This window comes from Nocardia sp. NPDC004260 (assembly GCF_053603155.1).
This window is the reverse complement of record NZ_JBSGEZ010000009.1, coordinates 1-112,341: the sequence shown is the minus strand read 5'-3', so window position 1 is coordinate 112,341 and position 112,341 is coordinate 1. Positions and strand designations below refer to the sequence as shown.

111 protein-coding genes and 1 pseudogene (1 of these 112 only partly in view) are annotated in these 112,341 nt (G+C 67.7%); 51 read left to right on the top strand and 61 right to left on the bottom strand.

Features of this window, described 5'->3' with window-relative positions; all coding sequences use genetic code 11:
• On the top strand, positions 1–41 hold the 3' portion of the coding sequence (locus ACWEO7_RS08265; protein WP_452421847.1) for an MBL fold metallo-hydrolase. Its footprint begins 931 nt before the window's first position; 41 of the gene's 972 nt are visible here — the last part of the coding sequence; its start codon lies beyond the left edge, outside the window; the stop codon is at positions 39–41.
• 6 nt (positions 42–47) lie between these two features.
• On the opposite strand, the gene ACWEO7_RS08260 is transcribed toward ACWEO7_RS08265, so the two are convergent.
• Positions 48–1,025 carry an NAD(P)H-dependent flavin oxidoreductase gene (locus tag ACWEO7_RS08260; protein ID WP_452421845.1) on the bottom strand — a complete coding sequence of 326 codons (978 nt, stop codon included), beginning with the start codon at positions 1,023–1,025 and terminating at the stop codon, positions 48–50.
• A 342-nt stretch (positions 1,026–1,367) separates the two neighbouring features.
• Between ACWEO7_RS08260 and fadD5 the strand changes: the two genes are divergently transcribed.
• Together fadD5 and ACWEO7_RS08250 are read left to right on the top strand one after the other, a co-directional pair.
• Positions 1,368–2,939: a fatty-acid--CoA ligase FadD5 gene (gene fadD5, locus ACWEO7_RS08255; protein ID WP_452421843.1), complete on the top strand. Its 1,572-nt coding sequence runs from the start codon at positions 1,368–1,370 to the stop codon at positions 2,937–2,939.
• 68 nt (positions 2,940–3,007) lie between these two features.
• Complete coding sequence (locus ACWEO7_RS08250) at positions 3,008–3,610, top strand: cysteine hydrolase (RefSeq protein ID WP_452421841.1); 603 nt, start codon at positions 3,008–3,010, stop codon at positions 3,608–3,610.
• Between the two features lie 70 nt (positions 3,611–3,680).
• Here the strand turns inward: ACWEO7_RS08250 and ACWEO7_RS08245 are convergent, their stop codons facing one another.
• Positions 3,681–4,253, bottom strand: coding sequence for a TetR/AcrR family transcriptional regulator (locus tag ACWEO7_RS08245; RefSeq protein ID WP_452421839.1), 573 nt, complete (start codon positions 4,251–4,253; stop codon positions 3,681–3,683).
• 98 nt (positions 4,254–4,351) lie between these two features.
• Here ACWEO7_RS08245 and ACWEO7_RS08240 point away from each other — a divergent pair, with 98 nt between their 5' ends.
• Positions 4,352–5,050: a class I SAM-dependent methyltransferase gene (locus ACWEO7_RS08240; RefSeq protein WP_452421837.1), complete on the top strand. Its 699-nt coding sequence runs from the start codon at positions 4,352–4,354 to the stop codon at positions 5,048–5,050.
• On the opposite strand, the gene ACWEO7_RS08235 is transcribed toward ACWEO7_RS08240, so the two are convergent.
• Positions 5,047–7,419 carry a lysylphosphatidylglycerol synthase domain-containing protein gene (locus ACWEO7_RS08235; protein WP_452421835.1) on the bottom strand — a complete coding sequence of 791 codons (2,373 nt, stop codon included), beginning with the start codon at positions 7,417–7,419 and terminating at the stop codon, positions 5,047–5,049. The two genes, ACWEO7_RS08240 and ACWEO7_RS08235, sit on opposite strands and share 4 nt — an antisense overlap.
• Positions 7,420–7,763: 344 nt before the next feature.
• On the opposite strand from ACWEO7_RS08235, the gene ACWEO7_RS08230 reads away from it, so the two are divergent.
• Positions 7,764–8,663: a polysaccharide deacetylase family protein gene (locus ACWEO7_RS08230; RefSeq protein WP_452421833.1), complete on the top strand. Its 900-nt coding sequence runs from the start codon at positions 7,764–7,766 to the stop codon at positions 8,661–8,663.
• A gap of 21 nt (positions 8,664–8,684) precedes the next feature.
• A complete protein-coding gene (locus ACWEO7_RS08225; RefSeq protein ID WP_452421831.1) occupies positions 8,685–9,554 on the top strand; it encodes an SDR family NAD(P)-dependent oxidoreductase in 870 nt (289 codons plus the stop codon).
• An 8-nt stretch (positions 9,555–9,562) separates the two neighbouring features.
• On the opposite strand, the gene ACWEO7_RS08220 is transcribed toward ACWEO7_RS08225, so the two are convergent.
• Together ACWEO7_RS08220 and ACWEO7_RS08215 are read right to left on the bottom strand one after the other, a co-directional pair.
• A complete protein-coding gene (locus ACWEO7_RS08220; RefSeq protein ID WP_452421829.1) occupies positions 9,563–10,327 on the bottom strand; it encodes an SDR family NAD(P)-dependent oxidoreductase in 765 nt (254 codons plus the stop codon).
• On the bottom strand, positions 10,314–11,108 hold the full coding sequence (locus ACWEO7_RS08215) for a 2OG-Fe(II) oxygenase family protein (RefSeq protein ID WP_452421827.1): 795 nt from the start codon (positions 11,106–11,108) through the stop codon (positions 10,314–10,316). The genes ACWEO7_RS08220 and ACWEO7_RS08215 overlap by 14 nt, the downstream gene beginning before the upstream one ends.
• 84 nt (positions 11,109–11,192) lie before the next feature.
• Here ACWEO7_RS08215 and ACWEO7_RS08210 point away from each other — a divergent pair, with 84 nt between their 5' ends.
• Complete coding sequence (locus ACWEO7_RS08210; protein WP_452421825.1) at positions 11,193–11,792, top strand: DUF459 domain-containing protein; 600 nt, start codon at positions 11,193–11,195, stop codon at positions 11,790–11,792.
• 119 nt (positions 11,793–11,911) lie between these two features.
• Here ACWEO7_RS08210 and ACWEO7_RS08205 read toward each other — a convergent pair whose 3' ends face one another.
• Positions 11,912–13,402, bottom strand: a complete 1,491-nt coding sequence (locus ACWEO7_RS08205; protein WP_452421823.1) for an ABC1 kinase family protein — start codon at positions 13,400–13,402, stop codon at positions 11,912–11,914.
• A gap of 105 nt (positions 13,403–13,507) precedes the next feature.
• Here ACWEO7_RS08205 and ACWEO7_RS08200 point away from each other — a divergent pair, with 105 nt between their 5' ends.
• Positions 13,508–14,284 carry a GntR family transcriptional regulator gene (locus tag ACWEO7_RS08200; RefSeq protein ID WP_452421821.1) on the top strand — a complete coding sequence of 259 codons (777 nt, stop codon included), beginning with the start codon at positions 13,508–13,510 and terminating at the stop codon, positions 14,282–14,284.
• A 391-nt stretch (positions 14,285–14,675) separates the two neighbouring features.
• Here the strand turns inward: ACWEO7_RS08200 and ACWEO7_RS08195 are convergent, their stop codons facing one another.
• The 4 genes from ACWEO7_RS08195 to ACWEO7_RS08180 all read right to left on the bottom strand — a co-directional run bounded on the left by ACWEO7_RS08195 (position 14,676) and on the right by ACWEO7_RS08180 (position 19,183).
• Positions 14,676–15,800, bottom strand: coding sequence for an NAD(P)H-dependent flavin oxidoreductase (locus tag ACWEO7_RS08195; protein ID WP_450019087.1), 1,125 nt, complete (start codon positions 15,798–15,800; stop codon positions 14,676–14,678).
• A gap of 218 nt (positions 15,801–16,018) precedes the next feature.
• On the bottom strand, positions 16,019–17,362 hold the full coding sequence (locus ACWEO7_RS08190) for a WS/DGAT/MGAT family O-acyltransferase (protein ID WP_452421819.1): 1,344 nt from the start codon (positions 17,360–17,362) through the stop codon (positions 16,019–16,021).
• 134 nt (positions 17,363–17,496) lie between these two features.
• Positions 17,497–18,162 carry a class I SAM-dependent DNA methyltransferase gene (locus tag ACWEO7_RS08185; protein ID WP_452421817.1) on the bottom strand — a complete coding sequence of 222 codons (666 nt, stop codon included), beginning with the start codon at positions 18,160–18,162 and terminating at the stop codon, positions 17,497–17,499.
• A gap of 109 nt (positions 18,163–18,271) precedes the next feature.
• Positions 18,272–19,183, bottom strand: a complete 912-nt coding sequence (locus ACWEO7_RS08180; protein ID WP_452421815.1) for a DMT family transporter — start codon at positions 19,181–19,183, stop codon at positions 18,272–18,274.
• A gap of 249 nt (positions 19,184–19,432) precedes the next feature.
• Between ACWEO7_RS08180 and ACWEO7_RS08175 the strand changes: the two genes are divergently transcribed.
• Both ACWEO7_RS08175 and ACWEO7_RS08170 read left to right on the top strand, forming a co-directional pair.
• Positions 19,433–20,653, top strand: coding sequence for a phthiocerol/phthiodiolone dimycocerosyl transferase family protein (locus ACWEO7_RS08175; protein WP_452421813.1), 1,221 nt, complete (start codon positions 19,433–19,435; stop codon positions 20,651–20,653).
• A gap of 195 nt (positions 20,654–20,848) precedes the next feature.
• Entirely contained in the window at positions 20,849–21,592 is a 744-nt protein-coding gene (locus ACWEO7_RS08170; protein WP_452421811.1) for an SDR family oxidoreductase, read from the top strand.
• Positions 21,593–21,651: 59 nt separating this feature from the next.
• On the opposite strand, the gene ACWEO7_RS08165 is transcribed toward ACWEO7_RS08170, so the two are convergent.
• The gene (locus tag ACWEO7_RS08165; RefSeq protein WP_452421809.1) at positions 21,652–23,322 is read right to left on the bottom strand and encodes a cutinase family protein; all 1,671 of its coding nucleotides are present in this window, start codon (positions 23,320–23,322) and stop codon (positions 21,652–21,654) included.
• Between the two features lie 195 nt (positions 23,323–23,517).
• On the opposite strand from ACWEO7_RS08165, the gene ACWEO7_RS08160 reads away from it, so the two are divergent.
• Complete coding sequence (locus ACWEO7_RS08160; RefSeq protein ID WP_452421807.1) at positions 23,518–24,534, top strand: NADP-dependent oxidoreductase; 1,017 nt, start codon at positions 23,518–23,520, stop codon at positions 24,532–24,534.
• A 26-nt stretch (positions 24,535–24,560) separates the two neighbouring features.
• Positions 24,561–24,974 carry a MerR family transcriptional regulator gene (locus tag ACWEO7_RS08155; protein ID WP_452421805.1) on the top strand — a complete coding sequence of 138 codons (414 nt, stop codon included), beginning with the start codon at positions 24,561–24,563 and terminating at the stop codon, positions 24,972–24,974.
• 17 nt (positions 24,975–24,991) lie between these two features.
• Here the strand turns inward: ACWEO7_RS08155 and dnaB are convergent, their stop codons facing one another.
• From dnaB to rpsF, 5 genes are all read right to left on the bottom strand, one after another.
• Positions 24,992–26,374: a replicative DNA helicase gene (gene dnaB, locus ACWEO7_RS08150; protein ID WP_452421804.1), complete on the bottom strand. Its 1,383-nt coding sequence runs from the start codon at positions 26,372–26,374 to the stop codon at positions 24,992–24,994.
• Between the two features lie 629 nt (positions 26,375–27,003).
• A complete protein-coding gene (rplI, locus tag ACWEO7_RS08145; RefSeq protein ID WP_450019067.1) occupies positions 27,004–27,456 on the bottom strand; it encodes a 50S ribosomal protein L9 in 453 nt (150 codons plus the stop codon).
• A gap of 17 nt (positions 27,457–27,473) precedes the next feature.
• Positions 27,474–27,725, bottom strand: a complete 252-nt coding sequence (gene rpsR, locus ACWEO7_RS08140) for a 30S ribosomal protein S18 (protein ID WP_043700357.1) — start codon at positions 27,723–27,725, stop codon at positions 27,474–27,476.
• Positions 27,726–27,783: 58 nt separating this feature from the next.
• Positions 27,784–28,323: a single-stranded DNA-binding protein gene (locus tag ACWEO7_RS08135; RefSeq protein WP_452421802.1), complete on the bottom strand. Its 540-nt coding sequence runs from the start codon at positions 28,321–28,323 to the stop codon at positions 27,784–27,786.
• Between the two features lie 88 nt (positions 28,324–28,411).
• Positions 28,412–28,699, bottom strand: coding sequence for a 30S ribosomal protein S6 (gene rpsF, locus ACWEO7_RS08130; protein ID WP_039803204.1), 288 nt, complete (start codon positions 28,697–28,699; stop codon positions 28,412–28,414).
• Positions 28,700–28,914: 215 nt separating this feature from the next.
• Here rpsF and ACWEO7_RS08125 point away from each other — a divergent pair, with 215 nt between their 5' ends.
• Positions 28,915–30,306, top strand: a complete 1,392-nt coding sequence (locus ACWEO7_RS08125) for a hypothetical protein (protein WP_452421800.1) — start codon at positions 28,915–28,917, stop codon at positions 30,304–30,306.
• On the opposite strand, the gene ACWEO7_RS08120 is transcribed toward ACWEO7_RS08125, so the two are convergent.
• A complete protein-coding gene (locus ACWEO7_RS08120) occupies positions 30,303–30,836 on the bottom strand; it encodes a CGNR zinc finger domain-containing protein (protein ID WP_452421798.1) in 534 nt (177 codons plus the stop codon). The two genes, ACWEO7_RS08125 and ACWEO7_RS08120, sit on opposite strands and share 4 nt — an antisense overlap.
• An 83-nt stretch (positions 30,837–30,919) precedes the next feature.
• On the opposite strand from ACWEO7_RS08120, the gene ACWEO7_RS08115 reads away from it, so the two are divergent.
• Positions 30,920–31,819: a DMT family transporter gene (locus tag ACWEO7_RS08115; protein WP_452421796.1), complete on the top strand. Its 900-nt coding sequence runs from the start codon at positions 30,920–30,922 to the stop codon at positions 31,817–31,819.
• 1 nt (position 31,820) lies between these two features.
• Here ACWEO7_RS08115 and ACWEO7_RS08110 read toward each other — a convergent pair whose 3' ends face one another.
• The 3 genes from ACWEO7_RS08110 to ACWEO7_RS08100 form a co-directional block, all read right to left on the bottom strand.
• Positions 31,821–32,441, bottom strand: a complete 621-nt coding sequence (locus ACWEO7_RS08110) for a TerD family protein (RefSeq protein ID WP_452421794.1) — start codon at positions 32,439–32,441, stop codon at positions 31,821–31,823.
• A 94-nt stretch (positions 32,442–32,535) separates the two neighbouring features.
• On the bottom strand, positions 32,536–33,633 hold the full coding sequence (locus tag ACWEO7_RS08105) for a DUF475 domain-containing protein (protein ID WP_379249487.1): 1,098 nt from the start codon (positions 33,631–33,633) through the stop codon (positions 32,536–32,538).
• A gap of 159 nt (positions 33,634–33,792) precedes the next feature.
• Positions 33,793–34,368, bottom strand: coding sequence for a TerD family protein (locus ACWEO7_RS08100; protein WP_452421792.1), 576 nt, complete (start codon positions 34,366–34,368; stop codon positions 33,793–33,795).
• 144 nt (positions 34,369–34,512) lie between these two features.
• On the opposite strand from ACWEO7_RS08100, the gene ACWEO7_RS08095 reads away from it, so the two are divergent.
• From ACWEO7_RS08095 to ACWEO7_RS08075, 5 genes are read left to right on the top strand one after another with little or no spacing between them, the layout of a single operon-like run.
• Complete coding sequence (locus tag ACWEO7_RS08095) at positions 34,513–35,730, top strand: hypothetical protein (protein WP_452421790.1); 1,218 nt, start codon at positions 34,513–34,515, stop codon at positions 35,728–35,730.
• A 13-nt stretch (positions 35,731–35,743) separates the two neighbouring features.
• Entirely contained in the window at positions 35,744–36,958 is a 1,215-nt protein-coding gene (locus ACWEO7_RS08090; protein WP_450019054.1) for an HpcH/HpaI aldolase/citrate lyase family protein, read from the top strand.
• Entirely contained in the window at positions 36,955–38,415 is a 1,461-nt protein-coding gene (locus ACWEO7_RS08085) for a phosphoribosyltransferase domain-containing protein (RefSeq protein WP_452421788.1), read from the top strand. Before ACWEO7_RS08090 ends, ACWEO7_RS08085 begins: the two co-directional genes overlap by 4 nt.
• Entirely contained in the window at positions 38,412–39,551 is a 1,140-nt protein-coding gene (locus ACWEO7_RS08080) for a cysteine protease StiP family protein (RefSeq protein ID WP_452421786.1), read from the top strand. Before ACWEO7_RS08085 ends, ACWEO7_RS08080 begins: the two co-directional genes overlap by 4 nt.
• A gap of 59 nt (positions 39,552–39,610) precedes the next feature.
• A complete protein-coding gene (locus ACWEO7_RS08075) occupies positions 39,611–40,399 on the top strand; it encodes an HAD family hydrolase (RefSeq protein ID WP_452421875.1) in 789 nt (262 codons plus the stop codon).
• A 108-nt stretch (positions 40,400–40,507) separates the two neighbouring features.
• Here the strand turns inward: ACWEO7_RS08075 and ACWEO7_RS08070 are convergent, their stop codons facing one another.
• The 3 genes from ACWEO7_RS08070 to ACWEO7_RS08060 all read right to left on the bottom strand — a co-directional run bounded on the left by ACWEO7_RS08070 (position 40,508) and on the right by ACWEO7_RS08060 (position 41,924).
• Complete coding sequence (locus tag ACWEO7_RS08070) at positions 40,508–40,840, bottom strand: hypothetical protein (RefSeq protein WP_452421784.1); 333 nt, start codon at positions 40,838–40,840, stop codon at positions 40,508–40,510.
• Positions 40,841–40,847: 7 nt separating this feature from the next.
• The gene (locus ACWEO7_RS08065) at positions 40,848–41,108 is read right to left on the bottom strand and encodes a hypothetical protein (protein ID WP_452421782.1); all 261 of its coding nucleotides are present in this window, start codon (positions 41,106–41,108) and stop codon (positions 40,848–40,850) included.
• A 417-nt stretch (positions 41,109–41,525) separates the two neighbouring features.
• Positions 41,526–41,924 carry a MerR family transcriptional regulator gene (locus tag ACWEO7_RS08060; RefSeq protein WP_452421780.1) on the bottom strand — a complete coding sequence of 133 codons (399 nt, stop codon included), beginning with the start codon at positions 41,922–41,924 and terminating at the stop codon, positions 41,526–41,528.
• A 47-nt stretch (positions 41,925–41,971) separates the two neighbouring features.
• On the opposite strand from ACWEO7_RS08060, the gene ACWEO7_RS08055 reads away from it, so the two are divergent.
• Entirely contained in the window at positions 41,972–42,769 is a 798-nt protein-coding gene (locus ACWEO7_RS08055; protein ID WP_452421778.1) for an MBL fold metallo-hydrolase, read from the top strand.
• A 3-nt stretch (positions 42,770–42,772) separates the two neighbouring features.
• Here the strand turns inward: ACWEO7_RS08055 and ACWEO7_RS08050 are convergent, their stop codons facing one another.
• From ACWEO7_RS08050 to ACWEO7_RS08030, 5 genes are all read right to left on the bottom strand, one after another.
• Positions 42,773–43,618, bottom strand: coding sequence for a hypothetical protein (locus ACWEO7_RS08050; protein ID WP_452421777.1), 846 nt, complete (start codon positions 43,616–43,618; stop codon positions 42,773–42,775).
• A 137-nt stretch (positions 43,619–43,755) separates the two neighbouring features.
• Positions 43,756–45,258, bottom strand: a complete 1,503-nt coding sequence (locus ACWEO7_RS08045; protein WP_452421775.1) for a hypothetical protein — start codon at positions 45,256–45,258, stop codon at positions 43,756–43,758.
• Positions 45,259–45,361: 103 nt separating this feature from the next.
• Positions 45,362–46,126 (bottom strand): AIM24 family protein, encoded by a 765-nt coding sequence (locus tag ACWEO7_RS08040; RefSeq protein WP_355072070.1) that lies wholly within the window; start codon positions 46,124–46,126, stop codon positions 45,362–45,364.
• Positions 46,127–46,128: 2 nt separating this feature from the next.
• Entirely contained in the window at positions 46,129–46,824 is a 696-nt protein-coding gene (locus ACWEO7_RS08035) for an AIM24 family protein (protein WP_452421773.1), read from the bottom strand.
• Between the two features lie 6 nt (positions 46,825–46,830).
• Positions 46,831–47,454, bottom strand: coding sequence for an AIM24 family protein (locus ACWEO7_RS08030; RefSeq protein WP_452421873.1), 624 nt, complete (start codon positions 47,452–47,454; stop codon positions 46,831–46,833).
• 181 nt (positions 47,455–47,635) lie between these two features.
• Here ACWEO7_RS08030 and ACWEO7_RS08025 point away from each other — a divergent pair, with 181 nt between their 5' ends.
• Both ACWEO7_RS08025 and ACWEO7_RS08020 read left to right on the top strand, forming a co-directional pair.
• On the top strand, positions 47,636–49,045 hold the full coding sequence (locus tag ACWEO7_RS08025; RefSeq protein WP_452421771.1) for a TerD family protein: 1,410 nt from the start codon (positions 47,636–47,638) through the stop codon (positions 49,043–49,045).
• A 28-nt stretch (positions 49,046–49,073) separates the two neighbouring features.
• Complete coding sequence (locus tag ACWEO7_RS08020; RefSeq protein ID WP_452421769.1) at positions 49,074–50,645, top strand: TerD family protein; 1,572 nt, start codon at positions 49,074–49,076, stop codon at positions 50,643–50,645.
• A gap of 21 nt (positions 50,646–50,666) precedes the next feature.
• On the opposite strand, the gene ACWEO7_RS08015 is transcribed toward ACWEO7_RS08020, so the two are convergent.
• The 3 genes from ACWEO7_RS08015 to ACWEO7_RS08005 form a co-directional block, all read right to left on the bottom strand.
• On the bottom strand, positions 50,667–52,397 hold the full coding sequence (locus ACWEO7_RS08015; RefSeq protein ID WP_452421767.1) for a glycosyltransferase family 87 protein: 1,731 nt from the start codon (positions 52,395–52,397) through the stop codon (positions 50,667–50,669).
• Positions 52,398–52,722: 325 nt separating this feature from the next.
• Positions 52,723–55,152 (bottom strand): transglycosylase domain-containing protein, encoded by a 2,430-nt coding sequence (locus ACWEO7_RS08010; protein ID WP_452421765.1) that lies wholly within the window; start codon positions 55,150–55,152, stop codon positions 52,723–52,725.
• 450 nt (positions 55,153–55,602) lie between these two features.
• Positions 55,603–56,022: a DUF5318 domain-containing protein gene (locus tag ACWEO7_RS08005; RefSeq protein WP_355071181.1), complete on the bottom strand. Its 420-nt coding sequence runs from the start codon at positions 56,020–56,022 to the stop codon at positions 55,603–55,605.
• Positions 56,023–56,041: 19 nt separating this feature from the next.
• Between ACWEO7_RS08005 and ACWEO7_RS08000 the strand changes: the two are divergent.
• The 4 genes and pseudogenes from ACWEO7_RS08000 to ACWEO7_RS07985 all read left to right on the top strand — a co-directional run.
• Positions 56,042–56,305, top strand: a pseudogene (locus tag ACWEO7_RS08000) (DUF1707 SHOCT-like domain-containing protein); the annotation flags it as partial.
• A 68-nt stretch (positions 56,306–56,373) separates the two neighbouring features.
• A complete protein-coding gene (locus tag ACWEO7_RS07995) occupies positions 56,374–56,619 on the top strand; it encodes a DUF1707 domain-containing protein (RefSeq protein WP_452421881.1) in 246 nt (81 codons plus the stop codon).
• A gap of 113 nt (positions 56,620–56,732) precedes the next feature.
• On the top strand, positions 56,733–57,290 hold the full coding sequence (locus ACWEO7_RS07990; RefSeq protein WP_039803160.1) for a PadR family transcriptional regulator: 558 nt from the start codon (positions 56,733–56,735) through the stop codon (positions 57,288–57,290).
• Positions 57,283–58,383 (top strand): inositol-3-phosphate synthase, encoded by a 1,101-nt coding sequence (locus ACWEO7_RS07985; RefSeq protein WP_450023353.1) that lies wholly within the window; start codon positions 57,283–57,285, stop codon positions 58,381–58,383. The genes ACWEO7_RS07990 and ACWEO7_RS07985 overlap by 8 nt, the downstream gene beginning before the upstream one ends.
• A 59-nt stretch (positions 58,384–58,442) precedes the next feature.
• On the opposite strand, the gene ACWEO7_RS07980 is transcribed toward ACWEO7_RS07985, so the two are convergent.
• The 8 genes from ACWEO7_RS07980 to ACWEO7_RS07945 all read right to left on the bottom strand — a co-directional run bounded on the left by ACWEO7_RS07980 (position 58,443) and on the right by ACWEO7_RS07945 (position 65,951).
• Positions 58,443–58,712: a type II toxin-antitoxin system RelE family toxin gene (locus ACWEO7_RS07980; protein ID WP_452421763.1), complete on the bottom strand. Its 270-nt coding sequence runs from the start codon at positions 58,710–58,712 to the stop codon at positions 58,443–58,445.
• Positions 58,709–58,966, bottom strand: a complete 258-nt coding sequence (locus tag ACWEO7_RS07975; RefSeq protein ID WP_452421761.1) for a type II toxin-antitoxin system Phd/YefM family antitoxin — start codon at positions 58,964–58,966, stop codon at positions 58,709–58,711. The genes ACWEO7_RS07980 and ACWEO7_RS07975 overlap by 4 nt, the downstream gene beginning before the upstream one ends.
• Positions 58,967–59,009: 43 nt before the next feature.
• A complete protein-coding gene (locus ACWEO7_RS07970) occupies positions 59,010–59,435 on the bottom strand; it encodes a GyrI-like domain-containing protein (RefSeq protein WP_355071187.1) in 426 nt (141 codons plus the stop codon).
• A 9-nt stretch (positions 59,436–59,444) separates the two neighbouring features.
• Positions 59,445–59,903, bottom strand: coding sequence for a GyrI-like domain-containing protein (locus ACWEO7_RS07965; RefSeq protein WP_450023359.1), 459 nt, complete (start codon positions 59,901–59,903; stop codon positions 59,445–59,447).
• Positions 59,904–60,154: 251 nt separating this feature from the next.
• Positions 60,155–62,428, bottom strand: a complete 2,274-nt coding sequence (locus tag ACWEO7_RS07960; protein ID WP_452421760.1) for a transglycosylase domain-containing protein — start codon at positions 62,426–62,428, stop codon at positions 60,155–60,157.
• Between the two features lie 258 nt (positions 62,429–62,686).
• Positions 62,687–63,580, bottom strand: a complete 894-nt coding sequence (locus tag ACWEO7_RS07955; RefSeq protein WP_452421758.1) for a carbohydrate ABC transporter permease — start codon at positions 63,578–63,580, stop codon at positions 62,687–62,689.
• Positions 63,580–64,527 carry a carbohydrate ABC transporter permease gene (locus ACWEO7_RS07950; protein ID WP_452421871.1) on the bottom strand — a complete coding sequence of 316 codons (948 nt, stop codon included), beginning with the start codon at positions 64,525–64,527 and terminating at the stop codon, positions 63,580–63,582. Before ACWEO7_RS07950 ends, ACWEO7_RS07955 begins: the two co-directional genes overlap by 1 nt.
• 122 nt (positions 64,528–64,649) lie before the next feature.
• Positions 64,650–65,951 (bottom strand): ABC transporter substrate-binding protein, encoded by a 1,302-nt coding sequence (locus tag ACWEO7_RS07945; RefSeq protein ID WP_452421756.1) that lies wholly within the window; start codon positions 65,949–65,951, stop codon positions 64,650–64,652.
• 122 nt (positions 65,952–66,073) lie between these two features.
• Here ACWEO7_RS07945 and ACWEO7_RS07940 point away from each other — a divergent pair, with 122 nt between their 5' ends.
• Together ACWEO7_RS07940 and ACWEO7_RS07935 are read left to right on the top strand one after the other, a co-directional pair.
• Positions 66,074–66,919, top strand: a complete 846-nt coding sequence (locus ACWEO7_RS07940) for a DUF2786 domain-containing protein (protein WP_452421754.1) — start codon at positions 66,074–66,076, stop codon at positions 66,917–66,919.
• Between the two features lie 103 nt (positions 66,920–67,022).
• A complete protein-coding gene (locus tag ACWEO7_RS07935; RefSeq protein ID WP_356963087.1) occupies positions 67,023–67,535 on the top strand; it encodes a TIGR04338 family metallohydrolase in 513 nt (170 codons plus the stop codon).
• A gap of 281 nt (positions 67,536–67,816) precedes the next feature.
• Here ACWEO7_RS07935 and ACWEO7_RS07930 read toward each other — a convergent pair whose 3' ends face one another.
• Entirely contained in the window at positions 67,817–68,794 is a 978-nt protein-coding gene (locus tag ACWEO7_RS07930; protein WP_452421752.1) for an o-succinylbenzoate synthase, read from the bottom strand.
• A gap of 92 nt (positions 68,795–68,886) precedes the next feature.
• On the opposite strand from ACWEO7_RS07930, the gene ACWEO7_RS07925 reads away from it, so the two are divergent.
• Positions 68,887–69,372: a hypothetical protein gene (locus tag ACWEO7_RS07925; protein ID WP_452421750.1), complete on the top strand. Its 486-nt coding sequence runs from the start codon at positions 68,887–68,889 to the stop codon at positions 69,370–69,372.
• A 116-nt stretch (positions 69,373–69,488) separates the two neighbouring features.
• On the opposite strand, the gene ACWEO7_RS07920 is transcribed toward ACWEO7_RS07925, so the two are convergent.
• A complete protein-coding gene (locus ACWEO7_RS07920; protein ID WP_452421748.1) occupies positions 69,489–70,661 on the bottom strand; it encodes a thiolase family protein in 1,173 nt (390 codons plus the stop codon).
• A gap of 99 nt (positions 70,662–70,760) precedes the next feature.
• Here ACWEO7_RS07920 and ACWEO7_RS07915 point away from each other — a divergent pair, with 99 nt between their 5' ends.
• Positions 70,761–71,291, top strand: coding sequence for a winged helix-turn-helix transcriptional regulator (locus tag ACWEO7_RS07915; protein WP_379249439.1), 531 nt, complete (start codon positions 70,761–70,763; stop codon positions 71,289–71,291).
• 146 nt (positions 71,292–71,437) lie between these two features.
• Here ACWEO7_RS07915 and ACWEO7_RS07910 read toward each other — a convergent pair whose 3' ends face one another.
• The 3 genes from ACWEO7_RS07910 to ACWEO7_RS07900 form a co-directional block, all read right to left on the bottom strand.
• Positions 71,438–72,520, bottom strand: coding sequence for an ABC transporter ATP-binding protein (locus tag ACWEO7_RS07910; RefSeq protein ID WP_452421746.1), 1,083 nt, complete (start codon positions 72,518–72,520; stop codon positions 71,438–71,440).
• Between the two features lie 91 nt (positions 72,521–72,611).
• A complete protein-coding gene (locus ACWEO7_RS07905; RefSeq protein WP_452421744.1) occupies positions 72,612–73,598 on the bottom strand; it encodes a phosphotriesterase family protein in 987 nt (328 codons plus the stop codon).
• A gap of 126 nt (positions 73,599–73,724) precedes the next feature.
• Positions 73,725–74,984, bottom strand: coding sequence for a PucR family transcriptional regulator (locus ACWEO7_RS07900; RefSeq protein ID WP_452421742.1), 1,260 nt, complete (start codon positions 74,982–74,984; stop codon positions 73,725–73,727).
• A 143-nt stretch (positions 74,985–75,127) separates the two neighbouring features.
• Here ACWEO7_RS07900 and ACWEO7_RS07895 point away from each other — a divergent pair, with 143 nt between their 5' ends.
• The 6 genes from ACWEO7_RS07895 to ACWEO7_RS07870 all read left to right on the top strand — a co-directional run bounded on the left by ACWEO7_RS07895 (position 75,128) and on the right by ACWEO7_RS07870 (position 80,368).
• Positions 75,128–75,922 (top strand): LLM class F420-dependent oxidoreductase, encoded by a 795-nt coding sequence (locus ACWEO7_RS07895; RefSeq protein WP_452421740.1) that lies wholly within the window; start codon positions 75,128–75,130, stop codon positions 75,920–75,922.
• A 152-nt stretch (positions 75,923–76,074) separates the two neighbouring features.
• Positions 76,075–77,871 (top strand): ABC transporter substrate-binding protein/permease, encoded by a 1,797-nt coding sequence (locus ACWEO7_RS07890; protein WP_452421739.1) that lies wholly within the window; start codon positions 76,075–76,077, stop codon positions 77,869–77,871.
• Complete coding sequence (locus ACWEO7_RS07885) at positions 77,872–78,597, top strand: amino acid ABC transporter ATP-binding protein (protein WP_450023390.1); 726 nt, start codon at positions 77,872–77,874, stop codon at positions 78,595–78,597. It begins immediately after the preceding gene.
• A gap of 98 nt (positions 78,598–78,695) precedes the next feature.
• A complete protein-coding gene (locus tag ACWEO7_RS07880) occupies positions 78,696–78,992 on the top strand; it encodes a hypothetical protein (protein WP_355071217.1) in 297 nt (98 codons plus the stop codon).
• A gap of 33 nt (positions 78,993–79,025) precedes the next feature.
• On the top strand, positions 79,026–79,865 hold the full coding sequence (locus tag ACWEO7_RS07875; RefSeq protein WP_452421737.1) for an alpha/beta fold hydrolase: 840 nt from the start codon (positions 79,026–79,028) through the stop codon (positions 79,863–79,865).
• Positions 79,866–79,963: 98 nt separating this feature from the next.
• Positions 79,964–80,368: a nitroreductase family deazaflavin-dependent oxidoreductase gene (locus ACWEO7_RS07870; RefSeq protein WP_452421735.1), complete on the top strand. Its 405-nt coding sequence runs from the start codon at positions 79,964–79,966 to the stop codon at positions 80,366–80,368.
• Positions 80,369–80,379: 11 nt separating this feature from the next.
• Here ACWEO7_RS07870 and ACWEO7_RS07865 read toward each other — a convergent pair whose 3' ends face one another.
• From ACWEO7_RS07865 to ACWEO7_RS07845, 5 genes are all read right to left on the bottom strand, one after another.
• Entirely contained in the window at positions 80,380–80,610 is a 231-nt protein-coding gene (locus tag ACWEO7_RS07865) for a hypothetical protein (protein ID WP_452421733.1), read from the bottom strand.
• Between the two features lie 219 nt (positions 80,611–80,829).
• Complete coding sequence (locus tag ACWEO7_RS07860; protein ID WP_452421731.1) at positions 80,830–82,086, bottom strand: CHAT domain-containing protein; 1,257 nt, start codon at positions 82,084–82,086, stop codon at positions 80,830–80,832.
• Positions 82,083–83,609, bottom strand: coding sequence for a tetratricopeptide repeat protein (locus tag ACWEO7_RS07855; RefSeq protein WP_452421729.1), 1,527 nt, complete (start codon positions 83,607–83,609; stop codon positions 82,083–82,085). Before ACWEO7_RS07855 ends, ACWEO7_RS07860 begins: the two co-directional genes overlap by 4 nt.
• A 1-nt stretch (position 83,610) precedes the next feature.
• Entirely contained in the window at positions 83,611–84,630 is a 1,020-nt protein-coding gene (locus tag ACWEO7_RS07850) for a hypothetical protein (RefSeq protein WP_452421727.1), read from the bottom strand.
• Positions 84,630–85,979, bottom strand: coding sequence for a hypothetical protein (locus ACWEO7_RS07845; protein WP_452421869.1), 1,350 nt, complete (start codon positions 85,977–85,979; stop codon positions 84,630–84,632). Before ACWEO7_RS07845 ends, ACWEO7_RS07850 begins: the two co-directional genes overlap by 1 nt.
• Before the next feature lie 300 nt (positions 85,980–86,279).
• On the opposite strand from ACWEO7_RS07845, the gene ACWEO7_RS07840 reads away from it, so the two are divergent.
• The 5 genes from ACWEO7_RS07840 to ACWEO7_RS07820 all read left to right on the top strand — a co-directional run bounded on the left by ACWEO7_RS07840 (position 86,280) and on the right by ACWEO7_RS07820 (position 89,663).
• The gene (locus ACWEO7_RS07840; protein WP_452421725.1) at positions 86,280–86,642 is read left to right on the top strand and encodes a hypothetical protein; all 363 of its coding nucleotides are present in this window, start codon (positions 86,280–86,282) and stop codon (positions 86,640–86,642) included.
• Between the two features lie 120 nt (positions 86,643–86,762).
• Positions 86,763–87,368 carry a hypothetical protein gene (locus ACWEO7_RS07835; protein ID WP_452421723.1) on the top strand — a complete coding sequence of 202 codons (606 nt, stop codon included), beginning with the start codon at positions 86,763–86,765 and terminating at the stop codon, positions 87,366–87,368.
• A gap of 78 nt (positions 87,369–87,446) precedes the next feature.
• Entirely contained in the window at positions 87,447–88,019 is a 573-nt protein-coding gene (locus ACWEO7_RS07830) for a TetR/AcrR family transcriptional regulator (protein WP_452421721.1), read from the top strand.
• Between the two features lie 663 nt (positions 88,020–88,682).
• The gene (locus ACWEO7_RS07825; protein WP_450023410.1) at positions 88,683–89,159 is read left to right on the top strand and encodes a DUF1772 domain-containing protein; all 477 of its coding nucleotides are present in this window, start codon (positions 88,683–88,685) and stop codon (positions 89,157–89,159) included.
• A 105-nt stretch (positions 89,160–89,264) separates the two neighbouring features.
• Positions 89,265–89,663: a PPOX class F420-dependent oxidoreductase gene (locus tag ACWEO7_RS07820; RefSeq protein WP_452421720.1), complete on the top strand. Its 399-nt coding sequence runs from the start codon at positions 89,265–89,267 to the stop codon at positions 89,661–89,663.
• A 234-nt stretch (positions 89,664–89,897) separates the two neighbouring features.
• On the opposite strand, the gene ACWEO7_RS07815 is transcribed toward ACWEO7_RS07820, so the two are convergent.
• From ACWEO7_RS07815 to ACWEO7_RS07800, 4 genes are all read right to left on the bottom strand, one after another.
• Positions 89,898–90,557, bottom strand: coding sequence for a GAP family protein (locus ACWEO7_RS07815; RefSeq protein WP_452421718.1), 660 nt, complete (start codon positions 90,555–90,557; stop codon positions 89,898–89,900).
• A gap of 178 nt (positions 90,558–90,735) precedes the next feature.
• Positions 90,736–91,353: a hypothetical protein gene (locus ACWEO7_RS07810; protein ID WP_452421716.1), complete on the bottom strand. Its 618-nt coding sequence runs from the start codon at positions 91,351–91,353 to the stop codon at positions 90,736–90,738.
• A 22-nt stretch (positions 91,354–91,375) separates the two neighbouring features.
• Complete coding sequence (locus ACWEO7_RS07805) at positions 91,376–91,597, bottom strand: hypothetical protein (RefSeq protein ID WP_452421714.1); 222 nt, start codon at positions 91,595–91,597, stop codon at positions 91,376–91,378.
• A gap of 4 nt (positions 91,598–91,601) precedes the next feature.
• Positions 91,602–92,093: a DNA-directed RNA polymerase subunit beta gene (locus ACWEO7_RS07800; protein WP_452421713.1), complete on the bottom strand. Its 492-nt coding sequence runs from the start codon at positions 92,091–92,093 to the stop codon at positions 91,602–91,604.
• A 259-nt stretch (positions 92,094–92,352) separates the two neighbouring features.
• On the opposite strand from ACWEO7_RS07800, the gene ACWEO7_RS07795 reads away from it, so the two are divergent.
• From ACWEO7_RS07795 to ACWEO7_RS07775, 5 genes are all read left to right on the top strand, one after another.
• A complete protein-coding gene (locus tag ACWEO7_RS07795; RefSeq protein WP_452421711.1) occupies positions 92,353–93,234 on the top strand; it encodes a helix-turn-helix domain-containing protein in 882 nt (293 codons plus the stop codon).
• Positions 93,234–93,440, top strand: coding sequence for a DUF397 domain-containing protein (locus tag ACWEO7_RS07790; protein ID WP_452421709.1), 207 nt, complete (start codon positions 93,234–93,236; stop codon positions 93,438–93,440). The genes ACWEO7_RS07795 and ACWEO7_RS07790 overlap by 1 nt, the downstream gene beginning before the upstream one ends.
• A 281-nt stretch (positions 93,441–93,721) precedes the next feature.
• On the top strand, positions 93,722–94,246 hold the full coding sequence (locus tag ACWEO7_RS07785; RefSeq protein WP_379249396.1) for a lipoprotein LpqH: 525 nt from the start codon (positions 93,722–93,724) through the stop codon (positions 94,244–94,246).
• A 94-nt stretch (positions 94,247–94,340) separates the two neighbouring features.
• Positions 94,341–95,141 carry a hypothetical protein gene (locus ACWEO7_RS07780; protein ID WP_452421707.1) on the top strand — a complete coding sequence of 267 codons (801 nt, stop codon included), beginning with the start codon at positions 94,341–94,343 and terminating at the stop codon, positions 95,139–95,141.
• A gap of 204 nt (positions 95,142–95,345) precedes the next feature.
• Positions 95,346–97,412 (top strand): PhoX family protein, encoded by a 2,067-nt coding sequence (locus tag ACWEO7_RS07775; protein ID WP_452421705.1) that lies wholly within the window; start codon positions 95,346–95,348, stop codon positions 97,410–97,412.
• A gap of 102 nt (positions 97,413–97,514) precedes the next feature.
• Here the strand turns inward: ACWEO7_RS07775 and ACWEO7_RS07770 are convergent, their stop codons facing one another.
• Positions 97,515–98,252, bottom strand: a complete 738-nt coding sequence (locus tag ACWEO7_RS07770) for a glycoside hydrolase family 25 protein (protein WP_452421703.1) — start codon at positions 98,250–98,252, stop codon at positions 97,515–97,517.
• Between the two features lie 73 nt (positions 98,253–98,325).
• Positions 98,326–99,663 carry a glucosylglycerate hydrolase gene (ggh, locus tag ACWEO7_RS07765; protein WP_452421701.1) on the bottom strand — a complete coding sequence of 446 codons (1,338 nt, stop codon included), beginning with the start codon at positions 99,661–99,663 and terminating at the stop codon, positions 98,326–98,328.
• A gap of 228 nt (positions 99,664–99,891) precedes the next feature.
• Between ggh and ACWEO7_RS07760 the strand changes: the two genes are divergently transcribed.
• Positions 99,892–100,581, top strand: a complete 690-nt coding sequence (locus ACWEO7_RS07760) for an SDR family oxidoreductase (RefSeq protein WP_452421699.1) — start codon at positions 99,892–99,894, stop codon at positions 100,579–100,581.
• Between the two features lie 402 nt (positions 100,582–100,983).
• Complete coding sequence (locus ACWEO7_RS07755) at positions 100,984–101,757, top strand: polysaccharide deacetylase family protein (protein WP_452421867.1); 774 nt, start codon at positions 100,984–100,986, stop codon at positions 101,755–101,757.
• Positions 101,758–101,764: 7 nt separating this feature from the next.
• Here ACWEO7_RS07755 and leuS read toward each other — a convergent pair whose 3' ends face one another.
• Positions 101,765–104,611 (bottom strand): leucine--tRNA ligase, encoded by a 2,847-nt coding sequence (leuS, locus tag ACWEO7_RS07750; protein ID WP_452421697.1) that lies wholly within the window; start codon positions 104,609–104,611, stop codon positions 101,765–101,767.
• A gap of 164 nt (positions 104,612–104,775) precedes the next feature.
• Between leuS and ACWEO7_RS07745 the strand changes: the two genes are divergently transcribed.
• Positions 104,776–105,177 carry an SdpI family protein gene (locus tag ACWEO7_RS07745; protein ID WP_452421695.1) on the top strand — a complete coding sequence of 134 codons (402 nt, stop codon included), beginning with the start codon at positions 104,776–104,778 and terminating at the stop codon, positions 105,175–105,177.
• Positions 105,178–105,479: 302 nt separating this feature from the next.
• On the opposite strand, the gene ACWEO7_RS07740 is transcribed toward ACWEO7_RS07745, so the two are convergent.
• From ACWEO7_RS07740 to ACWEO7_RS07720, 5 genes are all read right to left on the bottom strand, one after another.
• Entirely contained in the window at positions 105,480–105,860 is a 381-nt protein-coding gene (locus ACWEO7_RS07740) for a hypothetical protein (RefSeq protein WP_452421693.1), read from the bottom strand.
• Between the two features lie 121 nt (positions 105,861–105,981).
• Positions 105,982–107,037: an aminotransferase class I/II-fold pyridoxal phosphate-dependent enzyme gene (locus ACWEO7_RS07735; RefSeq protein WP_452421691.1), complete on the bottom strand. Its 1,056-nt coding sequence runs from the start codon at positions 107,035–107,037 to the stop codon at positions 105,982–105,984.
• Positions 107,034–108,068: a 3-oxoacyl-ACP synthase III family protein gene (locus ACWEO7_RS07730; RefSeq protein WP_452421689.1), complete on the bottom strand. Its 1,035-nt coding sequence runs from the start codon at positions 108,066–108,068 to the stop codon at positions 107,034–107,036. Before ACWEO7_RS07730 ends, ACWEO7_RS07735 begins: the two co-directional genes overlap by 4 nt.
• 7 nt (positions 108,069–108,075) lie before the next feature.
• On the bottom strand, positions 108,076–108,735 hold the full coding sequence (locus tag ACWEO7_RS07725; RefSeq protein ID WP_450022101.1) for an SRPBCC family protein: 660 nt from the start codon (positions 108,733–108,735) through the stop codon (positions 108,076–108,078).
• 47 nt (positions 108,736–108,782) lie between these two features.
• The gene (locus ACWEO7_RS07720; RefSeq protein ID WP_452421687.1) at positions 108,783–110,471 is read right to left on the bottom strand and encodes a thiamine pyrophosphate-binding protein; all 1,689 of its coding nucleotides are present in this window, start codon (positions 110,469–110,471) and stop codon (positions 108,783–108,785) included.
• A gap of 137 nt (positions 110,472–110,608) precedes the next feature.
• Here ACWEO7_RS07720 and ACWEO7_RS07715 point away from each other — a divergent pair, with 137 nt between their 5' ends.
• Positions 110,609–111,139: an EXLDI protein gene (locus ACWEO7_RS07715; RefSeq protein WP_450022105.1), complete on the top strand. Its 531-nt coding sequence runs from the start codon at positions 110,609–110,611 to the stop codon at positions 111,137–111,139.
• 104 nt (positions 111,140–111,243) lie between these two features.
• Positions 111,244–112,215, top strand: coding sequence for an ATP-binding cassette domain-containing protein (locus ACWEO7_RS07710; RefSeq protein ID WP_452421685.1), 972 nt, complete (start codon positions 111,244–111,246; stop codon positions 112,213–112,215).
• Positions 112,216–112,341 lie beyond the last annotated feature (126 nt).

The following is a 112,341-nucleotide window of genomic DNA, read 5'->3' as shown; positions in this document are numbered from 1 at the left end:
GCCACGACTACGCGGCCGTCACCGCCCGCGCGGCCAAGTAACCGCCGTCAGCCGACCACCACGGTTTCGGCCAGACGGGCCGTGATCAGCTCCTCGGCTTCGGTGACCATCCGCCCGATCAGCTCGGCGCAGGTCGGGATGTCGCGGATCAGGCCCTGGCACAGGCCGACTGACCAGATGCCCGCGTCCAGGTCGCCTTCCTCGAACACCCGGCGGCCGCGCGCGCCCGCCACCAGATCCCGCACGTCGTCGAAGGTGCCGCCGGACTTCTCGATCTCGACGACCTTGCGGCTGATCTCGTTGTCCGCCACCCGCGCAGTGTTGCGCATGGTGCGGAAGATGAGCTGGGTGTCGCGCTCGGAGTTCGCGACGATCTTCTCCTTGACCTTCCGATCGATCGAGGACTCCTGCGTGCACAGGAACCGGGTGCCCATGTTGACGCCGTCCGCGCCGAGGGCGAGCGCGGCGACCAGGCCGCGGGCGTCGGCGATGCCGCCGGAGGCGATCATCGGGATGCTCAGCTCCCGTGCGGCGGCCGGGATGAGCACCAGGCCGGGGACGTCGTCCTCACCGGGGTGGCCCGCGCATTCGAAGCCATCGATGCTCACTCCGTCCACGCCGATCCGCTCGGCCTTCAGCGCATGCCGCACGCTGGTGCACTTGTGCAGCACCTTGATGCCCGCGTCCTTGTAGTAGGGCAGGAACGGTTCGGGGTTGCTGCCTGCCGTTTCGACGATCTCGACGCCGCTGTCGATGATCGCCTGCACGTATTCCGCGTACGGCGGCGGATTGATCGACGGCAGGATGGTGACGTTCACGCCGAACGGCTTGTCGGTGAGTTCCCTGGTGCGCGCGATCTCGCTGCGCAGGTCGTCCGGGGTCGGCTGGGTCAGCGCCGTGATGAAGCCGAGCCCGCCCGCGTTGGCGACGGCCGCGACGAGTTCGGCCCGCCCGACCCACATCATGCCGCCCTGCACGATCGGGTGTTCCACCCCGAACTTCTCGGTGAACCTGGTCCGCAGCATTGCGCTTCTCCTATGTCTCGCGCGGGCGTGCCGGTTCGCCCGTTCGGGTCGATGGTGACACGAGAATCGGCCCGTCTTCAACTCACAAGTGAGCCGTGGTTCGCATATTAGACGATCTTCACCGCTGCCGTTTCCGCGTCGCAACCGCTCGGCGGGAGATCAAATACGCTGCTAGAAGACTCCAAGCCGGACCTGGACCTACATCCGGGCGGATTAACCCGGATTCATTCCGCAATCTCTTGCCGGGCATTTAAGTTAGTTGCTATTCTGCACGCGATTCAGCCCGTCGCCGCCGTCGGACAACCCGGCGGGCCGATGACGGTCCGAGAGGAGTTCGTGGCAATGACCACCGGGGCAGCAGCGCTCGACGAGCCGATCAGGTCGCGGCGTAATCACTGGAACAACCAGATCGCCGTGCACGCGCAGATGCGCCCGGACGCGGTCGCGATCCGGTTCCGTGGCGCGGACACGACCTGGCGGCAGTTGCACGAGCGGTCGCTGAAGTTCGCCGACGGACTGGCGCGCCGGGGCGTCGGGTTCGGCGACCGGGTGCTGATCCTGGCGCTGAATTACCCGGAATACCTCGAGGCCGTGTTCGGCATCAACGCGCTGGGCGCGATCGCGGTCCCGGTCAACTTCCGGCTCACGCCGCCGGAGGTCGCCTATATCGTCGGCGACAGCGGGGCCGAGGCGGTCGTCACCGATACCGTGCTGCGGCCGCTGGCCGATGCCGTGCGAGCGCAGGCGCCAGCCCTGGAGACCCTCGTGGTGATCGGCGGCGCGTCCGAGGACGGCGTGATCGGCTACGACGACCTGATCGCCGAATCGGGTGAGCCGCACACCCCGCTGGACATCCCCGAGGACACCCCCAGCCTCATCATGTACACCTCGGGCACCACCGGCAGCCCCAAGGGCGCGGTGCTGACCCACGCGAATATGAACGCGCAGGCGCTGACCTGTATCCGAGCGCTGGCGCTTGAACCGGACTCGATCGGGCTGTGCACCTCGCCGCTGTTCCACATCGCCGGTCTCGGTAGCCTCGCGCCCGCCTTCCTGCTCGGCTCGAAGACGGTGCTGCATCCGCTCGGCGCCTTCGACGCCGGTGAGTTCCTGGACGCGCTGGAGCGCGAGCAGGCCACCTCCGCGTTCTGCGTGCCCGCGCAGTGGCAGATGGTCTGCGACCATCCGACGGTGAAGGATCGCAAGCTCGCGCTCGAGGTCCTCAGCTGGGGCGCCGCGCCCGCCTCCGACACCGTGCTGCGCGCGATGGCCGAGTGCTTCCCGAACTCGTTCAACGTCGCGGTGTTCGGCCAGACGGAGATGTCGCCGATCACCTGCGTGCTGGAGGGCAAGGACGCCATCCGCAAGCTCGGCTCGGTCGGCAAGGTGATCCCCACCATCCAGGCGCGCGTCGTCGACGACGAGATGAACGACGTCGCGCCCGGCGAAGTGGGCGAGATCGTCTATCGCGGCCCCACGCTCATGCAGGGCTACTGGAACAAGCCGGAAGCCACGGCCGAGGCCTTCGCGGGCGGCTGGTTCCACTCCGGCGACCTGGTCCGCCAGGACGAAGAGGGCTTCGTCTACGTGGTGGACCGCAAGAAGGACATGATCATCTCCGGTGGCGAGAACATCTACTGCGCCGAGGTGGAGAACGTCCTGTTCGCGCACCCGAAGATCCGGGAAGCCGCGGTGGTTGGCCGCACGCACGAGAAGTGGGGTGAGGTGCCGGTCGCGGTGGTCGCCCTGCACAACCCGGACGACGAGCTGACCTTGGCCGAGTTGGAGCCGTTCCTCAACGAGAACCTCGCGCGCTACAAGCACCCCAAGGAGCTGGTGCTGCTTGCCGAGCTGCCGCGCAATGCGAGCGGCAAAGTGGTCAAAGTCCAGTTGCGCAAGGACTATTCGTCCTGAGCGTGCGGTGCGTTCGGTTTCACGTGAATCGGACAATGCGCGCGGGCGCGGATGCGTAAGGTCGTCGCATGGCGATCCGACGCATCCGCGCCGCCGTGCTGGCGCTGCACTGGCAGGTGAATGTCATTCGGCCGGAGGGGTTTTTCGGTCCCATGCTGGCCGCGCCCGTGGCGGCTTCGGGCGTCGTGGCGCGGGCGACGGACTTCCACGCCGCGGCGCTCGCGGCGCGGCTGCCGGTCGTCTTCACCCGGTTCACCATTCCGATCGGCGAGGGTGAACTGGTGCGCAACACCGGATTCATGCGCTCGGTCGGCGCGGCGCAGACCGAGTTCCGGCCGGAATCACCGGGCGCCGCGCTCATTCCGGAGATGGCGGCGCAGCCGACGGAAGTCTTCGACAACCAGAAACTCTCCGGCCTGGCGGGCAGCAAACTGCCGGAATGGCTGGCCGATCAAGGGATCGAGACGCTCTTCGTCACTGGCGTCGCCACCAACCTGACCGTCGAGCAGACCGCACGGCACGGCACCGATCTCGGCTTCACCGTGTACCCGGTAGCCGACTGCGTGGCCGCCGCCACCCCGAAAGCGCACGAAGCCGCCCTGGCCAACCTCGAACTCGTCACCGCGGGCAGTGTGCGCGCCGCGGATGCGCTGGAACTGATCAGCGGCTGAGCCGTTTTCACGATCGCCACCGATGGCCGCCCCGGCGCACACCGACAAGGTGGTCGGCAGGGAGGGGCGGTCACGCACTCCGTCCGGCCAACCCTGGACCGATGAGGCGGACCACCTGCTGGTACGCCTCATCGGCCGAGAGCGGTGGGTGTCCTTCCGCGATCGCGCCGAGCAGGCCGACGACACCCCAGGACAGGAACGTCACAGTGGTCGCGAACTCGTCTTCCGGCATCGCCAGCCAGTCGCGCAGCCGCTCGGCGAGGATCTGCGCGACCATCACCCGCGTGGTGCGCAGTAGCACGGTGCCGCTCTTGCGGCCGAGCAGCGCCCGGTAGATCTCCGGGTGACCGGCGGCCAGCTCGAACAGCGTGCGTACCGGCGCGAGCGGTTCGGGAGCGTCCGCGTGGGTCTCCGCCGCGGTCATGGCCGCGCGCAGGTAGTCGGTGCTGCTGCGCAGCAGCAGATCGTCTTTGTCCCGGTAGTGGGTGTAGAACGTCGACCGCCCGACGTCCGCGCGCTCGAGGATGTCGCGGACGGTGATCCGGTCGTAGGCGCCTTCGACCATGAGCTCGATCAGCGCCCGATGCAGCGAGGCCCTGGTGCGCCGGACCCGGCGATCGGCGCTGTCCTGTTCTTCCGGCACGGTGCCTCCCGGACAAATGTCTCGTACGCGTCCGGTTACGGACGGTTTCCGTGGCATTGATCCTGGTCAGCGCGGCCATATCGGCAGATCCTGAACTCATGTCCGGAAACGAACACCAGTCTGCCACGAATGGCCGCCCCGACGTCGGCGTGCTGCTCACCCAACCGCGCCGCTACCGAGCCCTCAAAGCCGCGCTTCTGCTCGGCCGGGCGAACCGCCTGAACGCCCGGCTCGCCGAGCTGGCTCGTCCCGCCGCCGGCGCCGAGGTCGTCGATGTCGGTTGCGGACCGGGCGACCTCGCTCGCCTGCTCGCTCGTCGCGTCGGCCGGGTCACCGGCGTCGATCCGTCGCCGCAGATGATCGACTACGCGACCGCGCGCTCACATGACCTGGCCAATTGCCGGTTCGAAATCGGTACGGCACAGAATCTTCCGCTGCCCGACGCGTCCGCCGATCTCGTGACCTCGACCTTCGCGATGCATCACATCCCCGCGTCGCGCCGTGCCGATGCCATCGCGCAGATGTTCCGGGTATTGCGCCCGGGCGGTCGGCTGCTGCTCGCCGACACGCTGCCGACCGATCCGTTGCTCTCCACCGTGGTGCGCGTCATGGCGAGGTTCGCGGCGCACCGCACCCACGATGCCGATCACGACCACGGTGATCCACTGGCGGGCATCGATATCCGCCGGTATCGAGATGATCTGCGCGCGAACGGTTTCGAAAAAGTCGAATTCGTCGTAGTCCGCCCCGCGACCGCCGTGCTGCTGGCGAACAAACCAGGCGAGACCGCTGCTTAGATCAGGTCCTTCTCAGCCAGCCAGCGCATGGCGCCCCAGCCGCAGAACACCGGAAGCCAGCAGGTGAGTACGCGGTAGAGCAGCACCGAGGGCACCGCGATGTTCGCGGGCAGGCCGAAGGCGGCCAGACCACCGATCAGCGCCGCCTCGACCGCGCCGACACCGCCCGGGGTCGGCGCGGCCGCGGCCAGCGTGCCGCCGATCATGGTGACGATCGTGACGGTGATGAAGGTGGTGCCGCCGCCGAACGCCTGCACGCTGGCCCACAGCGCGCCCGCCATACCGACGGTGAGCGCCGCGCATCCGCCGATGATCACCGCGGAACGTTTGGGATCGCGGGCCAGGTCGGCGAGTTCGCTGAGCACCTCCTGCAACTGCGGCCGCACCGCGTCGTTCAGCCAGCGGCGCAGTTTCGGCACGAACATGAACGCGCCGACGATGCCGACGCCGACGCCCGCGAGCAGATACAGCACCGTGGCGTGCGGGACGAAATGCGACAGGTCCGTCGAGGTGCCCGCGAGGATGCTGAACGCGAGCAGCAGGCCGACATGCGTGATCACCTGCACCGCCTGTTGCAGCGCGACCGCGGCGGTGGCGCGCACCGTGCCGATACCGGACTTCTGCAGAAACCGCACGCTCAACGCGAGTCCGCCGACGCCCGCGGGCGTGGTGGTCGCGGCGAAAGTATTGGCGACCTGCATGATGAGCAGATTCCGGATGTTCACCGCGCCGAACGCACAGGCCCACAGCGCCGCCGCCGCGCCGACGTAGGTCAGGGCGGAGACGAGCAGCCCGAGCAGCGCCCACCACCAGTTCGCCGTGCGCAGCTGGGTGAAGAAGGTCGGCACCGCGCTGATGAACGGGTAGGCGACGTACACCAGCCCGATCAGCAGGACCAACTGGATGATCTGGTTGCGGGAGAACCGGGTGATCTGCTCGGCTTCGATCCGATCCTGACCGGTCTGTTTGCGCACCTCGTCGCGGGCGTCGGACAGCGCGGTCTTCCATTCCGGGACCGCTTTGCGGATGCCGGTCGGTATGGCCGACTTGGTCAACCGGCTCGCCGCGGCGAGTACCCGCGCCTCGCCCAGGGTTTCGATCGCCGCGCGCACGGCGGGCTCCTTGCCGAACGTCGCGGTGGTCGTCACAAGCAACTGGGCGATGTCGGATTGCAGTTGCGCGTCCGACGCTCCGTATTCGGCGTTGCCGAAGCCGCCGAACAGCGTGACGCCGTCGGCCACACGGATGTCGACCGGCCGCAGGTCGCCGTGTGAGATCTGTTTCCGTTGCAGGGTGTCCAGCGCCCGCCACACTCCGGGCAGCACTTCGGCGGACTGTTCGGTGATCGCCGTGCCGCACGGCTGGGTGCGCGCGTACAGTATCCAGCCGCGCGACAGCGCGGCGACCGCGACGGGGGTGCAGCTGCCGAGCCCCAGGTCGGCGACGGCGATCGCCATGAGTGCGCGATGCTCGACCGCGCGGTGCATGGAACCGTGGATGGCCGCGGTTTCGCTGGAGCGGAAGGTCAGCCAGCGCCACAGCTGGCGCAGCGCGCCGAAGCTGCGCTGGTTCTTGCCGAACATCTCGACGAGCAGCTCGCGTTCCGGTCCTTCGATGGCGGCGGCGAGCACCAACGGACCGCGGCCCGCCGGATGCACCACGGTGAACCCGGTGACCGTGTGGCCGCGTTCGGCGAGCACCCGCACGGCCGCGTCGAGCGGAACCTCCAGCGCGGGCGTGCCCACCACGAGCACGATCACCGCGCCGACCAGCCAGCCGACCGCGAGCCCGAACATCGCCCGGGCGGGTACCACGGTGCTGACCACGAGGTGGATCGGCGCGAACGCCAGCAGCAGGAACCACAACCAGCGCCGCGGGCGGGTTGGCAGCCACGGGCTGGCCACGGTGAGCATCGCGGCGATCATCGCGATCCAGCGCGGATCATCGAGGAACTGGGACAGGAAGGTGTCCAACCGGTCCGGCACCTGCAGATGCCATTTCGGCGCGGAGAGGCCGGTGCCGGTGATGGACAACAGCAATCCCGCTACCGCCCCGGCCGCGGCGTAGCCTGCGAGCAGCTTCCACTGCCTGCCGATGATCAGCTCGATCAGGATCGCGAACGGCAGTGCGAGAATCGCCATGCCGTAGACCAGATACACCAGGTTCGACTGGTCCGGATTGAGGAAACCGACGATGGTGGAGACCGAGCGTTCCAGGGCCAGCCATTCCGGGCGGGTGATCAGTGAGGCCGCGATCACGACCGCCACCCACAGCGTTGCGAGGACGACCCGGACGATGTCGCTCGTGCGTCGGATCAGCGGCTGCAGCAGGCTCCCCGTGACCGGGATCTCCCGCCCGTCCACTCGCATGCTCGCCCGCCTCTCCGGGTATTCAGGCCGTACTGGTTGGAGCCCGCGAGACCCCGTTCAGGTCCTGCTCGCCCGCCTCTCCGGGTATTCGGGCCGTACTGGTTGGGAGCCGCGAGACCCGCGTTCAGGTCCTGCGTCGAGCGCCGCTCCCCTTCTGGGCGTACCCGGTGAGTTACCCGTGTGCGTACGAAATCTGTTGTTACGTTCGCTGCACGATACCGGCTGGTGTGCACGATCCGGCTCGCGGAACCCCGCCGCTGTCTCCGCTGGGCTGTGCACTGTGCCGGACATCACTCACGGTCGAGGTTGATCCTCACATCAGTGTCAAGTTTCAGCATGAGGGCATGGACAACGAACTCTTCGAGTACAGCCCGATCGTCGATCGTCCGCCGTTGCGGTGGCCCGGCGGTGCCAGGGTCGCGTTCTATGTCGGGCTCAATGTCGAGCACTATCGGGTGGACCGGCCGTCTACGAGTATCTTTCCCGGTACTGCCGGGCTCGCGCCGGATCCGCTGAACTACGGCTGGCGTGATTACGGACCGCGAGTGGGCATCTGGCGGGTGATCGAGGTGCTCGACCGGCACGGTGTCCGGGCCAGCGCGCTGCTCAATTCCGATGTCGCCGAGCGGTATCCGCAGATCATCGCGGCGGGTGTACGGCGGGACTGGGCGTGGCTCGCGCACGGGAGGAACAACTCGATCTTTCAGCCGGACGTTCCGGCTGAGGAGGAGGGCGCCTACCTCGCCGATGTGGTCGCGACCATCGAACGCGCGACCGGACGGAGGCCGCGCGGCTGGATGGGGCCCGCGCTCACCGAGTCCTTCCGCACCCCGTCGCTGCTGGCCGAACTCGGCCTCGGCTACGTCCTCGACTGGACCAACGACGACCAGCCCTATCCCCTGTCGGTACCCGGCGTGCTCAGTGTCCCCTACTCGGTGGAACTCAACGACAACACACTGTTCCTCGGCAAAGCCACCAGCGGACCGGACTTCGTACGCATCGTCCGCGATCAGTTCGACCAGCTCTACGCCGATTCGGCCGACAGCGGGCGGGTCATGGCGCTGGCCCTGCACCCGTTCGTGATCGGGCAGGCGTTCCGGATCAAGTACCTGGACGAAGCACTCGAATACATGGCGGGCCACCCGGGAGTGTGGCTGACCACCAGCGACGAGATCGCCGAGCACTACTCCAGCGCGTCGGTGCTTGCCGAACCCGCGCGAGCCGATGACGATCGGGTCAGGTAAACCGATCTGCGAGAGGCAGCGATGGCAGCGCAGGAACAGACACAGGACCAGGACCTCACCGGAAAGACGGTGGTGGTGACCGGCGCGAGCTCGGGCATCGGCGCCGCGGCGGCGCAGCGGCTCGCGGCTCGCGGCGCCACCGTCGCCGTCGTCGGCCGATCACCGGAGCGCACCGCCGAGGTGGCGGCGAAGGCGGGCGCGCAGCCGTTCGTCGCCGACTTCGCCCGGCTCGACGACGTGCGCAAGCTGGCCGACCAACTGCTCGACCGATACCCGACGATCGACGTGCTGGCCAACAACGCGGGCGGCGCGTGGCCCAAGCGGACGGTCACCGACGACGGCAACGAACTCACCTTCCAGGTCAATCACCTGTCCCCGTTCCTGCTGACCAACCTGCTGCTGGAGCGTTTGACCCGATCGCGGGCCCGGGTGGTGAACACCGCGAGCACCACCTACCGGATGGCGAAGCTGGACTTGGCCACGGCCAACGCGTCGACCGGCTCGTTCAACCCGCTCGGCGCGTACGGCGCGTCCAAACTGGCGAACATCTTGTTCACCAGGGAACTGGCCCGCCGCACCGAGGGCACCGGCATCACCACCGCGGCCTTTCATCCCGGTATGGTCGCGACCCATGTCTACGACAACGCGCCGCTCGGCTTCGGCTGGTTCGTCCGGTCCCCGCTGGCGCGCCCGTTCTTCATCCAGCCGGACAAGGGCGCCGAGCCGCTGGTGCATTTGGCCACGACCGCCGACGGCGCGGCGATCAACGGCCAGTACTTCCATCGTTTCCGACTGGAGCCGCCGCGCAACAAGCAGGCGCTCGACGCCGATCTCGCGGGACGGCTCTGGACGCTGTCCGAGCAGGCCACCGGGCTGGTGTCGACCGAATAGTCAGCCGGTCACGGTTCTGCGAGCCGGAGCGAGGAGCCCGCTGCCCGTTCCGGCTCGACACCGACCCCGTACACCCCACCGGACACCGCGCTCGCGTCCAGCTCGACGATCGCCCGCGCGACCTGCTCGGTGGGGACCAGGGCCGGAAAAGTGGTCGGGGCGATCGCGTTCGCGCGCACCCCGAACTCGGCGAACTCGGCGGCGATATTGCGGGTCAGCTGGTTGAGCGCGGCTTTCGACGCGGAGTACAGCGTCTGTGCCGGGTAGACCTCCGAGCCGGAGATGCTCGAGACATTGACGATGTTGCGGTTGCGCGCGCGATTCTCGGGGCCCGCGTGCAACCAGCATCGTTGCGCCAGCCGCGCCGAAAGACGCAGGGGTACCGCTACGTTCAGCGCGAAGTGCGGATCGAAGTCGTCCAGCGCTGCGTCGCCGTCGACGATGCCGCCCGGATGCAGCCGGACGTGCGCCGCGTTGTTCACCAGCAGGTCGACTCCGCCGAACCGGGCCAGCGCCAGGTCGATCACCCGTTCCACTTCACCCGGCTCGGTCAGATCCGACCGCACCACGAACACACGGGAGTCGTTCTCCGGCACGGTCGCGTCCGGCGCCAGCGGATCGATGTACCACTCCAGTTGCGACGGCACCGCGGGTGTGCGCGTGCGGCACACGGCGACGATGTCGTAGTCGCGGTAGTAGGCCTGGCAGAACGCGTCGCCCAGTCCGCCGCTCGCCCCGGTGAGCAGGCAGACGCGGCGTTCACCAGTGGACAATCTTGTCTCCTCCCCAGCGCCGTTCGGCGTCCGCCTTGGTGCGGTGCACCCACATCACCACGCTGTTGCGGTCGTTGATGTTGTTGCCCGCGAACGTATGCCAGGTGCGCGGGGTGACCTCGAACAGCAGCAGCGAATTGTCCAGCGGCGGGACGAGGGACACCGACGGCAGCGCGGCTCCCTGGGCGACGTGGTCGTATAGCGCGGTCTCGCCGCCGTCGCCCGGCTGCCATCCCGGATTGCCCAGATAGAACTGCACCGCGACGCCGCGCACGGTCTCGCGCGCGACGACGCCGGTCGCGCGTGCCCCGGTCTTGGTGTGCACGGTGGCGTCGGGCAGGCGTACTTCGCCGGGACCGGGCGGCGGGCCGGGGAACCAGGCCGGGTTGAGATCGTTGTGCGGCCGGCCGAACGGGCTGCCCGGCCCGTGGTGGTGCACCGATCCTTCGACGTCGCCGGTCGGTTCGACACCCCCGAGCCGGGCGACCAGGTCGTGCCACTCACGCGAGGTGAACACCGCGAGCGGGCCGTCGCGTAGGTCCTCCAGCCGAATTCTGTCGGCGCTGTGGCCGTCGGCGACCGGGGCGACCAGGTCGGGGCGCTTGCCGCGAACCTGCTCCAGTTGCTCGGTCAACCGCTGATAGAACTCGGGAACGAAGACGTCGCGGGCGTACACGTGCGGAAAGGGCCTGCTGCGCCGGATCCAGCGTCGGTGGGCGAACAACTCTGCGAACCACTGGGGAACCGGCGGTGTCGCGAGCTCCGGCTCGGTTGTCACCATTACTCCCTCCCGGTAGAACCGCCGTGATCATATTGCCCGTACCCGGACACGCGGGCCGGTCTCGGCCCTGCAAGGATCACGGGGGTGAGCCGGGATCTGCGTGTGTGTTTCGTCGGCGATTCGTTCGTCGCCGGTGTCGGCGACCCGGATTTTCGGGGGTGGGCGGGCAGGCTCGCGTCCGCGGCGCATGCGCAAGGGATTCCGCTGACGGCCTACAACCTCGGGGTGCGCGGACAGACCTCGGCCGAGATCGTGCGGCGCTTCCGCGCCGAATGCGCGCCCCGCCTGCCGGAGGGCGTGGACGCGCGGGTCGTGCTCTCCTTCGGCGTGAACGATGCCATGCACGAGAACGGCGGTCCGCGGGTCGCGCCCGACGAGTCGGCGGCCAACCTCGGCGAGTTGCTCGCGCAGGCGGGCGAGCGAGGTTGGCCGGTGCTGATGGTCGCTCCGCCGCCGATCGCCGACGATGAGCACAATGCCCGCACCGCCGCGCTGGACGAGCGATTCGCGCAGGTCTGCGCCGCGTCGGAGGTGCCGTACGTGCGCGTGCACCAGCCACTGCGCGACAGCGCGGTGTGGGCCGCCGAGGTGCGCGCGGGCGACGGGGCGCACCCAGGGGCCGCGGGTTACGAGGAGCTCGCCGCGCTCATCGCTCCGCAGTGGCGCGCGTGGCTGTCGCGGTGACACGTCGATTCCGGCGGGTATAATCTAATCTGTCCCAGACAGTAAAGGCCGCTACTTCGAATTCGGGTACACCGACCCGGCATAGCACCGAAATCACCTGCGCCCCATAGTGACCGGAATTACCCGAGCGGCATTCCCCGCTTGCCCGCCTCTGCCCGCCGTCTCCGCGCGGAGTCCAGATCCAGTGTCGGCGAACTGGTCTTCGGCACCTCGTCCGAGACGAACGCTTCGCTCAATTCCGGTACCCAACGGACGATCTCGTCGCGATAAGGACCTTCGGTCTCCAGCTGACCGAGCACGCCCACGAGCGTGAGGAACGAGCGGGCGAACGGCGTGAAGTAGGCGGGCATGGTCAGCTGCCGGACCACATTGGTCAATCGAGGATTGGTGGTGCGCAACACTTGTCGCCGCAACCAGCGGGTGGTCAGACGGTAGGTCTCGTGCCGGAAGGGTTCACCGCAGGGAGTGATGGCGGCGTAGAGCGCATCACTGTCGAGAGCGAGTCCGTTCGCCACGAAGCCGTGTCTGCGCGTGGCGTCCGCCAGATCGACTGGCCCGCCTCGGAATATCGCTTTACAGCAGTCGAGCGTCAGTTCGCCGAAACCCGCGGGAGGCCACGGGCTGCACGCGCCGAAATCCATGACGCCGAGCCGGCCGTCCGGCAGCACGCGGAAGTTGCCCGGATGCGGATCGGCGTACAGCAGGCCGTGGCGAGCCCAGCCGGAGGTCACGAAGCGGACCATGAGCATGCCCACCCGGTCACGCTCGGCCTGCGTGCCCGCAGCGACGACGCGCGGCACGGGTGTGCCATCGATCCATTCGCTGATCAGCACGTCACCGTGCTGTGCAACCACATTCGGCACATAGAAGTCGGGATCATCCGCATACGCCGCGGCGAACGCGCGTTGATGCTCGGCTTCCGCCGCATAGTCGAGCTCCCCGGCGACCGACGCGCAGATCGCTTCGGTCACCGACTTCACGTCCGCTCCCGGCAGGAAAACCGTGGCGAGATAGGAGATCCGGCGCAGGTGGTCCAAATCGCGGGCCACCGCCTGCCTGCCGCCGGGATACATCACCTTGACCGCGACCGGTCTGCCGTCGTGCCAGATCGCGCGGTGCACCTGCCCGAGCGAGGCCGCGGCGGCGCGTCGATCATCGAATTCGCGGAAGTGCGAATGCCATTCCGTCCCCATGCTTTCGGCTATGGCAGCGCGGACGGTGTGCGGCAGCATCGCGGGCGCGGCGTCCTGCAACCTGCTGAGCGCGATCCGGTACGGCTCGGCCACCTCCCGCGGCAGCGCCAACTCGTAGATGGCCAGCAGTTGCCCCAGCTTCGCGGCGCAGCCTTTCAGCTCGCCGAGCACCTCGAAGATGTGCTGCGCGGTGCGGAGCTGAATGTCCCGATTGACTTCTTCGGCCGATCTGCCGAGGGCCCGCTTGCCGATACCCGCGGCCTGCCGTCCCGCGAAGGCCATCGGCAGCGCGGCCAGTTTCGCGCCGCGAACAGCGCCGTGAACAGGCGGTTTATCATGGGAACGCGACGCGAAGAGCCGGGATCGTTTGCCCGCGGCCCCCGGCTCGGGGCGCTCTCCGATGGGCCGGATGGTCATGACTCACCTCACAGTCGCGGGCACAAGTGTGACACAGGTGCAGTACCCGACAGTAGGGCTTAGACTGTCTGGGACGTGTTCGAAAGTAGTCGAAAGGTGACTTCGATGGGATCCCAGACGGTGGTCGCCGACGTTGCCGACGAGCTGGCGCGCCGGGTTGCCGCGGGGGAATATCAGCCGGGGGATCTCATGCCTTCGGTGCGTCAGGTCGCCGAGGAATTCGATATGAACCGCGCGACCGCGCAGCTGACGCTGGGCAGGCTGGAGTCGTACGGTTTCGTCGAAGCCCGGCGCGGCAAGGGATTCACGATCCGTGACGTGCGGGAGGCGGGCGGGGTGGACGTGTACCGCCAGCTGTTCCGATTCTCGATTCCCATGCCGGACATCGCGATGGAGATGTTCCGCGACATCGTGGACGTCGAGCGTGATCTCGTGCTCGAGACGCTGCTCGCCTACACCGGTGGCGAACAGCGGATCGATTCGGCCGAACTGAAATCCACCATCGACGAGCTGGAATCCCTGGCGCGTCAGCAGGTTCCGGATCTGCGGCAGATGCTGGCGCTCGAGGTCGCACTGGTGCGCAGACTGCTGACCACGCTCGGTCTCCCCATGCAGCGGGCGATCTTGAACTCGATCGGTGAGACGGTGCTCGAGGTGCCGGAGGCGGTCGAGGCGTATTTCGCGGGCGCGCCGGATCTGCACGTTTTGGTCTGGCGGGCGCTGGCCGCGGTATGGGATTCCGGCTCGGGGCCGAGCGAGGCTCAGCTGGCGCTGTTCGAGGATCTGTTCGGCATGTACCACGAGAAAGTCATCGCCCGCTTCGAGGAATTGGTGGTCGGCGTCGAGGAGAGCGCTGACGTGAACCAGGCCGCCACCGCCTAGTCTTTTCGTACACTGCACAGTGCGTCTGGGACGATTTTCGCCGACCATCCGCTCGCTGCGCATAGATCAGCGGGGACGCCGCGTTCCCTGAGGACGTCTGTCCCAGACGCTAATGGGTCGAATGGGATGAATCGGCCGCCGGCTCGCGTGGGTGTTTCGTGCCGCTGTGCACCGCGCCGACCACCACGAAATCGTCTGCGGGACAGGGTTTCAGCGGCGTGACCGAGTGCTTCCGGGTCGCGGGGTCGAGTTCGGCCCGAAGCCGTGAACCGGGGATCGCACCGGCGTAGGGGTGGCCGCCGCTACACCGGTGCGATCGTCCCGGACTCGACCGGACGGATCCCGCGCGGCCCTACCGCACGGCATCGCCGTCCGGAATCGATGCCCGGACTCAGGCCCCGCCGTTGAGCTTGTTGAGGCGCTCGCACGCCTCGACGTACTCCTGGATCAGGCGGTTGACCACATCCGCGGAACGCTCCACCCGGTTCATCATGCCGACGATCTGGCCGACCGGATTGAAGTTGACGTCCTTGGCGGCCTCCGGATAACGGTGCCCGCGCTTCACGCCTTCCAACGCGACCATCATCTGCAGCGGCATCGGCAGCGGGTCGGGGGTATCGGCCCGCTCCCACGCCTCGGTCCAGTCATTGCGCAGCATGCGGGCGGGCTTGCCGGTCCATGCGCGCGAACGCACGGTGTCGTGGCTGGTCGCGTCGATGTAGGTCTGCATCTGGGCGGGCGGCACGTTGGCTTCCTCGACGGTGAGCCACACCGAGCCGGTCCACGCGCCCGCTGCGCCCATCGCCATCGCGGCGGCCACCTGGCGGCCGTTGCCGATGCCGCCCGCGGCCAGCACGGGCAGGTCGCCGACGGCATCGATGACCTGTGGCCACAGCACCATCGAGGAGACCTCGCCGCAGTGGCCGCCGCCCTCGGTGCCCTGGCAGACCACGAAGTCGAGGCCGGCACGCTTGTGGTTGAGCGCGTGCTTGACCGAACCGCACAGCGCGCCGATCAACCGGCCGGAATCCTGCACCTGCTCGATCACGTCCTCGGGCGGGGTGCCGAGGGCGTTGGCGACCAGCTTCGCCTTCGGGTGCCGCAGAATCACCTCCACCTGCGGGCCTGCGGTGGTGGCGGTCCAGCCGAGCAGCTGGTTGTGGTGCTCACCTTCGGGCAGCTTGGGCACGCCGTGATCGGCGAGGATCTTCTCGGCGAAGTCGCGGTGCCCCTGCGGGACCAGTTCGGCCAGCTTGGCTTCGAGTTCCTCCGGGCTCAGTCCATCGATGCCCTTGCCCTCGTACTTGGAGGGGATCACCAGATCGACGCCGTACACGCCCTGCACGTGCTCATCGAGCCAAGCCAGCTCGACCTCGAGCTGCTCGGCGGTGAAGCCGACGGCGCCGAGCACGCCGAGTCCGCCCGCGTTGCTGACCGCGGCCGCCACGTCGCGGCAGTGGGTGAAGGCGAAGATGGGGAATTCGATCCCGAGCCGTTCGCAGATTTCGGTACGCATGGCGTGCTGGTCTCCCTAACTGCTCCGCCGCGAACGGCGCGGCGCAGATGTACTAGAACGAGTTGCATAAGGGGCGCTCGGTTCGGCCTGGTCGCCGCACGTCGAGTCCACCGCGAGCCGCTGATATCGCCATGAAGCGGCTGCGGCATCCTCGACTGGCCTGTGCACCATGCCTCGACAGTAACACGTTCTAGTTTTCTGCGGAATGCGATGCCGGGTCAGGCGATGGCGCGCTCCAGTTCGGCGAGCGACTCCTCCAGGTGGTCGAGCAGACGGGGCAGTTGCGGCACACTGCGACGGCAGCCGACCAGGCCGAAGTCGAGATTGCCCGCGTTGGAGGTGAGCGTGATGTTCACCGCCTGACCGTCGAACGGGATCGACAGCGGGTAGCTCGCGTCGAGACGCGCGCCGTTCCAGTACATCGGCTCCCGCGGGCCAGGCACATTCGAGATGACGATGTTGAAGGTCGGATTGGTCCACGGGATCAGCGCGGGCACGAGATTGAGAGCGAGCGGGCTGAGCATCAGTGCCGACAGCGCCATCGTCTGATTGCACGACAGCGTGCGGTAGACATCCTTGCCGTCGCGCATCGATGCGGCGACCACCCGCAGGCGCTCCAGCGAATCGGCGATGTCGGTGCCGAGGTTGCACAGCACCGCGCCGACCTTCACCCCGTTGGTCTCCTCGCCGTCCTCGGCGCGCAGCGACATCGGCACCATCGCGACCAACGGCTTGTCCGGCAGAGCGTCTCGTTCGAGCAGGTAGCGCCGCAGCGCGCCCGCCGACATGGTGAGCACCACGTCGTTGAGCGTCGAGCCGGTAGCCTTCTTCACTTGCTGCAACCGCTCCAACGGCCAGGACCGCACCACCGCACGGCGCGCGCCGCCGATCGGGACGTTGAACATGGTGCGCGGCGCCGCGAACGGCAAGGTCAGCTGCTGCCGCGACAGCGCGGTGCGCGCGGCACGCAGCACCGATGCGCCGGATGTCGCGGCGGAGAACAGGTTTCGCGCCGCACCACCCGTACCGGACGGCGTCCTGCGCCTGCTCCGAGGCAGATGCCACGGCACGTGCGTGACACTCGAGGACGGATCGCTGGTCAGTGTGCGACGGAGCAGACGCTGGGCGGAAACGCCGTCGATCAACGCGTGATGCATCTTCGAATACAGGGCGAACCTGCCGTCGGCGAGGCCCTCGATCAGGTGGAACTCCCACAGCGGGCGGTGCCGGTCGAGCAGACTGCCGTGCAGCCCGGAGGCCAGCTCCACGAGCTGGTCCATGCGCCCCGGTCCGGGCACAGCCAGCCGCCGCACGTGATAGTCGAGTTCCACGTCCTCGGCGCGCGTCCACGCCATCTGCGGAGACCCGAAGATCGTCGCGGGATGCTTGCGAAAGGCCGGATCGATGTCGGTGCTGCGTAATAGCTTGTCGTGCACTTGTGCGGCGAAGTCCGCTCCGGCGTCCTCCGGCGGCTCGAACAGCTGCAACGCTCCCACGTGCATCGGCTGTTCGCGGGATTCGGCGAGCAAGAAGACGGCATCGACCGGCGCGATGAATTCCATGATGAGTCGCCCCCTGACGACATGGTGAAGATGTTCGGAGTTCGAATCGACCACGTTGTCGGCGGGCCCGCGCAGCCATGAAACCGCCGCGACACGACAAACCTACCCGGGCGCGACGGACCGCGTTCGGTGAATCACCGAACCTTCGAGGCCAGCAGGTAGGCCTGCCCGAACCGCTCGTCGGGACCCGGCTCGCGTACCATGCGAGCGATCATGGCGAACCCGGCGTCACCGAGCAGACGCGCGAGACGCTTCGGCGCCCACCGGTAGGCGCGAGTCACCTTGTGGTCGAAGGCTTCCACCGCATCGGGCTGGTCTGCCGTCTGGAAAGCCAGCAACACGTGCCCTTTGCTTGCGAGTACCCGATGGAACTCGCTCAACACGTGCGGCACGCGATCCGGTGGGAGGTGAATCAACGAATACCACGCGACGATGCCGCCGAGCGCCTCGTTGCTTATCGGTAGCTGCTCTACGGAACCTTGCGCGAAAAGCAGCTGCGGATGTTCCACGCGGGCCAGCTCCACCATTCGCGGCGAGAGATCGATCCCGAATACCCGCGCCCCCAACGCAGCGAGGTGTCCGGTGATCCGTCCCGGCCCGCAGCCGACATCGGCGATGGGGCCGGAGCCGTTGCCCGCCACCGATTCCACGAAGGCGCCGAGCATCGCCCGGTCGAGCACCGCACCGGCGAGGTGGTGGCGGAAAAGCTCGGTGTAGAGCTCGGCGACGTCGTCGTAGGCGGCTCGGGTGACGGCCACGTCGGGGTGTTCGTCTGCGAAGTCTTCCGTCGAATACAGCACCCGGAGCAGCGTATTACGTGCTCACTCCCCCGAATCGAATGCCTGGGCGACGGGGATGCTGTCCTCGTAGCCGTGGTGCCGGGTGATCAGCGCCCACGCGCTGTGGCGATCACCTCTCGGGCAATTGGGCGGCAGCCTCCGGCGCGGCGGGCGCGTCCGCTCGTGCCGCTGTGTCGCGACCGCGCGCGGTTCCCAGCACGGAACCGAGGATGACCAGCGGGAAACCGATCGCCATGCCCGCGGTCAGCGGCTCGCCGAGCGCCGTGACGCCGAGCAGGATCGCCACCGCGGGATTGATGTAGGTGATCACCGTCGCACGGGCCGGGCCGACCTCGGCGATCAGCGCGAAGAAGAGCAGGAACGCTACGGCCGTGCAGATCACCGCGAGGCCGAGTACCGACCAGGCCGCGTCGGCGGTGATGCGCGACGGGCGCAGCCACCCCGCGAACGGCGCGTAGATCACGGCCGCCAGCAGCAGCGATGCGGTCACCACACCGAGCGGGGGCAGATCGGCCAGTGCGCGATTGATGACGATCGGACCGACCGCGTAACCGACCGTGGTCAGCCCGATCGCCGCGATCGCCGCCGGATTTCCCGAATCGACATCCAAGCCGACGAGCGCGGCGACGCCCGCGAACCCGACGAGCAGTCCGACCACCCGGCGCGCGTCGAACCGGTCGTGGCCGAGCACGGTCACGATCACCACGGCGATCAGCGGCACCGCCGCGATCAGCAAGCCGACCGTCGAACTGTGCAGCGTGGTCTCGGCGTACCCGATCAGGAACCAGGGCCCGGTGATCTCCACCAGGGTGTAGAGCAGCAGAGGCCGCCATCGCCGGAACACCGGCGCCAGCGCGTCGGCGTAGAGCGCGACCGGCAGGAGCAGCAAGCCACCGATCAGCGTGCGGCCGAACGCGACCACGATCGGGTCGAGATCCTCCACCGCGATGCGGATCATCGCGTACGGCACGCCCCAGATCAGGCCCATCGCCAGAAAGAGGGCCCATCCGCGGCGGGTCATCGCACGACCACGGCGCGGTGCGAACGGACGGCGACCGATTCGGTGCCGGGGGTTGAGAACATGCTCCGCTCGCTTTCGACCACTGGGAGCTTATCCAGGTGATCCGATCATCCGACAGATCCACTTCCCCGCTCCGGCAAGGCCGGTTCGCCCCGGTCCCATGCCCCATTCGTCCTATTTGAGCGAATGATGCGCGAGTGCAACGTTGTTCGGGCTAGTCTTCGCCCTGAGCGACGGGAAGGCATCATCGTGGTCGACGTGATCCGCCGGCTGGCCCCGAGCGAGGAGATGTTCGCCGCGGGCGAGGTCTTCATCGGTTATGCGGCACGGGTATCCGGTCGGTTGGACCTGCCCGCCTTGACAGCCGCCGTCGAGGCAGTCGCCCGGGCGCATCCCATTCTGCGCGCCCGCATCGAGTCGTCCGGCGACGGCGGTCGAGTCTTCACCGTGGCGGACGCGGCACCCCAGGTCTTCGTCGCCGACGGCAACACCGAATTCGCCCTCACCGGCGCGAAATTCGACCAGCGCACCGGCGTCTGTGGGCTGTGCGTGGTACGCGACGGCGACACCGCGAGCGTCACCCTCGTGATCCATCACAGCATCGCGGACGCGTTCCACGCGTTCGCCATCGTCACCGAGTTCTGGGCCGGGTATCGAGACGCGGTCGGCGGAAAGATCCCCGAGTCGCCGGTGCACGCGTTCCCCGAATCGGTCGAGCATCTGCTCGCGGCGCGAGGCATCGAGAAGATGGCGCTGCCCGGCGCCGGGGCCGCTGCTACCGCGCCGCAGGTACCGCAGCCGCGCGACGACGACTATCCGACGCTGCACACCACTCGATGCCGGCTCTCCCGAGAGGAGACCGCGGCGCTGGTCGCCCTCGGACATCGCGAGAACGTCACGGTGCACGGTCTGGTGTCGGCGGCCCTGTTGCGGACCGAAGCCGAAATCCGCGAGCTACCGCTCACCGGGCTGCTCTACCTGTACTCCGTCGACCTGCGGACCAGGGTGAGCCCCGAAATCTCCGCCACCGAAGGGACGAACGTCCTCGGTTTCGCCAATTACCTCTCCCCTGAATCCGCCGTCACGCTGGTGGAATCGGCCCGCGGCATCAGCGCGGCGCTGCACGCGGGCCTGGCCGCGGGCATCGTGCAACGCACGCCGTTGAGCATCCCCGACATGGCGGCGGCGCCGCGACCGGCTTTGCCCGGCGTGGTCATCGCGACCAACTGGGGCACTGTCCCGCCGCTGCCCGAGCAGGACGAGTTGCGCATCGACGACTTCCACTCCACCATGCTCGCGAAGCCGGACCTGACCGGCCGCCGTCCGCAGCAACCGGGCGGCGGAACCTGTGTCATCAGCACTTTCGCCGGACGGCTGAGTGTGGAGATCCATCATCCTGAGGAATTCACCCAGCTCCAACGCCACCGCGTCGAAGTGCTGGCCCGCAACCTTCGCGCCGTGCACGACTGATTCCGCCCGACGCCGAGCGCACCCGGTTACGCGTCACCACTCGCGCGTTGGCGGGCGAATTCGCGTGGTCACGCTGTTAAGGTTGGCCCCTCCTAGGAAACCGACGCCGCCGGGCCACTGGGCCTGTCCACAGTCGTTCGTCCCGGTGACGTCGAGCTACGGAATCACTTCGATGAACGGAAGGAACAGCATCCCGTGGCAAGCACAGCCGGTGGGCGAGTCGCAGTGGTAACCGGCGGTTCTCGTGGCATCGGCCGCGCGTGCGCCGAACGGCTCGCCGGTGACGGGTTCGCCGTCGTCCTGAATTTCGCGTCGAATGCCGCCGAAGCCGACAGCGCCGCCGAGGAGATTCGCGGCGCGGGCGGCGTGGCGTTCACCGCCCAAGGGGACGTCGCGGACGAGTCCGCGATGGCCGCGGTGTTCGACCGGGCGGAAAGCGAATTCGGCGGCGTCGATGTCGTGGTGCACGCCGCGGGCCGGATGCAGCTCGCGCCGGTGGCCGAACTCGATCTGGCCGTTCTCGACAGCCTGCACCGGACCAACATCCGCGGCACTTTCGTCGTCGACCAGCAGGCGGCGCGGCGGCTGCGACCGGGCGGGGCGATCGTCAATTTCTCGACCTCCATCGTCGGAGCCGCGTTCCCGACATACGGGGCCTACGCCGCCAGCAAGGGAGCCGTCGAGGCGCTGACCATGATCCTGGCGCGCGAATTGCGCGGACGTGACGTGACGGTCAACGCGGTGGCACCCGGGCCCACCGCGACGGACCTCTTCCTGGACGGGAAGGACGACGCCACCATTGCGCGGCTCGCCGAGGCCGTGCCGTTGCAACGACTCGGCACACCCGCCGACATCGCCGCCGTGGTGGCGTTTCTGGCCGGCCCGCACGGCCGCTGGGTCAACGGCCAGATCATTCGGGCCAACGGCGGCTTGGTCTGAGCGAATACGCCGCGGGCCGCGATCACGCCGAACGGCTGTGATCGCGGCCCGCGGGTCGATCAGTTCGACGCCTTCGCGGTCGCGGTGGTGGTCGGCGCCGCGGAGTGCGTTGTCGTCGTGGCCGATTCGGTGGTGGTGGTCGGCTTCGTCGTCTCGACCGGCGCCGCGACCGGAGCAGGCGCGGGCGTGGTGGTGGTGACCGCCGGCGCCGAGGTGGTGGTCGAGGTCGGCGCCGTCGTCGTCGGCCGGCCCGTGGTGCCGGTCGTCGTAGGGGCGGCGCTGGTCGGCTTCGGTGCCGTGGTCGAGCTCTTGGCGGGTTCGGTCGTCGGAGCCGCCGAGGTGGTCTCCGCCGCCTTGTACACGGCGGCCAGGTCCGCCTCCTGCGGCTTGGACGTCGGGTCGACCTGCTTACCCGCCTGCGCCTGCTTCGCCAGATGGGTGAGCCACGCGGCCGCGTACTCCGCCGAGGTCAGCGGCTTGCCCGCGGCGGGGTCCGCGTCGTCCCAGTAGTCGAAGTGGTGACCGGTGTGGTTCGGGCCCAGCGTGAGGTTGTACGGGTCGCTGAGGATGACCGGGATCGTGTTCTGGTTCGTCACGATGAGCCCGACGATCTCGTTGAGCACCTTCTGCGGCAGGTAGGCCAGCGGCGACATGTCGTTCGTGGCAATGGAATCCGCCTGCACCGGCGCCTTCTTCTCACCCGGCTTGTACGCCGGGTCCGACACCCGCAGCAGCACCTGCAGGAAGGTCTCGTCGCTCTGCATCCAGTTCGGCTGCGACTGGATGTCCGCGAACGCCGCCATCGCGATCCGGCCGAGGACCACGGCGACGTCCTGCCCGGTCGCGGGCGTGAGCCCGTCGCGCTCGAGCGCGTCCACGTTCAACTGCCTGCCGACATTGACCACCAATTGCAGCAAGGAGATGTTCTGCGGCGCCGAGCAGGTGAGATCGCCATCGGAGCAGAACGACGCGATCTTGCCGTTGAGCGCGCCGAAGTCACCGCTGGTGCCGCGCACCGCGCCCTGCCCGGGAACCGCGTTCGTGCCGTTCTGATATTGCTGGTCGAAGCCGTCCGGGTTGCTGAACGGGTCCTTCGATCCGGGGAACGGCCCGTCGCCCGCCGAGCGACCCGAGTCGGCGAGGATGACGACGCCGACGACGTCGTCCGGATCCACGATCCCGTACGCGCCGTCCTGGCCGGGTTCCTGATGGCCGATCTGCATCGCGACGCGGCGGACGACGTCGGCGCCCTCGCTGTAGCCGACGATCGAGAACTTGGTGTCGGGGCACGCCTGGGCGATCTCACGCATCACCCGCTCGGTGTTCGCGACACCGGCGTTGACAGCGTCCTCGTAGGTGGACATATTCGCCGGATAGGCGATGTAGACCGCGGCGTACGCGTCCGGATCGACGTCGTCGGCCGGCGCGTTGACGACCGGATCGACCCACTCACTGCTGTGATCACCCGACAGCGCGGCGGGCAACGGGTTGCCGTTGGCATCCACCAGCATCCTGGTGGTCCCCTCCACCGGAGTGTCGTTGCGACCGGCCACCGAGATGGTGACCATGTCGCGGCATTCCGTGACGGAGGTCGTGAGCTGGGTTTCCCTGGTTTCCGGCGTCGACGTCAACGCCAACGAGGTGGCGACCACCGCCGCCACGCCCAGCACCGCCGGAGCGGCAACCGCCGACGCGATGCGATGCCGCGCGAAGAACTCGCGAAGAGCCATGTCCTGATTTCCCATTCCATACACCGACAAAGTGGACGGACAAGCCCCCCGACGGGCCATACGTCACCGAGGACGTCGTGGTAGGGGCCCTGAGCGTTACTTAGTGCCGGATGGAAGGGTTCGAACTCCGAAGCGTCCCCTTGCGCCTGATTGCTGCTTGACCTTTACGTATACGTCAATCCCTAGCGTCGGGGCATGACGACTGTGACGCGAACCTCCCGAGCGATCCAACTGGCCGCGCGACCGAACGGATTGCCCGCACTGCCGGACTTCCGGCTGATCGAAGAGGTGGTGCCCGATCCCGCACCGGGTCAAGTGCTGATCCGCAACCTGTACATGTCGCTCGATCCGGGAATGCTGATGCAAATCGGCGCGTATCCCGAAATCCCGATGCCTGCCTTCGCCGTCGGCGAAGTGATGTCCGGCGGCGCGATCGGTGAGGTCGTGGTGTCCGCTGACCGGCATGTGCTGGAGGGAGCATTGGTGCTGCACCAACACGGCTGGCGCGAGTACGCCATCGCGGACGTCGACAGTGTTCGGGTCGTCGACGCACAGGCGTATCCGTCGCCGTCGACGTACCTGGGTTTCGGATTGGTCGCGTATGTGGGGCTGACCGTGGTCGCGGGGTTACGCGAGGGTGAGACCGTTCTGGTGTCCAGTGCCGCCGGAGCTACCGGTAGCCTGGCCGGCCAGCTCGCGCGACTGCTCGGTGCCGGGCGAGTCGTCGGGAGCGTGGGATCACCGCGGAAGGCGCGCTACGTCATCGAGGAGCTCGGCTTCGACACAGCGTTCGACTATCACGATCAGCCGCTGGCCGACCGGTTCCTGGCGGCCGCGCCGGAAGGGATCGACGTCTATTTCGACAATGTCGGCGGCGCGCAACTGCGTGCCGCGATCGAGGCGATGAACGTCGGTGGACGAATCGCCCTGTGCGGCGCGCTCGCCCGGCAGCGGGCAGGCGGGGCGCCCGATGGCGGGCCCGGGGACCTGCTGCCGGTGATCGGGAAGCGAATCACACTGCGCGGATTCACCGCCCTCGACCATCTGGATCTCGCGCCGGAATTCGGACGGCGGTTACGCCAGTGGCTCGCCGAGGGGTCGTTGCGGCACACCGAGAATGTCGTCGATGGGCTGGAAAACGCTCCACAAGCACTGCTCGACCTGGTGCGAGGTCGCTACACCGGGAAAGTAGTTGTGCGGCTCACGCGTTGAACAGTCACCACGGGAAGGACACGACAATGCTGATCGGTGAACTGGCGGAGCGGACCGGAACGACCACGCGCGCCCTGCGCTTCTACGAAGAACGGGGACTGCTCACCTGTGAGCGCACCAGTTCGGGTTACCGCCGCTACGACGAAGAGGCGGTCAAGCGGGTCCAGAACATCCGGGAACTACTCGATGCCGGCTTCACCGTCGACGATGTCCGCGCGTTCGTGCCGTACCTCGACCGTGACCTGCCCCAGACATTCCCATTCGAGCCGCGGTGCCCCAACGGGTACGCATCCGTAGCGCCACCACGGTTCGCCGAGCTCAATCGGCGCATCGCGAATCTGGTCGAACTCCGTGATCGCCTGATCGACCGGATGCCGTGGCTGGCACAGGACACCCTGAGTGAGCAGACTGGCGAAGACCCACAGCCGTGCGGTACTTGAGCCCAGCTCCTCCGGACTCAGCCGCGCGCCATATCCACGAACCGCGACAAATGCAATTGGTGGGCGACGGTGATCGTCGCGGTGGGGCCGTTACGGTGTTTACCGAGAATCAGGTCGGCTTCACCGCCGCGCGGGTCGTCGCGCTCGAAAGCGTCGGGACGGTGCAGCAGGATGACCATATCCGCATCTTGTTCCAAAGATCCCGACTCGCGGAGATCGGACACCATGGGGCGCTTGTCGGTTCGTTGTTCGGGACCGCGGTTGAGCTGGCTGATCGCGACCACCGGCACTTCGAGTTCCTTGGCCAGCAGTTTCAGATTACGGGAGAAGTCCGAGACTTCCTGCTGACGGGATTCGACCTTTTTGCCGGACGTCATCAGCTGGAGGTAATCCACGACCACGAGTTTCAAATCGTGGCGCTGCTTGAGCCGCCGCGCTTTGGCGCGGATCTCCATCATCGTCAGGTTCGGCGAATCGTCCACGAACAGCGGCGCCTCGCTGATCTCACTCATCCGCCGCGCCAACTTGGTCCAGTCGTCGTCGCTCATCCGCCCGGACCGCATATCCCCGAGCTTGATCTTCGCCTCCGCCGACAACAACCGCATGACGATCTCGGTGCGACTCATCTCCAACGAGAAGATGACGCTCGCCAAGCCATGCTTGATCGAGCAGCTACGCATGAAATCCATTCCCAGGGTCGATTTGCCCACGCCAGGCCTGGCCGCGACGATGATCATCTGACCCGGGTGCAGGCCATTGGTGATTTCGTCGAGTTCGGTGAAACCGGTGGGGACGCCGAGGGAGATGCCGCCGCGGCTGGCGATGGAGTCGATTTCGTCCATCGTCGGCTGGAGCAGTTCTTCGAGTGGGAGGAAGTCTTCGCTGGTGCGGCGTTCGGTGACCTCGTAGACCTCGGCTTGGGCGCGGTCGACGACCTCGGCGACATCCTGGCCGTCGGCGCCCGCGTAGCCGTACTGGACGATGCGGGTGCCCGCCTCGACCAGGCGGCGCAAAATGGCCTTCTCGGCCACGATTTCGGCGTAGTAGCCCGCGTTGGCCGCGGTCGGCACGGTCTGGGTGAGCGTGACCAGATAGGGCGCGCCGCCGATGCGCTTGAGCTCGCCACGGCGGTCCAGGCCCGCGGCGACGGTCACCGGGTCGGCGGGTTCGCCGCGCCCGTAGAGATCCAGGATCGTGTCGTAGATGGCCTGATGGGCGGGACGGTAGAAATCGCCGGGCCGAATCGCCTCGACGACGTCGGCGATGGCGTCCTTGCTCAACAGCATGCCGCCGAGCACCGACTGCTCGGCCGCCATGTCGTGCGGAGGCTGGCGGCCGAAGTCCTCGCCGGGAGGTTCGGGCGGGAAGTCCGTGTGCCCGCGGTCATCGGTGGTTGTCACCAGACTCGACCGTCCTCTCTACCCCACGACCGGGATGCACCCTGTCGACTCGTTTTACTCCCGGGCACCGACACGTTCGGAAAAGCCGTTGACCAGGGCTCCAGCTACAGCCGCGGCACCGGTCCGTGCGCGCGCTCGGGAGCGGCCCGCGCGCAGCGATGCGACGAACCTAGGCGACCCGCCGGGTGTGCACCAAACCGCGCTGTGCGCACAGCTGTGGATAACTTGGGGAAAGTTCACCCAACCGTGTGCACCCCCTGTGTACAACTTGGGGAAAACCCAGGTCGGCGGGGTCAAATACGCAGATAGATATGGACTTCCGCGTTCTTCCAGGTGTGGATTAATGAAGTACCGGCGTGTCGGCCGAGTTGAACAGCCGGGCGTGTTGGGTTAACAGCACGTGAGCTGCATATGGCCTGAATCACATTGCGGACGGTCGGTTCGACGAGTAATCCACAGGCTGGGTAGACCAGGCGTCGTCGCAGTGTGCGGTGCGGCCCAGATTGTCCCCAATGACGCGTTCGATCATCCGGCAAATAGTCAGCTACAAATCGGCTCGCGGCACCGGAGCATGACCGAGGACCACTCCCGTGAACGGACGGGAGTGGTCCTCGACGCGATGCCTGGAATCAGGCGGCGGTGACCGTGAGGTCGAACTTCGCCGCCACGTCCGGGTGCAGGTGCACCAGAATGGCGTGCTTGCCGGTCGACTTGATGTGCGCCTTCGGCAGCTCGATGCTGCGCTTGTCGACGACGGGGCCACCCGCCGCCTTGACGGCCGCCGCGACGTCCGACTGGGTCACCGAGCCGAACAGCTTGCCGGTGCCCGCGGTCTTCACCGCCAGCGAGACCGACTCCAGGTTCTCGATGGCCTGCTTCAGCTCGTTGGCGTGGTCGAGGTCGCGGACCCGGCGGGCTTCCTGCGCCCGGCGAATGCCCTCGACCTGCTTCTGCGCGCCACGGCTGGCCGGGATCGCCAGGCCGCGCGGCAGGAGGTAGTTGCGGCCGTAGCCGTCCTTGACCTCAACGGTGTCGCCGGGGGCACCGAGGTTGTCCACATCAGCGGTAAGAATCAACTTCATTGGCGTGCCTCCCTTTCTCAGCGAGCCGTCGACACGTAAGGCAGCAGCGCGACCTCACGCGAGTTCTTGACCGCAACCGCGACATCACGCTGGTGCTGCACGCAGTTGCCGGTGACGCGGCGGGCGCGGATCTTGCCGCGGTCGCTGACGTACTTGCGCAGCAACGCCGTGTCCTTGTAATCGATCGTGACGGTTCCGGTCTTGCTCTCCTTGCAGAACGAGCAAGCCTTCTTCTTCAGCACCTTTTCGCGCGCGGGCGCTTTAGGCATGGTCTTGTACTCCGTAATCAGTGATGGCCCGAATTCGTGCGGGCCGTTGTGGCCGTTCTCAGAACGGCGGTTCGTCATCCATGCGGCTGTTGCCCCCGAAGGAGCCTGCCGCGGGCGCACTGCCCCAAGGGTCGTCCTCGGCACCGCCGGAGGAACGCCCACCGCCACCACCGGAGGAGGCGTAGCCGCCACCGCCGCCGGACCCGGACCCGAAGCCCCCGCCACCGCTGCCGCGGCTGGTCTTGTTGACCTTCGCGGTGGCGTAGCGCAGCGAGGGACCGACCTCGTCGACCTCGAGCTCGACGACCGTGCGCTTCTCACCCTCGCGGGTTTCGTAGGAGCGCTGCTTGAGCCGTCCGCTCACGATGACACGGGAACCCCTGGTCAGGCTTTCGGCGACATTCTCCGCGGCCTCGCGCCAGATATTGCAGCGCAGGAACAGCGCTTCGCCGTCTTTCCATTCGTTCGAATTACGGTCGAACACACGGGGAGTCGACGCGACGGTGAAATTCGCCACCGCCGCTCCCGCCGGTGTGAATCGAAGCTCCGGGTCGGCCGTCAGATTTCCGATGACGGTGATGACCGTGTCGCCTGCCATGTGGTTCCTCCTGCTCGGTGTGCAGTCCGCGTCTCGCTGTTGCGCTAGAGCCTAGGCACAGGCTCCGACGCAAACGAGGGTTGCCGGACTACTTGTCGTGGCGCAGAACCTTGGTGCGCAGCACCGACTCGTTGAGACCGAGCTGGCGGTCGAGCTCGCTCACGGTGGCGGGCTCGGCGGTCAGGTCGACCACGGCGTAGATGCCCTCGGCGTGCTTGGCGATCTCGTAGGCGAGCCTGCGGCGGCCCCAGATGTCGACCTTGTCGATCTTGCCGCCCTCGGTGCGAACGACACTGAGCAGGTTGTCCAGCGACGGACCAACAGTGCGCTCGTCCAGGCTCGGATCGAGGATGACCATCACTTCGTAATGACGCACGGACCAATCACCTCCTGTGGACTAGGAAACGGCCACGGACGGTCCGTGGCAGGAGGGTCGTTGCGTCAGCAACCCGAACAGGCTACATGAGCGGCACCTGAGCAGTGAAATTGCCCCGGCGAGCCGCCCCGGCGCGCACGTGTTCGGCCCGCGCGTTCGCGTCGGTAGGAAGGGGAATGGCGGCACGGCCCCGACCGTCCGCTTAGGGTGGATCCATGCCGACCGGACTCGCCGCCAGCGACCTGCCCGCAGGTGGCGTGCGGCGCCGCGCGGCGTTCGCCGTGGTGGTGGTGCTGCTCTGCGGTCTCGTCCTCGCGCTGGCGTACGCGAACAAGGCGCGTTGCGCGGGTGCGCCGTTCGACCGGGACGGGCGCAGCACGGTTTTCGATGTGATCAAGGATTCGGACGTCTGCTATTCCGATATCCAATTCCTCTGGCTCGGCCGAGACATCAACGAGCACGTCTTTCCCTATGTGACCGGCGGCATCACCGACGACGGGGCGTTGGTCGGCGGCGCGGTGGAATATCCGGTGCTCAGCGGTGTGCTGATGTGGCTCGGCGCGGTGGGCGCACACAACGACGCCGATTTCCTGCGGTACTCGGCGCTGCTGCTGGCGCCCTTCGCGTTGCTGACCGCGTGGATGCTGGCTCGCCTGGCCGGGGGCGCGGCCCTGCTGTGGGCGGCCGGACCGCCGCTGGTGCTCTATGCCTTCCACAACTGGGAGCTTCCGGTGGTGTGCACGGCGGTGGCGGCCGTCTACGTGATGACTGCGTTGACCCGCTACTCGGTGCGTACCAGGGGCATCGTGGCCGCGGTGCTGCTCGGGCTCGGGTTCTGCCTCAAGCTGTACCCGGGGATCTTCGTATTGCCCTTGCTGGCGTACGTGCTCACCGGCGGTGGCGGGCGCGACGCGGAAGCCGGCGATCGCGGACCGGACGTCCGTGGCGCTCTGCTCACCGCGGGCGCGGCGATCGGCACCGTGGTAGTGGTGAACCTGCCGTTCGCGCTGGTGGGTTACGAAGGCTGGCGCGCGTCCATCACCTTCCAGCAGTTGCGTCAGGCCGATATCACCACGAATTCCATCTGGTACTGGGGACTTCGGCCGATGTTCGGTCCCGATGCGCGCAGCGAGGCGGCGTTCCAGCAACTGGTCTCGGTCGCCTCCCCGTTGCTGGTGCTCGCGGCATTCGCGCTCGCCATGTGGCTCGGCTGGCGGCGCTATTCGGCGACCGGCGTGTTCCCGTGGGTCGGTGTGAGCGGCGCGATGCTGTGTGGATTCCTGTTGTTCCACAAGGTGCATTCCCCGCAGTACACCCTCTGGCTGGTGCCGTTCCTGGTGCTGCTCGAGATCCCCTGGTGGTTGGTCGGCGGCTATCTCGTCGCCGACGCGGCCATCGGGATCGGGGTGTTCCGCTACTTCTACTCGATGGGTACGGGCAAGTCGGTCGAGCTGATGGAGCACATCGTCCAATTCGGTGTGTGGGGGCGCGCGAGCCTGCTGATCGTGTTCTTCTTCGTATTCCTGTGGGCGGCGCCGCGTGGAAATCGTTCGATGACGCCCCGGGTCGCACGGTCCGACCCCCGCGACCTGGTTCCGGTGGTCTAAGGCCCACTGTGCCGGGCTCGAAAGGCCGCGCTTTTGGCACGGTTGCCGCACAGGGTCATGTCGCACCACCGGCGCGAGCCGCCGCGGGAAGTGTCCACATACAGCCGCGTGCACACGGGGCGACCGCACTCCTTGACGAGCGCCCGGCTGCCCAGTAACTCGATCGCGGAACGTGCGACGGCGGCCAAAGCCGCGTCCGCGTCGCCGGAGCGGACGACCGTGCCGTCGGCGCGCAGGCTGATCGAAGGCGGGGCGCCCTCGGCGAATTCGTTGACGGTCCGGCGATCGCCGTCGTCGAAGGCGGTTTCGCGGGCGGTGGCCAGCGCGATGCGATAGGCCGCCTCACGCAAGCGCACTGCCCGCGCGAGGGTGTCCGCGTCGCCGGTTGGCGGGCTGTCGAGCAGGCCAGCGGCGACGATCCAGTCGGCCAGCGCCGCGGGTGTGGAGAGGACGTCCTCGAACCTGGTCGAGCGCCCCATGACGGTACCGGCGAAGTCCAGGGCGAGGTTGCCGCTCACGAAGGTGAACACCTCCTCATAGTAACCGCCTTGACAGGTTATTGGACCGGATGCCACTGTGATAACCACCCAAGGTGGTTAGTCGAGGAGGGTCCGTGCAGAGCCGATTCGCGATGGTGGCCGCGCAGCCGCTGTTCGTCTTGTTGTGGAGCAGTGCGTTCATCGCGGGGGTGATCGGGGTCGGCGCCGCCCCACCGCTATTGGTGCTGTTCGTGCGCTTTGCCGTCGCGGGAGCGCTGCTCACCGCCTACGCCCTCCTCGCGCGGGTCACGTGGCCGCAGGGAGGCCAATTGCGTCACGTGCTCGTCGCCGGGCTGCTGATGCAGATGGTCCAGTTCGGCGCGTGCTACACGGCGATGGCCGAACATGTCTCGGCGGCGGTGATCGCGCTGGTGCAGGGCTTGAATCCGGTGGTCATCGCTCTGTGCGCCGGACTGATCGGCGAAGTCGTCACGATGCGGCAGTGGTTCGGCTTCGGCATCGGCGGCATCGGAGTCGCGCTCGCCGTGTTCGACCAGTCGCACTTCTCCCTGACCGGACTGCTGCTGTGTGTGGCAGGGCTGCTCGGGTTGAGCATCGGCACCGTGTACCAGAAGCGATTCACGCCCACCGTCGATCCCAGGGCGGCCACGGCGCTGCACGTGGCGATCAGCGCGCCGATCGCCGGGGTGCTGACCTGGCTGTCCGGCCAAGTGCACGTGTCGGACGTGGGCCGGTTCGCCGGGTCGCTCGTCTGGATGGTGCTGGTCAACTCCATGGCCGCGTTCCTGCTGCTCAACGCCATGCTGCGCCGGTGGGACGCGACGAGGGTGGGCAAGCTGTTCTTCGCGACGCCCGCCGTGACCGCGATCCTGGCCTGGTTGCTGATCGATCAGCCGCTGCGACCGCTGACGGTCGCCGGACTCGCCATCGGCCTGGTGGGCCTGGTGTTCGCGGCTCGCAGGCCGGCGGCGTCGGCGGTCGTCGCGCGGCAGCCGGTGCCCGTACCGCGGTGACCTACTTGCGCCCGGCCTGCCACTGCATGCCCCACCGGTATGCCTGGTCGAGCTCGCGCTGGGCGCCGTTGACGTAGTGCACTTCCCGGTGCACGGTGATCCCGGCCCCCTGGTTCTGCAGCAGGGCGATGGCGCACGAGCGGGCGCCGTCCACCGGAGAATCGAGGCGGACCTCGACCTGCGGACCGGATGTGGGGTAGAGCGTCACCACGCCGTCGGCGGCGGCCCAGTTCGGCACGCCCTCGTAGATGAAGGCGAAGATCAGGATGCGCCGGAACAGCTCGGGCCGCGCGAGGTCGATGTGCAGGTTCTCGCCCGACGCGGCCGCGCCGCTGCGATCGTCGCCGTCGAGCCGGATGTAGGGCTCGGCCTCCAGCGTGCCGAAATTGTCGCCGATCGCCTGGACGACGCCCTTGGCGCCGTTGGACAGTTCGTAGAGGCAGCCGAGGTCGAGATCGATCGGCTTGGAGCGGCGGAAGAATCCGCGAGGTCCGCTCGACCAGTTCAGGTTGACCCGCATGGTGCCCTGCTGCTCACCCGGCTTGGTCAGGTTGATGCTCGGTGTCGCCTTCGACAGGGTCACCTTGGACAGGTTGACGCCGGGGTTGTCGTCGATCGCCATGGCGCGATCCCCCCTCTGTGGAAACGAGAGCGGCAGCGGCCGTCCCTCGGGACGGGGCCGCTGCCGCAACGGGTCTTCGGCTGCTTGCCGGGAATCAGCCTACCGGCGTCGGTTCCCGTTCGCTGTCGAGTTCCTCCTCGTCCGCTCGGCCATTGCGGACGATGCTGGTGATGAATGCCGCGCCGATGAACGCGACGCCGACCAGACCGGTGACGATCTCGTTGATGTGCACGCCGATCGAGACCAGCAGGATGGCCGCGAGCGCGCCGATCGCCCAGTGCGCGCCGTGCTCCAGGTAGACGTACTCCGACAGCGTGCCCTTGCGAACCAGGTACACCGTGATCGACCGGACGAACATGGCACCGATCAGGCCGAGGCCGAGCGCGATGATGATCGGATCGGAGGTGATGGCGAACGCGCCGATCACGCCGTCGAAGGAGAACGACGCGTCGAGCACCTCCAGGTAGAGAAACAGGAAGAAGCCCGCCTTACCGGTGGCCTTGACCAGCTCCGACGGCCCTTCGCTCTGCTCCTCGGTGTGGAACATGGAGCCGAGCCCGTCCACCGCGATGTAGGTGATCATGCCGAGCAGGCCCGCGACCAGCACGGTCGAGCGGTGCGCCTCGTCAGCGATGAACTCCGCAGTGAGGATCAGGCCCGCACCCGCGACCACCACGGAAAGCATATCCAGTTTGCCCGCCTTGGCCAGCGGCCGCTCCAGCCAGCTCAGCCAGGTGATCTCGCGTTCCTCGAAGATGAAGTTGAGGAACAGCAGGGCCAGGAACATACCGCCGAACGCCGCGATCTGCGGATGCGCGTCGGTGAGCAGTTTCTCGTAGCTCGGGCTGCCGTCCGGGAAGGTCAGGGCGCCATCCGGGGGCGGGTTGAGGGCCAGGTCGAAGGCCCGCACCGGATCCAGCCCCGCGGTGATCCACACGATCGCCAGCGGGAAGACCAGCCGCATGCCGAACACGGCGATCAGCACGCCGACGGTGAGGAAGATCCGCTGCCAGAACGCGCTCATCCGTTCCAGGACGGTGGCGTTGATCACGGCGTTGTCGAACGAGAGCGACACCTCGAGGATGCCGAGGATCGCGGCGAGCGCGAGGGCGGTCGGTCCGCCGTACACGACCGCAACTACGAGCGAGAGCACCGTGACGACGAGGGACATGCCGAATATGCGCAGGACCACGCTGGGACCTTTCGTGAGTGAAAACGAGGCGGCGACGTTTGCTACCAGCGTGGCTGCTGGATCGCCGGTTGTCCAACGTTGCTCCCAGGGCGCCGGCATGCCTGGGTGGCACGACGAGGGGGCCCGTCGCCGGGCCCCCTGTGAACGGCGAAGTTTTCCTTAGACGTTCACGCCGTAATCACGGGCGATGCCCGCCAGACCGGAGGCGTAGCCCTGACCGATCGCGCGGAACTTCCACTCCGTGCCGTTGCGGTACAGCTCGCCGAAGACCATGGCGGTCTCGGTCGAGGCGTCCTCGGTGAGGTCGTAGCGGGCGAGCTCCTCGCCGTTGCTGCGGTCCACGACACGAATGTAGGCGTTGCGGACCTGGCCGAAGGACTGCGACCGGGAGTCGGCGTCGTAGATCGAGACCGGGAAGAAGATGCTCTCGATCGTGGGCGGGGTGTTCGCCAGGTCGACGTTGATGACCTCGTCGTCGCCCTCACCTTCGCCGGTCCGGTTGTCGCCCGCGTGCTCGATCGAGCCCTCGGGAGAACGCAGGTTGTTGAAGAAGACGAAGTGCTGGTCGGACAGGACCTTCTTGTCCCCGCCGGTCGCGATGGCGCTGGCGTCGAGGTCGAAGTCGGTGCCGGTGGTGGTCCGCACATCCCACCCCAGGCCGACCGAGACAGCAGTGAGGTTAGGCGCCGCCTTGGTCAGCGAGACATTGCCGCCCTTGGACAAACTGACACCCATGCGGGATTCCCTTTCAATAGTCCGTCATTGGTTCCCAGCATGTCCGGATCGCCGGGGACGCCATCGACAGTAGTAGGTTTCCGCGAACTTTCGTAGGAACCCGCGTAACCCCCGGCGAACAGGAAGATCTCCTACCATCGGGGCGTGGCAGGCCGGAGGCGTGGATGGTTTCGTTCGTCGGAGAACGACGAGTGGATCGAGCATGCCCGCGCGACGCTGGCGACGGCTTTCCTCGACATGGATCGGCGCCAGAGCGCGGCCGAGGCCGCGGTGCACGCCGCCGATCAGATCTTCCCCGAGCGGCGCACGGGCGCGCGCTGGGAACCGTTGCGGCACAGCTGCTATGGCGCCGCGGAGGTGTACCTGACGCTGAGCGCCGAGCTGGAGGCCGCGCAGCAGGGCGGCCCGCCGGTGCCGCAGGGTCGGCAGCGCGTCGACGCAGCGGTACGGCAACTGGCCGACGCGGCGCGCGCGGTCGACGAGTTCTATCGCGGCGACCAGGGCAAGCTGGAAGAGGCGGTGGCGGTACTCGGCGCGGTGCCGCAGTTGGCCCAGCAGGTGAAGGTCGCCGCGGCCGGTGTGCGCGGCCGGGCCGCCGAATCGGAGTTCGCGGACTATCCGTCGGTGCGCAGGCACGCCGCCGCGGTCGATGAGGCGCTGGTCACACTGGAGGCGGCGGGTTCCGGCGCGTCCGCGGGCACCGTGCGGGAGGCGGCGAACCATCTGCAGGCGGTCACCAACGAGCTGGCGGATGCGTTGGCGCAAGCACCATCTCGGGCGGCGGCCGCGAACAACGCGATATCGTCCGTGACAACCCGACTTGCCGCCGTCCGGACCAGGGCCGAAGGCGTTCCGCAGGCGTTCTCGGCGCTGCTGCGCGAGTTCAATGCTGCGAGTTCGGCCGATCTGGCTAACAATGAGCGGGAAAGTCAGCGAGCCATCGAGGCCGCGGACGCGGCCCTCGGCAGGGCGCGTGCGGCGGCGGTAGAGAACAATCCGGAGTTTGCACTTGATCTGACCACATCCGCGCGCGGGTTCCTCGCCGAGGCCGAGCAGCGAGTCGACGCCGTCACCAAGCGGCTTAGCCTGCTGCGTGCGGTTCGGTCCGACCCGCAAGAGCAGGCCAAGGCCGTACGATTCCGGCTGCGGGACGCGCAGATGCTCGCGGTGAGCCGCGGGCTGGTCGCCGAATGGGGGTCGGTCCTCGACGCGCAAGCGGCACGAATCGACCGAATCAGCGAAACACTGTCGGGGCGTCACCCCGACTACTGGGCCTATGTGGCGGAACTGGATGCCGTCACCGAATTCATAGCCGGGGTAGTGGATCGAATGAGAAGACAAGCAGGACCACGACGAGAATGAGAATGGGGCAACGATGACCGCAGGCATCGCCGTCCAGCAGGAGGTTTCCCTGCGGAAGCGAATGCCGCTGCGCCACTTCCGGCAGTTGCACGGACCGGAGGCGAGGCGTCTTTTCCACCGGCAGCCCGAACCGTTCGGCGACGACAACACCGATCGCGAGCTGCTCGCGATCGGTCTCGGTGCGACGCTGTACGCGCCCGCGACCAGGCCCGATCTCGCGCTGACGATCGGCAGGCGGGCCGAGCACGGCGTGTGTTCGATGGTGATCGACCTCGAGGACGCGGTGGCCGATCACGAGGTGGAGTACGCCAAGCGGCAGACCGTCGACGCGCTGGATCTGCTCGCGGGCAGCCACGACGCCAACCCGCTGTTGTTCGTTCGGGTGCGCGACGCGGACACGATCACCGAGCTGATCGAGCAACTCGGACCGGGCGCCAAGGTGCTGACCGGGTTCGTGTTCCCGAAGTTCGACAGCGTCACCGGGCCGAAGTACCTCAACGCGCTGAACGTGGCGGCGCAGCGGCTGGACCGGCCGCTGTACGGGATGCCGGTGCTGGAGTCGGCGGGGCTGGTGCATCGGGAGACCCGCGATTACGAACTCACCCAGATCGCGGCGCTGCTGGCCGCGCACCGGGACCGGGTGCTCGCGGTGCGGGTCGGCGCGACCGACATGTGCTCGACCTTCGGCATCCGGCGCGACCGCGACCTGACCATCTACGACGTGCGCGTGGTCGCCGACGTCATCGCCGACATCGTGAACTACCTGGGGCGCGCGGACGGAACCGGTTTCGTCATCACGGGGCCGGTGTGGGAGTACTTCGCCGATCACGAACGAATGTTCCGGCCGCTGCTGCGGACGGCGCCGTTCGAGGAGTCCGATGCGGTGCCGTTCCGGCAGTACCTGGTCAGCCGGGATCTGGACGGTTTGCTGCGGGAGATCACGTTGGACCGGGCCAACGGCATCCAGGGCAAGACGGTGATCCACCCGTCCCACGTGGCGGCCGTGCACGCGTTGTCGGTGGTGACGCACGAGGAGTACTCGGACGCGCTGGACATCCTGCGTGACGACGTCGGCGGCGTGGCGGCCTCCGGCTACCGGAACAAGATGAACGAGATGCGGCCGCATCGCAGTTGGGCGCGACAGACCTTGTTGCGCGCACGGGTGTTCGGCGTGGCGAACAAGGGAGTGTCGTTCGTGGATCTGCTGACGGCGTTGGTCACCGTATGAGCCGGACCGCGACCGATTTCGGCGACAACGAAACATATTGGGCGACAAAGGTTCTCGGTATAGACCTGCATCATGATCCGGTGCGCGAACTCGGCTCGGACCGGCTGCGCACGGCGAGTTTGCCGATCTCGGCCCTGGTGCAGCCGGGTGTGCGCCACAACAATCGGCGCCGGGCGCACCTGCTGGTTTCCACCGTGCTGGGCAAGCATCTGCCGACCGATCCGCGGGTGGTGCTCGGTGCGGGCGATCAGCTGGGCGATCTGGTCCGCGCGGTGCTCGGTGAGCGCGAAGCCGTCGTGCTCGGATTCGCCGAGACCGCAACGGGTCTCGGTCATTGTGTGGCCGCGCGAATCGGCGCGAGCTGCTATCTGCATTCGACTCGGCGCGCGGTGCCGCACGCGTCGACACTCGCCGGTTTCGAGGAAGGGCACTCGCACGCCACTTCCCACCTGCTGCAACCGGCGCCTGCCGACATCTTCGTCAACGATCTGCCGCTGGTACTGGTCGATGACGAGATATCCACCGGCGCGACGGCGATCGATGCGGTGCGCGCGCTGCACGCCTTCGCGCCCCGTGCGCACTACGTGCTCGCGTCACTGGTCGATCTGCGCACCGAGGCCGATCGCGCCCACTTCGACGCGGCCGCGGCCGAACTCGGTGCCCGCATCGACACGGTCTGTCTCGCCATCGGTCGCGCGTCGCTGCCCGACGGGCTGGTCGACGCGGTCGGCGCGCTTCCCGAACCGCGGTTCAACCCGACCGCCGCGCACCTCGGCTCGTTCGGACGCGTCGAACTCCCCTGGCCGACCGCGGTTCCAGAGGGTGGCAGGCACGGCGTACTCGCTTCCGACATCGGCGCGTTCGAGGCGGCGCTGCTGGAGGCAGGCGAGGCTTTGACCGCCCGGCTCGACGCGGACTTCGCGGGCAGGACCGTCATCGTGCTCGGACACGAGGAGCTGATGTACCTGCCCCTGCGGTTGGCGGCGCTGCTCGCCGAGTCGGGTACGCCCACCCGCTTCCAGACCACCACGCGATCGCCCGCGTACGTGCTGGATGAGCCGGGATATCCGTTGCGACGAGGGTTTCGCTTCACCGCACCCGAGCCGGGCGATGCCGCGCCGCGCTATCTGTACAACGCGCAGTGGCCCGTGACCTCGCTCGACCTGTTCGAGGCCGATTTGGCGGGGCTGGTCGCCGCCCCATCGGGCCGCGATGCCGCCGTGACGATCACCGACGACGGCGTCGACAGCGGCGCGGAGGGCGACGGCCCGGCCGCCGATCCGGTGCTCGTCGTCGTGGTCGACTCGCCGGCCGACACCGCGGAGCTGATGGCCGAACACGGGCTGATCGATGTACTGACCGCTTCCGGGGCCGACGTGCTGCTCGCGGTGCTACCGGAGGCGGATCCGCGGCGGCTGTACGCCGAACGCGTGGAGTCGAACGGGGGCCGGATATGACCAGCACCAGGGTGGGCGCGCTACCCATCCCGCTGCACGGACCGGAATTCGGCTCCTACGCGGCCGAGGAAGTCTCCTGGCTGCTGAAGGATCTGTCGGAAGTCGACCTGGAGGCCGACATCGCCGAGCGGGAACGGCGGATCCAGGCCGGGAAGGCGCACTACGCGGAGTCGCTGCCGATCGAATATCAGCCCGACGCGTCGTACCGGGCGCTGTTCGACGAGGTGCTCGCGGCCAGCGCCGAACGGCTCGCGCTGGCCGTGGCGACCGTGTCGGAGCTGGTCGTCGCCGAACGTGGCGAGGACGTCGTCCTGGTGTCGCTGGCTCGCGCGGGCACGCCGGTCGGCATTCTCATGCGCCGGTGGCTGCGTTCGCGGCGTCCGAGCCTGGAGGTGCCGCACTACGCGGTGTCGATCGTGCGGGATCGGGGCATCGACGCGGTCGCGCTGGACTATCTGGCCGAGCAGCACGATCCGTCCTCGGTCGTGTTCGTGGACGGATGGACGGGCAAAGGCGCGATCACCCGCGAACTGACCGAAGCGCTGGACGCCTACCACGCCGCCGGTGGCCCGCGGTTCGACGACGAATTGGCGGTGCTGGCCGATCCAGGGCACTGCGTGCGCACCTACGGCACCCGCGACGACTTCCTGATCGCCTCGGCCTGCCTGAATTCGACTGTCTCCGGCCTGGTTTCGCGCACGGTTCTGAACGACACGCTGATCGGACCCGGCGATTTCCACGGCGCCAAGTTCTACCGCGAACTGGCCGGTGACGACGTGTCCGGGCGCCTGCTGGACACCGTGAGCGGCGCCTTCGACGCGATCCGCGATCGGGTGCCCGCCGAGGTGGCCGCGATCCGCGCGAGCGACCGGACGCCCACCTGGACCGGCTGGGCATCGGTGGAGCAGGTGCGGGAGCGGTACGGCATCACCAGCGTGAATTTCGTGAAGCCCGGTGTCGGCGAGACCACGCGGGTGCTGCTGCGGCGGGTGCCGTGGCGGGTGCTGGTGCGTGAGGCGGACGCGCCGGAGCACGCGCACATCCGGATGCTCGCCTCGGCCCGGGGTGTCCCGGTCGAAATCGTCGCCGACCTGGCATATTCGTGTATGGGATTGATCAAGGACGTGCAGCAGTGAACCTATCCCCGGCAACCCATCGAAGACGGGCGCTGATCGCGACCGACCTGGACCGGACGATGATCTACTCGCGTAACGCCTTCAGCACCACCGCCGACGTGCCGACGGTCTGCGTGGAGCATCTGGAAGGGTCGCCGCTGTCGTTCATGACCACCACCGCGGCGCTGCGGATGCAGACCCTGACCGAACCCGCCGCCGTCGTTCCCACCACCACCCGCACCATCAAACAGTTCGACCGCATCCGGCTGCCCGGAGCGCCGTGGCGCTACGCCATCACCAGCAACGGCGGGAACATCCTGGTGGACGGTGTGCCCGATTTGAGCTGGCGCATCGACATCGACGCCAAGGTCCGTGCGGGTGGGGCCACCCTGTCCGAGGTGAGCAAGGAATTGCACACCCGCATCGATGACTCCTGGGTCACCAAGTTCCGCGTGGCCGACCACCTGTTCTGCTATCTGGTGGTCAAGCCCAAAGCCGTCCCCGAGGGATTCCTCGCCGAGTGGGACGACTGGTGCCGTCCGCGCGGCTGGTCGGCCTCCCAGCAGGGCCGCAAGATCTACACCATGCCGGTCGCGGTCTGCAAGAGCCGCGCGGTCGCCGAGGTGCGCAAGCGCCTGTGGGAAAACCGGGAACTCGCCGACGAGGCGCGCACCCTCGCCGCGGGCGACGGCGCCCTCGACGCCGAAATGCTGCGCGCCGCCGACTCCGCCATCCGCCCCCGCCACGGCGAACTCGAACAACTCAACTGGACCCACCCCAACCTCACCGTCACCCGAGCCACCGGCATCCTCGCGGGCGAGGAGATCATCAACTGGTTCATCAAGGCTGCTCCGACGCCTTCCGAGTAGCCGGCACGGACTTCGGCATCCCTGCTCTCGATCCCTCTGTACCGAGGTTGTCGCATCGCGGGACCCCTGCTGCGCTGAGCCGGTCCCGAAGCGGTGAATCGCCTGCCTCTACTTTGGTACGGGCCAGAAGCCAGTCTCCCCGATCACGATCACGCAAGGCTGGTTCAGTACTCCGGCCTTGTAAACAGCTTCGTCGAGATGGGTCGACATCAAGAGCATCCATGTTTTCCACGGGGTGCCCGCGCCCACCGGTCCTCCCGTATTTGCCGCCAGGCGTGCGTAGTAGTCGCGGAGCTGCTGGTCCGTTACCACGAAAGTCAGCGGAGGTTCGACCGGTGAGTCGCCGACAGCGGTTATCTGCAACCGACCCGCCTCGTCGCGGCTGATCCGGTATCCGGACTCTGTCCCGGCACGAATCACCGACTCGGCGAGTTCGTCCACGCTGGGTTCAGACCTTTCCACGGCATGCTCCTCCAGGGAAGGCGGTGATCACTATCCCGCTCTCGCTCACGATTACGGTGGGCTGGACGGTCTTGGCTATCGCTCCCGTGCTCCGGTTGACCAGATAGATCTGCCCCGTATAACAATACTTACCGGCGCTCTGCGGGCCATGCCAGTCGGGTGCGTCGTGAGCTTTGGCGATTGCCATATCGGCGATGTCGCGCCAGTTGCGGCCCTCGATCGCCGCGAGCCCTTCCCAGTCGCTCATGTGGCCGGCTTGGATATGCCGATACCCATAGTCTTTGTTCCCGCACAGCAGCCTCCACTCACCGAAGGTTGTGACCACCTTGTCCTCGGGCGAGCTGGCGCCGCATGCCCCCCAGGGGAATGAGGCATGAGCCACTGGACCCGGTGTCAGACCAATGATCGGGACCGCAATCGCCGCTGCGACCATCACAAGTGCGCGTAAATTCAACTCGACTCCCCATGTCGAGCACCGGAACGGTGCCATCAGTTGCAACTTCGTTGGGTCTCCCGGCGACCGCTTCATCAGCCCGTGGTTGAGACGAAAAGCTCAACCCAGGAGATCAACTTCATTGCCTTACATCGAGATTAGATGGAAGAGACGCCGTTTTGGTTCCGTCGAATACGCGGTGGCATTTGGTGTTGATGTGGATTCGCCGCCTCACACAGCGCTGGCGGTCGGTTCGAAGGTGGATTTGAAGTCCGGGCACTCGACCAACGGGTCGTGGGTGCAGGTGGCGGCGTGGCGGAGGCTGTCGCGCATGCGGATGAGGCGGGTTATGTCGTCGTCGAGTTGCCGGGCTTTTTCGGCCATGCGGGCGCGTAGTTCGGCGTCGGAGGGGGAGGCGCGGAGGAAGCGGGCGATTTCGGTGAGGGTGAATCCGGCGCCGCGTGCGCAGAGGATGAGTGCCAGGCGACTCAGGACATCGGGGTGGTAGGTGCGGCGTAGGCCGTTGCGGCCGGTCGGGGCGATGAGTCCGCGTTTCTCGTAGAAACGCAGGGCGGAGGGGGCGAGGCCGGTTTGTTCGCCGACCTCGGCGATATCGAGCAGGTCGGTCATCTCGTCTCCTTGACTTGAACCGCGCTTCAAGTCACAGACTAGCTCACATGACAATCCATCACCTCAATTGCGGATCGGTTCGGCAGATCGAAGCCACCTACGACGGACCCGCGCCCGCGCATGCCGTGAACCATTGCCTGCTGGTCGAGACCGCGTCCGACGGCCTGGTCCTGATCGAGACGGGCATCGGACTGGACGACGTGCGCGACCCGGCGGGCACCCTCGGCGCGGACTGGGTGGCGATGGCCCAGCCCATCCTCTCCGAAGACGAGACCGCGACCCGGCAGGTCGAACGGCTCGGCTACGAGCCCGCGGACGTCCGGCACATCATCCTCACCCACCTCGACGTGGACCACTGCGGCGGATTGCCCGACTTCCCGCACGCGCAGGTCCACGTCCTCGCCGCCGAACTGGCAGCGGCGCAGGCCGAAGCGCCGAGCTTCCGCTATCGCTCCGCGCACTGGGCGCACGATCCGAACTGGGTGGCCTACCCGGCGGAACCGACCGGAAAATGGTTCGGCTTCAACGCGATCCAACCGAAGGACCTGCCCGACGACTTCCAATTGATCCCGCTGGGTGGGCACACCGCGGGCCACACCGGGGTCGCCGTTCGCCACGGCGACAGTTGGTTGCTGCACTGCGGCGACGCGTACTACTACCACCGCGAACTCGATCCGGCTCCGCAGCCGCACCCGGTGCTCGACGTCGTGCAGACCGGTTCCGAGGTCCACCACGACCTGCGGCTGGGCACCCAGGCGCGGCTGCGCGAGCTACACCGCGATCACGGCGACGAGGTCACCCTGATCAGTGCGCACGACCCGTGGGAGTTCCAGCGCGCGAGCTGACCCCTACCGGCGCTGCCAGCACTGTGCCCGGTCGCCGAGATTCCACCACGAGATATAGCCCGGGTCCTGGTCGAGCAAGGTCCATCCGGCTTCGAGCAGGTCGAAGAACGCGCTGTCGGCCGTCCGCCCGCCGCGCGCTTCGCCGATGTAGATCAGCGACGAGCCGCCCGCCTCCTGGTAGGCGGCGAGGGTCATGGAGGCCATCGGGTTCTCCCAGCCGGGCGGCCAGCAGAGGAACAGCGCGTGGTCGGCATGCCCAGCGACCAGAGCGGCCGTGGAAGACGGCGGCGTGGCGGTGGGATGCCAGGTCGCGGTCTGCCCCGGCGCGGCGGGGAAGGCCGTGTTGGTCGCCCGGTCCGGCGGGTGGGAGTCGAAAGCGCTGATGGGCACGCCGATTCGGGTGAGTTGATGCGCCCAGTAACCGCGCCCGGAGCCGACCTCCAGTACCGGCCTGCCCTGCGCGACGTCCGCTACCCAGCGCAGTGTGGCAGGCGCGGGGATCGCGTACGCGTACGCGGCTTGCAGCACTATCTGCGCATACGCCAGCCGCGCACTGCCTTTCGGGTTGCCGCCGTTCACCTCGGCGCGGTTCGCGCGCTCTCTCGGTCCGGGCGATACCGCGGCGGCGACGATGTCCCAGTACGGATTCGTGCTGGCACCGCCGGTCATGTAGTGCAGTAGGTGTAGGTCGAAGGAGGCGTCGCTGATGTCGTCACCGGTGCCGGGCAACCGGCCCGCGGTAGACCAGTACTCCGCGACCCGCGGATACGCTGTCGCGAAGCTGGATTCGTCTTGGACGAGGTTCGTCAGCGCCGTGCGACGCTGCGGCGAAAGCGCCAAGTCAGCCATCTTTCGATTCTCCGCTGACCGGCGCCTGCCCTGGCGAACATCAAGGCGAGTTCACCGAGCTGTAGCGAATCCTTTGCTCTCCGTAGGTGATACGCCCACTAGCCTGTTCCGCTCTGACGCGGTTCGCGCGCCCCGGCTCACCCGCTGTCGCGCATCGACACCAGTCCGCCGAGTGTGCCGAGGTAGGCCGCTCCGTCGGGGCCGAGGGCGATTCCGGCGTAATTGTTGTTGAAGCCGAGGCCGGTGCCGGACAGCTGTTTCCACACGGTCGCGCCGGTGCGGTAGTCGAGGGCCGTCCAGTACCAAGGATCGCTCGGATCGGTGCCCTCCGTGTAGGTGTAGATCAACCCGGTGGCCAGGGACAGCTTCGGTACCACCGACGGCGCTGCTTCGACCGAATTGGTCCAGGTCAGATGGCAGCCGTTGCCGTCGGTGTCGATGTCGACACGGGCGAAGCCCGCAGCGGTGGTCTTGCCGGAGGCGACCGCGTCGGGGTGTCCGTAGCCGTAGTTGTTCTCGACGATGAGTGAGCGTCCCGCGCCGATCAGCGAGTTCTCGGTGGCGCTGTGGCCCGGCTCGAACACCGGCACCGCGCAGACCTGCCGTTCGGCGACCGAGGGCGCGGTGCGGTAGACGACGACGTTCATCGGATCGGCATTGTCGGTGATGGCGACATAGCCGTCGGGCAGGACGGTAGGTGTGGTGCCGGTTCCGTCGTCCACTTGGCCCGGCTTGCGCTGGTTGCTGTTGGCGTAGGTGGTCTGCCAGGTGATCCGGGGCGCGCCGTCGGAACCGGCGTCGAAACGCAGGAGCTGCCGGTTGGTGGCGATGTAGACCTCACCGGCCGCACCGACCGCGAACGAGTTCTCGATCTGGTTCTCCGTACCATCTCCGAGCCGAACCACCTGCGCTGCTCCGGTATCCGGATCCAGTGTGCCGACCACGCCGTTCGTCTTGGCCACGAACCAGATCAGGCCGTTCGAGTCCGGCAGTGCGGAGTTCAGCGTCTCCTCCGGGTGCAGCACGCCGGTCAGGTCGTAGTCGCGTACCAGCGAGAACCCGTCGGCAGCGGGGTTCTCGGCGAACACTTGGATGTGCCCGGTGCTGGTGCCCACCACGGCGCGGTCTTCGTCATCGAGGTAGAAGTACCCGCCGCCGCCGAAGTTGTTGAAAGCGCCGGGCCGCAGCGTATCGAGGGGATTCTTGCCCGGCAGTGGATGTTTGCCGAGGACGCTCATCGTCGTCGGGTCGATGAGGTAGAGGCCCGGTTGCAGCCCCAGGCAGGTGCTGACGATGCGTCCGGCGCGGTCGAACGCCACCGAACCGCACTCGCTGCCGAGCAGCAGGGAATCGGTCCGCGGTGACCGGCCGAGCGGACCGGGGCGGCTGTAGGTATCGCTCATCCACCCGTCGTTGTGGACGCCCGAGTTTCCGTTCGGCGCGAGATGTGGGTTCTGCGGGACCGGTGGGATGCCGGTGACCGGTTCGCCGCTCGCGGCGGCGCCGACGAATCGCGCCGGTTCCGGCACGGCGGGCACCGAAGGAATCGGCGTCGCGGCGGCGGGCGCCGCCACTACCGCGGCAAGGATTGCCGCGGGCAGCGCCGCGCGCAGAACCTGGGAGGAGAGGATGTGAAACACGAATGAACGGTATCCGGGTCCGGCGGGCCGCGAATCCCCCACACGAGTGATTACGCGGGCACGGCCGCGACCGTCGGTACCCGATTCGCGTCACCGCCGCGTTTCAGTACTGCTGGTGCCCGGCCAGTTGCTGGGCGATGAGTCCTTGCAGTCGTTGCAGGCCGCCGACGGTGATGCCGCTCTGGATCTGTCCCTCGATGGTGCGCACCAGCACGGAGTCGCTGAGCACCTTCTCGCTGGACTGGATCAGCACGGTCCCCGCGCCGGTGAAATCGAACTGGCGCTCCTCACCGGAGTTCACGCCGAATCGTGCCGCACCGGCGGCCAGGAAACCCGAGATCCAGCGTTCGTCGTAGTGGTGGCTCGGGGAAGGGCAATCCGCCCAGCCGACCAGCGACTCGGGGTCGACGCGCAGCGGTGGCTCGGCGAACATCACCGGCCCGTTGGACGAGGCCAGGAACTTGCCGGTGCCGATCAACGTGAGGAACCCGGGCACGATGGACTGGTTGAGCGAGAGGCCCGGCTCGAAAGCCAGCAGGTTCGCCGCCCGGATGGTCAGGTTGCCGTTGTCCTCGAGATCGTAGGAGTTGATGTCGTAGCCACGGTCGCCGATGATCAGCTTGCCGTGCCCCTCCGCGACGACGTAGTCGCCGGTGAACAGCGGCGCCGAGAACTGCTGAGACACCATGTGCAGCAGTCCACCCTGCAACCCGTGGCTGAGCGCCTGGAACCGGATATCGCCGTAGTAGGCGATCATCGCGCCCTTGCGCATGAACCACGGCTTGTTCAGGTCGATGCAGTACGCGTAGCTGTTTCCCGGGATGTTGTCGCTCTCACCGAGATTCATGGGGTTGAGGATCTGGGACATGCTCACAACTTCTCTTCGGAGGCCTGCACGTAGACGACGCCCTGCCCGACGCAATGCAACTGCATCGCCTCGCCGGAACCGCGCCCGACGGCGTCTCGCCAGCTCAGCTCCGCTTTGAGCTCGGTCTGCACATTGCCGTAGGCGGCGACGAAGGCTTGCGGATCGACCACGATCGGATTCGGGCCGCCTACTTGCAATTCCAGGAATCCGCCGTGCGCGAGCAGCACCGCGGCGCCCTGCCCGGACAACTGGGTGGTGAACAGGCCCTGTCCGGTCAACGCCCCCGAGGCGGCGCCACGCAGCGCGCCCATCAGGCCGCCACCGCCTCCGCCACCCGAACTCATCACCGAGACGACCGAACTCTGCAATCCGGCGGTGTTGGCGAGCAGCCGCGAAGCCTCGACGCGCAACGTCGCACCCGGCTGCATGTGCACGACGTGCACCTCCAGGCCGGCGAATCCGTAATGGACCTCGCCATTGCCCTGCGCGAGCATGGTGCGCTCGTGCTCACCCGCCATCGCACGGCCCGCGAGCCCCATCAGCCCGCCCATGCCGCCCATCCCTCCAGCCCCCGGAATCTGGTGGGGAGCAAAGGAAACATCGCCGGTGTAGAACAGCATCGCGCCGTTGCGAGCGACCACGCCGCCCGCCATTCCGACGTTGACCTTGACGACTTTGCCGTTGATCTTCTCGAACATCCGTCTCTACCGTTCCGCCGGTTGGATCAACACCACGCCGTGGCCGTCCCAGCGCAGCGAGAATGCCTCGCCCGCGTCCTGACCGACGAAACTGCGCCAGGACACGTCGGTGACGAAGGACTGGTTGAGGTTTCCGCGCGCCGCGACGAACGCGTCCGGATCGACGATCAGCGGGTACTGCGGCGAGACCTCCAGGTGGATGAGCGGACCGCCGGCCGAGAGCAGCGCGACCTGGCCCTGGCCGGAGACGGTCGTGGTGAACAGGCCCTGTCCGGTCGACGCACCGCGCAAACCGGCGAAACGCACGTCGGTGCGCAGGTTCCCGGCGAACGCGAGCAGTTGTTGCGACTCCACTTGCAGCGTCTCGTTGTTCAAGTTGACGACGGTGACGTGCTGGCCGTTGACCGCGAAGAACACTCGTCCGTGACCGGCGCACTCCATCAGCGAGAGTTTCTCACCGGTGGCCCGGCGCTTCAGCCCGGCGAGCACGCCGTCGCCACCGCCGAAGCCGGCCGCCTTGAACTGCACATTTCCCTCGTAGGCGATCATCGAACCGGAGATCGCGCGGAGGCTGGTGCCGGCCAGATGGGCCTCGATCACCTTCTTCGAGTGCTCGAACAGTTGCGCCATGGAATCTTTGCCTGCTGTCTCGATCGGGAACACGGTGGGATCGCCGTATTCCATCTACGTGCCGTCACCCTAACCGATGGTTCCGGGGGTGTCGGGGCAGCACGGCCGTTCGATTCCAGCGCCGCGCAGCGCGTTTCTCGTAGAGTGTCAGGCGAACGCACCGACAAGCGAAGGGTCGAACTTGTCCGCAACTCTCGCCAAGGGCCAGAACGGTCCGCTGGCCACCAACGACGTGGTGATATCCGTCCAGCTCACGGCGCCGGCGGATTTGTCGGCGCTACTGGTCACCGAGCGGGGCAAGGTCCGTTCCGATGCCGATTTCGTCTTCTTCAACCAGCCGAGCGGCCCCGGTGTCAATCTGCAGCCGGCGCCCGCGGGCCAGCCCGCGTCGCTGGCGGTGTCGCTGAACGCGGTGCCCGCCGACATCGACCAGATTCGCGCTGTGATCACGCTCGACGACGCGAACAGCAATTTCGGTAGGTTCCCCGCCCCGACCGCGATCGTGTCGGACACGGCCGGAAATCAGTTGTACGCCTACCGGATCGACGGGCTGAACACCGAGTCGATCGTGATCGCGCTCGAGCTGTACCGCCGCCAGGGTGCGTGGAAGGTGCGTGCGGTCGGACAGGGCTACGCGGGCGGTTTCGCCGCGCTGGTCACCGATCACGGTGTGACGGTCGACGATGCTCCCGCCCAGCCCGCGCAGGCTCCGCCGCCTCCGCAGCAGCCGGTTCAGCAGCCGCCCGCCCAGCAGCAGCCGAACTACCCGCCGCCGACCACCCCGGCGTACCCGACCCAGCAGCAGGCGCCGCAGTACGCGCCGACCGGTGGTTATCCGCCGCCCGGACCTGGCTACCCGCCGCCCGGCCCAGGCCAGCCACCGCAGGGTGCCCCTGGTTACCCGCCGCCTGGTCCGGGTTACCCGCCGCCGCCCGCCCCCGGACCCGGCTACCCGCCGCCCGGCCAGCCGTCGCAGCCGCAGCAGCCCGCCGAGGTCAGCCTCAGCAAGGACCGCCCGGTCAGCCTGGTCAAGGGGCAGCGCGTCACGCTGCGCAAGGAAGGCGCCGCGCTGACCTTCGTGAAGATGGGTCTCGGCTGGGATCCGGTGCGCAGCCGCGGCATGTTCGGCAACCGCACGGTCGATATCGACCTCGACGCGTCGGTCATCATGTTCGCCGACATGAACCCGGTGGACGTCGCGTACTACGGACAGCTGACTTCCAAAGACGGCTCCATCCGCCACCAGGGCGACAACCTCACCGGCGAGGGCGAGGGCGACGACGAGGTGATCCTGGTCGACCTGACCCGCGTCCCCGCGCACGTCAGCACGCTGCTGTTCATCGTGACCTCCTACAAGGGCCACACCTTCGAGCAGGTGCAGAACGCGTTCTGCCGCTTGGTCGACGGGACGAACAACGGCGAGCTGGCCAGATACACCCTCGCGGGCGGCATGCCGTTCACCGCGATGGCGATGGCCAAGCTGTACCGGGTGGGCAACGACTGGAAACTGCAGGCGCTCGGCGAGGGCTTCCAGGCCAAGCATCCGGGTGAGGCGGTGCCGCAGCTCGGCCGCTTCCTCGTCAACGGTTGATCGGCGGCGGGACAGCGGGGCGGACAAGGTGATTCAACTGCAGGCCGGTCAGAACATCCCGTTGACCGGTGAGGTCGTTCGTTTCAGTGCGAAAGCCGAGGCTGCGCTCGACGTTTCCGCGCTGGTGGTGGCGGAGAACCTGAAGGTGTTCTCCAGCGACGATTTCGTCTTCTACAACCAGCCCGCCACGGCGGGGGTCGCCTTGGCGGCCGACGGGGTCACGATCACGCTCACCGAGGTACGCGCGGATGCGAAGGCCGTGTTGCTGGTGGTCAGCGCCGACCCGGCCGCCCCCGCGCGGGCGGGCGGGCTCGGGCCGGTCACCGCCACCCTGTCCGAGAACGACAGCGTGACCGCGGAATTCGCGATCACCCCGTCGTCCGGTGAGACGGCGCTGATCTGCCTGGAGGTGTACCGGCGCGGTCCGGCCTGGAAACTGCGGGCGGTGGGCCAGGGTTACGCGGGCGGCCTCGCCGTGCTGCTCACGGCGCACGGCGTCGAGGTCGACGGTGCGGACCCGGAGCAGGTCGACCAGCCCGGTACGCACACCATGTCCGGTCCACTGGCGGGTGACGCGCAGATCGCCGCCGCCGGTGCGCCGCTGGAAGTCGGTCACGGCCTGGAACGGCTGTGGATGGTGTTCGAGGACGCCGCGCGGTCGGCCGCCGCGCTGGTATCGGCACGCGAGTACGCGGCCAAGCGGTTGGATCACGAACTGTCGCTCGCCGTCTCCGATCCCGCGACCAGGAACACTCCGGCGGCCGAGCAGGCGCGCAGCGCCGCGCAGCAACGGCACGACGAACTGGTCGACACCGCCGAGCGCAATCACCAGCGGGATGCCGAACAGCTGATGGGCGAACTCGCCGCGGCCGACCGGGTGCTGCCGCCCGCCCTCGCGTCCTGGGACTCACCCGCTTGGGACAAGCCGTCCGTGCCGAGCGACGGTATCCGGCTCGGCGAGTTGTACGCGCTCGACCGGGGGGCGCTGCGTATTCCGTACTGTGTTCCGGTGCCGCTGAATCGGCCGCTGTGGATCGATGCCGAGTCGACCCGTGCGGTCGCGCCGGTCGTGGGCGCACTGCTGGCGCGGTTGCTCGCCACGGCGCCGCAGCGGCGAACGCTGGTCGACATCATCGACCTCACCGATGCGTTCGGCGGCTTCACCGGCCTGCTCGCTCCCGTGCTGAACGGACCGCCGATCACCGACCACGCCGACATCTCGGCGCGGCTGCAAGCGCTGGTGGACGCGGCCGAACTGGCCGAATTGGCTTATACGAGCGGCGCTTTCACGCCGCCCAACGAGCACCGGGTCCTGCTGGCCGCGGACTTCCCGCACGGCTACCAGAGTTCGGACGCGCAGCGCATCGGCGCGTTGATCACGCGCGGCGAGTTGATCGGACTGTCCATCGTGATCGTGGGCGCGAACGAATCAGATTCGGCCGACACCACCGTGGCGATGCTGTCGCAGTCGTGCCGCCACCTGCCGACGATCGGCGGCACGCCGCTGTTCGACCCGTGGACCGGCAGCGCGTGGCAACTCGATCTGGATCTGTTGCCGCACGAGCCGGAACGGCAGGCGCGCTTCCTGCGTACGAGGTGAGCGCCTGGACCGGTGACCGGGTCAGCCGCCCGCGACCGCCGTTCGCGGCCGCAGCGGCTCAGGCAGCCAGGGCAGCGGCGGGTCCGGCATGCGGTCGACGACACCGCCGACCGGGTCGTCGACGAAGTCGCGCCGCACCAGATCCTCCTCCGGGCGGTAGATCTGACGCACGATCAGGGCACACAGCCCCACCACCGCCAAATCGCGCAGTGCGACGGTGCCGGTGAACCACTGCTCGGGCAGACCTTTGCGGTCCAAGCCGAGGTAGTAGAACATTCGCGGCACCCAGACCAGCGCGTCGACGGTCATCCAAGTCAGCAGGATGCGCCGGTGCGGCAGCGCCAGGACGGCCAGCGGCACCAGCCACAACGAGTACTGCGGACTCCACACCTTGTTCGTCAGCAGGAACGCCGCGACCACGAGGAAGCACAGTTGCGCCAGCCGCGGCCGTCGAGGCGCGGTGAAACCGATGTAGGCGATCACCGCGCAGGCCGCGACGAACGCCAGCAGTGAGACGGCGTTCAGGATCGCGGGCTGCTCCCCGTAGGTCAGCGGGCCGTCGAAGCCGCGCCAGCCGGTGAACGAGGAGATCACGTTATAGATCGAGTCCGGGTCGGCGTGCCGCGTGGTGTTGAGCCGGAAGAATTCCTGCCAGCCGTTCGGGAACAGCGCGGCGATCGGAAGGTTCACCACCAGCCAGGTCGCCAGCGCGGCGCACATCGCGACGGACGCGGCACCGATCGGGCGGGCGCTGAGGAATTGGATGCGGTAGGGCGTCTCCCGCACCCACGCCAGGAAGGTCGGCCAGCCGTCGATGTCGCGTATCCGCAGGCCGAGGTGCGTGCGCAGCGTGTGTTGCATCGTCTCGGTACGCAGGCACAGCACGAGGATCGGCCCGAGCAGCAACAGCGGATACAGTTTGGCGGCGCCGCCCAGACCGAGCAGCACTCCCGCCAGCACGGGTTTGCGCCGGGCCCAGGCGAGCAGGCCGGTCGCGGCGAAGGCCGTGGCGAGCGCGTCGAAATTGGTGAAAGCGTGCACGATCACCAACGGCGAACAGGCGATCAGCGCAGCGTCCCAGATCCGGCGGCCGGACAGCAACGCCGACGCCCAGACGGTGATCAGCCAGGCCATGGCGAGACCGACCGCGACGACGTTGAAGTAGATCACCACTTGGAGCGCGCCGGGCAGCGGCGAGGCGTCCCAGCTCTTCGCGATCCGCATCGAAAGGTACTGGTACAGGCCCGAGAGCACGGGATATTCCATGTACCGCGTCTCCCGCCCACCGTCGGGAGTCTGTTCGGTCCACTGCTTCTTGTACGGGAAGGCGCCTTCGTTCAGGCGCTCGGCCCCGTAGAGCGGCACGGTGTCCGAATAGCACATCGCCACGTACTGGCGGCCGTTGTTCCAGTCGAGCGTGGGACCGTCCGCGCCGGTGGTCTGCTGGATGCATCCCGCCTTGCCGAACCAGCCGAGCGCCAGGAAAACCAGGGCGAACGCCATCAGCACCCGCATGGGCGTCCAGAACCGCACCCGCCCGATCAGCGCATGATCACCGACCGGCCCACCGATCACCGTCGACAATTGCGCGGCGAGCGAATCGTTCCGACTCGGCCGGTCCCGCGCGTCCGCCGATCGGAGATCAGAGGCGAGCGGAGCAGGGGCGGCGTAGTACGCCCCACCGGGCGCCTTCTGGTCCGACAGCGGTGCCCTCCCATTCCTCCGTGGCTCCACCAGCTGCTGATCGGTCACGGAACCCGAGGCTACCCGGAGTACGGCCCACGGTCCGGACCGAGTGATCTCTTCCTTCGTGTCGGCCCTGGCTGCGATCGGAATCCGCCTGCTGACCAATAATTTCTGCCCGGAGGTGGCGTTGATGGTCCTGTTCTACCGAAGTTCGGATATGTACCCGCATCCGAGGGGCGCCGGGCATGGAATTCGCCGACCGGACCGATCGATCACGGCTTCCCGGAATTGCCAGCCCAGGGAGCGAGCCGTGCCTCGGTAATCCGGCGCAAATACGACGAAGGCCGGGACCGAACCTGATGCGGTCGGCCCCGGCCTGTGCGCCGGCGAACTATCGGCCCCGTGTCGGAGCGGTTCCGTTCGTGCCTTCGTTGTTACCCGAGTTGCCGTTGTTGCCAGGTCTCGGTGAGCCGGTGGCCGTCGGTGCGGAACCGTCGGACGGTGCGACCGGTTGGCCGGGCAGCGGTCCGGAGTCCGATTCACGCTGCTGCTGCGGGCGCTGCTGCTGGGGTGCGGGCTGGACGCCGGGGACCGGGATCGTGATGCCGGGCAGAATCTCCACCTGGGTCGGCGCGACCACCACGGGTGGCAGAAGCGGAGAGTCGACAGTGGACGGCGGGGTGTAGGGCGCCGACCATTCGGGGACACCGGCCTGGCCCTTGATGGGGGCGGGCTTCGGGAATGTCTCGTTGCGAGTCCCCGAGAGCGCGCCGTCCATGGTCGCCTTCCAGATGTCGGAGGGCAGCCCGGAGCCGTAGATCATGCCGCCGCTGTAGTTGCGCAGCGGCGAGTTGTCGACGCTGCCGACCCACACCGCCGTCGAAAGCGACGGGGTGTAGCCCACCATCCAGGCGTCCTTGTTCTCGCCGGTATCCAGCAGCTGCGCGGTACCGGTCTTGGTCGCCGATTCGCGCCCGTTGGCCAGCCCGTGGTTACGGGAGTAGGCCGCGATCGGCTTCATCGCGGCGGTGACGTTGTCGGCGACAGCGGCCGAAACGCGCTGCTCACCGGCTACCTCACCACGGTCGAGCAGGACCTGACCGTCGGCGGTCACGACCTTCGATACGAAATGCGGCGCGTGGTAGACGCCGGAGGCGGCCAGCGTCGCATACATGGAGGCCATGTCGAGCGGCCGCGCCTGGTACTGGCCGAGCACGATGCCGTTGTTGGGCCCGGAGCCGTCCGACTCGGTGAGCGTCTTGCCGACTCCCGCGATGGTGTCCGGCATGCCGAGCTTGTACGCCATGTCGGCGATCTTGCGCGGGCCGTTCTGCATGTCCAGCTCCATCCGGTAGAAGCTGGTGTTCAGTGACCGTTTCAGCGCCTCAGCGATGGTGCACGTGCCGCACCCCTCGCCTTCGACGTTGGAGATCTTGATGCCGTTCACGGTCAGCGGCGAGCTGTCGTACATCTGCGACAGCGGGATGCCCAGCTCCAGGTTGGCCGCGAGGCCGATGACCTTGAACGACGAACCGGTCTGCAAACCGGCGTTGGCGAAGTCGTAGCCCTGGCCGTCGCTGCCACCGTAGTAGGCGCGCACGGCGCCGGTGTGCGGATCGACCGAGACCACGGCGGTACGCAGCTGCTCCGGTTCACCCTGCATCTTCGAGGTGGCCGCGTCGACGGCGGCCTGCTGGGCCTTCGGGTCGATCGTGGTCGTGATCTGCAAGCCCGCGGTGTTCAGCTGCTGCTCGCTGATGCCCGCCGCGCCGAGTTCCTTGAGCACCTGGGTCTTGATCAGGCCCTCGGGGCCGGAGTCCTGCGCCTTGTCCCGAGTCGAGGAGAGCGGGACGACCCGCGGGTACTGCAGGCCCTGTCGCTCGGTCGCGCTCAGGTTGCCGCCGGAGACCATGCCGTCGAGCACGTAGTTCCAGCGGGTCTTCGCGCCCTCGGGGTTCTTCTCCGGGTCCAGGCTGGACGGCAGCTGGATGGTGGCGGCGAGCACCGCGCCCTCGGCGACGGTGAGTTCCGAAACCGGCTTGCCGAAGTACGCCTTGGCCGCCGCGTCGATGCCGTACGAACCGCGACCGAAATAGATGGTGTTCAGGTACGCGGCGAGGATCTCGTCCTTGCTCCACTGCCGCGCCATCTTGGCCGAGATGACCAGCTCGTGCATCTTGCGGGTCAGCGAGTGCTCGTCACCGACCAGCGCGTTCTTCACGTACTGCTGGGTGATGGTCGAGCCACCGCCCGCGCTCTCCCGGCCGAGAACGTTGTCCCTGGCCGCGCGCGCGAAGCCGGAGATCGAGAAGCCGGGGTTGGTGTAGAAGTCGCGGTCCTCGGCAGCCATCACCGCGTTGCGCACGTGCGGCGGAATCTGGTCGATGGTGACGTCGGTCCGGTTGCCTTCCGGCGGAACCACTTTGCTGATCACCGAGGTGCCGTCGGAGGCGAAGATGGTCGCCACCTGGTTCGACTTCAGGTCGCCCGGCTGTGGCACCGACACCGTGGTGTACGCGGCCAGGAAGATGCCGCTGGGCAGCAGAATGGCCAACGCGATCAGCACGTAGAGGGTGCGGCGCACGATCCTCCAGGGAAATTTTTTCTGCTGCGCGGGCTGCCGCCTTCCCGGCCCGTCGGAGCCGCCGCTGCCGCCACGGCGCGGCGGCGGGCCCGACGGCGGACCGCCCGCGGCCTGCCTGCGTTCGCCGGTCGTGGGGCCGCTACCGGGGACGCGACGTCCGTCACGGTCCACCGCCGGACGCGCGCCGGTGGCCGGACGCGGTCCGGTGGCGGGGCCGCGCCTGTCGCGCTCGTTCACCGCCTCGGTCAGGGAACCCGGCCGCTGGGTCCGCTGGGCAGGCTGGGGGCCGGGAGCGCCACCATTGGGCGCGCCGCGGTTGGGCTGTGGCGGCCGGCCCGGCTGGGGCGGACGGCCGCCCTGCGGAGGAAGACCGTTCGGCGGAGGGCCGGGACGGCGCGGCGGCTGGGGGCCGCGCGGCTCACCGGGGAGGGGACGCGCACCGGGCGGCGGGCCGGGGCGGGCTCCGGGGGGTGGTCCGGGACGGGGATTCTGATACGGGTTGGGACTTGGACGTGAACTCTGCGGAGGACGACCGCCATGTGGCTCATCGCCGTAGGGCTCGTAGGGCGAATTCACTGACAAGATCTCCATAACTCGTAGCGGTCCAGGTGGCAATCAGCGGTAGTCGTCACCGCGGCGGACGCATGCCGGCTCCGCGAGTCACCCGCCGGGGACGACCCAGGCACTTCATTCGGCGGCGGTGCGCCGGTTCGCGCGTGTCCCGGAGCGGCGTCGCGGCGGTGCCGGCGCGGAACCGAGGACATAGGACTGCACCAGATGATTCCAGCTGCAGGTCCGGCATACCTCGACGACATGAACCGAGAATTCTTCGCGCGTCTCGGCGAGTCGCGCAAGCTCCTCGGGTGTGCGAGCCGATCCGGCGACCGGCCCAAGGCCGTCGCCGAAGACCCAGGATACGAGGGTCAGCTGTTCCTTCCGGCAGATGGGGCATGTGACCTCGCTCCCGCGGCCATGGAACTTCGCCGCACGCAAGAGATAAGGATTCGCATCACACACCTCGGCGACATCGACCCGGCCCGCATAGACGTCAGCCAGCAGCGACCGGCGCCGCAGGGCGTAGTCGACAACTTGCCGCTGAATTCGCACGAGAACCAGAGTAGCGGGGATGGAATCGGGCCGCCCCGGGCTGCTGCGGATTGACCGCCCCCGACCGGGCCGATCCAGCGCGTCGCGCCGTTACCCGGACTACGATCCGTCTGTGTCCACCGCAGCATCCGGGCGCATGCGAGCGCGTGATCTCGACCGCGCCGACGCGTTCAGTCTTCTGGATGCCGCCTACGCCGAGGGGCAGCTCGGCGCCGACGAGTACCACGACCGGATCGCGCAGGCCGCGGCGGCGAAGACGCTCGGCGAATTGGCCCCGCTCACCGCCGACCTGCAAACCCCGGCCGCTGCGCGCGGTTCGCCGCGCGGCGCCCGTCGGTCACGCCAAAAGTATTGCGCCGCTCCGGTTCCGGCGGCAGTTATCCCGGTCACACCAGGGCGCGCGATGCCGATCGCGCCACTACGCGCGAGCTGCTCGACCGCGCCCGCGCCGACGGCCAGCTGTCCGAAGACGAGCACGACGCCCTCACCGAACTCGCCGTCGTGGAGATCCACGTCAAGGGCAAGGACGGCTCGTCCGGCTACCTGACCACCACTTTCGCGGGCGAGCCGCTCGCGGTCTTCCCACCCTCTCGCTGAACCGCGAGTTCGCCCGTACCGGGCCTACGGCTGTGCACAGATGTATCGCTCCGATATAGTGGAAAGTCGCATCCATCGGTTAGGTTCTGTACACAGTCAGGGGGTGAAGCCCGGTGCTCGAACTGGCAATCCTCGGGCTGCTCCTGGAAGCGCCCATGCACGGGTACGAGCTGCGCAAGCGGTTGACGGGCCTGCTCGGGGCCTTCCGTGCCTTCTCCTACGGATCGCTCTACCCGACGCTGCGCCGCATGCAGGCGGACGGGTTGATCGCCGAGGAGATCCCCGCGGGCGCGACGACACGCCGCGCGCGACGGGTCTATCAATTGACCCCGGCCGGGCGGGAACGGTTCAGCGAGTTGCTCGCCGATACCGGACCGCAGAACTACACCGACGACGGCTTCGGCGTTCATCTGGCTTTCTTCAGCCGCACTCCCGCGGAAGCGCGGATGCGGATCCTGGAGGGCAGGCGGCGTCAGGTCGAGGAGCGCCGAGAGGGGCTCCGGGAGGCGATCAAGAAGGCCAGCGGGTCGCTGGATCGCTACACCCGGCAGCTCCATCAACTCGGACTCGAATCAAGCGAGCGCGAAGTGCGCTGGCTCAACGAGTTGATTGCGGCGGAGCAATCGACGAAGGCGGCACCACAGAAAGAGGGAAATATCGGCCATGAGTGACGTCAAGAAGGCTGACAACGCCACAGAGGTTCGCGTCGCCATCGTGGGTGTGGGCAACTGCGCCTCCTCGCTGGTCCAGGGCGTGCAGTACTACAAGGACGCGGACGAATCCGCGACCGTCCCCGGCCTGATGCACGTGCGGTTCGGGCCGTACCACGTCCGCGACGTCAAGTTCGTCGCCGCGTTCGACGTGGATGCCAAGAAGGTCGGCTTCGACTTGGCCGAGGCGATCTTCGCCAGCGAGAACAACACGATCAAGATCTCCGACGTGCCGCCCAGCGACGTCGTCGTGCAGCGCGGGCCGACCCTCGACGGGATCGGCAAGTACTACGCGCAGACCATCGAGCTGTCCGAGGCCGAGCCGGTCGACGTGGTGCGGGTGCTGAAGGACAACAAGGTCGACGTGCTGGTGTCCTACCTGCCGGTGGGCTCCGAGGAGGCCGACAAGTTCTACGCGCAGTGCGCGATCGACGCGGGTGTCGCGTTCGTCAACGCGTTGCCGGTGTTCATCGCCTCCGACCCGGTCTGGGCGGCCAAGTTCACCGAGGCCGGTGTCCCCATCGTCGGTGACGACATCAAGAGCCAGGTCGGCGCGACCATCACCCACCGTGTGATGGCCAAGCTGTTCGAGGATCGCGGTGTGCAGCTCGACCGCACCATGCAGCTGAACGTCGGCGGCAACATGGACTTCAAGAACATGCTCGAGCGCGAGCGCCTGGAGTCGAAGAAGATCTCCAAGACCCAAGCCGTCACCAGCAACCTCAAGAAGGAACTCGGCGCCAACGACGTGCACATCGGCCCGTCCGACCACGTGGGCTGGCTCGACGACCGCAAGTGGGCCTACGTCCGCCTGGAAGGCCGCGCCTTCGGTGACGTGCCGCTGAACCTGGAGTACAAGCTCGAGGTGTGGGACTCGCCGAACTCCGCGGGCATCATCATCGACGCCGTGCGCGCGGCGAAGATCGCCAAGGACCGCGGCATCGGCGGACCGGTCATCCCCGCCTCGGCCTACCTGATGAAGTCCCCGCCGCAGCAGCTCGCCGACGACATCGCGCGCGCCCAGCTGGAAGCCTTCATCATCGGCGCGGAATAGGCACCGCACCGGCATGAGGTCGGCCGACGGCGAAATGCCCTCGGCCGACCTGCTTCCGACTACAGGCCCCGGTAGACGTCTTTCCACCAGCGGACCTTCACTACGAGGATCACCAGCACGCCGTTGTCCACCCGGTATGCGACCCGGTACCTGCCGACGCGCAGACGAAACAGGTCTTGGTGGCCCGACAGCTTCTTCACGTCCAGACCCGGAGCGTAAGGATCCTCACCGAGCGCCGTGAGCGCGGTGAGAATTCGCATCGCATCCGGCCGCTCGATGGCCCGCAGTTCTCGGCGCGCGGACTCCAGGAATCGGAAGCGGTACTTCACTTCGCGTCGTCTTCGAAGAGGTCGGCCAGCACCTCCGCCATGGTGAAGGTCGGCTCGTCGGTCGCCAGCCTTGCCTCGGCTTCGCGGGCGAGGATTTCGTCCTCGGCCGCGTCGAAGGCCTCCACCATGGACAGCGGCACCAGAGCGGCGGCGGGCGCGCCGTCTCGCAAGATGATCACCTGCTCACCGCCTTCCGCTTCGCGGATGTGAGCGGCCAGGTTGGCGCGCAGCTCCCGGATGCTGATCTCCGACATACCGAAAGTGTACACACCGTCGTGTACACACTCGGCTGTCAGGTCAGTCCAGCGAGACGTAGACCTCCACCGACGCCGGGCCGGTGTAGCGCTCCACCTCGGCGGTGTGGGAGCGGGTGATGGTTCCCGCGTTCTCCGCCTTCGCCACCTGTGCCCAGGCGGTGCGCAGCAGGTCGTAGGGCTTGTCGGAGACGACGAACTTGGCGTAGCGGCCCTGCGGGATGATGGTGAGCACGTCGCCGGAGTCCAGCTCGTCCATCGCGCCGATCTCGTAGCCGAGTACGGCGACGGCGTGGTCGTTCTGACCGATGTAGGCCGCCACCCGCGGCACGTTCTTCTCCCGCGCCAGATAGCGATCCCAGGTGAAGTTCACCAGGTCGAGGTCACGCGCGGTCACCTCCCGGCCGGCCAGCGGCACGGTCAGGCCCGCGACCATGCTCTGCGGCAATGTGACGATCTCGAAGTCCACTGTCTGTTCCTACCCGTTGCCCTGATCGTCTGCCACCGCCACGAAAACTTCCACCGTCCGTGCGTCCGGATAGTGTTCCCAGTCGCCGGTATAAGCGCGAATGAGCCGCCCCGCGGCCTCCGCGTCCCACACTGCTCGCCAGATGCTCACGATGGTGTCGCCGAGATTGTCTCCACTGGCGATGAACCGGGCGAAGCGCCCGGCGGGCACTCGGGCGAGCACGTCTCCGGGCTGCAGGTCGGCCAAGCTGTGACAGCGGTAGCCGACGATATGGGTCAGGTACGAATTGATCTCCGGCGCGTGGTCGACGTACGCCGTGGTCGGCGGTCCGGGCAGCTTGCGGGCCAGGTTGCGCTTCCACGCCTCTTCGACTTTCGCGCGGCGCGGCCCCTCGACCGCGAGCGCGGGGCTGCGAAGCACTGTTCCCGCCACCAGCGTCTCGGGTTGGTCAACGACATTGAAATCCACCGGCGTAGCCCCTATGTCTCGTCTGTCCTCAATTGGCGTCGGTCCCGGTGCCCTCCGTGGTGACGCAGGCTACCGCCTCCGGGCCCGTCGCTCGCGCCGCGCTGTCGTCGCTCGGGCGCATATCCTTCCGCATCGTTTTCGCGGTTTCGGCGTCGGCCCGTTCCGACGCACTCGCTGTTCGCTCTCACTCTGGCAAACGATGCTGCCATGTCATGCGTTCCGCCGGGCCACGGAAGGTCACAGCATCATCGCTATCCAGGAACCGGAATGCTCAGTCCCGGGAAAATCTCGACCTCGCTGGGCGGTTGCGGGCTGGGCGGGATGATGACGACGGGTTCGCGCTGCGATGACGGCTGCGGTGGGTTCAGGATGTCGTAGGGACCGCCGGAGGGCGGCTTGCTCGGATTCGGCCGGGCCGGGGCCTGCGCGCCAGGGAACTGTTCGATCGGAGCGCCGTCGAGTGCGTCGTCCATGACCTGTTTCCAGATGTCGGCGGGCAGGCCGGAGCCGTAGATGTCGGCTCCGCGTGCGGTGCGAATCGGTTGTGGCTGGTCGGTTCCGACCCACACTGCTGTGGATAGCGACGGGGTGAAGCCGATCATCCACGCGTCTTTGTTCGACTCGCTCGCGCCGAACTGCGTGGTACCCGTCTTGGCGGCCGATGGACGGTTGTTCTTCAGCGCGTGCCCGTTGGAGTAGGCCGCGATCGGGAGCATCGCCTCGACGGTGTTCTCCGCGATCGTCTTGGAGATGCGCTGTTGACCCGCGGGCGGCTGTTCGCCGACCTTTTGCTCGCCGCGATCCAGCAGCACCCGCCCGTCACCGGTCACCACTCGCTGCACGAAGTACGGCCGGTGGTAGACGCCCGACGCGCCGATCGTGGCATACGCCGAGGCCATATCGATCGGCCGGACCGAATACTGCCCGAGGACGATTCCGTTCAGCGGTTTCCCGCCGTCCTCGGTAAGGGTCTTGCCCGCAACGCCGGGCAGCTCCTCCGGAATGCCCGCCGCGTGCGCCGCGTCCGCGATGGACTGAGGACCGTCGGACATCGTCATGGTCAGCCGGTAGAAGCTGGTGTTCAGCGAGCGTTTGAGCGCCTCGGCCATGGTGCACTTGCCGCACGATTCGCCGTCCACGTTGGTGATCCGGGTACCGCGGTCGGTCACGGGGGAGCTGTCCAGTACACGGGAGAGCGGAATGCTCTGCTGTTGCGCGGCGATCGCCGCGAAGACCTTGAACGCCGAGCCGGTCTGCAACGGCGCCTGGGCGAAGTCGAAGCCGATGCCGTCGTAGCCGCCGAAGTACGCGCGCACCGCGCCGGAACGCGGATCGATCGACACCACCGCGGCGCGCAGTTCCGGTGGCTGCGCACCGAGCCGGTCACGCACCGCGCCCAATACCGCGTGCTGCGCTCTGGCGTCGATGGTGGTGGTGATCTGCAGCGCGCCCTTGTTCAAGTCGCGCTCGCTGATGCCGGAGTCGCGCAGCTCGCGCACGACCTGGTTGCGGATCAGGCCCTCGGGGCCGCGCGCCACGTTCTCGTCCGGGATCTGGCTGAGCGGGATGATCGCCGGGAAGGTGGTCGCGTCCCGATCGCCCGGCGCGAGCGCGCCCATCTCGACCATTCCGTCGATCACGTACCGCCAGCGCGCCTTCAGGTCCGCGAGATGGGTTTCCGGGTCCAGGATCGAAGGCGTCCGGATCAGCGCCGCGAGCACCGCGCCCTCCGCCAGGGTCAGCTGATTCACTTGCTTGTCGAAGTAGACCTTGGCCGCCGCGCCGATGCCGTACGACCCGCGGCCGTAGTAGATGGTGTTGAGGTAGGCGGCGAGGATGTCGTCTTTGCTCCACTGCCGTGCCATCTTCGCCGCGATGATCAGCTCGCGCATCTTGCGGGTGACCGTGCGCTCGGAGCCGAGAAAGGCGTTCTTCACATACTGCTGGGTGATCGTGGAGCCGCCGCCCGCGTTGTCCTTGCCGAGCAGATTGTCTCGCGCGGCGCGCAGGAAGCCGGAAGTCGAATAACCGGGATTGGTGTAGAAATTGCGGTCCTCCGCCGACAGCACCGCGTCGCGCACCGGCCGTGGCACATCGGACAACGGGACCGGCGTCCGATTCCCGTCCGGCGGGACGATTTTCGCGAGCACGGTGCTGCCGTCGGCGGCGAAGACGGTCGCGATCTGATTCGTCTGCACCGCATTCGGATCCGGGATCTCGGCGCTCCAGTACGCAAGGACCGACAGCAGCGCGGGCACCACGCCGAAGATGATGAACAAGGCCAGCAGCAGGCGGCGGATGCGCTCGGCCCGGCTGCGCGGTGGACGATCCGGCTCCGTGGGGCGGGGCGCGGTCGGTCGCGATTTCCGGCGAGCCGCCGCGCGCTCGCGCCGCTCCCGCGCGTTCCGCTTCGCCGCATCCGGCCGCTGCGTCCAGCCCGCGATCGAGGCATACGGTGCGGTCGGAGGACCCCCTTTGGCGCCACGCCTGCGTTCACGCGGTTTGCGGAACGAGCTCACGATCATCTCCTCCCGGAGCGTCGGACGAACTCACCTGCACGAACGGACGGAAAAGAGCATCGAAAGGCCGAGTTTACCGCGTACGTTCACAACCGGGTTTCCACATCTCGGGCCGTTGACACAGCGGTGCACGCAGACCATAAGCGTGCCGCGCGAAGCGGCGAACTATCTGTCCCCAGCGATCCCGCCAACGCCACCACACCAGCTCAACCACGAGCTACAAGGGGGCCGCGAACACCCAGCACCGCAGGCGCTGGCAAAGACTCAGCTCTTCACGCCGCCCGCGGTGAGGCCGGAGATGATCCGGCGCTGGAAGATCAGGACCATGACTACCAGCGGGATGGTGACGATCGTGCCTGCCGCCATGATCGCCGCGTACGGCTGCACCAGCGGGTTGTTGCCGGAGAAGCGAGCGATGGCGACGGTGACCGGCTCGGTCTTGTCGCTGGAAAGCAAACGGGCGAGCAGGTATTCGTTGACCGCCGCGATGAACGCGAGGATCGCGGTGGTGAACACGGCGGGAGCGGCCAGGGGCAGCATCACCAAACGGAAGGCCTGCAGTTTGGTGGCGCCGTCGATCCGCGCGGCTTCTTCGAGTTCCCACGGCAGTTCGGCGAAGAAGGACGCGAGGATGTAGACCGTCATCGGCAGTACGAACGAGATGTTCGGAATGATCATCGCCTGGTATTCGCCGATCCAGCCGAGGTTGGTGAAGAGCTGGAACAGCGGGGTCACCAGGACGACCACCGGGAACATCGAGGCGCTGAGAATCAGTCCGGACACCACGTACTTGCCGTGGAAGGTGAGCCGGGCCAGCGCGTACGCGGCCAGCACGCCGATCACCAGCGCGATCACCGTCGTGATGGAGCCGATGATGAGGCTGTTGACCAGAGCCTTGCCGAAGTCGTTGCCGCGGCTGGTGTCGAACGCGTTGCGGAAGTTCTCCAGCGTCACGTGGGTCGGCCACGGGGTGTTGTCGAAGGTGTAGTCGGGATCGCGGAACGCGGTGACCGCCATCCAGTAGAACGGCGCGAGCCCCCACACCAGCACGATCAGCGCACCCAGGTACAGCCGTACCGAGCCGATGCGTTTGGTCCACGGCACCGGCGCCGCGGCGGATTCGCTCGTCACGGCCTGCTCCGCCGTCTGCACGGACATCAGTGCGCCTCCCGCTGTTCTTCCTGGGTACGAACCGCGTTGGCGCCCAGGATCTTCACCAGCACGAACGCCACGGCGAAGATCAAAAGGAAGGTGATCGTGGACAGCGCGGCCGCGCTGTTCGGACCTTGCCGGACCTGATCGACCACCAGGATCGACACCGTGCGGGTGGACGGATTGCCCAGCGTCATGATCGCGGGCAGGTCGTACATCCGCAGCGCGTCCATGGTCCGGAACAGCACCGCGACCAGCAGGGCCGGTTTCAGCAGCGGCAGCGTGATCTGGGTGAACCGCTGCCAGGCCGACGCGCCGTCGACGCGAGCCGCCTCGTACACGTCGGACGGAATGACTTGCAGGCCTGCCAGCAGCAGCAGTGCCATGAACGGCGTGGTCTTCCAGACGTCGGCCGCGATCACCGCGATCCGGGCCGGCCACGGGTCCGAAGTCCACAGGATGTGCGTGCCGAGCACGCGGTTCACGACGCCGTCGTACTGGAACATGAATTCCCACAACCGCGCGGTGACGGCGGTCGGGATGGCCCACGGGATCAGCACGGCCGCGCGCAGCAATGCCCGGCCGCGGAAGGTCTTGCCCATCACCATGGCCATGCCGAGGCCGAGCGTGGCCTCCAGCGCGACGGTGACGACCGTGAAGAACAGCGTGACCCCGATGGCCAGCCAGAATTGCGAGCCGAGATTGCCGGTCGGGCACGGCACCGTCTCGCCGGTCGCGATCTGGCACTGTTGCAGCAGCCAGTGCGTGTAGTTGGCGAACCCGGCGTTGCCGCCTTCGACGAACATGCCGGTAGCCGGGTCGAGCCCGGAGTCCTTCTGGAAGGACATCCACAGCGCCCGGAACACGGGATAACCGATGACGACCGCGAGCGCGATCAGGACGGGGGTGACGAACAGCCAGGCTTTCCCGGAGCGACGCAGCTCCGAGGCCAGTCCGGCGGCGAAGCCGCGGCCGGCCGGAACGAATTCGTCTTTCGGCACGCTAGTCGCCGTTCCCGAAGGATCCGACACCGTTTCTCTCCTGCGGGTTCGTCGGGTCCGTTGCGTTCAACCGCTCACGATCCAGCGGTCTCGATGCCCTTTTGCATACCGGTGATCGCGTCGTCGACGGACTTGGTTCCGTTCAACGCAGCATAGGCGTTGTCCTGGATGGCCTTGCTCACGGCGGGGTAGAACGGCGTCACCGGACGCGGCACGGCGCTGGCGATGGAATCCTTGAGCGCGGGCAGGTACGGCATCTTCGCGATCAGCGCCGGGTCGTCGTACATGGACGCGCGCACCGAGGGCAGCGCGCCCGCGGCGACGATGTGCTGCGCGTCCTCGCTGATCAGGAAGCGCAGGAAGTCCAGCGCGGTGGCCTTGTTCTTGGAGTACGCGCTGATCGCCGCGTTGTAGCCGCCGAGGGTGGAGGCGCCCACGCCGTTCTCCCCTGGCAGCGGGGCGACCGCGAACTTGTCCTTCACGGCGGAGGCCTCGCCGCCGACGTCACCGAAGGTGGACGGCCACGAGCGCAGGAACATCAGCTTGCCCGTCGCGAAGGCGTTGCTGGACTCGGGTTCCTTGAAGGTGATGGCCTCTTTGGGGATGTCGCCGTTGTTGTAGGCGTCGACCAGGACCTTCAGTCCGGCGCGGGACTGCGGGCTGTTCACCGTGGGGGTCTTGCCGTCGGCGCCGACGAAGCTGCCGCCGTAGGCGTTGATCACCTCGGCCGCATTCACGGTCAGACCCTCGTAGGGCGCGAACTGACCCGCGTAGCAGCCGATGTTCTGCTGGCGCGCGATGGGGCACTGGGCCAGCAGCTCGTTCCAGGTCTTGGGCGGGTTCGGCACCAAATCCTTGCGGTAGAACAGCAGGCCGCCGTTGGTGTTGCGCGGCGCGGCGTACAGCGTGTTGTTGTAGGTGGCGCTGGCGACCGGCGGGGACAGCAGCGCGCTGGTGTCGATGGCGAAGGAGTCCTTCAGCGGCTGGATCCAGCCCTTGGCGGCGAACTCGGCGGTCCACGGCACGTCCAAGGCGACCACGTCGTAGTTGGACTGCTTGGAACGCATGTGCTCGACCAGGTCGTCGTACTGCTGCGAGGCGTCGTTCGACTGCTCCTTGAACGTCACCTGCTCGTCCGGGTGCGCGGCGTTCCAGCGCTCGATCAGCTGCTTGACCGCGCCGGTCTCGGTGGTGTCCTTGCCCTCGACGTAGGTGATCGGGCCGCGACCGGTGAGATTCTGGCTGATCGGGCTCCCGCTGCTGTCGCTGGAGCAGGCGCTGGTGAACGTCGCGGTCAGCAGCCCGATCGACGCGAGGGCCACCGCGGCCCGCGGTACGAGCGACGAACGTAGGGACGTCACCTTCTTCACAGCCATCGCAAACACTCCAGGATCGTTCGTGAGCGGCAGCACACCCTGCCGGTGCACAAGGCAAGATACATGGTGCCGATCCGGCGTGCGGGACAGTGGCTGGAACTCGCCCACTAGGCTGGGGCGCGATGTCTTCGCCGAACGCGGTTCCCGATCGGATGCTCACGCGCATCGGTGGGCTGCTGCGCAAGGCCGAGTCCACGGACAACGAACACGAGGCCGAGGCGTTTCTCGCCGCTGCCCAGCGGCTGGCCACGAAGTCGTCGATCGACCTCGCCGTGGCGCGGGCGCACATCGCGGGACGCGAGCGCAGGCCCACACCGGTGCAGCGGATCATTCCGATCGGCGAGCCCGGCAAACGCGGGTTGCGCACCTATGTCCAGCTGTTCGTCGCGATCGCGGCCGCGAACGACGTGCGCTGCGACGTCGCCCGGACTTCGACGCAGATCTACGCCTACGGGTTCGACTCCGACATAGATACCTGTGAGGCGCTCTACGCCAGCCTGCTCGTGCAGATGGTGCGCGCGTCCGACCAGTACATCAAGTCCGGGGCCTACCGATCGGCCACCGTCGAGAAGATCGTGGTGGAGAAGCGGTGGGGTCGCCGGGTGCGGCGCCGGGTGCAGGCGCCGGTGGCGGGTGTGACGGCGCGGCTGAATTTCCAGATGGCGTTCGCCGCACGGATCGGGCGGCGGCTGTCGGAGGTTAAGGCCGAGGTCGAAGCCGAAGTGTTGCCACACGACGCCGAGGTGTCCGGGACAGCGCTGGCATTGCGGAACAAGGAGATCGAGCTCACAGACTTCTACGCGAAGACGTCGGAGGCGCGCGGCACCTGGCGCGGACCGCAGGAGTCGGCGGGGCATTCGGCGGCGGCGCGGGCGGCGGGGGACCGCGCGGGGCGGGCTGCACGGATCGGCAATTCGCCCGAACTGCCCGCCGCACGTAAGAAGCTGAACTCTTCCGAGGGCGGTTGACCGGCGTGGACGTCACGGGCCGAACCGGGCTAGCGGCTGCCGGGGTCCGGTCGGCGCGACTCGGCGACAGGCCGATGCCGCCCGTGGGATCGGCCGCGCGGCGATGACCGTGCGCGACGGCCAGCGTGCCAAGGTCTACGACGCCGAGCAGTTGGTACGCGGAGTGTTCGATCGCGCGGACGAGCACGGTGTGCGCACCGTCGAACTCTATGGTTCGCAGCTCACGTTGCCGATCGAGCGCCGCTTCGCCTCGGTGGAATCCGTACAGAGTTATACGGACAAGGTGCTGGCGCTCAATTGGGTACGGGCGCGCTGGGAGCGGGCCGCCGTGGCGGTGCGCGTCCGTTCTCGCGCCGGAACAACGGCCGCCCACTACGAGGCGGCCGGGAACGTTCTGGCGGTTCCGCTGCACACCGGCGGCACCGCGTGGGCGCTGCGGGAACTGGTGATCCTGCACGAACTGGCGCATCACCTGGAATCCGACCACGGGTCGGTGGCCGCGCACGGCCCGGAATTCTGCGACCGCTATGTGGAACTGGTCGACGGCGTCGTCGGCCCGGAAGCGGCATTGTTGCTGCGTACCACGATGCTCGGCTGCGGTGTGCGGATCGGGTGAGCCCGCCGCTCACCGTGCGAACAGCGAGTGAAGTGCCGTCGGCTGGGTGTCGTCGCGCCCTGCGTGCGGCGATGGTGTCCGCCGCGGTGCGCGATCGGATCCACGACGCTCATCGTGCAGGGTAGAAGTGCTGACAGGAGCAAACTCGGGGCTGCCCGAGTGCCGCGACAGCGTGTACGGATCACTGGGAACGGCGCTCACCCGCCTGCGGTCGTCAGGACATTGCGCACGGTGTGGGCAGTCGGGTGCCCACTCGGTCGCGGAACGCAACGGTTCTCACGCTATTGCGCGGGCGAGACCAGGGCAGCGACCCGCGCGAATCGGTCCTGCCACCACGCGGTGCGATCGGCATCCGGCTGCCGATGGCTTTCCAGCAGTTCCGGCTCCGGCTCGGGTGGGGTGCGCAGAACCGGGAGGTAGCCGTCGACCGCACGCAGGGATCCGCGCGTCACGTCCCCGGTGAGCAGGCTCAGCGTGCCCAGCCCGCAAGCGAAGTCGAGTTCGGGTAGCGCCCCGGCCAGCGCGAGCTGGGCGGCGAGGCCGACGCTGGTCTCCAACGCGGAGGAGACGACGCAGGGCAGCCCGGCCGCCTCGGCCACCTGCAGGGCGCGGCGGACTCCGCCGAGCGGCGTGCATTTGAGGACGGCGATGTCGGCGGCCCCGGCGACCGCGACCCGCATCGGGTCCTCGGCGCGGCGGATGGATTCGTCGGCGGCGATGCGCACGTCGACGCGGCGGCGCACCGCGGCGAGTTCCTCGATGGTCGGGCACGGCTGTTCGACGTACTCGAGTCCGCCGGCGGCCTTGTCGAGCTGCCGGATGTGGCGCACCGCCGTGTCGACATCCCATACCGCGTTGGCGTCGACCCGGATCGCGCCGTTCGGACCGAGCGCGTCGCGCACCGCCTCCACCCTGGCCAGATCCTCGGCGAGCGATTCCGGGTGGTCGGCGATCTTCACCTTGGCGGTGCGGCAGCCGGATCGAGCCACGATCGCGTGCGCCTGCCCCGGGTCGACGGCGGGCACGGTGCAATTGATCGGAATGCGATCCCGCACCGGTTCGGGCCAGCCGGTGGTCACCTGCTCCACGGCGGTGGCCAGCCAGGCGGCGGCCTCCCGGTCGTCGTATTCGGGAAACGGACAGAACTCGCCCCAGCCGAGCGGCCCGTGGATCAGCATGCCCTCGCGCACCGTGATGCCACGGAAGCGGGTGCGCATCGGAATGGCGTAGACGACGTTCTGCGCTGCGGAGTCGCTCATCGCCGACCAGCTTATGCGGCTGCGTCGGCCGATCGCGGGATTGCGCATGCGGACTCGAGTAGTTTCCCGGAGTCGGCCCCGAGACGGGATCGTTGATCAAGCGTTGGTACATGTGGTACTGGCCGGTGCTGGCGATGGCGCTCATCGTCCTGTCGTTCGCCGGTGGCGTCGCGCTGGCTTCCCAGGTCTACACAGGCGCTCGAGATGCTCTGCGCCCGTGGACCGGTCATGCTGAAGCAATGGCGTGGCACATCCGGCGGCGAACGGCCGATGCCTTGCGCGTGGCGCTGGGGTCGGTGATCGTCCTCGGATTCGGCTGGGTGATGGCCGCTTTCGTCCCGCTCTACGAAGTGCTCCTGCGTGACGGACACGAGGGCCGAGGCGTCGGGTACCTGCCGTGGGCGCAGGTCATCGCCTGGGCGGGCATCGTGGCGTCGGTGCTCGCAGCGGTCGTCTCGGCCCTGGAGAAGGTGCGCGACCGGAGGCCGATCGCCTGGACTCCGCTGATCGCGGTGCCACTGATCCTCGAATCCTGGCTGGTCGGCTTCCTGCTCGCGGTCGTGCTGGTCTCCTATTGATCTGCCGCTGCTCCGAGTTCGAATCTGCCCAGGTGTGAGCAGTTCTCGAGCGGAGGGGTACCGGTTGACGCGCTACCCGCAGATCTGCCCATGGACTCGGGTGGGACAGAAGCGAATCAGCCCAGCCGCTCCACGATGGTGGCGTTGGCCAGACCGCCTGCCTCGCACATGGTTTGCAGGCCGTAGCGGGCGCCGCGGTCCTGCATGGCGTGGACCAGCGTGGTCATCAGGCGTGCGCCGGACGCGCCGAGCGGGTGCCCGATCGCGATCGCGCCGCCGTTGACGTTGACCTTCGCCAGGTCCGCACCGGTGTCGTGCGCCCAGGCCAGGACCACCGGCGAGAACGCTTCGTTGATCTCGATGAGGTCGATGTCCGACAGCTGCAAACCGGCGCGCTGCAAGACCTTTCGGGTCGCCGGGATCACCGCGGTGAGCATCAGCAGCGGGTCGTCGCCGGCCACCGCGAAGCTGTGCAGCCGAGCGAGCGGCTTCAGCCCGAATTCCTTCGCGCGCTCGCTGGTCATGATGAGCACCGCCGCGCTGCCGTCGCTGACCTGGCTCGCGCTCGCGGCCGTGATCGCCCAGCCGATCTGCGGGAAGCGGGCGGCCATGGCCGGGTCGTAGTAGGCGGGACGGAGTGCGCCCAGCGTCTCCAGCGTGCTACCGACCCGAATGCCCTCATCGGTGGCGAGTCCGTTGATCGGCGCCAGTTCCCGCGCGAACAGGCCGTTCTTGGTGGCGAGCGCGGCCTTCTCGTGGCTGGCGAGCGCGAACTCGTCCAGCTGGGTGCGGGTGAGTCCCCATTTCGCCGCGATCAGCTCCGCGCTGATGCCCTGCGGCACCAGCCCTTCCGGGTAGCGCTCGGCGAAGCCGACGCCGGAGATGTCGTCCGAACCGACCAGATTGGCGCCCATGGGAATCCGGCCCATCGACTCCACGCCCGCGGCGACCACGATGTCGTAGGCGCCCGCGATCACGCCTTGCGCGGCGAAGTGGATCGCCTGCTGGCTGCTGCCGCACTGCCGGTCGACGGTGGTGGCCGGAACCGATTCGGGATATCCGGCGGCCAGCGCGGCCCGCCGTGTCATATTCGCCCCCTGCTCGCCGAACTGGGTGACGACGCCGCCGATGACGTCGTCGATGAGGGCGGGATCGATGCCGCTGCGGTCCACCACCTCGCGCAGGCTGTGGGCCAGCAGATCAACCGCATTGACGTCGTGCAGTGCTCCGTTCGGCTTCCCTTTGCCGATCGGCGTGCGTACCGCTTCGACGATCACCGCGTCTCTCATGGTGCTTCCTTCCGGACCGAGAGCCGGGCCGCCATGCCTGGCTCTATCAACACATAGTCAGATTACACCTGGCAATAGTTGACACAAGTCAGCACCGGTATGATGTTCGTCATGGCAGCAGTGATGGAAGGACCGTTGGCCGATCTCAGCGCGTGGAAGGCCGAGGAATGCTCGATCGCCAAGGCGATGGACATCGTCGGTACGCGCTCGGCGGTGCTGATCCTGCGCGAGGCGTACTACGGGACCCGGCGGTTCGACGGGTTCGCCAGCCGGGTCGGCATCACCGACGCGGCGGCCGCGGCCCAGTTGCGCAAGCTCACCGAGGCGGGCTTGCTGGCGAAACGGCCGTACCAAGAGGAAGGCAAGCGCACCAGGCACGAATACGTGCTCACCCGGATGGGACGAGATCTACTGCCCGCCGTGCTGGCGCTCATGCAGTGGGGCGACGCCTACTTGCAGCCGGGGCCTGCCCCACTGCTCTTGGTCGAGGAGTCGACCGGCGCCCCGGTGCGGGTGCAGGTGCGCAGCGAGTCCGGCCGCGAGATCGAACTCGAGGAACTGGGCGTACGGCTCAACGAGGAGTACGCCCAGCAGCGGCGCGAGCGCCGTCGGGTGGACGCGACAGACTGATGCCTGCTCGCGGCGCTGTGCCGAGCGGGCCGTCAACCGGTGATGCCGCGACCACACCTGAGCCGCGAGTGCCTGCCGAGCCGCCGCGCCTCGCGGTGGATCGAGCCGAGAGCCGAAGCCGTGCGGCCCACTCGGCGGCGGCGTGCTCAGTTGAGCCTGCGTCCTTCGGTGTCGAAGAAGTAGATGTGCTCCGGCGCGGTGGTCAGCCGCAGCCGCGCGCCCTTCGCAGGCGGATTGCGCCAATCCGCGCGCGAGACGATGGTTTCCCCGGCGCCGTCGGTCCCGCCTTCGGCGACGGTGCGGCCGTAGATGTAGGCGTCGGAACCGAGTTCCTCCACCACGTCGACTTCCATCTCGATGCCGGAGCCATTACCCAGTTCGAAATGCTCCGGGCGGATGCCGACCGTCACGGTGTTGCCCGCCTCGTCCGCGACCGTGCGCGGCAGCGCGATCGCGTGCCCGCCCAGCTCCACCCGGCTATCGGTGACCGGAAGCGTGAACAGGTTCATGGCAGGCGACCCCATGAACCCCGCGACGAACACGTTGGCCGGATCGCGGTAGAGATCGCGCGGAGTGGCGCACTGCTGCAACAGGCCGTCCTTCAGCACGGCGACCCGATCGCCCATGGTCATCGCCTCGACCTGGTCGTGGGTGACGTACACCGTGGTGGTGCCGAGCCTGCGCTGCAACTGCGCGATCTGGGTGCGGGTCTGCACGCGCAGCTTGGCGTCCAGGTTGGACAGCGGCTCGTCCATCAAGAACACCTGCGGCTGGCGCACGATCGCGCGGCCCATCGCCACCCGCTGACGCTGGCCGCCGGACAGCGCCTTCGGCTTGCGATCCAGGAAGGGCTCCAGATCCAGCAGCTTGGCCGCCTCCAGGACCCGCTTCTCCTTCTCCGCCTTGGCCGCCTTGGCCAGCTTCAGCGCGAAGCCCATGTTCTCCGCGACGGTCATGTGCGGGTAGAGCGCGTAGTTCTGGAACACCATGGCGATATCGCGTTCCTTCGGCTCGGCGTGCGTGACATCGTTCTCGCCGATCAGGATGCGTCCGCCGTTGACCTCCTCCAGCCCGGCGAGCATGCGCAACGAGGTCGATTTCCCGCACCCGGAGGGACCGACCAGGACGAGGAACTCGCCGTCCTCGATCTCCAGGTTCAGCCGATCCACCGCGGGTTTGGCGGATCCGGGGTAGAGCCGCGTCGCGTTGTCGAAGGTCACAGTGGCCATGACGAATTCACATCCCATCCCGGCAGGAACGTGCCGGACGATCCGAGTAAGGGTGCGGCGATCCTATCGGGCGGGACGGCGACGAGCCACGTCAGCGGGTGCGCGCCTCGAAGAACGCGCGCGGGACGTCGACCAGCATGGTGTCGATCTGCTCCTCCGCGACGCCGCGTTCGAGCACGTAGGGGAACACGTCGTCGAACAGGTGGGTGTAGTGCCACTGCGGCAGGGCGGCCATGGCGGCGGGCTCGATCCAGTCGATGTAGCAGCTCGCGTCCTGGGACAGCACCATCCGGTCGGTGTAGCCGCGGCGGACCATCTCTATCAGGGTGTCGGCGCGGGCTTCGAAGGTGGTGTCGAGGTTGATGCCGAAGCGGTCCATGCCGAGCACGAAGCCGGCGTCGGCGAGTTCGGCGAGGTGATCGCAGTCGGTGGTGTCGCCGCTGTGCCCGAGTACGATGCGACCCGGGTCGACGCCTTCCTCGTCGCACATCACACGCTTCACGTCGAGCCCGGCGCGCGACTCCGGATGGGTGTGCACCGTGATCGGCACGCCGGTCTCGAGATGGGCCTTGGCGACCGCGCGCATGACGCGTTCGACGCCCGCGGTGAGCCCTTGCTTGTCGATCGCGCACTTGAGCATGCCCGCCTTGACCCCGGTGCCCGCGATGCCGTCGCGGATGTCGCCGACGAACATGTCGACCATCGGGTCGGGGACCTGCGCGCCGACGATCTCGTTCAACGCAGGGCCGCGGTAGTGGAAGAAGAACGGGACATCCCCGTAGGTGTAGATGCCGGTGGCGACCACCAGATTCAGCGGCACCTGCTCGGCGATCCGCTGGATCCGTGGGATGTAGCGGCCCAGCCCGACCACCGTCGGGTCGATGATCGTCCGCACCCCGGCGTAGTAGGCGACCCGCAACCGTCGCACGGCATCGGCGATGCGTTCGTCCTCGGAGCCCCATTCGGCCGGGTAGTTCTGCTGGACGTCCCCGGTCAGCACGAAGACGTGCTCGTGCATGAGTGTCACTCCGAGCTCGGCGGAATCGATCGGCCCGCGCACGGTTTCCAGCGTTGACACAGCGATTTCTCCTCATCTGAGCTGCGCATTCGTAGGAATCGTACGAACCGATATGTGAGGTAGGCCATATTCTCCAGCGCTGAATCTTCGTACAACTTTCGTGCGCAGCGCACAGAAGGACGCGGCTCAGGCCGCCGGGCACGGTTGCAGCACCGCCGGTCCGAACCAGCGGGCGGCCTGCAACGCCAGATGCAGGTGCAGCGTGCGATCGTGATCGTCGAAGTCGTGGCCGGTCAGGTGGAGTGCCTGCCGCACCCGGTACTGGACGGTATTGCGGTGCACGGCCAACTCCTGCGCGGCCGCGGCGTAGCTGCGGTTGTTGGCCAGGAAGACGCGCAGGGTTTCGCGCAGCCAGAGATTGCGCTGATTGCCGGTCGCGAGTTCACCCAGGCAGTCGGCCACGTACTGGCGCAGTTCCTCGATGTCGCCGCCCAGCAGCGCGACGGCCGCCACCTGGTCGTGCGACACCGCGCGGGGCGCGTCGGGACCGGCCAGCAGCACGAGTTCGCGCACCCGGTCGGCTTGCCGCAGGCTGCGGCGGAATCCCGCGACGCCGGAGCCGCGCCCGCCCACCGCCACGCGCACCGGCAACGCCAGTGCCGACAGGGCACGCTCGATGGCCTCGGCATCGATGGTCGTGTCCCGCGCGATCGAGAACCACAGCCGCACTTCGCGTTCGTCGGTCGGCACCAGCAGCGCCCGGCGGGGATGGCCGAGCAGCGGAGCCAGCGCGGCGCGCCCGGCGTCCAGGACATCCACCGCGGCCCGTGCGGACAGCTGCGGTTCGGTCCAGGCGTTCACCGCGACGTGCCGGCCCGACAAGGGATAGTCCAGCACTTGCTCGGCCTGGCCGATGTCGTCGGCCGAGCCGTCGAGCACCCGCGCCACCCATTCCTGACGCAGGCCGCCGCGACTGCCCACCCACCGGTCGCGTTCCTGCTCGTAGGCGACGCCGACGTGCTCGCACACCCGGTCGATGTACACCGCGGAGCGATGGACGATCCGGATGATCGCCGCCGCGCTCTCGGAGCCACCCAGTTCCACCGCGTAGCGCATCGCGATGTCGAGGAACCCGGCTTGCCCCACCCGGTACGCCCGCATCAGTGCCGACAGCGGGACGTCGCGCTGCGCGAGCGTGCGCGCGTACACCAGCGCCCGCGCCGGGGTGTGCACGTCGTGCTCGGCGGCGTCGTTCTGGACGAAGTCGAGGACGGACATCAGATTGTCGGTGGTGCCCGCCTCGAACAGGCCCCGCAGCCGGGTATCCAGGTCGAGCGCCGAGACTTGCGCGCGCATCACCGCCGACAGTTCGGCGATCAGCTGATCGCGACCGCGCAGCATCGTCGAGACGACCGCGCGAACCACTTCATTCTCGCCGTCGGCCACTCCGACACCTCCCTTCGCCGGGCTCTCGGGTCTCAACCTAGCCCGCGCCGGATGCGTCGGAAGCATCGTCCGGCTACCTGCGGGAACCCCACCGCGCCGGTAGCCTCGGGGCGGGGGCGGGCCGAGCGACGAGGAGTAATGCCATGAGTCGTCCAGTTCGTATCGGAGTTCAGCTACAACCGCAGCACGCGCCGGAGTACCGGCTCATCCGTGACGCGGTGTTGCGGTGCGAGGACGCCGGCGTCGACATCGTGTTCAACTGGGACCACTTCTTCCCGCTCACCGGCGATCCGGACGGCGCGCACTTCGAGTGCTGGACGATGCTGGGCGCGTTCGCCGAGCAGACCGAACGGGTGGAGATCGGCGCGCTGGTCACCGGCGGCGGCTACCGCAATCCGGATCTGCTGGCCGATATGGCGCGCACCGTCGACCACATCAGCGGCGGGCGGCTCATCCTCGGCATCGGCGCGGGCTGGTTCGAGAAGGACTACGACGAGTACGGCTACGAATTCGGCACCCCGGGCAGCAGGCTCGAGTTGCTGAAGGAGGCCCTCGCCCGGATCAGCGCCCGGCTGCCGAAGCTCAATCCGCGCCCGACTCGCGACCTGCCGATCCTGATCGGCGGCGGTGGCGAGAAGAAGACCTTGCGGCTGGTCGCGCAGTACGCCGACATGTGGCACACCTTCGCCGACCTGGACGTGCTCGCGCGCAAGAACAAAGTGCTCGCCGAGCACTGCGCCGCCGTCGGCACCGATCAAGCGCGCATCGAGCGTTCGGTGCAGTGGCCGGGACTGGAGAAGGCGCCCGCTTTCGTCGAGGCGGGGGTGACCACCTTCACCATCGGGTCCAGCGGACCGGATTACGACCTGAGCGAGGTCGCGAAGGCCGTGCGATGGCGCGACGAGGTCAACCCGGAACCGGTGAGCGGGCTGGCCTGATCCGGATCGCCCGGCGACTGTTGCGCGAGGGCGGTGTGGAGTTCGAATCACCGTGATCGGAACTCTGGACCGCCGTGGCGGCATGGATTCCGGCAATTCCGGCCTTGGGGTAGCTGTGGGTTAGCAGAATTCCGCAGTTAAGGTTGTCCGTCATGGCTGTTCTGCCCGCTGTTCGGTCTCGTGCGTTGATCGCCGTGATATTGCTTGCCGTCGGTCTCAGCGCGACGGCGTGCGGTTCCGGCTCCGACGACGCGAGCACCGGGCGCAACCTCTGCGCACCGCCCGGCCCGGCCGCCGCCTCCGCCGCGCCGACCAACCTGTCCTCTTCGGCCGCCGCGGGCAGCGACCGCTACACCACCGCGACCACCGCGCCGCTGACCTCGATCGACGTCTCGAAGCTCGGCTTGATCACGCCCGGCAAGCTCAGCGTCGGCACGCTCTCGGACGCGCCGCCGAGCATCTGCGTCGACCGGCAGGGCACGTTCACCGGCTTCGACAACGAGCTGCTGAAGGCGATCGGCGCGAAGCTCGGCCTCCAGGTGGAGTTCTCCGGCACCGAGTTCGCCGGGCTGCTCGCCCAGGTGTCCGGCGGCCGCTTCGACGTGGGCTCGTCCAACATCACCACCACCGACGCGCGCCGCCAGCTGGTCGGCTTCACCAACGGCTACGACTTCGGCTACTTCTCCCTTGTGGTGCCGAGCGGCAGCGCCATCAAGGGGTTCGCCGACCTGAACCGGAGCACACGGATCGCGGTGGTGCAGGGCACCGTGCAGGACGAGTTCGTCGTGAACCAGCTGCATCTGGACCCGGTGAAGTTTCCCGACTACAACACCGCCTACGCCAACTTGAAGTCCGGCCAAGTGGACGCCTGGGTGGCGCCGTCCGCTCAAGCGGAAGGCGCGATCAAGCCGGGCGACGGAACATCCGTGTCGCAGAACACCTTCAGCCTGGACAACTTCGTCGGCTACGCGGTCGCCAAGAACAACCAGCCGCTGATCGACGCGCTCAACAGCGGCCTGGACGCGGTGATCGCGGACGGGACCTACGCCAAGCTCTACACCGACTGGGTGCCACGGGAACTGCCGCCGGGCTGGAAGCCGGGCTCGCGGGCCGCGCCCGCGCCGCAGCTGCCCGACTTCGCGGCACTCGCGGCGGGCAAGAAAAAAGACGAGACGGAGCAGAACGCGCCGAAATCCACGGTGCAGCAGTTGCGGGAGACGTTCTTCGACTGGTCGCTGTACCGCAAGGCATTTCCCGATCTGTTGAAGACCGGCCTGCCGAATACCTTGATTCTCGCTCTGGTCTCGGGGGCGCTCGGCACCGTGATCGGCATGCTGCTCGCGGTCGCCGGTATTTCGCGGACCCGCTGGTTGCGCTGGCCCGCGCGGGTTTACACCGATATCTTCCGCGGTTTGCCCGCCGTGGTGATCATCCTGCTGATCGGTCTCGGCGTCGGGCCGGTGGTGCGCAACCTCACCGGCAACAACCCGTACTGGCTCGGTGCGGTCGCGCTGGCGTTGCTCGCCTCGGCCTACATCGGTGAGATCTTCCGCTCCGGCATCCAATCGGTCGAGGCCGGGCAGTTGGAGGCGGCGCGCGCCATCGGTTTCGGTTACCGCCAGGCGATGACGCTGGTGGTGATCCCGCAGGGTGTGCGCCGGGTGCTCCCGGCCCTGATGAACCAGTTCATCGCCCTCATCAAGGATTCCTCGCTGATCTATTTCCTCGGCCTGCTCGCCACCCAGCGCGAGCTGTTCGCCGTCGGCCGCGATCTCAACGCGCAGACCGGCAATCTCTCGCCGCTGGTGGCCGCCGGTCTGGTCTATCTGCTGCTCACCATCCCGCTCACCCACCTGGTGAACTACATCGACCGCCGGATGCGGACCGGCCGACCCGACCGGCCGATCGACCAGGTGGAGGCGGCCACGATCACGGAAGGGCGCGGATAGATGAGTGCCTCCCTCACCGGCACCGGACTGCATCTGACGCTCGGGCACAACCACGTGCTGCGCGGGATCGACATCCACGTCGACGCGGGCAAGACCGTCACCGTCATCGGGCCGTCCGGGTCGGGCAAGTCGACCCTGCTGCGCGTGCTGAACCGGTTGTACGAGCCCGACCAGGGTGACGTGCTGCTGGACGGCAAGTCCGTGCTCACCGAGAATCCGGACCGGCTGCGGCAGCGCATCGGCATGGTGTTCCAGCATTTCAATCTTTTCCCGCACAAGACCGTCGCGGAGAACGTCGCGCTGGGCCCGCGCAAGCTGCGCGGCCTGTCCAAGGATCAGGCGCGGGCACTGGCCGTCGAGCAATTGGAGATCGTCGGTCTGGCCGACAAGGCCGATTCCCGTCCCGGGAACCTGTCCGGCGGGCAGCAGCAGCGCGTGGCCATAGCACGGGCGCTGGCGATGCAACCGGAGCTCATGTTCTTCGACGAGGCCACCTCGGCGCTGGATCCCGAGCTGGTGAAGGGCGTGCTCGGTCTGATGACCGACCTCGCCTCCGGCGGCATGTCGATGGTCGTGGTCACCCATGAGATGGGCTTCGCCCGCACGGTGTCCGACAGCGTGGTGTTCATGGATCAGGGGCAGGTCGTGGAGACCGGCACGCCCGACGCTTTGTTCGACGACGCGCGGACCCCGCGTTTGCAGAGGTTCCTCGCCCAGGTGCTCTGAGTCGATAGCGCATTCGTGGCAACTTTCATTGATGCGCATCTGCTAATGTATTTGTCATCACGATTCCAGCTATCCGCGCGAGGAAAGAGGGAAATTCGATGACCACAGCACACGCCCAGCACACCGGCCACGATCATGTGCACGGCCCGGACTGCGGGCACACGGCGTTCCAGCACGGCGATCACATCGACTACGCCCACGATGGTCATCTGCATCGCGAACACGCGGGTCACTACGACGAATGCGAGCGGTCCGAGCACTGCGAGTGCCGCGATCACCCGCACCGGCACGGTCCGAACTGCGGCCACGAGGCCGTCCAGCACGGCGACCACGTCGACTACCTGCACGACGGCCATCGTCACGCCGCCCACGACGGTCACTTCGACGAGCACTGATTCGCGTCGGTCTCCGGTTCTAGAGTCGGGCGGGTGATCGAAGAACTCGAGATTCGTACCGGGGTGGGAACCTTCGACGTACTGGCCGCCGGCGCTCCCGGCGGACGGGAAGTGCTGCTGCTGCACGAGTTCCCCCAAGGCGCACGGGAGTGGGAGTTCCAGCTCCGCGTGCTCGGCGGCGGCGGGTGCCGCGCGGTCGCGCCCGACCAGCGCGGGTACTCGCCGGGAGTGCGGCCGGAGCGAGCCGCCGACTATCGGCTCGAGGAACTGGTCGGCGACGTGGTCGCGATAGCCGACGCGCTGGGGTGGGAGCGCTTCGACCTGATCGGCCACGGCTGCGGCGCGCGGGTCGGATGGGCAATGGCGGCGGAGCTGCCGGAGCGCGTCCGCACGTTCAGCGCGGTGTCGCATCCGCATCCTTCCGCGCTCCAGCGGGCGATAGCCGAGGACGAGGATCAAGCGTTGCGGTCCCACCATGTGATCGCCCTTCGGCAGCCGCGCACCGCGGAGCGGGCTTTGCTCGCCGACGACGCCGCCGCACTGCGCCGGATCTTCGAGTGGAAGATCCCGGAGGAACGCGTCGAGGATTACGTGGGCCGGTTGTCGCAGCCCGGCGCGCTCACCGCCGCGTTGAACTGGTATCGCGCCATGGACCTCGCCGGTCCGACCGGCCCGGCGTGCGTTCCCACCTTGTACGTATGGGGCACCGAGGACGCGAGCTTCGGATCCACCGCGGCGCTGGCCACCGGAAAGTACGTCTCCGGCCCGTACCGATTCGAGATGCTCGAGGACGTCTCGCACTGGGTTCCGGAAGAGGCGCCCGAGGCGCTGACCCGCCTGCTGATCCAGCACCTGCTCGCCCATCGCGGGTGAATGCCTCGGCGGCGCTGTTTGTTCCGCCGTTCCCCGCACACGGTGTGCGGACGGAGGGAAAGCTGAGTCTCGTCCACCGACAGCAAGGGAGGTGAACCGTGGACGTCAAGGAAGTCAATCGGCGAACCATCGCCCAATTCCGAGCTGGCGGCGAGATCGAGGGTATGCAACACGACCGTCTGATCTTGCTGACCACGATCGGCCGCAGAACCGGCGCCCCGTACACCACCCCGCTGATGTTCCACCACGACGGCGACCGCCTGCTCGTCGTCGCTTCCAACATCGGTGCGCCGAAAGACCCCGACTGGTACGCGAACCTGCGGGAGAACCCGCGCGTCACCGTCGAAGTGGGCGAGGAGAGCTATCCGGCGCTGGCCGCCCCGCTGACCGGCGACGACCGTGCCCGCACCTGGGCGATGCTGAAGAACACCTACCCGTTCTTCGCCGAACACGAGATGCAGACGTCCCGGGTCATCCCCGTGGTCGCCCTCACGCGGGCCTGACGAGCGCCGGACTAGCGGCGGGCGCTCGTGTCGGCCGCGTCGACTCGCCGGTCGGCGACCAGGTCGAGCAGGGCGGACAGATTATCGGGGTCGGCGGGGTCCACGGCCCCTTCCGGTAGAGCCAATTCGGTGAGCCGTTGGCCCCGGTGGAAGGCGGCGGGGCGCAGCGGCGGCGCGTCGTCGGGTTGTCCGAGGATGGTGGCGAGGTTTCCGTCGTTGTCGTAGACGGCGTAGTAGCGCATTGGTGGGCTCCTCAGAGGCCGGTCGAGGCGGTCATCCGACTGGTGTTGCTGGTTCTCCTGATCGCGAATCGTGATGGGTGACGGCGTTCGAGCTTATCCACACGTTCGAAGCTGAGTGTCGGTTTGCGCACTAGTTGCGTTACCCATTTTCGCGCGTTTCTCGCGGCATCGCTGCACGTAGACCGGTATATGGAGACCGCGCGGGATGGTTTGCCCGAGTTAGGCGCACACGGTGGCGAAGGCCGCCCAGAGCACCGGGGAATGCTCGATCCGGCCGGTGTCGCGCCATGCGGTGAGCCGGTCGCGCTGCCATTCGGCGATGGCGGTCACGGGGTCGGGTCGCTCGTGCGCCTCGTCGATGGCGCAGATCGTCTCCTGGAGCGGATGGGCCTGCGCCGGTGCGCCCGCGATGCGCTGAAAGGCGAAATCGGTGGGCAGCGGCCACCGGCTGGCGGTGACCAGTTCCGCGCCGCCGGTGATCATCGCGGCGGTCAAGCCGAGCGCTTCGCTGAACCGCAGGTCGCCGCCGCTCTCACAGGCGATCAGCGCGACCCGGCTCGGCATCGGCCACAGTCGTTGCCCGGCAACAGGTTCCGATTCGATGGTGTGCGTTCCGAGTAGGAGGTCTTTGGCCGAGAGCGGCCGGTGGGTGCGGGACGGTTCCGCGAAGCCGACGGCATCGGCGGTGCAGGCGAGATGCAGTTCGGCGTCCTCACTGCGGCCCGATTCGGGCGCGGCGGCGGTGACGTGCCCGACGTAGAGCAAGCGGCTCGCGCCCGCGCGCAGGACGGAGCCGAGCCAGTCGCGATCGACATCCGTGCGCCGGAAGGCCTCGACCGGGTTCGCTACCGCGGGGCGCAAGCGGTCCTTCGCGGTGTAAATCGCCATTCGTTGTGCGAGCGGGGCTTCAGCGGTCATCCGGCCCAGCACCGAGCCGAGCGTCGAATCGGCGCGGAAGCCGGGAATGCGCGGATCCAGCACCGCGACGACCGGCCGCGCGGCGGCCTCGGTCCAGGTGCGGGCGACCCGTCCGGGCGCTTGCACGACGCTGGCAGGCGCGAGCAGGCTGACGTCGGCGATGTCGATCAGCCGGACGTCGCGATCCGGCGCGATGAGTTCCCACGGCACCTGGGCGACACGCGGTGACGGTTGCAGCCGGATATGCGGGCGCACGCCGCGCTGCCACAGCTCGTAGAGCTGTGTGGCCAGGCCATGAGGCAACAGCGCTCGCGAAAGCGCCTGTGCGACGGCATATTCCCGCTCGTAGTCGGCGAACGCGCCGGTGGTGAGCGCCCGCTCGAGACCGCCGGGCTCGGCGGGACGCGGCAGCGCGTCGGCGAGCAGTCCGACCGCCCGCATCGCCGCGTCTTCCGGGAGCACTCCCGCGCCGCGAGGCGCGCTGTGGTCGACCCATCGCCACGACACGTAGATGTCTCCCGCGTCCGCCATGCGGACCAGCACCGTCGGTCGCGTCATACCGTCAGCACCCGATCGTCGCGGATCACCCGGCCGTAGCGCTGTTCGGCGGCGGCGATGAACGGCGCGAGCGCGATTCGGCCTTCCGCGGCAAGTGCCAGGCGTGGTGGCGGAGCGATCGGCAGACCCGCTCCGGCCGCGACCTCCGCCAAGGCGGCGCCCAGTTGCAGGGCGGCGTTGCCGGGATGATCGGTGCAGTCCTCCGGCGGGTCGAGCAGGTCGAGCGGAAGTCGTGTGGGAGTCGCCCGTTCGGTGCGATCGAGCGCCAAAGCTGCCCCAGCGCACTGCGTTTCGACCAAGTCGGCGACGAGTACACCGTTGCCGGAAAGGTAGGCGAAGCGGAACGCCAGCCGCATCGCGGGGTCGGCGATCTGCCGGTTCCACTGCTCGCGCTGAGTACCGTTCGGCAAGGTGTGGCGCACGGCGTCGATAGCCAGGGCGGCGGGAACGGCGATCCCCACAGCGCGCCCGAGCAACTCCGCGGGCGGCGACTCGGACGCGTCGATCGCGCCTTCCAGCAGCGTCGCGTGCCAGAAATCGAGCTGGGCGCAGTGCAGGCCGAGGCCACGCTCGGCATAGACCGCGAACGCGGCGGCGAGCAATTCCTCGCACTCTCCGGCCCGTCCGGACTTGAACGCCACGGTGGCGGAGCGAATACGCAGGTCGGCGGCGTCCAGTACGGCGCCAGAGGTGACGAAATACGAGAGGCTCCGCCCGTAGAGATCCTGGGCGTCCGCCAGATCGCCGCGGCCCTCGGCGAGAAATCCCATGGTCTTGAGTCCGACTCCGGCCCGATACCCCAGCCCGGCCTGCTCGAAATAGGCCTGACTGGATCGCAGCGGCGCCTCGGCCTCGTCGTACCGCTCGAGGCGGACGAGCATGGTGGCGAGATTCTGTTCGGTCTCGGCGACCGAGTTGCGGTCGCCCGCGGACTCGAACGCGGCGAGCGCTTGCCGCGTGAAATCGACGGCCAGGTCGCGGCGTCCGGTCTCGAAGTAGGTGGCGGCAAGGTTCATCAGCGGATGGCCGGCCAGTTGCGGCGCGAAACGCCTTGCCGCGTCCAGTGATTCGGTGGCGATCTCGGCGGCATAGGCCCAGTTCTGCCGGTGTAGTGCGACGGCGGTCAGGGAGAGCAGGCAGGCCACGCGCAGCACACCGAGATCGGTGTCGGTGTTGTCGGCGAGCAAGGCGCGTGCTTGCTCCAGCGCCGCCTGCGCCGCGTCGAGATCGCCAAGATGCTGGAGCGCTTGCGACATGTTGACCAGGGCATTCGGGCGCAATCGCGGTGCGTGTTCGGGCATCTCGGCCAACGCCGAGCGGTAGAGGGCGAGCGAGGCGGCGTGGTCGCCGAGTTCGTCGGCCATGCTCGCGGCGTTGATGATCGCGCCGAGCCGGATATCGCCGGTTGTTCGTTCAGCGGCGTCCTCGAACAGGCGTTTCGCCTCGGCGGGGTCACCGCGGGTGTATGCGGCGGCGCCCGCGGCGAGCAGTTCCCGGCCGTCGTCCGGAGTCGCCTCGGGCATATCAGAAGTCCGAATCCGGTGCGGCGGCGGCGATTTCCGCCAGCAGGAGTGAGTCGGCGGGGTTGCCGGATGCTTCGTCCGCGCGGTGCAGCCGCGTTGTGACCAGGTCGCGAATCCGCGCTCGGCGGGTCGCCGCGTCCGGCTCCTGTTCGTCCACGCCGACGCCCGGGACGTAGATGTGCACGGTCACGCCCGCTTCCGCTCCGGCCGGGGCCGTGCTCTCGGCCCGCCAGAGCTCGCCGTCGCGGACCAGCGGCAGGTCTGCGGCGTCTGCCTGAGTGCGAATTCCGGCCCTGGGATGCAGGTGCGGCGGTATGTCCGTTGGCGAAAGTGGGGCGGCGACCGCGCTCACCCGCACTATCGTGGTCCCCGCCGCGCGAACCACCTCCCAGGACACGGCGCGTTCCGAGGCGTCGAGCAGGCCCGGCGGGCAGCGATGCCAGTCCCAGCCCGCGCTGCCCCTGGCCAGGACGAGAGCGCCGGGCGCGGCGATGGTGGCCGGTCCGGCAGCGAGCGCGTAGTCCTCAGCGCGGCCGAGTGTCATTGCGGCCGTGCGATCTTCGAGAGCCGCGTCGGCGCCGTCGACGATCAGATCGCATTCCTCGATCAGCGTGGCTATCTCGTCTTCCAGCAGGTCTTCGTCCAGCGGGGCGATGCCGTCCAGAGTCGACGCGGGCCACCAGCGTGCCGCCCAGCGGGCGTAGCCGAGCCGCCAAGCGCGCGCGGCGAGGTCGGGCAGTGCGGGCTCGGCGGTGTATTCCCGTTCGCTGCCGCTCGTTTCGTCGAGAGCGATGGCCACCTCTGGGCCGTACACCGCCCAGATCCACTCCTGTGCGAGGTCGAGGTCGTCGAGCACCGCGGCCGGGGTCGTCTGCCCGCTGAGCAGGCTCCACGTCAGATGTCCGCCCGCCACCTCGAGCACGAGCACGTCCACCGCGGCCGCGCCGTCCACGACGGTCGGAGCGTCGTCCGGCGCGATGATCCACAGGCCGTCGCGGCGGCGGATGCGTACGGTCGTCATCAGCTCGCCTTCGTTTCCGCCGCGTCCGGCTCGCCCGCGTTCGCCCGCACGCTCAGCGCCCGCTTGACCCGCGTGCGATGGTCCAGGATCACCGAACGCGCCACACCGTCGAGCAGATCCCACAGCTCGTCCGGATCGTGGACGGCGAACTCCCGGACATCTCTGCCGTGCAACCGGACCCACAAGCGCCGCAGGTACGGCTGCCACGGCGTGATCAGCTCGGCGGCGATGGCGGCCAGCGGACCGGTGGGCCACTCGGCGGACACCACCAGCCGCCGCGCCTGCAACACGTATGCTTCCCGCTGCCAGCGGCTGTTCACCACCTGATGCGCCGTGGATTGCGTTGTTTCCGTCTTTGTTTCGGCCAGACGTAGACGCGGTCGGCCCGTCGACTGTTCACGACGGTGCTCGATGGGCGCCAAACCGGTCGCCAGCGCGGTCCCCGCCGTCGCTGTTACGCGCAGCGACTCGTCCAGCAGCGCCCACGGTGCACAACTCCGCGCGATCTCGGCGTCGACCAGCTCGGGGATCGGCGGCAGCTCCGCGCGCTCGGTGGATGCCTGAAGCACGGTGAACACCCGCTCGTACACGGTGCGATCGAACGGGAGCCCGAGGGTCGATTTCGAGGCCGAAGAACCGATCGAGGGGCGCGGCGGCACCGGATGCGTGGTCAACCCGAGTTCCTGAGCGGACGCGTCCTGCCACAGCCGGATCCCCGTGTGCGTACCCGCGTGGGCGGCGATCAGCCGGTCCAGGGTCTCCTGTCCGTCGGCGTCTGCACCGAGTCGTGCGGCCGCACAGGCTTCCAGCAGCTCGTCCACCTCCGCGTCGTGGTCACCGCCCGGCGGGCCGGTGAGCGGACGCCGCCGCCAGGCCAGCTCGAGCAGACCGGCCAGCTGCCGTTCCCGCTCGCGGTCGATGAGGTATTCCTTCAGCGCCTGCGTGGTGCGTCCGGCGGTGTACTCGTGGATCTCGCGCAGTGCGTCCTCCGCGACTCCGCGCGCCCGCGCCGGATCCGGCATACCCGAGGTGGTCGCCAGCTCGAAACAGCGCTGGAAATACAGGTCCTGCGGGTGCCCCTCCGTGATCCGCAGCGTCCGCCGCACCTGCTTGAGCACCGTGAACCAGGCCGCCGTCGCACGCAGTACATCGGCCGCCGCCTGAATGCGCGCCTCCAACAACACCGCGCCATCCGCCGTCAGGATCGGCCCCGCGCACAACGGATGCTGCACGGGCCGGATCACCAATGGATCGAGCACGAGCTTCACCGTCCGCCGCAGCGGACCCCCGTGCGGGCCGCTCAGCGGTTCGACACCCTCGAGCCTGCGCCACACCTCATCGAGCACCATGGCGCGCGGTCGTCGCATGCGTGCAGTGTATTGCCGCGACTCTCGTCCCGACGGGTTCACGGCAACCTCACGACGGATTCCTCGGCGTCGGTCGTTTACGAACCGGCGCCGCAAGCAGTCGCGCTGCTACCTGTGCGGAGTACTTATCTCTTCAAGTGCTCCGAGTTAACCCGTCACCACCAGGAACGGACGTTTCGTATCCGAAGCCGAATTATCCACGTTCACTGTCGGTTTCAGATCTGCCAGTCGTAACATCCAGCCGCTGACGGCCGAAGAGAACCCTGAACAGGAGGAGATTCTATGAAGAAAGTGTTTACCACCGCTGTACGCGTCGCGGCGGCCGGTGTTTCAGGTTTGGCATTCGTCGCAATTGTCGGTTCCGGGACCGCCCAAGCGGCGCCGCAGGATTGCGTCGTCGAGCGAGACCTTTTCGGTGCGTCGGCGACTTGCCAACCCGACGGAGGAAGCAACTACGTCTTGCATGTCGACTGCTTCGGCCTCTACGCCAGCGGGCCGTTCCCGCAGTATGGTGTCGGCTCCTACCAAGCGCTCAGCTACCCCTTCACGCCGAGCGGCCAGCGCGTCACCACGGGATGCACGGGAATGGGTCCCGGTGTGGTGGCGGTGGCGACCAACGCTTACGTCGAGATTTATCGCGGTTAGGTTCTGTCTCGAAGTGGTGTGACTTCGAACTGGGTGTGGCTTACCACACACCATTGAATCCGGGGCCTAAGGTCTGACTCGGTCCGCCCATCGGGGGCAGCTGAGTGGAGGGATTCGAAGATGAAGTTCGAGAAGATCACCGCTGCCGTTTTCCTGGTCGTCTCGGCCGTGGGTATCACCGCGGCGACCGCCCATGCGGAGCCGGCCGTAACGGAGCAGCCGACTGCGGGGTACACAACTTCCGGTGTGGATCACGGAATCGACTACCAGATCACCGTTTCGCCAGTTGACGGCGTCGTTACCACTACCGTCGAGAACGGCAGGTTCGAGATCGCACAGAACGGTGCGGTGGTGCTCGAGTCCGGCGACGGAGCGGCCCTGACCGAGGTGCCGCAACAGTACGCCGTCGACGGGCATTCGATCGCGATCGCGCAGCACATCGGCGCGGACGGCCGCACCCTGACCTCGACACCGACCGCAGAAGATACCGCGCAACTGAAGGACATCAGCTCCTACGACCGGCTCAAGGAACAGATCAACAAGAACCTGCCCGGCGTCGTCGCCGGTGCCATCGTGGGCGGGCTCCTCGGAGCGTGCGTGATCCTGGTGTGGGGAGTCAGCATCCCCATCGGCGCGCTGATCGGTGGAACCATCGGCGGATACGCCATGGGCGGCCCGGAATTTCTCGATGCCGTACAGGCGTTCGTCGCTAACCAGGGCAGGTGAGATAGGGGCCGACTCGACGTGTGCGCCGCCAGCGGAATCTAGTGACACTAGATTGTCAAGCGATGCTATAGTTGGGCTATGGGGATCCAGACGCGACGAGAACGCGAACGCGCCGAGCGGCACCGGCTGATCATCGACACCGCTCGGGAGTTGGCCGAGTCGCAGGGGTGGGACGCGGTGACTGTGCGCAGGTTGGCGGAACGGATCGAATACAGCCAGCCTGTGCTGTATTCGCATTTCGCGGGTAAGGACGAGATCGTGTCGGCGGTCGCCGAGGACGGTATCGCGGAGATGGCCGCGTGGAGCCGCGCGGCGTTGGAGTCCGCGGGCGGCGAGCCGCGCGCGGCGTTGGCGGCGGTGGCGCGGTCCTACCTCGAGTTCGCGGCCGCGCGGCCCGCGCTCTACGACGCGATGTTCCTGATGAAGGTGAACCTCGCGTTCGGCGAGAATGCCTCGCAGCCGCTGCGGGACGCGTTCGCCGTCATGTTCGCCGCCTTCTCACCGTTCGCGGGCGAGCACGATCCGGAGACCTTCACCGAGGTCGGCTGGAGCGCCCTGCACGGCTTGGCGACCCTGGATCGCGGCGGACGTCTGCGACCGGCTCAACGGGATGCCCGTCTGGCGGTGTTGATCGACCAGTGGACCCGGTAGAGCTCTGCCGTGGTGAGCGGGGCCGATCCGGGAGTCGTCATTCCTGGCCCGGCCCGCGCGTATTTGAACCGAGTCATGCCCAGAACTATTGCCTCCGAAGACTCTGACATTCCGGATTTCGTCGCGTAGTTCCGCACACGGGTGGTGACCCGATTCGCGGTTTCGGCGAGCCGCGGTTTTCCGTTTCCGGTGCGCCGAATCCAGGTCGGGCCGGAAACGGCCATTTTTGTTCCATCGCATCGCGCGGTATGCGGCATAGGAGTGCTCTCTGCGGGTCGCCCGGTGTGCGGCCGTGATGCCGCCGCCTGAGCTGCGGCGGCGTCGCCGGGCAGCAGGTTGGCTCACCGGCGTCGAGGTGGGGGCCCGTCGGGTGCCGTCGATCGCCGACCCCGACGCGGTCGGGCTGTCCGCAACCCGGTCGCCGAGGAGCGGGACCGTAAGGAGCCCCCAGTGGATCCTGCAGGCCGAAGACCTGCCGACGTTCGCTGACCGGCTTGCCGGGCGACGGTGTCCGCTCGGTCGCAACGCGCATGTGCGGCTTGCTGATCCGAGCGGGACCCTGCGGTAGCGATCTGAAATCTAGCAAAGCTAGACAAGATAGCGAGTGGATGTTACCGTTGCTCCAGTTCCTAACAATGCTAGAATTTGGAAAGGGAGCCGAGAATGCTCATCGTCACCGGCCAGATCATCGCCGCCGCCGCCGTTGTCTCCAATGCCATCGTCTATGGCACCGATGTCTCCGTGGCCATGATCACCCGATCGGTCTACCGCAAGCTCGATGACGCGACCGTGACCATGAGCGCGGGCTGGGGTCACTACTACGGCGACAGGCGCATGCCGGTTGTCGGCGTGGTCGGTGTGGTCAGCGCGGTACTCACGCTGCTGATCGCGCTGTGGGCCGGGCAGATCGGCGCCGCTGTCGCGGCGGGGATCACGGTGGCGGCCCTGCTCACCTGGCTCGCTTTCTACGTCGGCATCGCCAAGCCGATCAATTCCCAGCAGACCGCCGCTGCGCGAAGCGGCATCATCCCGCCCAATGCCCGTGCGCTGCAGGACAAGTGGGACAGCATTCTGAAGTACCGGGTCACCCTGCAGTTCATCGCCCTCGCCGGACTGTGCGCCGCGCTGATCCTGTTCTGATCTCGAACCACGCGGCAGGCAATAGCTTGCGCTTCCCGCGCCCGGCGACGCACAGCTGATCGCCGGGCGCACATCTGATATCGAATTCACCAAGGAGTAACCGACATGACCTTCACCATCAACGAACAGCAGTTCCTCGCGGAGGCCGGGATCGGTCGGCTGGCCACGGTCTCGCCCGACGGCGTTGTGCAGAACAACCCGACCAGCTATCGGGTGAACGCCGACGGCACGATCGACATCGGCGGCATGCGCATGCGCGCCAGTCGAAAGTACCGCAATGTCGAGGCGGGCAGCCGGGTCTCGTTCGTCGTCGACCAACAGGTTTCAGTGGAGCCATACGTGATTCGCGGCATCGAGGTACGCGGCACCGCCGAGGCGCTCGATGACCAGGAGCCACCGTTCCACTCCCAGGAACGCGCGATCATCCGAATTCACCCCGAACGGGTCATCTCCTGGGGCATCGACGGCGGACCCTTCGACTTCACCAGTCGCCGCGCCGAGTAGCCAGGAGTGCCGATCGGCGTAGCGGGTGTGCGAGTGGGGCGATCGTCGCAACCTCCCGAATCGGGAGTGTTGCGACGATCGCGTGAGCCCGCCATATCCGGACCCGGGATTCGCCGCCCACTACGACGGCATCCGCGCGGGCCTTGCCACGTGGTTCCGTCGAATCATCGACGCCAGCGCGCGCCCACAACATCGACCCAGACACCGCGAACTGGGAGTAGAGCGGGGGCGGAATCAGAGGCCGCGCAGACCCTTGCCGAGGACGACGGTGCCCATGATGAGCAGCACGATGGCCAACACCAGGTGGCTGTTGGCCTGGAGCCGATCGCGCAGGCGTTCGAGCGGGGTGCGTAGCCGGTCGGCGGCGAGGGTGTAGCCGAGAATCACGGCCAGCACGCTGGAGGCGGCGAGCAGAGTGAAGACGGCGACGGCGACCGCTCGGCCGCCGATGCTGGTGTTGCTGGAGCCGATGATCACGCCTGCCGAGAGGCACAGCAGCAGATTCTTCGGGTTCACGGCCGACAACAAGATCCCCAGTCCCGTGGCCCTGGCGACGGTGAGTCGGTCGACCGCGCGCATCCACCCGGGTACCTCGGTATCGGTGCGCGACCGCCACTGTGCCACGGCCAGCGCGAGGAGCAGTATCCCGAGCACGATCTTGATCCATGCGCCCGCCGTCGAGGGTTGCCGATCAGCCGAACCACCCAGCGACCCGGACAGCAGCGCCACAAGCGTTGTCGCCGTGAGGATGCCGACGACCCAGCCGAGCGCGAACCCGCGACCGGCTCCGCCCGCGTGGGCCGACAGAATCATCAAGATCGCCGCGATGATCGGAATCGGTGAGATCGCGACCCCTACCGCAAGCGGCAACAGATCACCCAGGACAGCGCCCATCTTCGGAACCATAGGGCAGAAGGCCCGGCTACCTCGCCATTCAAAGGGACATGGCGTGTGCTCTACCCCATCTGGACGCCATCGAAAGACCACGAGTGGCACATGGTTGCGGCAAAGCCCGAGAACCCCTCTCCACCATGTGCCATTCGCCGGGCCTCTTCCTGTTGGCGTTGAGCGTTCATGGTCCGTCGTAGAGGCGCTCGTTCGGCAACCGCCGTAGGCCGGTCGTGTCGCCGGGGATCACCTCGACGGAGTCGACGAACTGTCGCCGGTGCTGCTCCTGGAGGAACCATAGTGCGGATGTGAGGCAGGCGGCGAAGTCCAGGCGGTGACCATCGACCACCACCGCCAGGCGTACGTCCGGCTGCTCCGGGTGCGGAGACGCTTGCTCTCGGGTGCGGGCGGGGGCCGGTTCGTGCTTGCGCCGCACGGCGGTTTCCGTGCGCGTGGCTTGCATGAGTACTCGCTGATGGCGGAGTTCGAAATCACTTTCGGTATCAGTCGATTTCCTGATTCTGTATAGCGCCGCTATGAACGTGGCGCAGGTCATGGGTGGGCAATCCTGGTGATGGTGGTAGGCCGTGCGCGCGGCCTCGTAGCTCTGCATCGGCCAGTGCGGATTGTTGTGGTCCAACCACGAAAGCGTCCGGGCGAGGACGTGGGTGTCGTAGCACGGCCCGCTGGACGCGGCCTCGGTGTCGGTATCGCCGTCGGCGACCATTGGTTTGAGCACCTCCCACGGAACGGCGGCACGGAGCCGCGAGAGAACTTCGGAGTATGTGCGTGTTGCCGTCACGCTTCAGATGGAGCGGCGGTGGTCACGCGGGAATCAGCTCCGCCTGCACCCACGGATAGCGGCGGGGCTCGGTGAGGTCACACATGCGCTCGATATCGGCGTCGGGTGGGAGCGGTCGGTTTGCGGCCAGGTCCAGATAGGTCTTTTCCGCACGGATGACGCGGTACTCGAGGAGCGCCGTGCTCACGAAGAAACAGATCGCGACCCATGCGACGACGCCGAAGGCGATGAGGACAGGCACCATTGCGCTACCGGCCGTAGCGGGGAGCTGTAGCAGTCTGCGGCACCATTTCGGACCATGCCCGCACGGCATCGATGACAGCGAGGCCGGACGGAAGGAAGTCGTTGCGAGCCGGGACAATCCATTGCCGGATGGAGCCGTTCCGGCTAGGGGATGGGAGCGCGATGACGGCTCCCTCTCGCGCGATGCTCACGTCCCTGCGGAACATCTCAGCGAACAGCTTGACGTCGTCGTCTTCGATGTCGGGACGGACAAGGAATGTCCAGCGGCCCGAACGCGGATGTCCGACAATAGGTCCGGGCACGATGCCGCTGTTCTGCATGTGCGCTTTCACCGCTCGGCCCAACCTGCTCGGCATCGTCACCGCCCACACCGATCCGGCGCGCAGCACGATCCGGCCGAGCTCCGGTGGGTCGATCACGGCATTGAAACCGCAATTCCTGCGATAGAACATGCATCGGGACAGTGGTGTGTCCCCGAACGCATCCTGTTGGTCCATCGAAGACCTCTGCTCACATCGAATGACGGATAGGTGTGCGCCCAGCCCCGTGCCCCTACCGATGTCCGAGTGCGGAGGACTCCTCCACCTCCTACTGGGCGCGCTGACCAGGACATCATGAGCAAGCCAAAGTGGCATTGCCATTTCAGATCTTGCAGAAAACTACGCCAAACATGCAGGGCAACTGCCATGCTGGCAATGTTGGATGTCCAAAATGGCAATGACAGAGCGCCAGACTGAACACGTCTAGGAGCACGGAATGGCAGGAAGCACGGCCCGAAAAGCGCTACCGCGTCGCGCATTGGGTCGATACCTTCGCGAGCAACGCAACGGCCAGGGCCTCAAACTGGCGGACGTCGCCGAGCTGATGGAGTGGAGCATCAGCAAGCTGGGCCGCATCGAGCGCGGCGAAGAAGGCAAGCTGCGGAAGGCGGATGTTCAGCAGCTATGCGAGATTCTCGGCTTCAGTGCGGACCGAACCGCCGTCATGGTCGGACTCGCGCAGCAAGCCGATGTGAAGAACTGGTGGCACGCTTTCGGTGATCTCATCCCCGATGGCTTCGTGATGTACGTGGACATGGAGTCATCCGCCCATGAGATGACGATCTACCGGCCGGACCTGGTTCCAGGCTTGTTGCAGACGGCCGCCTACGCCCGCGCACTGGACCGCATCTACTTCCCGCACGATTCCGAAGACGAGCAGGAGCGGCGCATCCGTCTGCGGATCGAACGGCAGTCCATCCTCACTAGGAAGACGAAGCCGACCCGCATCGATGTGGTGCTCCACGAGTCGGTGCTGCACACGATTGTCGGTGATCGCGCGACCATGGCGGCGCTGCTGCGTCACCTTGCAGACATGAGTACTCGACCCAACGTGAGCATCCGGGTCTTGCCGTACACCGCTGGCATTCCGATCGGCGTGCCTATCGGCCCGTTCGTGATCCTCGACTTTGCGCCAGATGTGGAGGGCGTTACCGAACCTACCGTGATCTACGTCGAGAACTTCACTGGAGACTTGTACCTTGAGCGTGAAGAAGACGTGAACAGTTACCGTGAAGCGTCTGCAACTATCCAACGTGCTGCGTTGGACGCCGTGACTAGCCGGAACATGTTCCGGCGGGTAGCAAGGGAGTTTTCGTAGTGACCGTTGATTTGTCCGGGGCGCGTTGGTTCAAGAGCAGCCGCAGCTCGGGAGGCAAGGAATGCGTAGAGGTGGCGTTTCTTGACGGCGGTCAGGTCGGCGTCCGCGACTCGAAGAACCCGACCGGCCCCGCCCTGGTGTTCACCCCCGGCGAGTGGGACGCGTTCACCGCTGGCGTGACCGACGGCGAGTTCGAGCGCCCGTAGTAGCAATTACCCCGGCCCGGTCCGCTGTCCTGAGATGGACAGGGACCGGGCCGTTTTCGTTGTGTCTATCGAGCATCAAGATCAGCGGCACATGGTGGAGAGCTCTTCTCGCGAAATGCCGCAGCCATGTGCCACTCGTCAGCACCACCTACCTGCGCAAACGCGGAAAACCTGGGATCGGTAGGGCGCGGATCGTTCCTACCTTTTTCTCAACGGCCCCGCAGGGGAGCCGGAGGAACAGAACCAGGGGCGCCGCCCCGCTGACGACAAGGACACACACCATGAACACCACTTCGCTCCGCATCGCCGCCGCCGCTATCGCCGCTGCCGCCGCAGTCGGCGTGCTCACCGGATGCGGTGACAGCAAGGGCAGCTCGCCCGCCGCGCCCTCCTCGGCGCAGCCTGCGGCCCCGGCGGGCAAGTCGGTCGCTTCGGTCGACGGCAAGGCCTTCGATGCGAAGTTCGACACCACCTGCGCCAAGCAGGGCGGCACCCTGGCGCTCGCGCTGACCGACACCGCGAACTCCGCCTACGGCAACCTTTCGGTGAGCGCGACCATCACCGACGCGAACACCGTGCAGGCGGTCGCGATCGCGGGCAGCAAGGGCGGCGACAACGGCCTGCCCTACGCGGTCGGCTTCGGCAACGGCATGCCGGGCGGGTCCGCCAAGGTCGTCAAGGACGGCAACACGTTCAAGGTCACCGGCGAGGGCGTGGGCGCCCCCGACCTGACCAATCCGCTGGCCGGGCCGAAGACGTCGAAGTTCGACATCACCTTCGCCTGCTCGTCCATCGTCGGCGCCTGATCGCCGCGTGCCCTCCGATCCGCCCCCGTCATCCCGGCCGACCCACCGGGATGACGGGGTGCGGTGAAATCTCGACTCTCACAAAGGAAATGCTATGAAGAAGATCCGTTCGACCGCCCTCGCCCTCGGCGCCGCCGCGATCGGCTACTACGTCTACCACGCCGTCACCTACGTCCCCACCAGCGAATGGGAGCCCGCCGGAATGGGTTGGCTGGGCGTCGAAATGGCGCTGCCGATCATCGCGCTCACCCTGATCCCCATCGTCTTCGCGTTCACCGGCGAAGGCATCCTGAGCGCGCTGACCGGCCGCAACAGCGCGGAGTTCCGCGACGGGCTCACCGGCCTCGGCACCGTCCGGTCGGTGCGGCAGACCGGCGTCACCGTCAACGACCAGCCGCAGGTCCACGTCGAGTTCAGCGTGGAAGGCGCGGACGGCAAGATCTTCCATTCCTCCGCGAAGATGATCGTGCCGCTCACCGAACTGGCCCTGCTGCGTGCCGGGGTGGTGCTGCCCGTGCGTTACCTGCCCGGCCGGACCGACAAGGTCGAGGTCGACCTGTCCGGCGACGCGTCCGCCGCCCAGCACGCGATGAACGAGTCCCTGATCCGCAAGGGCATCACCACGCGGCACAAGCTCGACATCGCCGAGCGCGGCGTCGCCACCCAGGCGGTGGTGCAGTCGCTGTCGGTCACCGGCAACATCCGCGACGGTCACTCCGAGGTCGAACTCGGACTCGTCGTCACCCGGCCCGATGGCTCGAGCTTCGCGACCCGGGTGACGAAGTTCCTCGCACCGGCCAGCGTCGGCCACGTGCAGGTGGGCCGGGTACTGCGGGCGCACTACCTTCCCGAGAACGAAAGCGAGGTCGTCATCGCCCTTCCGGTGAACGCCTGATGGGTGAGCCGGACGAAGCCGCCTTTCGGCACCGATGCCGCGTCGATTCGAGATCATCGAATCGGTGCGGCATTCGTTTGTTCCCAGGTCTGGCGGCCCGGCAATTTGAGGGTTACCTAATTGGGCGGTTGTTCACTTTGCCGTCCCTTCCGGATTGTCCGGATGGTTTACCGTGCGGCCATCGGCCAAAACCCAGGAGTCACCGTGAGTCTTCAGCCACTCGCCCTTTTCGTGAAGCACGACGGACAGTCGTCGCGCGCTGCCGTGACATGTGAGTACAAGTGCGCGAACGCGTGCTTCCACGAAGCGCCGAACACCTCCTCGGGCTCCTACTTCGGTGACATCGTCAGCTCCCTGAACCGGCGCGGACTGATCAAGGGCGGTGCGGCCGCCGTACTCGCGGTGGGTGCGGGCGGCGTCCTCGCGGCCTGCGGCGACGACAGCGAGCCGACCACAGTGGGCTCCACCTCGCCCGCGGGGCCGCCCGGAACCGGCACCGACTTCGCCGCCGTCGCGCCGAACAAGGAAGACGCCGTGGTGATCCCGGACGGCTACGAGCAGTCCGTCGTGATCCGCTGGGGCGACCCGCTGTTCCCCGACGCGCCCGCCTTCGACTTCGACAAGCAGACCGCCGCCGCGCAGGCCGAGCAGTTCGGCTACAACAACGACTTCGCCGCCCTGCTGCCGATCGAGGGCCAGGCCAACGGCTACCTGCTTGTGGTCAATCACGAGTACACCACCAGCCCGCACATGTTCCGCGGCTACAACAAGGACGCGCCGACCGACGAGCAGATCGCGGTCACCATGGCCGCGCACGGCTTGACCGTGGTCGAGGTGAAAGGCGAATCCGGTTCCGGCAAGCTCGTTCCCGCCTTCGGCAAGTACAACCGCCGGATCACCGCGAGCACCGAGTTCAAGCTCACCGGTCCGGCCGCGGGCAGCGACTTCGTGAAGACTTCGGCCGATCCGACCGGCACCAAGGTGCTCGGCACCTTCGCCAACTGTTCGGGCGGCCTGACGCCGTGGGGCACCGTGCTGTCCGGCGAGGAGAACTTCCACGGCTACTTCGCCAACGCGGACAAGGTGACCGAGTCGGCCGCCGCGGCGCGGCTGAAGCGCTACGGTTTCGCCGCGGGCAAGACCACCAACCTGTGGGAGCGCGCGGACAAGCGTTTCGATCTGGCGCAGGAACCCAACGAGGCCAACCGATTCGGGTACGTCATCGAGGTGGACCCGTGGGATCCGAACTCGACGCCGATCAAGCACACCGCGATGGGCCGGGTGAAGCACGAGGCCGCCACCATCTACGTCACCAAGAACGGCGACGTCGTCTCCTACACCGGTGACGACGAGAAGTTCGAGTACATGTACAAGTTCGTGTCCTCGCGCAAGATCCAGCCGGGCACGGGCGCGGCGAGCATGCGGCAGAACTTGACCATCCTGGACGCGGGCACGCTGTACGTCGCCAAGCTCGCAGGCGATCACGCAGACAAGATCGACGGCACCGGCGCCAAGCCGTCCGACAAGGGCTTCACCGGCACCGGCCAGTGGATCCCGCTGCTGGAGACCGGCGCGGACGGCAAGGGCAAGTCGCTGGTCGAGGGCATGAGCGCGGAAGAGGTGGCGGTCTTCACCCGCCTGGCCGCCGACAAGGTGGGCGCCACCAAGATGGACCGCCCGGAGGACTTCGAGGCCAACCCCTACACCGGCAAGGTGTACGTGGCGCTGACCAACAACGACAACCGCGGGGCGGACGGCAAGCAGGGTCCGGACGAGGCGAACCCGCGCAAGCTGAACAAGAACGGCCAGATCCTGGAGATCGACGACAACCACACCGGCACCACGTTCACCTGGTCGCTGCTGCTGGTCTGCGGCGATCCCGCGGCGGCCGACACCTACTTCGCGGGGTACGACAAATCCAAGGTCAGCCCGATCTCCTGCCCGGACAACCTGGCCTTCGACCCGTACGGCAACCTGTGGATCGCCACCGACGGCAACGCGTTGAAGTCGAACGACGGGTTGTTCTCCGTGGTGCTCGACGGCCCGAATCGCGGCCAGACCAAGCAATTCCTCACCGTCCCGCGCGGTGCCGAGACCTGCGGCCCGGTGGTCAGCGAGGCGCGGGTCATGGTGTGTGTGCAGCATCCCGGCGAGGCCGACGACGCCACTCCGGAGAACCCGTTGTCGCACTGGCCCGACGGTGGCACGGCCCAGCCCCGCCCCTCGGTGGTGGCAGTCTGGAAGAAGGCCGGCGGCCGCATCGGGGTCTGACACCACAGCCGCGGCACCCGGCCCCCTGCAACCACGGCCACCCTCCGCGGCTTTTCCCACGAGTGGAGCCGCTACTCGACTGGGCGGGTAGCGGCTCCGCTCCTATCCGCTGCCGGTGCCGCTCATGTTGGCGTAACCGGCGAAATTGCCCTGGGCGCCGCTGTAGACGTTGAGGTCGACGTGGCCCGCGATGCCCGGAATGGTGCCGCTGTCGGTGGTCTGCCAGAACGTCCAGGTGGACCAGCCGCCGGGGACCTCGGGTTGGGGATTGCCGCGATAATCGGCGATCCACAGCGGGTACTCGGCGAACTCGTCGGTGTCGGCCATCGCGGTACGCCAGAAATTGGGGTAGGTGTAGACGATCGGGACGCGGCCGGTGAGCATTTCCACAGTGTTCAGATAGCGGCGGGTCCAGTCGATCAACGCCGCGGGGCCGAGACCCCCGGTGCTTTCCAGGTCCAGCACCGGCGGCAGATCGAGCGGCCCATTCTGTCCCAGCGCCACCGCCGCGTACAGCGCGGCCTGTGGTTCGGGCGGCAGGTTGGGCCGGGCGTAGTGGTAGGTGCCCCGAGCCATTCCGGCCGCGCGCATCAGCAGGCTGTCGGGCACGAAGTACGGGTTGATGTAGCTGAGCCCCTCGGTGGCCTTGACCATGGCGAAGTCGTGGCCGGAGCGTTTGACCGCGAACCAGTCGATCACGGTGGCGTCGGTGTGCTGCCACGAGGAGACGTCCGGACCGGTCGGCGCGGCGGTCGCGGGTAGCGTGGCGACGAGAATGCCGGACAGCGTGATCAGTGACAGCGCCGTGCCGCGGCGAGTGGTCGACCTCCAGATGCCCATGCCGGAGGACGATAGCCATTCGCTCTGGCTGTTACCAGTGTGACAGCTGGGGTGTCAGAACTGTTCTGAGCTTTCACCCCATCCAATCCAGTACGGACGCCGCCGTCCACGACTGCTGCATACTGCCGAGCGGTTCGCCGGTGAACGGCTCGTAGTACTCGGCGAAGCTGCCGTCGCTGGCCTGGCGCAAGCCCTCGGCGCGCAGCATGAACGAGCGCTCGGCCCAGCCGCGCCGGGCGAAGACCCAGGAGAACAGCCAGCTCATCACCGGCCACACCGGTCCGCGCCAGTACTCGCGGGAACGGAAGTCCTTGGACACGGGCGAGGTCGAGGGCGGCAGCGCGTAGCGCAGATCCGGATGGCCGCAGAAACGCGGACCCTCGAAGAGGCGCAGCAGGGCGCGCTCGGTGTCGCGGGGAAGGCCGCCGCACAGCAGCGGCGCGAACATCGAGAGCGTCTCGGTGTTGATCCATCGCTGCAACCGCACGTCGAAGTCGCGGGCCGCGCCGGTGCGGGCGTCGGTCGTCGCGACGACGCCCGCGCGGAACCGGTCGGCCCACGCGTAGAGATCGCGCACGTCGGCGTGGGGTTGCTTGTACTCCTCGCCGATATTGGCCAGCACCTCGCAGGCCAGCGCGAAGATACCGGTGACGAACACGTCCTCGACGGCGAAGCTCATGGTCGAGGCGAGCTGATAGTCGTCATAACCCGCTCGGCGCATCTGCTCGACCAGCCACAGATAGCGGTCGTACTCGCGGTCGGTGGGGCGCTGGGTCGGATCGGAGACCACCAGCACGTCCTCACGGCGATAGGGCGGCAGATCGCCGGGGACCACGTGCTCGTAGGCGCGATCCCAGCGCGGCGAGTTGTCCATCCCGGACTCCCAGCCGTGATACAGCGTGATGCGGCCGGTCTCCTTGGGGTCGCGGGCGTGCGCCAGCCAGCGGTGCCAGCGCACCAGATCCGGCCAGCGCCGGTTGAGGAACTCCTCGGCCACGGACCTGGTGCTGCGGCCGTGCCTGCGGGAATGATCCAGGATCCGCTGCACCGCGATGGCGTGCACGGGCGGCTGGGTGATCCCCGAGGTGTCCGGGCCGTCCGGCGCGTTGGCCGCCAGCTTGCGGCATTCCCAGCGGGCCGGGCCGGGGAAGTAACCGTCCACGCCGTTGGCGAAGACGATGTGCGGGATCATGCCGTTCTTCCACTGCGCGGACAGCAGGGTGTCCAGCTCGACCACGGCCCGCTCCACGCTCAGCGGCGCGAGCCCGACCGCGACGAATGCCGCGTCCCAGCTCCACATGTGCGGGTACAGCCGGGGCGCCGCGCTGGTCATCGTGCCCAGGTCGTTGCCGCGCAGCAGGTAGGCAGCGCGGGCCGCGAGCTGAGTGGGGGTGAAGCCCGGATGTGCCATCCCCCTATTCTGCGATGTCACCCGCAGATATGCCCGCTCAGCGGTGTCTGTTTCGTCTCCATCCGATCGGCCTGTGGCCGCTTCGTGTTCGGCGGTTCTCACTTTCGCATGCCCCGTCCGTGATTCGCTGCTCGAGATTCTCGCCCCGAACCAGCCTGCATCGCTAGTCGTTTGTCCAGTGCTACGGGTTTTTACGCCTTCTTCACCCAGCCGGTTACGGTGGGGCCCATGACTTCCGCCGCGACCACGAAACCGACCGCGTTGATCACCGGCGCCAGTCGCGGCCTCGGCGCCGCGATCGCCAGGGAGCTCGCGCCGACCCACGACCTGCTGCTCGGCGCCCGGTCGGCGGAATCCCTGCGCGGCATCCTGGCGGAGTTGCCCGACGCGCGGGGCTGGCCGGTCGAGTTGACCGACTACGCTGCCGTCGCCGCGGCGGTCGAGCCGATCCGGAGCCTGAACGTGCTGGTGCACAACGCGGGCATCGCCGATCTCGGCACGATCGCGGACTCCACCGTCGAGCAGTGGCGAAACACGTTGGAGGCCAATGTGGTCGCGGTCGCCGAACTCACCAGGTTGCTGCTGCCCGCCCTGCGGGCGGGCGCGGGTCACGTGGTGCTGATCAACTCGGGGGCGGGGTTGCGCGCCAACGCCGGCTGGGCCTCTTACGCGGCGAGCAAGTTCGGTTTGCGCGCCTTCGGCGACGCGTTGCGCCAAGAGGAGCCGCAGCTGCGGGTGACCTCGATCCATCCGGGCCGAATCGACACCGATATGCAGCGGGCGATCATCGCGGGTGAGGGGCGCGAGTACCGGGCCGAGGACTTCCTCACGCCCGAGACCGTGGCGTACACGGTGCGTTCCGCCATCGACACCCCGCGCGACGCGCACCCCACCGAGGTCGTGCTCCGGCCGTACTGAGCTCGGAGTCACCCGGCGGCGCTCCTTCGGCCGAAGCGCTCGCTCGGCTGTCGGCGCGCACGTCGCCGATGGCTTGGTCCGTCAGTACTGATCCCGTACGGGTCCGACGGCGCTGTATCGGCCCACGCGTTCCCCTCGCGACTGTCGCACGCACGTCGCCGGTCGGCTTGTCGCCCGTGCGATCGACCTGCTGACCGGAATCCAGCTCTCGACGTGGAGGCGGGTCGACCTGATGATGCGCTGTCGCTCACCGCCGTGCTCTCGTCCCTGTGATTTGCCCAACCGACCACGTGGGTTCAGGTTCCCGTCAAGTTCGCTCGTTAGCGTCCGGCCCCATCCCCGAGGGTTGGTCGCGGGGAGGTTCGAGCGAGCAAGAGGGATCGGGTTGTGGACAGACGTCGCATGCTGGCGTTGCTGACAGCGGGCGCGGCGGTCGCGCTGACCGGATGCGCGGTAGCCGAGGGCGACCCGATCGACAGCGGTTCCGCGGGCGGCGTGCCCCGGCCGCCCGCACCGCCGTTGCTGCCGCCTCCGCCCGGCGGACCGAAGAGGCCGATCCCGGCGGGCACGATCACCGCGCTGCCGGGGCCGGGCAGCAGCATGGCGCTCACCGTGGACGACGGAGCCAGTCCCGAGGTCGTCGGCGCCTACATCCGATTCGCCAAGGACACCGGCGCGCGGTTCACCTTCTTCGTGACCGCCTACTACGACTCGTGGGCGATCCACCGGGACGCCTTGCGGCCTTTGGTCGAATCCGGGCAGATCCAGCTCGGCAACCACACCTGGGATCACCCGGATCTGACCAAGCTGTCCGCGTCGGCCGTCGCCGGGCAGCTGGAGCGGGCGAAGACCTACCTGCGCCAGAACTTCGGGGTGGACGGCACCCCGTACTTCCGCCCGCCGTTCGGCAGGCACAACGCCACGGTCGACCGAGTGGCCGCCGACCTCGGCTACACCGTGCCCACCATGTGGTACGGCTCACTGTCCGATTCCGGTGTGATCACCGAGCAGTATCTGATCGAATGCGCGCGGCAGTATTTCCAGCCGCAGACGATCGTCATCGGGCACGCCAACGCACCCGCGGTCACTCACTGCTACGGACAGCTGGTCGACATCATCAAGGAGCGCAACCTGTCCATGGTCACGCTCGACGACGTGCTGCTCCCGCCGCGCTGATCCGCCGTCAGGCGACGATGTTCACCAGGCGCCCCGGCACGACGATCAGCTTGCGCGGCGCCTTCCCGTTGAGCAGCGCGTCGATCTTCTCGTCGGCCAGCGCCGCCGCCTCGATCGCCGCGTTGTCCGCGTCGGCCGCCACCTGAATCCGGCTGCGCACCTTGCCGTTCACCTGGATCGGGTATTCCACCGACTCCTCGACCAGCAGCGCCGGATCGGCGACCGGGAACGGGCCGTGCGCCAGCGAGGCGGTGTGACCAAGGCGGTCCCACAGTTCCTCGGCGATGTGCGGTGCCAGCGGCGCCAGCATCAACACCAGCGGCTCCACCACCGAGCGCGGCGCGCCATCCGGGTAGCTCTTGGTCAGGTGGTTGGTCAGTTCGATCAGCTTGGCACCCGCCGTGTTGTCGCGCAGCGCGGCGAAATCCTCGTCCACGCCCGCGATCGTCTTGTGCAGCAGGCGCAGCGTCTCCTCGCTCGCGGCGGCGTCGGTGACCCGAACCGCGCCGGTCTCCTCGTTCACCACCAGACGCCAGGCGCGCTGCAGGAACCGGTGCGCGCCGACGACGTCCTTGGTCGCCCACGGGCGCGAGGTGTCCAGCGGACCCATCGCCATCTCGTAGAAGCGGAAGGTGTCCGCGCCGTACAGATCGCACATCTCGTCCGGGGAGATGGCGTTCTTCAGCGACTTGCCGATCTTGCCGTACTCCTGGCGCACCTCGATCTCGGCGCCGGTGGGGTCGGTCCAGAAGAACTTGCCGTCGCGCTCGACCACCTCGGCGGCGGGCACGTACGCGCCGCGCTCGTCGGTGTAGGCGTGCGCCTGGATGTAACCCTGGTTGAACAGCCGCCGGTACGGCTCGCTCGCGGACACGTCACCCAGATCGAACAGCACCTTCTGCCAGAAGCGGGCGTACAGCAGGTGCAGAACCGCGTGCTCGACGCCGCCGACGTACAGGTCGACGCCGCCCGGGTCGTTCGGCCCGCCGACCTCGGCGCGCGGGCCCAGCCAGTACGCCTCGTTCTCCTTGGCACAGAACGTCTCGGTGTTCGTCGGGTCGGCGTAGCGGATCTCGTACCAGGAACTGCCCGCCCACTGCGGCATGACATTGGTGTCGCGGCGGTAGCGCTTCAGCCCGTCACCGAGATCCAGTTCGACTTCCACCCAGTCGGTCGCCTTGGCCAGCGGCGGGGAGGGTTCGGAGTTCGCGTCGTCCGGATCGAAGGTCACCGGGGCGAAATCGTCCAGCTCCGGCAGCACCACCGGCAGCATGGATTCCGGCAGCGCGTGGGGTGCGCCCTGCTCGTCGTACACGATCGGGAACGGCTCGCCCCAATAGCGCTGGCGCGCGAACAACCAGTCGCGCAGCTTGTATTGGATGGTGCCCTTGCCGTGTCCATCGGCCTCGAGCCGGGCGATCATCGCCGCTTTGGCCTCCTCGACGGACAGGCCGTCGAGGTAATCGGAGTTCACCAGCGTGCCTTCGCCCGCGTGGGCGCCCTGCTCCAAGTCGCCGCCGCTGATCACCTCGACGATCGGCAGCCCGAGGACGGACGCGAATTCCCAGTCGCGGTGGTCGTGCCCGGGAACGGCCATGATGGCGCCGGTGCCGTACCCGCTGAGCACGTAGTCGGCGATGAAGATCGGCACGGCCGCGCCGTTGGCCGGGTTGATCGCGTGATTGCCCAGGAAGACGCCGGTCTTCTCCTTGTTCTCCTGACGCTCCAGATCCGACTTGGCCGCGATCGACTTGCGGTAGGCCGCCACGGCCTCCGCCGGTGTGGCGGCGCCCTCGTTGGTCCACCTGGGGTCGGTGCCCGCAGGCCACGCGTCGGCGGTCAGCTTGTCGACCAGCTCGTGTTCCGGCGCGAGCACCACGTAGGTGGCGCCGAACAGGGTGTCGGGGCGGGTGGTGAAGACCTCGATCTGCTCGCCGTCGGCGTCGAACTTCACCCGCGCGCCCCGGGATCGTCCGATCCAGTTGCGCTGCATGGCCTTGACGTTCTCCGGCCAGTCCAACCGGTCCAGGTCGTCGACCAGGCGATCGGAATAGGCGGTGATGCGCATCATCCACTGCCGCAAGTGCTTACGGAACACCGGGAAGTTGCCGCGTTCGCTGCGGCCGTCGGCGGTGACCTCCTCGTTGGCCAGCACGGTGCCGAGACCGGGGCACCAGTTGACCATCGAATCGGTCTGGTACACCAGGCGATACGAGTCCAGCAGCGCGCCGCGCTCGGCGGGCGGCATGGTGTCCCAGGACTTGCCGTCCGGAACGGCCCGCGTACCGGAGGCGAACTCGGCCGCCAGCTCGGCGATCGGGCGGGCCTGGTTCAGCTCCGTGTCGTACCAAGCGTTGTAGATCCGCAGGAAGATCCACTGCGTCCAGCGGTAGTACTCCGGATCGGTGGTCGAGAACGAGCGACGCCGGTCGTGGCCGAGCCCGAGGCGGTCCAGCTGACGCTGCATCGTGGCGATGTTCGACTCGGTGGTGTCGCGCGGGTGCGCGCCGGTCTGCACCGCGTACTGCTCGGCGGGCAGGCCGAACGCGTCGTAGCCGAGGGCGTGCAGCACGTTGCGCCCATGCATGCGGTGGTAGCGGGCGAAGACGTCCGTGGCGATGTAGCCGAGCGGATGCCCGACGTGCAGGCCCGCGCCCGACGGGTACGGGAACATGTCCTGGATGAACAGCTTGTCGGCCGGTGTCGGACCGGCCAGCGGTCCCACCGGGTTCGGCGCGTGGAAGGTTCCGCGCTCGTCCCACGTCCGCTGCCACCGGCTCTCGATGCGGCCGGCAAGCTCCGCGTTGTACCGGTGCTCAGGTACATCGCTTTCGGTTGCACGTGTGTCTTGCACGGTCCTGCCTTCTTGTGGTCGCCGATCCCCGACAAACTTCGTCTATCAGGGTAGAACGTCGCATCGGCAGGACCGAAAATCGGGCTGGCCTGCGGTTGCGGCCGGGTTCGCCGGACGAGGCGCCCGTCGGCGGGCCCGGGGCACCGATGCGCTAGCCTGCATGGGTGTTCGTCGTCGCTCTCGTCCTGTTCGTGCTGGCTGTCGTGGCCGTCACAACCGGAGCACTCGGGCTGACCGGCCGGTTGCCCCGGAATCGTTTCTTCGGTGTCCACACCGAGGCCGCGCTGTCCACGGACGAGACGTTCCGCGTCGCCAACCGGGTCGCCGCTCCCACCTCGATCGCGGCCGGGGCGCTGCTGTTCGCCGGTGGTCTCGTCGGGCTGGCGGCGGGCGGCTTCGTCGCGCTGGCCGTCGCGGCCTGCGCCGCCGTCGTCGCGCTGTTCACCCTCGGCGCCGGTGCGAACGCCGCCGCGCAGGCGGCCGAAGCCATCGCCCCGCCGCCGCAGAGTTGCGGCAACTCGTGCGGCGCCTGCTCACTCCGCGACGCCTGCCAGCCCGCGAGCTGAGGGCGCTCACCCAGCGTCGGCGCACTCCGCGATGTCTGTCGGCCCATGAGTCGAGGCCGATGGCTCGCGTCCGCGCACTCCGCGACGCCCATGAGTCGAGGCGGATGGTCCGCGTCCGCGCACTCCGCGACGCCCATGAGTCGAGGCGGATGGTCCGCGTCCGCGCACTCCGCGACGCCCATGAGTCGAGGCGGATGGCTCGCGTCCGCGCACTCCGCGACGCCTGCCGATCCGCGAGCTGAGGCCCATCACCCCGCGTCCGCGCACTCCGCGACGCCTGCCGATCCGCGAGCTGAGGCCCATCACCCCGCATCGGCGCACTCCGGCGGCGGGACGCTGCGGGACAACGGACTGTCGACCGGCGTGAAGTAGAGCACGCACAGCAATACCGGCACCGTTCCGAGATTGCGCGCCACGTGCGGGTAGCGCGGCCCGCTCGGCTCCCGGAAGATCCGCGGGCGCCGGTAGGTGACCGGCGCGCAGTCCGCACCGGGATGATCCAGCGTCCCCTGCGCGACCAGCACGAACAATGTCCCGTCGTGGTAGTGCCACCCGCTGCTGCCACCCGGCTCGATGAGCGTCTGGCGCAGCACGACCGCCCACCGTCCCAGAGCGAACCGGAACAGGACCCTACTGGCCGTCCCATGAGCGGGCGCCGCGTTCACCTCGAAATCGGACCACACGCTTCGATCGAACCATCCCCTCCTCCGCGGAGTTCCGATAGCTGTTCGGATGAGTCGTCCGTCGCCCCAATCTACGACGACCGATACAGCAGCGCCGCAAACGGGCCGACGGCCGGTGAACTCAAACAAACCTTTCGCGAAGGGTGCCCTCTGCAGTGAGGGCCTGGAGTACCGCGTCATCGGACGCGGGGTCGCCGACGGCGATGCGGGCGCTGCCGTCGGCGTAGGACTTCGCGGCTATGCCCGCGCGCCGCAGCGCCGTGTTCGCACCCGGGCCCGGTACGTACAGGAAGTTCGCGTGGCTTTCCGGTATCGCGAATCCATGAGCCAGTAGTGCGCTGCGGAGTGCGTCGCGTCCTTCGGCGATGCGCAGGGTGCGCGCGGCGAGTTCGGGTTCGGCGGCGTACGAGGCGGCGACCGCGGCCACCGCCGCCGCGCTCATCCCGAAGGGCAATTGCAGTGTGCCGATCCTCGCCATCAACTCGGTTCGGCCGAAGGCGTAGCCGATGCGCAGCCCGGCCAAGCCGTATGCCTTCGAAAAGGTACGCAGCACAACAAGGTTGGGATGTTTCGCGATCAGCGCCCGCGGGTCGACGGATGCGGTGGCGTCGAGGAATTCGACGTACGCCTCGTCCAGGACGACCGGGACCCGGCTCGGGACGTCGGACAGGAATGCCTTCAGCTCGTCGGCCGGGACGACCGTTCCGGTGGGATTGTGCGGACGGCACACCACGATCAGCGCGGTGCGACGGTCGACGGCCCGCCGCATCGCCCGCAGATCCTGGTTCCCCGCCGAATCCAGCGGCACCGGCACCGCGGTGACGCCGGTCATCTCCGCCATGATCGGATACCCGTCGAACGTCGGTGCGCTGTAGACGATCTCGTCTCCCGGCGTGGTCAGGGTCTGCAGGATCTGCAGTGCCACGCCGGTCGCCCCCGACCCGACCACCACTTGGTCCGCCCCTACACCGAGGTGCTGGGCGATCAGCGTCGGCAGGCGGCGCGGCAGGAACTCCGGGTATCGATTGGCCTGAGCCAGCGTCATGTGCACGGCTCGCAACACCGAAGGCAGCGGCGGGAACGGATTCTCGCTCAGGGCGAGGTCGAAGCGGGGTGGCACCCGGTGCGCCCGGTAGCGGTGCGACGGCCGGGTGCCGTCGACGACGCGCACGCTCATCGCGCGGCTCCCCAGCGGACGGCGGCCGCGCCCGCGAAGTCGCCCGCGTGCGCGAACGCCGACATCAGGACCAGCGATCCGTTGGGCAGCCGTCCCGCCCGGTTCTCCACATCCAGGGTCACCGGGATGCCCGCGGCGAACAGGTTTCCGCAGGAATCGAAGGTGTCGGGGTGACGGTGCGGCGGGAGCTCCAGCGCGTCGTGCCAGTTGCGCAGGAACAGCCGGTTCGGCTGGTTGGTGACGAACGTGTCGACGTCGCGTCCCCGCACGCCGATCCGATCGCACACCGCGAGGGCGACTTCCGGAACGAGCCGATTGCCCCTGGCGAACACCTTGGTGATCTTGGACTCGGTGAAGCTGACGCAGCCCTGGCCCTCGCCCGGCTCCCAGTACTTGCGCTCGCCGTTGGTGGAGAAATCCATGTCGCCGGCGAATTCGGGATAGGTCCGGCATTCGATGTCGAGAATCGGCGCGCTGTCGTCCTTGCGGAGCAGTCCGACACCGCAGCCGTCACCGGGCACCGGAGCCTGCGCCAGCTTGCGAATATCGGTCTGGGTGAACACCGGTCCCGCGCAGTTCTGGGTCGCCGCGATCAGCGCGGTGCGGGCGGACGTGGTCTGCAGGACCATCCGGGCCATCGCCATCATGTGCACGAACGCCGCACACCCGCCGTTGTGCACGTCGTAGACGTACGAGGGACGGATGCCGAGCCGTCGCGCCACCTCGGGCCCGCAGCCGAGCACCGGATTGTCCGGCAGTTGGGTGTGCGTGATCAAGACGTCGACCTCGGCGATCGCGTCGGCGCCGTTGCGTTCGATCAGCGGTGCGACGGCGCGCTCGACCATGTCCACCGCGGTTTCGTCGCGCGCGACGTGGTGGCGGCCCTTGGGCGAGCGGAACATGACGTTCTTCGCCATCCGGTCCGAGCGGGAGAACTGGGTGAAGTATTCGGTACCGACCGGCTCGCCCGGTAGGTACGAGGACACGTCGACGAGACTGACCTCAGGGAGATGTTGTTGCGTGGTGGTCACTCGGGCCTCACTTCATCCAGTCGGGCTTGATCGGCAGGCCGTGCGCGGCCCGGTACTCGCAGATGGCTTTGAGGTTGTCCATCTCCAGCTGATGCCCCGCCGAGAACATCTCCCAGAAGTCGCCGACCCACACCGGCCGGTTCGGGGGAGCGGACTCCGGGTACGGGTTGGCGTCGTAGAAGGGGTGCTTGCAGTTGACCCACAACACCACCGAACCCGGCTTGTTGAACACCAGTTGCGCGTCGACCACGCGCAGCAGGTAGATCATCCACAGGTGTTGTCCCTGGTCCCAGGCGCAGTGGTAGTCGACGGTCATGGCGTCGGGGTTGGCGACGGTGCGGGTGAAGATCTCGGTCTCCGAGCCCAGCCGGTCGTAGGCCAGCCAGAGTCCGGGTTCGTCGGTCTCCACGAACCCGCGCAGGCTGTAGGTCCACTCCTCCAGCGACCGGGTGTCGGCGAGGTATTCGTAGACCTCGCGCGGCGGCGCGTCGATGTACGCCTGCACCGGACAGTATTCGCCGAAGATCTGGTCGTGCGGATACACCGACCGCAGCATGTCCATGATGATCGGCGTGGTCGCGTCCTTGTCGGAGTTCTCGATGCGGAGCACGCCGGGCACGGCCTGTTCCGGGATGTCGCTGAGGGCGGGGAGGGAACTGGTGGTCACGGTGATACTCCTTCGGGTGGGCGTCGGCGGGCGCCGCCGCGTGGGGTTCATCGAAGATCGCGGGATTGCTCCACGGCGTTAATGAAGGGCAGGAACGGAGGAATCTCGTCGGGGTCGCATTCGATCGAAAGGAACGACGGCCCATCGGTTTCCAGGCAGCGACGCAGTGTGGCGGCGAGATCGCCGACGGTGCGCACCGAGAACGCGGGCAGACCGGGAAACATCGCGGCGATACCCGCACCCAGGTCGGCCGGGCGGAATCGGTTGAAGCTGTAGCGGTCCCGGTAATACAGCTGCTCCCTGGTCACGCACATGGCGTGCGCGTTGTTGTTCAGCACGACGAAGGTGACCGGAAGGGCGTGCTCGATCGCGGTGTGCAACTCCATGCCGTGCATGTAGAACGAGCCGTCACCGGCGATGACCACCGTCCGCCGGACACCGTCGGTCCGCGCGTGCCGCGCGAAGGCAGATCCGATGCCCGCGCCGAAGGCGTAACCCATTCCGCCCATCCCGAGGGCGACCACGAACCGCCCGTCACGCGGCACCCGGAGGTGGTGCACGACCGACGCGCCGGTGTTGCCCGCGTCGGCGAACACGTCGGTGCCCTCCGGCAATGCGGCATCGATCGTCTCGACCACATCCCGGTACCGCAGACCGGGGCCCGAGGAGTCGGGCACCCGCAGCGAAGTCAGCGGTTGCGCCGCGTGCACGCATTCGGATCCGGTACTGCCGTCGTCCAATTCGTCGGCGAGCTCGGCGAGTGTTCGCGACAGATCGGTACTGGTCGCATGGATGGCGGGCAGATACGGTGGCGCCACGCCGATGCTCGCGACCGTTCTCTCGGCGAGCGCGGCCTCCGAGCCGGCGCGAGTGGTGACCGGCAATCGGGTGCCGACCAGCAAGCACAGGGCCGAGGACCGGATGGCCGCCGCCAGTTCCGGGTGCCCCATGGTGCCCGCGACACCGCAGAAGGCCGGATCGGCGTTGTCGTAGACGTCCTTCGCGTCCGGCGCGACGCCCACCGCGGCGTCCAGGGCGGCGGCGAGGCGGGCCAGCTCATCGCGCGCGTCGTCGCGCGCGACCTGATCACCCGCGATGATCACGATCTTCCCGGTGTGCCGGGCCGTGGCGAGCGCGGCGCGAACACGAGCGAGTCCGGCCCGGTCGGACCGATGTGTCCTGGTGGCGGGACAGAGCGGCGCGATAGGGCCCGCGTCGGCCTGCTGCACGTCTTTGGGCAGCAGCAGCACCGCCGGGCCGCCTCGGCGGGCGGCCTGCACCGCTCTATCCAGCCGATCCGCCAGGTCGGCAGCGGTTTCCACCCGTGCGCAATAGGTGCTGACCGCACCGAAGAGACGGACCGCATCGATGGCGCCCGCGCGTCCGCTGGTGTCCTGGAAGGCGCCGTTGCCCTCCAGCGCGGTCGGGGGCTGCCCGACCAGGGCGAGTACCGGTACCCGCGACGCGAACGATTCGGCCAGCCCGGCGACGAGATTCATCGCGCCGCCGCCGGAGGTCGCCGCGACCACGCCCAATCCGCCTGTGCCACGGGCATATCCGTCGGCCATCGTCGCCGCGGAGAACTCGTGTTTCGCGACCACGCCGGTGACGTGGTCCGGCGCGTCGAAGATCGCGTCGTACAGGTCCTCGATGTTGGCGCCGTCCACTCCGAAGATGTGGCGCACGCCCAACGCCGAAACCGCTTGCACCAGATGGTCCACGACTCGAGTCCGCATCCGCACTCCCTTCCGCTGACGAAATTTCGACTGCGTACACGAGTGATACGGACCCGGTCGCCGAACGGTTCAACGGCGGATCGGAAGATGTGCCGACCAACCTTGCGTGTACGTATACATCTACGTATAGTTGGATCATGCCCAACAAGACGATCTACGTTGCCGATGACGACCTCCCGCTCTTCCAGCGCGCGCAGGAGTTGGTCGGCGGCAACCTTTCGGGAGCGGTGGTCACGGCGCTGCGCCGGTTCATCGAACTCGAGGAGGGACGGCTGGAGGGCTATGACGAGATCGTGCTCAAGGTCGGTCGCGATGGTGTGCGACAGGTCCGCTTCTCCGGGTCCCTGCTAGGGGAGTGGCACGAGGTGAACGATACGCGGATCGAGCACATCCAGGTGTATCGCAGCCGCAAGGGCAAATTCGTGATGCACGCCCAGTATTCGAACTGGGACGAGTATCCCGCCGAGGTGGGTACGAATTGGCTCAAGGACTGGCGAGACCCGAAAAGCTGGCGGCGTTTGCTCGGCGTCGGACAGCAGGACTGGGGTGACTTCATCTTCGTCGTGGTGGACTCCCTCGACGAGTTGAAGGACCGGCTGCCCGACAAGCTCTACCGGCGGGTGGTCGACGTGGCCGAAGGGCCGAAGATCGAGGATCTGGATATCTAACCGCCGCAACCGAATCGACTGACGCCGCGCCCCAAAAGGGGGTGCGGTGTCGATAAAACATGCCCATATGCGCATAGTGAAATTTATGTCAGAAAGGAAAGACCATGGTGAACGGCCATCGCGTGCCCGCCGTCTCGGTGCGCGGCCTGCGGAAATCGTTCGGCGAGCAGGTCGTGCTCGACGGGATAGACCTCACCGTCCCGGAGGGAACGGTCTTCTCGCTGCTCGGGCCGAACGGCGCGGGCAAGACCACCACCGTGCAGATCCTGACCACACTGATCCATCCCGACGCGGGCGAAATCCGGGTGGGCGGCCATGATCTCACCGCCGAGCGCAAGCAGGTACGCGCGCAGATCGGCGTGACCGGGCAGTTCTCGGCGGTCGACGAACTGCTCACCGGCCGGGAGAACCTGCTGCTTATGGGCGATCTGCATCATCTGTCCCGGCGGGACAACCGCAGGCTGGCGGCGGATCTGCTGGAGCGCTTCGACTTGGTAGACGCGGCGGACAAGACGGCGTCCACCTACTCCGGCGGCATGACCAGGCGCCTCGATCTGGCCATGACGCTGGTCGGCGATCCGCGCATCATCTTCCTCGACGAGCCGACCACCGGGCTCGATCCACGCAGCAGGCGAGCGATCTGGGACATCATCCGTGGGCTGGTCGACGATTACCGCGTCACGGTCTTCCTCACCACCCAGTATCTGGAGGAGGCCGACCAACTCGCCGATCGCATCGCGGTGCTCGACCGAGGCAAACTCGTCGCCGAAGGCACCGCGGCGGAGTTGAAGCGGCTGGTGCCGGGCGGCCACATCCGTCTGGAATTCGCCGATCGGGCCGCCTTGACCGCGGCGGCCGCCGCGCTCGGCGCCGTGGCCCCGCCGCCGGACGACGACGAGGACCTCACCCTCGCGGTGCCCAGCGACGGCGGCGTGAAATCGCTGCGCGCCGTGCTGGACCGGCTCGACGACGAGCGAATCGAGGTCGAGGGCCTCGCCGTGCACACCCCCAACCTCGACGACGTCTTCCTCACCCTCACCGGCCACCCCACGACCGAAAAGGAACCCGTGCGATGAGACACCTTCTGTCAACCTCAGGCGGCGAGTACGCGTTGGCGGTTGCTGACGTGGGTTTCTTCGTTGTAGGCGGTGCCGCGGGTCAGGCAGTGCCACAGGATGCCGAGCCACCGGTTGGCCAGCGCG

Coding starts and splice junctions, on each gene's coding strand:
- ACWEO7_RS08050 (WP_452421777.1), bottom strand. CDS start 43,618: ATGGCTGACTTGGCGCTTTCGCCGCAGCGTCGCACGGCGCTGACGAAC.
- ACWEO7_RS07930 (WP_452421752.1), bottom strand. CDS start 68,794: ATGAGCGACTCCGCAGCGCAGAACGTCGTCTACGCCATTCCGATGCGC.
- ggh (WP_452421701.1), bottom strand. CDS start 99,663: ATGGCACATCCGGGCTTCACCCCCACTCAGCTCGCGGCCCGCGCTGCC.
- ACWEO7_RS08165 (WP_452421809.1), bottom strand. CDS start 23,322: ATGGCTCTTCGCGAGTTCTTCGCGCGGCATCGCATCGCGTCGGCGGTT.
- ACWEO7_RS07940 (WP_452421754.1), top strand. CDS start 66,074: ATGTCTTCGCCGAACGCGGTTCCCGATCGGATGCTCACGCGCATCGGT.
- ACWEO7_RS08030 (WP_452421873.1), bottom strand. CDS start 47,454: ATGGCGCAACTGTTCGAGCACTCGAAGAAGGTGATCGAGGCCCATCTG.
- ACWEO7_RS08180 (WP_452421815.1), bottom strand. CDS start 19,183: ATGACCCGCCGCGGATGGGCCCTCTTTCTGGCGATGGGCCTGATCTGG.
- ACWEO7_RS07710 (WP_452421685.1), top strand. CDS start 111,244: ATGGTGAACGGCCATCGCGTGCCCGCCGTCTCGGTGCGCGGCCTGCGG.
- ACWEO7_RS08260 (WP_452421845.1), bottom strand. CDS start 1,025: ATGCTGCGGACCAGGTTCACCGAGAAGTTCGGGGTGGAACACCCGATC.
- ACWEO7_RS07760 (WP_452421699.1), top strand. CDS start 99,892: ATGACTTCCGCCGCGACCACGAAACCGACCGCGTTGATCACCGGCGCC.
- ACWEO7_RS07755 (WP_452421867.1), top strand. CDS start 100,984: ATGCTGGCGTTGCTGACAGCGGGCGCGGCGGTCGCGCTGACCGGATGC.
- ACWEO7_RS08040 (WP_355072070.1), bottom strand. CDS start 46,126: ATGTCCCAGATCCTCAACCCCATGAATCTCGGTGAGAGCGACAACATC.
- ACWEO7_RS07890 (WP_452421739.1), top strand. CDS start 76,075: ATGGCTGTTCTGCCCGCTGTTCGGTCTCGTGCGTTGATCGCCGTGATA.
- ACWEO7_RS08100 (WP_452421792.1), bottom strand. CDS start 34,368: ATGGGTGTCAGTTTGTCCAAGGGCGGCAATGTCTCGCTGACCAAGGCG.
- ACWEO7_RS07985 (WP_450023353.1), top strand. CDS start 57,283: ATGAGTGACGTCAAGAAGGCTGACAACGCCACAGAGGTTCGCGTCGCC.
- ACWEO7_RS07885 (WP_450023390.1), top strand. CDS start 77,872: ATGAGTGCCTCCCTCACCGGCACCGGACTGCATCTGACGCTCGGGCAC.
- ACWEO7_RS07715 (WP_450022105.1), top strand. CDS start 110,609: ATGCCCAACAAGACGATCTACGTTGCCGATGACGACCTCCCGCTCTTC.
- ACWEO7_RS07860 (WP_452421731.1), bottom strand. CDS start 82,086: ATGACGCGACCGACGGTGCTGGTCCGCATGGCGGACGCGGGAGACATC.
- fadD5 (WP_452421843.1), top strand. CDS start 1,368: ATGACCACCGGGGCAGCAGCGCTCGACGAGCCGATCAGGTCGCGGCGT.
- ACWEO7_RS07975 (WP_452421761.1), bottom strand. CDS start 58,966: ATGTCGGAGATCAGCATCCGGGAGCTGCGCGCCAACCTGGCCGCTCAC.
- ACWEO7_RS07785 (WP_379249396.1), top strand. CDS start 93,722: ATGAACACCACTTCGCTCCGCATCGCCGCCGCCGCTATCGCCGCTGCC.
- rplI (WP_450019067.1), bottom strand. CDS start 27,456: ATGAAGTTGATTCTTACCGCTGATGTGGACAACCTCGGTGCCCCCGGC.
- ACWEO7_RS08055 (WP_452421778.1), top strand. CDS start 41,972: ATGACAATCCATCACCTCAATTGCGGATCGGTTCGGCAGATCGAAGCC.
- ACWEO7_RS08215 (WP_452421827.1), bottom strand. CDS start 11,108: ATGGTGACAACCGAGCCGGAGCTCGCGACACCGCCGGTTCCCCAGTGG.
- ACWEO7_RS08155 (WP_452421805.1), top strand. CDS start 24,561: ATGCTGATCGGTGAACTGGCGGAGCGGACCGGAACGACCACGCGCGCC.
- ACWEO7_RS08195 (WP_450019087.1), bottom strand. CDS start 15,800: ATGCGTACCGAAATCTGCGAACGGCTCGGGATCGAATTCCCCATCTTC.
- ACWEO7_RS07835 (WP_452421723.1), top strand. CDS start 86,763: ATGAAGTTCGAGAAGATCACCGCTGCCGTTTTCCTGGTCGTCTCGGCC.
- ACWEO7_RS08060 (WP_452421780.1), bottom strand. CDS start 41,924: ATGACCGACCTGCTCGATATCGCCGAGGTCGGCGAACAAACCGGCCTC.
- ACWEO7_RS07850 (WP_452421727.1), bottom strand. CDS start 84,630: ATGACGACCGTACGCATCCGCCGCCGCGACGGCCTGTGGATCATCGCG.
- ACWEO7_RS08090 (WP_450019054.1), top strand. CDS start 35,744: ATGACCGCAGGCATCGCCGTCCAGCAGGAGGTTTCCCTGCGGAAGCGA.
- ACWEO7_RS07780 (WP_452421707.1), top strand. CDS start 94,341: ATGAAGAAGATCCGTTCGACCGCCCTCGCCCTCGGCGCCGCCGCGATC.
- ACWEO7_RS07935 (WP_356963087.1), top strand. CDS start 67,023: ATGACCGTGCGCGACGGCCAGCGTGCCAAGGTCTACGACGCCGAGCAG.
- ACWEO7_RS08225 (WP_452421831.1), top strand. CDS start 8,685: ATGGCAGCGCAGGAACAGACACAGGACCAGGACCTCACCGGAAAGACG.
- ACWEO7_RS07800 (WP_452421713.1), bottom strand. CDS start 92,093: ATGGACCAACAGGATGCGTTCGGGGACACACCACTGTCCCGATGCATG.
- ACWEO7_RS07855 (WP_452421729.1), bottom strand. CDS start 83,609: ATGCCCGAGGCGACTCCGGACGACGGCCGGGAACTGCTCGCCGCGGGC.
- ACWEO7_RS08160 (WP_452421807.1), top strand. CDS start 23,518: ATGACGACTGTGACGCGAACCTCCCGAGCGATCCAACTGGCCGCGCGA.
- ACWEO7_RS07830 (WP_452421721.1), top strand. CDS start 87,447: ATGGGGATCCAGACGCGACGAGAACGCGAACGCGCCGAGCGGCACCGG.
- ACWEO7_RS08230 (WP_452421833.1), top strand. CDS start 7,764: ATGGACAACGAACTCTTCGAGTACAGCCCGATCGTCGATCGTCCGCCG.
- ACWEO7_RS08135 (WP_452421802.1), bottom strand. CDS start 28,323: ATGGCAGGCGACACGGTCATCACCGTCATCGGAAATCTGACGGCCGAC.
- ACWEO7_RS08250 (WP_452421841.1), top strand. CDS start 3,008: ATGGCGATCCGACGCATCCGCGCCGCCGTGCTGGCGCTGCACTGGCAG.
- ACWEO7_RS07820 (WP_452421720.1), top strand. CDS start 89,265: ATGACCTTCACCATCAACGAACAGCAGTTCCTCGCGGAGGCCGGGATC.
- ACWEO7_RS07865 (WP_452421733.1), bottom strand. CDS start 80,610: ATGCGCTACTACGCCGTCTACGACAACGACGGAAACCTCGCCACCATC.
- ACWEO7_RS07845 (WP_452421869.1), bottom strand. CDS start 85,979: ATGGTGCTCGATGAGGTGTGGCGCAGGCTCGAGGGTGTCGAACCGCTG.
- rpsR (WP_043700357.1), bottom strand. CDS start 27,725: ATGCCTAAAGCGCCCGCGCGCGAAAAGGTGCTGAAGAAGAAGGCTTGC.
- ACWEO7_RS08200 (WP_452421821.1), top strand. CDS start 13,508: ATGGGATCCCAGACGGTGGTCGCCGACGTTGCCGACGAGCTGGCGCGC.
- ACWEO7_RS07825 (WP_450023410.1), top strand. CDS start 88,683: ATGCTCATCGTCACCGGCCAGATCATCGCCGCCGCCGCCGTTGTCTCC.
- ACWEO7_RS07815 (WP_452421718.1), bottom strand. CDS start 90,557: ATGGGCGCTGTCCTGGGTGATCTGTTGCCGCTTGCGGTAGGGGTCGCG.
- ACWEO7_RS07955 (WP_452421758.1), bottom strand. CDS start 63,580: ATGTCCGTGCAGACGGCGGAGCAGGCCGTGACGAGCGAATCCGCCGCG.
- ACWEO7_RS07720 (WP_452421687.1), bottom strand. CDS start 110,471: ATGCGGACTCGAGTCGTGGACCATCTGGTGCAAGCGGTTTCGGCGTTG.
- ACWEO7_RS08065 (WP_452421782.1), bottom strand. CDS start 41,108: ATGAGCGACTGGGAAGGGCTCGCGGCGATCGAGGGCCGCAACTGGCGC.
- ACWEO7_RS08190 (WP_452421819.1), bottom strand. CDS start 17,362: ATGGAATTCATCGCGCCGGTCGATGCCGTCTTCTTGCTCGCCGAATCC.
- ACWEO7_RS07915 (WP_379249439.1), top strand. CDS start 70,761: ATGATGTTCGTCATGGCAGCAGTGATGGAAGGACCGTTGGCCGATCTC.
- ACWEO7_RS08240 (WP_452421837.1), top strand. CDS start 4,352: ATGTCCGGAAACGAACACCAGTCTGCCACGAATGGCCGCCCCGACGTC.
- ACWEO7_RS08125 (WP_452421800.1), top strand. CDS start 28,915: ATGCCGACCGGACTCGCCGCCAGCGACCTGCCCGCAGGTGGCGTGCGG.
- ACWEO7_RS08205 (WP_452421823.1), bottom strand. CDS start 13,402: ATGACCATCCGGCCCATCGGAGAGCGCCCCGAGCCGGGGGCCGCGGGC.
- ACWEO7_RS07735 (WP_452421691.1), bottom strand. CDS start 107,037: ATGAGCGTGCGCGTCGTCGACGGCACCCGGCCGTCGCACCGCTACCGG.
- ACWEO7_RS08235 (WP_452421835.1), bottom strand. CDS start 7,419: ATGCGAGTGGACGGGCGGGAGATCCCGGTCACGGGGAGCCTGCTGCAG.
- ACWEO7_RS07840 (WP_452421725.1), top strand. CDS start 86,280: ATGAAGAAAGTGTTTACCACCGCTGTACGCGTCGCGGCGGCCGGTGTT.
- ACWEO7_RS08075 (WP_452421875.1), top strand. CDS start 39,611: ATGATCTACTCGCGTAACGCCTTCAGCACCACCGCCGACGTGCCGACG.
- ACWEO7_RS07960 (WP_452421760.1), bottom strand. CDS start 62,428: ATGATCGTGAGCTCGTTCCGCAAACCGCGTGAACGCAGGCGTGGCGCC.
- ACWEO7_RS08085 (WP_452421788.1), top strand. CDS start 36,955: ATGAGCCGGACCGCGACCGATTTCGGCGACAACGAAACATATTGGGCG.
- ACWEO7_RS07895 (WP_452421740.1), top strand. CDS start 75,128: ATGAGTCGTCCAGTTCGTATCGGAGTTCAGCTACAACCGCAGCACGCG.
- ACWEO7_RS08080 (WP_452421786.1), top strand. CDS start 38,412: ATGACCAGCACCAGGGTGGGCGCGCTACCCATCCCGCTGCACGGACCG.
- ACWEO7_RS07910 (WP_452421746.1), bottom strand. CDS start 72,520: ATGGCCACTGTGACCTTCGACAACGCGACGCGGCTCTACCCCGGATCC.
- ACWEO7_RS07920 (WP_452421748.1), bottom strand. CDS start 70,661: ATGAGAGACGCGGTGATCGTCGAAGCGGTACGCACGCCGATCGGCAAA.
- ACWEO7_RS07880 (WP_355071217.1), top strand. CDS start 78,696: ATGACCACAGCACACGCCCAGCACACCGGCCACGATCATGTGCACGGC.
- ACWEO7_RS07770 (WP_452421703.1), bottom strand. CDS start 98,252: ATGGGCATCTGGAGGTCGACCACTCGCCGCGGCACGGCGCTGTCACTG.
- ACWEO7_RS07805 (WP_452421714.1), bottom strand. CDS start 91,597: ATGGTGCCTGTCCTCATCGCCTTCGGCGTCGTCGCATGGGTCGCGATC.
- ACWEO7_RS07945 (WP_452421756.1), bottom strand. CDS start 65,951: ATGGCTGTGAAGAAGGTGACGTCCCTACGTTCGTCGCTCGTACCGCGG.
- ACWEO7_RS07795 (WP_452421711.1), top strand. CDS start 92,353: ATGGCAGGAAGCACGGCCCGAAAAGCGCTACCGCGTCGCGCATTGGGT.
- ACWEO7_RS08110 (WP_452421794.1), bottom strand. CDS start 32,441: ATGGCGATCGACGACAACCCCGGCGTCAACCTGTCCAAGGTGACCCTG.
- ACWEO7_RS08035 (WP_452421773.1), bottom strand. CDS start 46,824: ATGTTCGAGAAGATCAACGGCAAAGTCGTCAAGGTCAACGTCGGAATG.